We start from the raw sequence: 83,998 nt of genomic DNA on the forward strand, positions 1-83,998 counted from the left end.
TTTTGCAAGCCTTATTTCCGCATACTGGCCCAAGATTCTCTCCATGACCATGTGGCCGGTTTATTCAAGCATAAATTCTCACAATTACCGGTTAATCTCATGAACTGCATAAGTCATGATCTCAATACTGTTATACCATATTTTCCCTTTCGCTAGTACGATCGGCTGGTTTTTTCCGTTGAAGTAACGGGCAGCTAAATTATTGTTATTTTCCTCCTTTAGGGAAACCTAACCTCAAAAATGAGGTGAAATAGTGAGGAAAATACTGTACTTGATGTTGGTTATCTGCTTTCTGTTTAGTTCTTCGACTGTTATTGCTGATTCATCTCTATCTGAAGCACGCACAAGCAACACTGATACGCGGGTGTTTAGATTGACTGCAAATGAAGTCCTATCAGCCCATGTAAAGTGGGGACCTGGAATTCGTTGGATGCTTACAAGAAATGAGATTGATTCGCTAATTACAATATTAAGAAAAGCAATGAAGGAAGATATAAAACCATATCATGGACCTTTTCCAAAAGGAGGACCATTTCAAGTAAGTTTAACGACGAAATCATATGAACAGTACACTTTCACGGTTGGTGCTGGTGGAGAAGGATACGTTCTTTACTCTGGCGGAAAGGTATTTCTTCCAGAGTTTACTGACTTTATGAAACCGTTTATCATTCGAAGAGCGAATGAAGCTAAACCGTACAGAAAGGAAGATCTAGCTAACGGGACACGATAGTAAAATAAAGGATGTAAACGCTTATGACCAAGATCGTTCTTATTGAGGATAATGAACCTCTGTTGTCATCCACGAAGCTGGTGTCGTCCTCAACGCCGGCACGCCAGGAGGGATGTTGGGACTGTTTTTCTTGTACTCTTCTTTGGAATTCACTGAGTATGTCAGCTTTTTGATGGCGAGGGTCGGCATCCTGTGCGGTATTTTCGCGCTATTAAATATGTTGGTTTATATATCGCTCCGAAAGAGGTTTTTCCGTGGCGCAGGGCTGCGGATTGCTTAATATTTTGAAATTGGTTTTAAATCATTCTCTCCCTTGCTCAGGATTTATCTGAAACGTAAGATAATATAAATAACGATCAATCGATTTTCTAGATGGGATGATAAATGGTGGAAATCAACGTGGCTTTAGTCAGTCGTTTAATCGCGGAGCAATTTCCGGAGTGGGCTCATCTTCCGGTCAAGCCCGTCGAATTAAGCGGTTGGGATAATCGAACGTTTTGTCTTGGCCCCGATATGAGCGTGCGGCTGCCAAGCGCGGAAGGATATGCGGCGCAAGTGGAGAAGGAGCAACAATGGCTGCCGCGGCTTGCTCGCCATCTGCCTCTGCCTATTCCCGCTCCTCTTGCGAAAGGGGCACCTTCTCGCGAATATCCTTGGCATTGGTCCGTTTATCGATGGATTGATGGCGAGAATGCGTCAATCGACCGAATCGACGATCTGAATGAATTTGCAGAGCAGTTGTCTCGATTTTTGAATGCCCTGCAAATGATCGATACAAGTGGCGGTCCTCCGCCCGGACTCCATAACTTTTATCGAGGCGGTTCGGTTAGCGTTTACGATGAGCAGACGCGTAACGCGATTACTGCCCTCCGCGATCAGATCGATACAGAGGCCGCAACCGCCGTATGGGAAACCGCCATCCAGACCACATGGAACCGCCCGCCCGTCTGGGTTCATGGAGACGTACATCCCACAAATATGTTAGTCAAAGAGGGGCGCTTAAGCGCGGTCATCGATTTCGGGTGTTCGGCCGTAGGCGATCCCGCATGCGATTTAACGATTGCTTGGACATTTTTTGCCAAGGAAAGCCGTGCTATTTTCCGAGCGGGCCTTAAGCTCGACGACCACACTTGGTCACGCGCGCGCGGTTGGGCATTGTGGAAAGCGCTGATTACGATTGCCGATCCTGCCAATGCCAATCCAATCAAAATAAAAGAGGCTCGACGGACGATTAACGAAATTTTTTCGGATGTGTAACTATGCCAAATGCCGAGGTCTTCCTTCGGCTTGTTGCGGCTATTGCACTTATACTAACTAAACGGCTGTCTCTTGAGAGACAGCCGTTTTTCGAGTTCATTCATATTCCCATATGGGACAGTCTCTGGCGTCTACGCTCCCTGCGTTCCCGATAAGCCGTGCGGGCTCCTTTTAAATAGAGCAGAAGCCGGGCTCCCGCGAGGAGGAGGATGACGGCCCCGTCCCAGAAGGGGACGGAGTGGACGGGATAGGCGGATATTTGGCGTACCGCCATCGAGAGCGCGGTGTAGCCGCCCGGGAAGCTGTAGATGATCAAGGTGACGGTCATCGTCGCGATGCCGATGGCGTATGTGGCGCCGAACCACGCGGCCGCCCGACGCTCCGTGCCGGGCAGGCGCCGCCACGCTTCGCGCGTATCGTCGTCCTTGCGCCACAGCTTGCGCAGGAACAAACGGCCGCTGCGGGCCAGATCGGCGGAATGGGTAGCGTTGCCGAGCACGAAGTAAAGATCCGTCCGCAGAAACACCATGAACTGCGAGAGGATGCCGAGCATCAGCAGCAGGATGACGAGCCGGGCGCAGTCGTTCGCGATGCTGTCAGGTTCCGTGGCAAGCTGAACCAGCAGAGCTGTCGCGATCAGGAGACAGTCCCACGCCATTCCGGCGAGGTAGGGGAAGTAGCGCTTCGCCGGCGCATGTCCCCACAAGCCGGTCATCTCGGTCTCGGCAACGATCACGATATAGCGGATATTCACACGCATGCGGGCGCGTACGCCTACCCCTCGTGCCGCCAGCAGGTGAGCGCATTCGTGGAGAAAAATAAGCAGGCAGGCGATGAGCGAAACGAACAAGGCGTTGCCCCCGACGACCGGCAGCACGAACATGTCGCGGTAGTGGGGCAGGAACTCGGGGCGGAGGACGAAGAGGAGGAGAACGGCCGCGAGCGCGGACACATACACCCACGCTGCGTGGCCGGTGAATAGTAAGGCACCGATCCGTTCCGCAAGCCGGTCGACTAAGGACATCGCCCGCTTGTCGGCTGCCGGAGCGACATCGGCCGCGAGACCGAGCGCCTGCAGCTGGGTCATGAAGTCGAGGACATCGACGTCGAGCTCCCGCTCCTGCAGAATCTGTTCCTGTATGTCCCGTACAGTCCGGGTGCCATCCGCGCGTTCAATTACGTACAAGGCGGGCTCCGGCACTCGGATGAATCGCGAAATGCGCGGGTCGCCGATCGTGTATTCGTCGCCGTCGCGTTGAACGGTCAGGTGGGACAGGTCGATGCGGGAGACTGCATCCAGAGTGCCCATCATCGATTTTCCCGTTCCCCGGATAGTGGCGCGGCTTCTTCCGCGACTTCCAGCAGCCGCTCCAGCGCGACTGGCTCGACCCATTCGTCAGTGCCAGGGTCTGCCGACCGGCCGCAGCTCGGGCAATCCGAATATCGGGGGATGCTGCGGCGCGAAATGTCCATATCATGGAAGGGTACAAGTCCGAACGGCATGTCGGATATAGCAGAATAACCGGTCAACTGTTTGGCGATGTCGGAGGCGACCAGCGCGGTCATGACGGCCACATTGGGCGCGAAGCCGGGATTGCCGGTATCGGCATCAGCCGCTGCGCCAGCGACTTGCCTCCTGATGCGTCCCGCCGTCACGGGGTCGGTGCGCATGATGTGCAGCACCCGGCAATCGGTGCAGCCGCTCTCGTACGGGAGTACGCGGAAATAAAAGCCCAACCGATTGCCGATCGACAGATAATAGGAAGGAATGCGCCGATGCAGACAGGCGGCGTTGACGTAGCGGGAACCCATCAGGGGCGGTGTATCGATCGCGCTCACCATCATGTCCGCCTCCGCCGCGATATCGACCAGCGACTGCGCGCTTTCGATACGGCGCTGGTGCACCTCCACCTTCACGTCTCGATTCAAGGCGTGCAGACGCCGCTGGAGCGCGATCGTCTTGTACTCGCCGACATCGTCTTCGGTATAAAAAAATTGCCGGTTCAAATTGTTCAGCTCGACTCGGTCAAAGTCGACGCCGACGATGCGGCCGACTCCCATCGCGGCAAGCCAAGCGGCGATGACGCTGCCGCCGCCGAGACCTACGACGGCTACGGTGGCGTTCTTCAGCTTTTTCTGAAAGTCGAAACGGCTTTCGTTTAAGCTCTCGTATAATGAAAAGTAAGTGAGATTATTTTTATAGCGTATTTGCTCACGCTCCGTCAGCCCGATCGGATCGGCCGTCCCGCATGCCAACAGGCGATGGCGATCGAGCAAAGCGAGGCCTTCCTCTACTTCGCGCGCCGTTAGCCGACATTCGCTTGCGATCTCTTCTACGCCGCGCGCTCCGTCCAGCAGCCGGATGAAGGCGAAGATGCTGCCGTCCGGATCGTCGATTTCAAGCGTCGAACGCTCCATTTTGAACCGGATCACGTCGTTATCCCGGCTCATTACTTGTCGGCAGTATGGTTTTAAGGCGGGATTCTTCATAGTCATAGTCTCCTGTTCGAACGAATTTAGGGAAAAAGCCGTACGCGCTGTACGGCTTTCTCGGGATGTACGGCTTAAACTTTGAAGTCAACTACGGCTTCGGGATCCTCATGGATCGCTGTCGGCGTCAAGTTTTCAACTTCGCGGATTTCGATCTTCATCTTCGTCACCTCCCTCACATTTATCATTATAAAGTTGCGAGGATTGGAAACAAGTTACAAAATGTCATATTAATTGTCATGAAAAATGGATAGTTCTATTCGTGGTAGTATAAGGATAGTTTGGGTGGGGGGATTCGTTTGCTGAATATTCAAGCCGTTTTTTTGGATCGTGAAAAGGAAACAAATTACAATCTATCGCGTCTATATTAAGCAGCGGTAGAAATATTACGTACTATCGAATTTGTGAATGAGTTGTCATTAAAGAGGAGATGAAGCAACAATCAGAACGAAATGGACAGGATTGGCGGTCGCATTTTCACTTTGCGTCAGCTTGTTGGTTCCTGCGGGACAAATTAAGGCCGCAGAAACAAACGTAAAGGTTACTCTGCCAAAATTCGAGGTGAAACTAAATGGTCATACGGTAGAAAATCAGTACCGGGAATACCCGTTGCTGGTTTATCGCGATATTACCTATATTCCGATGACCTGGAACGATACGAGAATGCTAGGTTTGGAGACAACTTGGTCGCAGGCAGCGGGCTTAAACATTAAGCAAAGCCTGGTGACCTCCTCGTATGCGGCTTACAAGTCCGGGAAACGGAATGCGAACACGTACTCCGCGAAGATTGCCACATCACCCATCACAGTTAATGGGAAAGTCATCCACAACGCAAAAGAACAATATCCGTTGTTGAGCTTCCGGAACATTACCTATTTCCCGCTGACCTGGCGTTTCGCGCATGACGAATTTGGTTGGGATTACAAATGGAATGCAGGCAGCGGACTAAGCATTACGTCCCATAACCCGCAGTTGCAGACGATTGGCCTTCCCTCGTATGCTTCTAATAACGACGTCGCCCTTTTTAAGGGGTATTATTATTTCGTCGAGACGAAGAGCGGCACAAACCATGTTTATCGGGCTCCCGTGAAGCAGCCTTCTGCCAAGGAAGAGATCTATTCGTATAGCTTCGAAGGTTCGGATCCAATATGGCAGCCGGAGAAAGTATCCTTTCAGATCCGCGACAACGCACTGTGGTTTACCTATCATCTCGGAGGAGGTGTATCGGGTACGGATATGTTCGTGAGAATCGGCGACAACGGGAAAGCTGTATTGTTGCATCAAGGGTATTTGAATTTCCGCGAGACGCCTTACGGCACGCTGATCGTTCGTCTCGGCGACTCGGCGTTTGAGGGCGGCAATTTGCGTCTATCGTCGGCAGGGAAGGAGAAGAAAGTCGGAGAGCCCGGTCTAATGTATGCAGTTACGCTTAGCGGTACCCAGTGGTCACTCGGCGGCGGCAACGCTTCCTACATCGGCATCAACGGAGACAATGCGTACGTGCTGGCTTCGCGCGACGAAACCGACGCAAATAAGATCTATGAAATCAACCTGAAGACGAACAAGACCAAAAAGATCGTCAACTCGGGCGTAAGCTGGTTCCAAGCGATCGACAACAAGCTATATTACGTCAAAGATAAGGATAAATCGTTATATTCGTCTGATCTGGACGGAGCGAACGAAATGAAGTTGTCCGAACATGCCGTATCATGGTTTGACAGTATCGACGGCAACCTATTCTACACTAAGAAGAAAAGCTCAACCCAGTTTGAACTGTATAAAGTCGATCCCAACGGGAAAGACACTCTTGTTTGGACAACGCCTTTCGCCAGCGTTCAAGTGTTAAACAAACAGCTCGTGTGCCAGCTTGGCGTTGGCGATGGCGTCGTACTGCTGGACAGCTCAGGCGGCTTGCTGCTAAAAGTAGCGGATCCGATCGCGCGTATTTTCGAGTCCGATAACGAGCTATTGCTCCAAAATGCTAAAAATAATACTCTAGCAATTATTCGGTGAACGGAGAGTGTGCAGCGGTGAAAATAAAGGTCATGATTGCCGATGACAATCCCTTTATCCGGGAGGGCATGAGGATCATACTGACCACCTTCGATGAGTTCGAGGTATTGGCGACAGTTCAGGATGGTCAAGAAGCGGTAGATTTCTGCCTGCAAAATGAAGTGGACGTGGCTCTGCTCGATGTGCAGATGCCCAATATGAACGGCGTGGAAGCGACTAAGCTGATCTCCGAGAAGACTGGAACCAAACCGTTAATCCTGACCACCTTTGATGACGAGACGTTTATTCTCGATGCGATCCGCAGCGGGGCAAAGGGATATCTGCTCAAAAATAACGAACCGGAGCGGATCCGGGATGCAATCTTGACTGTGTACAACGGACATAATGTGCTGCAGGATGCCGTGCTGGATAAGCTGAAATCTAGTTTGTTGGCGGAGAAAGATAACGATGAAAAAGAAGATAGAGGAAGTAAGATAGATAGAAGCTTGTTCACCGATAGAGAGCACGATATAATGTCCCTCATCGCGAAGGGGCTTTCCAATCGTGAAATCTCGAAGAAGCTGTTTATCTCGGAAGGCACCATTGCCAACCACATTACTTCCATCTTAGGCAAGAAGGGTCTTACGCACCGTACACAGATCGCGATTTATTTTCTGACTGGGGAAGTGAATTAATTGACGGAGAGGGGAACCGCCAAAGAACTCTGGACAATGGGCATTAAAGCGATTCTCTTAAGCTTCGTGGTCATTCAATCCTATCTATCCGGAGGTTCGATTTCACCATGGTATATGCTGTCCATCCTCCTCTACCTGTGTTTGAATATATCCATTCATATCGTTAAGAAGGTTAGTATCACGTCGACCGTGCTGCTGCTGTCCGTTCTGGTTGCCGCAGCGTCCTCGTCATACATTCAGCCTTTGTTTATGCTGCTGCTTCCGCTGAATCTATACGAACTCTTCTCGATATACCTGCGTAAGCGCGGAATTATTTTATTCCTCATGTTGATTCCGCTCTTGCCGCTGTCGTATGAATCTCAAACCATCTTGTTTACCTATGGTCTCGTCGCGATGCTCAGTTTCCTCTACTACCTTTTGCTTAACACCTACATAAGCAGAGTCGAAGACCTCAAAGCGATACTGGAAAACAGGCATGAACATATCCAGCAGCTGACAAAAAGTCTGAATGAGAATAAAGAATATATCAGACAATCCGACTATACGATAAAGCTGGAGGAGCGCAACCGGCTGTCCCAGGAAATTCATGATAAGATCGACAATTCGATGACGGGCGCATTGATCCAGATGGAAGCCTCGAAGCGCTTGTTCGCCTCCAATCCGGAGAAGTCTTCTGAGCTGCTTCAGAATGCCATTCAAATCTCCAAGGACGGGATCGAGAGTATCCGCCTTGTACTCAAAAATATGAAGCCGCCGACAGAGCAGCTCGGAATAAATCGGATGAAATTATTTGTAGATGAATTTTCAGCGAAACATACGGTTAGGACTTTACTTACCCATGAAGGCAATGTCGACATCATTACTCCGATCCAATGGAAAGTCATTCAGGAGAACATCCAGGAAGCGCTGACCAATGCCATGAAATATTCGAACGCTACCGTTATCTCCATCCACATCGAGGTACTAAGAACCTTGATCAAGACCGAAGTAGCGGACAATGGCAAAGGTGAGCAGAAGGTAATAAAAGGCATGGGAATTATCGGCATGGAAGAACGGGCAGCAAGCGTAAATGGTACGATTATCGTCGATGGTTCAAGAGGCTTCAGTGTCACTACATTAATTCCTCATGGTTAAAGATGACATTTGCGAAGATTAGTAATGAAGATTCTCAGGGGTCAAGGATGAACTTGTGCACTGTCACAGGGGCATCCTTTTTTATTACAATTACATTATCCTAAAGACGAAACGGGAGTGTGACGAATGAACGTCCTTGAAATGAAGCAGCTTACGAAGAAATTTGGAGATTATATTGCCGTGGATAATATTACGATGTCCGTGAAGGAAGGCGAGATATTCGGATTTCTCGGCGCGAACGGAGCAGGGAAAAGTACGACGATCAACATGATTGCCTCTCTGCTGAGGGTTACCAAAGGCGAAATCGAAGTTCTTGGCAAAAATATCGCCAAGCATGGCAAATTCGCGAAGATGAATATCGGGATCGTGCCGCAGGAAATGGCAATTTATGAGGATATGACAGCTTATGAGAACGTTCATTTTTTCGCCGGATTATACGGACTCAGAGGGGCCGAGTTAAAGGAGCGGGTAATTGAAGCGCTAGCTTTCGTGGGACTTGGCGATAAACACAAAAGCTATCCCAAAAATTTCTCGGGCGGCATGAAACGAAGATTGAACATCGCCTGCGCAATCGCCCATCGGCCAAAGCTGCTCATCATGGATGAGCCAACGGTGGGGATTGATCCGCAATCTCGCAACTATATTCTTGGCTCCGTGAAGAAGCTGAATGAAGGTGGCTGTACGATCATCTACACCAGCCATTACATGGAGGAGGTCGAAGAGATCTGTACAAGAATCGCCATTATCGATCACGGCAAGATTATCGCGGAAGGAACGAAAAGTCAATTAAAGGCCATCATTACGAATCAAAAAAATATAGGGATCGAGGTCCGTTCGGCGGGGCATCTGGATAAGAAAAAGTTGGAGGCAATCGCCGGCGTAAACCGGGTTGAAGTAGAGGATCGGATCGTTAAGATCGCCTCTGATTCCGAAGTCAATAACTTGAACAGGATCATCAAGCAGTTGGTGGCGGACGACATTGAAATACGATCCGTTGAAGAGCATGAGCCAAGTTTGGAGATGGTGTTCCTGACATTGACGGGCAGAAGCCTGCGGGATTGATAAGAATGAGGAAATAAGGAGGCGAAAGGGATATGAATGTACTTCGAATCATGCTCAAAGAGTTAAAGGTCATCCGCGATCCCAAAATGATTGTATTTTTGCTGGTTTCGCCGCTATTAATCATGCTCATTATGGGTACGGCGCTTACGAATGCTTTTAACGGCAGTTTAGAGGTTGGAGAAATCAACGTACTCTATAAAAATAATCACTCATCGAGCGAGTTCTCTGCCTATTGGGACGACTTTACGGGGCAGATGCGTCAAGCGGGCATTCAACTCGTAGAGGCAGACGAGAAGATGGATGGGAAGCTTGAAGTGAAGAACAACCTTTATGAGGGATACGTCGAGATCTCGGACAGCGGACTGAAGTATTACAACAGCAGTCAGAGCTTGATTGAAAGCGATATTGCGCAGAGCTTGCTTACAGCATTTGCGGATCGTTACCGATTGGCGGCTGAAGTAGCGGGAACAGACCCGGAGCAAGCCAATGCGATCATGGCCGGAAGCGGCGGCGAAAGCTTTGTGGCAGAGGAGTCGCTAATTGCGGCAAGAAAACCTGGTGCTATGGACTATTTTGCAATTGCGGTTACGACAATGATTATTTTATATAGCGCCTTGTCGGCCGCTCAATTAATAGACAGTGAACGGAAAAGGAACACAGCTGTCCGATTGCTTGCTTCCCCGGTAACGAAAATCGAAATATTCGCGGGAAAATTAGCAGGGATCGTCGTGCTGAATTTCATCATCACAATTATCGTCGTACTCATCAGTAAATACATGTTTAATGCCTATTGGGGAGAAAATCTGGGTCTAGTTTTTCTAACGCTCTTAACTGAAATCATTTTCGCTGTAAGCTTGGGACTCGGCTTCAGTTATGTCCTCAAGGGTAATGCGTCAGGCACCGTTGTCATGATTATTATCCAATTGGCAGCGTTTCTCGGCGGTTCTTATTTTCCGGTCGAGAACGCTACGGGAATCATGGCAACCCTTGCTTCTTTTTCTCCGCTGCAATGGTCCAATGCCGCGCTTCTAGAAATGATCTACGCTGACAATCTGTCGGCAATGGCTAACGCCATGCTGTTGAATATCGGCTTCGCGGTCGTCTTGTTAGGTATCGGACTCACGATGATGCGCAGAAAGGAAGGGTTATAAGGATGAGAGACACGTTATGGCTAATTCGGAAAACTTTTATTTCTACCTTTAAAAATGTTTTGAATCTCTTTATCTACTTCGTCTTTCCTGTTATGGCAATTCTGCTCGCGACCCTAGTCCAAGGAGGCTCGGGAGACGCCGAATTGAAAATGGGCATTGTTAATCATGATGGAGGTCAAGCGATTACAAAGGATGTTATAGATTCGGTGGGCAGACAGGATTCCATGCTTGTAAGCGAGATTGAGGAGAATGAGATAAAGGAGCTGATCTCCTCTGGCGAGCTGGATGCAGCCATTATTTTTCCCGCAGGTTTCGCACAAAGCTTGATTGTCGGCAAGCCCACAAACGTGAAAATCGTATCCATTAAGGGGGCGCAGGTTACCGGACATTTGAGGGCATCCTTGGATCAGGAAATGAACAATATAGCTTCGATCGGCAAGGTGGCTAAAGGGGATGAGACTAAGTTTAATAACCTTTACGAGGGATTTCAAAAGACGGGCTTTGCATTATCGGTTGAGAAAGTAGAGGATCAATCGATAAATCACAACAAAACCAATCAATCAATAGGTTACTTGCTCATCCTCATGCTGGTGTCCGCTTCGAATTTATCCGGTATTCTTATCAAGGAAAGAGAGAATCGAACCTTTTATCGCCTATTATCCTCGCCGATCAATCCAAGAACCTATGTCTTATCCAATATCATCGTTAATTTGATGATGATGATGATGCAGATAACAGTGACATTGTTGATCATGATCTTTATTTTTCATGTCGATCCGGGTATTCCCTTCTGGAGCATGTTCCTGATTCTTGTGTTATTCGCTCTGGTGGCGATAGGTCTGTCGCTTGTAATCGTGGCATTCTCAAGCAGCTCTTCGGCAGCCAGCGGAATGCAGAATATGTTCCTTATTCCTACCAGCTTGCTGTCCGGATGCATGTTCCCGCTTGCTTTAATGCCCGAAACCATGCAGCAGCTTGCGCACTTTCTTCCCCAGTTTTGGCTTCTGGATACCTTTAGCAGTCTACAGCAAGGGGTATCGATGGGGGAATTATACTTGAACCTGTTCATTTTGATTGCTTTTTCCGTGGCCTTATCCTTAATAGCCGTCTATAAGTTTGGCAGGAATAATGATACTCGAAGCTATATTTAAGAGAATAAGCTAACCCAAAAGGAAACGTTATTTTAGGAGCTTGCTATTGGCAGCTCCTTTTTTGTTCGAGCAAAACAATAACAACGTATCTTATTTCGATCAAAATATATTGTAAAACGATAAATTATATGGTACATTCAATTTGAAAATAACGAAGTGAGGTGCATGTTGTGGAACGAGGAACAACACTCTTTTTGAAGGCGGCGGTCATTCTTATCGGCATCCCGGTTCTTGCCATCTGCATTTTTTTGGTGCCGGAGATCGCGAACTTTGCAGCAGAGTTGTATCCGGATCATGCTTATTTGAAGGTTTTGGTTTTTATTGATTTGTATGCAACGGCGATCCCTTTTTACATGGCTTTGTATCAATCGTTTAAACTTTTGAGCTACATTGACAAGAACAATGCGTTCTCAGAATTATCCGTACGGGCTTTGAAGACGATTAAATACTGCGCGATCGCAATCAGCGGCTTGTTTACGGCAGGTTTGCCGCTTTTCTATCTCATTGCGGAGAAGGACGATGCCCCGGGAATCATCGTCATCGGGATGGTCTTCGTTTTTGCTTCCATGGTCATTGCCTTTTTTGCCGCCGTACTCCAAAGGCTTTTGAAAGAAGCGATCGATATAAAATCCGAAAACGAATTGACGGTCTGAGGTGAATGACATGGCGATTATTATCAATATTGACGTGATGCTGGCCAAAAGAAAAATGAGCGTAACCGAACTTTCGGAGAGGGTTGGAATTACAATGGCTAATCTTTCGATATTAAAAAACGGAAAAGCAAAAGCGATTCGATTAGCCACTTTAGAGGCGATCTGCAAAGCGTTAGACTGTCAGCCTGGAGATATTCTGGAATACAGAAGTGACGAATCATGAAACAAGGATCAACCTTTTTCCTTCAGGCGGTTGTTGTGCTCATTGGAATTGCGGTACTGGCTGTGTGTGTATTTTTGTTGCCCGGGGTAGCCTCTAGAGATGCGGAAGCGAATCCGCGGAGCGACTATTTGCAATATCCCTTTTTAGTATGCTCGTATATATTGTCTATCCTCTTTTTGTTTGCGATGGTTCAAACCTTCAAGCTTTTGAGCTACATCAATCGGAGAATGGCGTTCTCGGCATTATCTGTTAGAGCCTTGAGGGATATCAAGCGTAGTGCAACCTTATTCAGTTGCCTAATTGTAGGAGGAATCCTATTCGTAATCATTTTTCTTGAAGGTGACAGAGCAGGAGTTGTAGCGGCGGGAATCATCGGCACATTCGCTTCAATCGTCATTGCAACCTTTGCTGCTGTACTTCAAAAGCTTCTACAAGATGCATTAGCTATCAAATCCGAAAATGACTTGACGGTCTGATGCATGACGAAACAAAGGAGCAGCTTGCCGTGAGGCAGCTGCTCCTTTGTTAACTCAAACTTAAAGTTTCGGCGGCTCATAACCAACCACCGGATGCAGCCTAGAGATAAACAACCGATCCGCTGCGACTCGCAAAGCCGTATTCCGAATAGCCAGCGCTAGCGGCGACTCAAGCTGCATAAGCCGTCCCATTAGGCGCGATTGGCGGACGATATTTAGGACACGCTGAATGCGCATCTTCTCATATGCCTGTAAGGCCTCGACCAAGGCTCCGCCTGCTGGTCTGATTCTAAGCAGATCGGCAAGCACGACCGCATCCTCCATCGCCTGCGCTCCGCCTTGACCCAGGTTTGGAAGCATCGGATGTGCCGCATCTCCTAGCAGCGTGACCCGACCCTTGCTCCACTGCCTAAGCGGCTCTAAGTCATAGATGGAATGGGTGAGAATATCCATGGGCTGCGTGGCTTCTATAACGGCCGGGACCGGTGAATACCAGTTCCGAAACTTTAGCAGAGCGTCCTTCTTACGTTCCTCGGGTGTAAGAGAAGCTCCTTGTCCTTCCGCCTCATTCATTGCGGCAAACCAGAAGATGCGCCCGCCACCAAGGTGGGAAAATCCAAACCGAGTGCCATTGCCAAGCGCCTCGAACCCTCCTCCGGCCGCAAGGGGATAACGCGGGTCATCAAAGCTGCCTATGCCTCGGATGGCTCTATACCCCGAATATCGCAACGGAGTATGGCCAAAAAGCCCGTCACGGATTTTTGATCGATACCCGTCTGCAGCGACCAGGAGTTCGCCGTTCGCACTCGTTCCATCCGCGAAACGCACCTCGACTCCTCCATGACGATCGATCAGTTCGGCAAATCTTTTACCATGCTCGACGGTTACGCCAAGATCAAGGGAGCGCGAATAAAGGATGGATTGCAGGCTGCCGCGGTGAATGAGATAACTCGGCGTACCGTAACGAACGGCTTGTTTCTCGACCGGCAGACGTGCCAGAAGGCTTCCCCTCCATGTTCTCAGCTCCGCAACTCTGACCGGCGTTCCTTCTTCCCGGATGCGTCCCGCCGTATCGAAACTCTCAAGCGCCCTCATGGCATTCGCGGCGAGCACGATCCCAGCCCCGTTCTCTGTCAGGCTTTCGTTCTGCTCAAAAACGGTTACCTCCCAGCCAACCTTCCGAAGCGCGATCGCACAGCTTAAACCGCCTATCCCGCCGCCGATAATGATTGCTTTCATTTGGTTCCCCCATTTTAACGCGGTGTACAATCTATAAACTTTATCATAATGTCCGAAAGTAAGGAAATAAAGCTGTAGACTAACACGCATAGTAAGCCATAAAATTTGTCTTATAAGAGGGGGAGTGAACAATGAAAATAACGAATCTCATTGGGTTATTAGCTTCAATGGGTTCAATCATACTTTGGACTATATTTTCTTTTTACAATCCATACACTCATGAGCATGTTGATACTGACGTGATGTTGAATACATTATTAACGCTTGTTTTTCCGGCTTGTTTGGCGATGATCGCATCTGTTTTCAGAAAGCCTTACCTCATGATTATTGCATTTGTATGGTCGCTTCCCGTGAGTCTCTATACCGCGATGACCCCGAGTATTTTCAAATGGTTTGGAGTGACTTCGGTTCTTTACCTTATTTCGGGTATTTTGATGATTAGGGAATCTAAGTCCTATTCGCGCTCATGCGAATAGTTGAACTAAAACAATCGTTCAGTTAGACACGACGGCAGCCGACCACACAATTGGCTGCCTATTTTCGTTGGAAAAACGAGACAGCAGCGCAACGAAAACAATCCAAATACGTCTAAATACTGGAAGGTATATGGAGAAAGTGGAGCATAATGTTTACATTTGAAAGGAGATTTAAAAGTTGAATACCTCAAAATCAGATACTGTTGTCACGGTTGGTTGTCTTATATTAGCTATAATTGGATTTGTTATTATCCTTCGAAGTGTAGAGATGGGGATTAGTGCAGCAACAAGCGATTTAATAAAAGCAGAAAGCATGAGTATCGATGAAAGTAAAATTCGAAGCGAAAATCATATTGCTAAGTTTAGACTGGTGGGTGGAATACTCTTCGGGGTCGGGCTTTTTTTGGGACTAAATAAGTTGAGAATTAGAGTTGACTTTAGAAGTGACGTTAGCATGACTAAAATGGAGGAAATCGAGGACAAGCACAGTCCCACTTAAATGAATTCGTAATGGGGGAGGTTTTTTAGAAATGGTTAGAAAAATCCTCTGGATTACGGTTCCTCTAATTGTGGTAATGATCTCAATTCTTTGGTCATCGGGGATATTCGGCTTATGGACGAAAGGTATAGCTTATATTGCAAACAACACCGAAGAATATACTGTTGTCAAATGCTCACCTGAGGCAAGGTGTCGCTAATCCATGCAGTGCCGGACGATGCAATAAGTTTAGAAGTTACAGTTTTTGTTCCTGTATTCTTCGCACACACGAACGGTTTCTGTTTCAGTTGGATTAATAGGCTCTTTAAACTCGAAATAAGCACTGCCTTGGCCATTGGGAAAGAAGCAGTGCCATTAGACTAAGCGAGGACTCTCTTAATACATAAAGAAAAATTAAAACCGTCCATGCACAAGGACGGTTTCATTCAATGGAACATTGTATTGTGCGGGACCGCAAACACTAATCACTTATTGTAACCCGAGTGTTTTTAAGAAAGAGTTCATTTTATTTGATGTTTCAGAATCCAAAATGTAATTTTTTGCATTCTCATCTTCGAATCTTTTTAATTTAACCCAATGGCGGATAGTGTACGAACTACCATCCTTCATCAATACATCAATTTCATAATCGTGTAGGATGTCTTCAAATTCTTCATCTTTGTGAATGGCGTTATTTAATATTTGATTTAGAGTGTCAAACGGTTTTTTGTCACTGATGGTGACTAGAATATTTTTATTAGATAAGTTGGCTAAATCTGGCTTAATGATTCGGACCTCCTGAATATTGGCGGTATCCAATGAAAGTGTCTTTTTCTCAATAGGAAGTCCCTCATCATCTCTCCCTTGGCATCCAATGAGACAAAGCATAACTAGAATCAAAATAGATGTTTTATACACTTTCTCCCCACCTTAACAATAGATTTAAATTTCGGTATAGAAAGCGCGGCTTATTCCAAAATTAATTGGACTATGCCGCGCATGAAAAGGCCTCTAATTAGTCACTTTTAAATCTGTACTAGAAGTATATATGCTAAAAGGTTTGTTTGGTTCACTTAGTGCATTCAATTTACTTATTTTCATGGCAGTAGCTGTTGAATACTGGGATCCTTCGTAGTACGCCCCACCTGCATGGACACCGACAATTCGATCATCGTAGGGGTTAAAAGTGATAGCACCACTATCGCCACCGTCTGAGTATCTGCTTCCTCCTGATTTTTCAATTCTAATGGTATCTAAATAACCTAATCCTTCTCCAGCGTTATCAAACACCGTACCACATGTTACATCTGTTTTTACACCTGATTTACATATTAATTGATTAATAGCGACACTGCTTGTGCTTGCATACCTCTTACCATATTCAGCATTAGCCAAAGGGCTATAAAAGAATTGATTGCTGATGTATTTATTTGTATTTGTTAAGCGGATTAACCCGATATCATATCCACTACCTCGTCCATCAAAATGCCACACACCGATTATAGTAGTCCCTTGAGTTACATTAGCACCGATCGATGAAATACAGTGTCCTGCTGTGATTAAAAACTGTTTTCCATCTTTAGTAGCAGTGGCTGCCGTGGAACAATTACCATTAATTTGTATACCGCCACCCATAACGGTAAAAGTATCTGTTCGTGCCTTTTCAAGTTTTTGAGTATTCTCTATAACCTTGATTTCGTAAATATTCTCGTCAATGCTGAATTTATTTAATTGATCTTTAACAACAGTATCAGCTAAAAATGAGTTTGTTTTTGTATTATCGAATTCCAAAATAACTTTTTCTCTTTGGGCATCAACAAAAATGGAAGTTGCACCAGTATCAGCGTTATGAATCTTGTCTTGATATGCTTTCAGCTCTGCTCTTGAGTATTTTGCTTTCTTATATTCTACAAGCTCGACAGGAATATATTCCTCTAGTAAATTTCTCAATTTTTGAATCTTTTCATCTTCAAATTTCAAAAAGAATACAAACTTAAACTCTGTAGGCCTGTTGTCTAAATAAAAAGTTCCGTATTCATCCAAACATTACTTGCCTATGCTTTATGGCAAGTAAACAAAGAAAAAACGAGTGATGAGAGCCACACCCACGGCGAAATGGTTCGCGGTCTCTTCCACACTCGTTGCCAGGTTCGCACAAGAAACCACAAGGGTTTAAAGCGAATCTACATCGATTTTGACATAGAGGCACGCCGTTTTGCAAGCCTTATTTCCGCATACTGGCCCAAGATTCTCTCCATGACCATGTGGCCGGTTTATTCAAGCATAAATTCTCACAATTACCGGTTAATCTCATGAACTGCATAAGTCATGTCCTTATTTTTTTATTAGGATGTTTTTACATTTGATGTAATAGTTTCATGAGAAACCTGTCTTTAGTAAGAGACGTAATTAATGGGGGTTAAGTTGCGGATATTAGGCGAGAAAACAAATTTTTTTGCTCATCGCTATACTGCGTGGTTAAAGTCATGCTTGGCAGGCTGATAGAGTGAAGCGATATGGAATCTCTGCGGGCATCCGAAATATCGAGGAGGCATTCAATTCAAAATAAAATTGATAAATTGTCTTCAGATAAGACGTATGTAACCGTTCGACCAGGTTATGCAATTACTATGACAGGATGATTCACTTTAATAAACGCTAAGCCGGGCATATCCGAAGGATCAGGAGCTGCCTCTATGCAGGTGGCTCCCCCCATCAGACAGGCGGCTCATTTTCTCCGGAGACCTGGCTCACTCATGACCGGAATGATGGCTCTATCTCATCGCAATACTCAGTCAAACTCTCAATTACCGATTTGTATAAAAATCTTTGGACAAAGAAGTAATCAACTAGGATACGTCATTTGCAGCGACATCAGCAGCCTTGGGCGTTATGATTCGCTCCAAGGCTGCTTCTCCGCGACTTGGTTGCGGAGATTTTTTTTTGCGCATAATGAACTTTAATTGCCGCTGCAATCTCTTAGCTATGAAAAGAGGTGAGAACATGAATATAAGCCGTCTTGTCAAACAAGCCCAGAAAGGCAACAAGGAAGCTTTACTGCAACTAATCATAGCCGAACAGGACGCTTATTATCGTCTTGCCTACAGCTACATGAGAAACGAGCATGACGCAATGGATGCAATGGAAGACATGATTGTTATGCTGTATGAAAAGCTGGACCAGTTGCAAAAAGTCGATGCCTTCTACAGCTGGAGCAAAACCATTCTCGTCAATCGTTGCAAAACAATTCTGCGCCAGAAGGAACGATTTCTTCCATTGGAAGACGAGCGAGAATCATCATTTGCTGCATTAACCGACGATAATCCCTACCGCTTTACGGAATCTGAGATGGACATGCAGGTGCTTCTCTCTCATCTGAATGCGCGGCAGCGGGAAGCGATCGAACTTCGTTACGTGCATGACCTTCCGTATCAGACGATTGCGGATATGACAGAGGCACCGCTTGGCACAATCAAATCAAGAATCTCGCAAGGCATTCAAAAACTGAAAACGATAGTCGGAGGTGGCCGGAATGAAAACGATCGAGGAGAGGTTACAGGAGCACAAACTGAGACAGAACAGGGTACAAGCTCCATCAGAACTTGAGGGAAGACTTCGACAAGCGCTTGAGCAAATTCCCGCTAAGAAAAGAAACAGGAATAGAGCAAGGGCATGGGTCGCTTCATCGGCTGCAGCGCTCCTGCTGATTGTCGGAACTTATCAATATCCTGCATTTGCTTATTACGGAGGTAAGTTGTTGAGTAAAATGGAGCTGAGTTCTCTCAGCTTTTCTGAAGTGGCCGAGCAAGGATACGGTCAAACGGTCAACAAAAGCAAAACGCTTGATGACGGCACTGTCATTACGATCAACGGGGTTATTGCGGACGATAACGCATTGCTCATGTATTACACGATTGATCGTACCGCAGGCTCCGTATTAGATGACGATCGTTTTGTTCGGTACGGCGTGGGTGACATGCAAGGTTTCTTGACGGATTCGGACCCGCAAGGAGGAGGCGGTAATTACAGTAAAGACGAGAAACATTTCGAAGGCGTATATAAATTCGATCCGGTTAGTCCATTCTCCCGCACGTTAACCGTTAACTTCAATGAGAGGCTGGAGGACGGGGAACAGGCTTTATATCCGATATCCTTCAAGTTTGATGCGAATAAAGCGATGAACAGCATGCTTAAAGCGGACATTTCCAAATCCATCCCTGTCGATCAGGGGAAGGTCCATTATGACTCCATTACGGCTTCACCGACTTCAACCATCGTGAAGGGACATTATGAGATGGATGATGACGGATACCCGAGATTTCCAGGTAAAACAAAACTTTTTGTGAATGGAACGGAAGTGAAATCATGGGGAATGCGGTCGGAAGGTAACGCGGAAGAGGGCTTCCCGGCATTTGAGCTTGAATTCGATGTGCTTCCGACGGACAAGTTGGAGACCATTGAACTTGTACTCGAAAACTTCGCCGGCTATCAGAAAGTAGAAGAACCCATCTCCTTGGCCACGCCATCCGATCAACCCGTTAAAATTGGCGATGAAAAGCTATGGATTCGAAGCGTCGCAAAAACGGATACAGGGTATGATGTCGTGATAGCCAGAAAACAATTTGTCTTTTTGCGGACGTACAATCTATCCGTGCAGTCAGACGGTACCTCAGTTCCCGTAAAGTCCATTTCCTCTTCACGCAAGTGGGATCTGAAGAACGGCAACATCTTGTGGGAGCAGACGTATTCTTTTGACACGATGGAGGAACCGGAGCTGCTGCTGCTGGACGGATATGACTACATTAAAACCTATGACAAAACCATATCTGTACCTATAGAGATCAAAAAATAATATCAAACAGGGAGTAGATCACCGCGGTGATCTGCTCCCTTTTTTCGTTAAGCTTACATGTTGAGTTTAAAGAAGTTGTTGACACGACACCAAATGGTGTCCTATAATCAAAGTGCCACCAAATGGTGTCTAATTAAGAGTAAGTCATCTGGAAAGTTTGGAACCTGGATAAGTTTCACTTAAAATCAATTTAGAGGAGGAAACAAAATGAGTAAGATGATCGATGCAGGTATAATGAAGGTAGAAACCCGGCCGCGAGGAAAAATGATTGCTTATTGGTCAATCACGTCACTACTCGCAGCAGCTATTCTGTTAAGCGGTATCGGGCAACTGATGCAACTTGGGGGGAACGTCGAGTTAGTGAAAAATCTTGGTTTCCCATTATACGTCATGACCATTCTCGGGATTTGGAAAGTGCTTGGATCCGTCGCTCTCATCGTGCCAGGGTTTCCTCGGCTTAAAGAATGGGTTCATGCCGGCATCTTCTTTTTAATGACCGGTGCGGCTTTATCTCATGCGTTTGCTAACGATTATGGCGATAACGGGTTTAATTTTATTCTTCCGCTTTCATATGCTGCGCTTAATATCGCCTCATGGGCGCTGCGTCCGAAGAGCCGCAAACCTTAAATGAGCGAGAACAACCAGTTGCGGGATGTGTTTGAAGCGATTGCAGATCCGACCAGGCGCCGATTGATTCGTCTATTGGCAGAGTCTGAGGAGGTACCGCTTCATGAATTATCGGCACAGTTTCAAATGGGGCGTACAGCGGTATCGAAGCATTTGACAATCCTTAAAGAAGCCGGGCTGGTACTTGATCGAAAAGTCGGAAGAGAAACGCGATACAGGTTAAACGCCGCTCCGCTTCGAGTCATTCAAGATTGGGTGGCTTTCCACAGCAAGCTCTGGAGTTCAAACATGTTTCGCTTGGAACAACTATTAGAGGAGGAAGAAAAATGAGTTTAACATTATCCTTGGATTATCAGTACAAGACATCGATCGAGAAATTATGGTCCGCCTTAACCGATTCAAGCAAGCTTGCCAAGTGGGTGGCCAACATCCACACCGGTCAGTCGATGGAAAATGATTTTAAGCCCGTTGTGGGATACCGGTTTCAATTTCGCACGCAGCCGACTGAATATTGGAATGGAATTATTGAAGGCGAAGTACTTATCGTGGATGAACCAAACCGGTTGTCCTATACTTGGGAAAGCGGAGAGAAGCACACGGTTACCTGGACGCTGCAAAAGTTAGAGGATGGAAAGGTTAACCTTCATCTCGAACAAACCGGAATTTCAAATGCTCCAGCACTCGCAGGCGCTAAGTATGGCTGGGGCAAATGGTGCGGCGAGCTTGAGAAGATGTTGGAACAATAACCGCATTCGGCAAGCTGGCCAGGCTAACGGAAAACGATCGTTCATTTTCTTAACATTGAAAAGGAGTGTTCCTTAATGACAAATCGTACAATGAATCCCAAGGTTGATGGATTTTTGATAAAGGCTAAAAATTGGAAGGAAGAATTTGAGGAGTTGAGAAAAATTGTTCTCGACTGCGAGCTGACCGAAGATTTTAAGTGGATGCATCCTTGTTATACGTTTGAGGGGAAAAATATCGTATTAATCCATGGATTTAAAGATTATTGCGCGCTTTTGTTTCACAAAGGAGCTTTGTTAAAAGATGCCCATGGGATCCTCATCCAACAAACGGAGAATGTACAGGCGGCTCGCCAAATCCGGTTCACTAGCGTGCAGCAAATCGAGGAAATGCAGCTAATCATAAAAGCTTATATCGATGAAGCCATTGAAGTTGAAAAAGCCGGTTTGCAAGTGGAATACAAAAAAACTACGGAATACATCATTCCTGAAGAGTTGGAAAATAAATTCGTTGAAATTCCTGATTTGAAAACGGCTTTTGAAGCATTGACGCCGGGTCGGCAAAGAGCGTACATTTTCCATTTTTCTGAACCAAAACAATCTAAAACTAGAGATTCAAGGATTGAAAAGTATTTGCCTCATATTCTCGATGGAAAGGGTTTAAATGATTAGTAAATTAGTCAGAATCCCAGTTCATTGCGACTTGATGGCAGCCGGCAACGCCATCGGCTGCCGTTGATCGTTGTTATTTCGGCGGATCGCGTGTAGGAACCTCTCGAATACAGTGGGCATAAGGTGATCATATATGTCGATTTGAGAGGATGTCTTTACATGTTTCCTTATCTCAGAGAAATTCATCAATTCCCCTATCCCGATGAATGGTTTATGCCCCGTGGTTATTATAACTTCCCTTATTCTGAAGGATGGTGGCATTGGAGCAATGGTGCCCTCGAATCGAATGAAAGCTGCCGTATACACGCGCAGCAACGGCTTACCTTCTTGCTTGTGCATGGCTCTTGGGCTGACGCTCACTTCTGGGACGGCGTAGCGGCAGTGCTGCGCAATCACGGACATGCCGTCTATACCCCGGAATACGCAGGTCATGGCGAAGATCCGAACAAAGATGTCACTCATGCGATGATCACGAAGTCCATCGTTGATTTTATAACGAAACTGAACCTGCGCAATTTCGTTCTCGTTGGGCACAGCTTCGGCGGAACCGTCATCCAAAAGGTTGCGGAACAGGTGCCGGATCGCATCAAGCGCCTCGTCTTCTGGGACGCGTTCGTGCTGAAAGATGGCGAATCTCTTGCCGACGAGTTGCCGCCGCAAACAAGACAAGGATTCGAGCAGCTCAGAGCCGGCTCGAATGATGATACAATCATGCTTCCGTTTCCGCTGTTTCGGGATTTGTTCGTCAATACGGCCACATTGGAGGAAGCCGTGCGGATGTATGCAGGCGTCGCTCCGGAACCGGCTAGACCGCTTTTCGAGAAGCTGGACCTTAAAACGTTCTATGAGTTGCAGATACCGAAAAGTTATGTATATTTTTACCAAGACAATGCATTGCCGCAAGGAGAGGGCTTCGGCTGGAATCCGCATATGTCCACGCGGCTCGGCCAGTTCCGCCTTATCGTCGGCGACGGGGACCACTTTACGGATACTCTCACAAGGCCGGACATGGTGGCGCGTAAGATTTACGAGGCGGGCCGGGACTGATGTGCCGTAAATCCTTTAAATCCTAGAGAACGATACCTTAAAAACAGCGACAGTCCAGGACTTCATTTCCTCGTCCATAGCTTCCGCTGTTTCTTTCTAAAGCGAGATTGGTTTTTCTCAAGAAGAGCAAACTAACGTGGACCTAATTCAGATTGTTCAGATCAGCAGTTGCCCTTGCAGTTGTTGTAGATGGCTTCTCCTTCCCGCAAACATTCAATCGCGGGTCTGCCCCTAAGTCTGCAGGCAATGATGTATTGGGTTTCTGTAAGGCGGCATAACGGGAGCCTAAGAAAACAAGGCAGTCTCAGCGTAATCGGATTATTCTTTTCGAATGAGGACAACTCTCTTCTCAGCTTGCCGAAGGCCAGAGCCAACGCTTCGCTAAGCTTATTAATCTTCCTGCCCTCGTAGACTAGGAATTGCCGCCGGATGTTTTTCGCTTTGCCCCCATTCGACTTTGGCTTAACGCTGTCCGAAGAGATAAGCAAAGGTTTTCCGTTCAAGGAGATCCTCAGCACTCCGTTCAAGTTGCCGTCTGGTATGTGCTGGGTTTCCCTGAAGCTGACCTTCAAGACGCCATCTTTAGTCCTGACTTTGGCATCCGCGGAGAGTATAGCCGTTCCCCATGCAGGACAAGGCGGGAAGGGAACGGGTAAATGATCTATATTTAGGGTGAAATGATCCGGCCGCTGTGCCGGAATTTTGATTTCATAGGAAGAACATGCGATAATGTTTCGACATGACTCTTGGAGGCAGAACCAACATTGAAACGCTACCCTTTTGAATATGATCATTCCCGTCCCTTTCTTCAACAGGTTGGAGAGTGGGTCGCGGATGTGTTCTACGATATATTGCCGGAAGCCGGCTTCGAAGTTCGCGACGAGCAAATCTATATGGCCTACCAACTGGAGCGTGCATTCGCCCAGAAGCAGACCATCTTCGCGGAAGCAGGCGTAGGAACGGGCAAAACGTTAGTATATTTGTTGTACGCGATTTGTTACGCACGTTATACTCGCAAGCCTGCGATCATTGCCTGCGCTGACGAATCTTTAATCGAGCAGCTGGCGAAGCCGGAAGGCGATCTTGCCAAGCTGGCACGACATTTGGACCTTACGATCGACGCCAGAACCGCAAAGTCAGCGGATCGTTACCTTTGTTTGGCCAAGATGAATCAAGTACAAGCAGGTAACGAGGATTCGGACCTGTACAGAGCGGTTCGTGATGAATTGCCCGGCTTTGTCCATCAATATGAAGCAATGCAATCGTTTCATGCTTATGGAGATCGTAAACAATATCCGTACTTGAACGATTATCAATGGAACAAGATCAGTTGGGACTCGTTTCAAGATTGTTTTTCTTGCGAACTAAGACACCGCTGCGGACAGACATTATCCCGCGAACACTATCGGAAATCCGCTGATTTGATCATTTGCTCGCATGATTTCTACATGGAACATGTGTGGACGTATGAAGGACGAAAGCGGGAGGGGCAGCTTCCGCTATTGCCGGATCACTGTGCCGTCGTATTTGACGAAGGGCATCTGCTAGAATCGGCTGCGCAGAAGGCGTTGACGTACAGCTTAAAACACTCGGTGTTCGAAGAATTGATCCTTCGATTGACAAGAGGCGAAATTCGGGAATCATTGGCCGTACTCATAGACGAAGCGATTGACCGCAGTGAATCCCTGTTTCACACACTTTCAATAAATTGCGAGGATATCCCAGGCTCTGACCGAAAACGGATTATTCTGGGCAAACCGCTGCTTGATGAAGTGCGCCTGTTCCGTCAAGTAATCGAAGCGATCGAAGAAGAGCTGGTGTTTGAGAGCGAGCTTTATACCTTAAATGATTACCAGCTGCGAATCGTCGAGGAGCATCTGGAGACGATCCAGAAAGCGTTAAGCTTGTTTCAGCATTCCGACGCATTGATCAGCTGGGCGACGGAAGCGGAGGATGGGCTCACTTTGGTCATCATGCCTAGAGCCGTTAAGGAAGTGTTGGGCGAAAGGGTATTTGCCCTCGATATGCCGATTGTTTTTTCGTCCGCGACATTATCCGTGAACGGTTCATTCGATTACATTGCGAGCAGCTTGGGCACTGACCGTTATGTGTCCTTCAGCACAAAATCCCCCTATGACTATAAGAATCAAATGGAAGTTCTGACTCCCAAATGGTCTCAGGGGGCTTCGGCTGCGGAAAAGATGAAGGCTGCCGTGAGCCTGCTGAACCGAACCGGAGGCAGGGCATTGATTTTATTCAACGGCAAAGAGGAGCTGCTTCAGTTTAAGTCGTTACTCCCTTCCTATCCGGAGTGCGTGGATATGCGATTTTGGTTTGAAGGCGACGCGGAAATCAGCCACCTCATTGGTTATTTTCAGCGGGATGAGGCAAGTGTTTTGTGCGCGTTAAGTCTATGGGAAGGCCTGGACATACCCGGTCCTTCTCTTTCGAACGTCATCATTTGGTCGCTGCCGTTTCCTCCGCAAGATCCGGTGTTTATAGCGAAGCGGGAAGCGGCGGCATCGCCGTATGAAGAGGTGGATCTGCCCTATATGCTTCTTCGACTGCAGCAAGGCATGGGACGATTGATTCGCTCAAGCGAAGATCGCGGCATCGTCGCCATCTTAAGCGAAGAAATACACCACGACATGAAACTTCGACAGGCAATTGAGGCCTTATTACCGCAAGGAGTTCCGTTGCAAGAACTGGAGCTTCGCTATTAAGCGGAACAAAACTTCTCAAGTGATAAATTTAATATAAAAAACATGTAGAATTCATATAACCCCCTATGTCCTTTTATATACTTGAATTGTTTGATAAAACGAGTCAAAAGGGACTAGGGCGGTAGATAAAATGTTGAAAAAACGTGATTTGCACGAATGCCATTCACTGTTTAACCTTATGATGGATCCTGCAGTTTCCCCTTATGTTCGTTTTGAATGCCAATCTTATGAAGAGTACTTATTTATAACCAAAAAGTTGATCGTTGATGAAGAACAGAAGACATGTATTTCTAGAACGATTCTTAATGAGATGGGACATCCCATTGGTACCATTGATCTATATGATATAGTTAATCAAACAGGTTTTTTGGCCACATGGATTGGAACTCCTTATTTTGGCAAAGGTTATAATCGGCGAGCGAAGGAATCCTTTTTGACTGAACTGTTTATCGAACATCAGATCGATACTGTATTTATGAAAATCCGAAAACAAAATGCTCGATCGAAAAAGGCGGTAGAAAAACTACCGTATGCTATATTAGCAAATGATATAAACCAGCAAGTCTATAAATCGATCAATCATGCGCAACTGATCTATGATTTGTATCAAGTGGAGCGGTTAACGTTTTTAGAAAGCTGTAAAGCCATCCAACATGGGGTTGCTACTTAATAAAATTTTGGAGGGATGGACATGGACCAAAGCAACGCAACATGGATCGTCTCGGGGAACATCTGGCGAGCATGTCCTTGACGATAAAGGGAGATACAACAACATGATGACGTTTGTATATGCAATGGTTGCTGGTATAATAGGGCTTATCTTTCTAGGTCCAGCAGGGGCAGTAATAGGTGGAGTGATTGGGATTTTGTATGGAGCTAACCAATCCAATTACAGGAGAATTATGAAATTAGAAAACGAAATCAACGAACTGAAAAATAATAAAGGTTCATTGAGTGAACAGGAAACGTTAGCTTCGAAAATAGAATAGCAGACTCTATTAAGCGGAGTTGTCATAGGTGTCTACATTTTGGACATATTACTCTTGGGTGATGAAAACGTGCATTTAAAAAAGTTTGCTATTTTGTTTTTGATGCTTGCTGGGTTATGTTTCTCAGTACATTTAGCTGAGGCATCCAAGGAACTGGTTGTTGAAGCCGAGAATGTTACATCCATGCAAGTAGTAGGGGGGTTAGCCGGAACAAAACCTTCACCCCTTTGAATGGTTGGAAAAATGGGAGATGAGCAGTCGATCAAAACGATCGGCTGCTTTTTCAATTCATATTGTTGGAAGAAAAAGGGGAACCTTATCATTGGAAACGAGGTAACGGAGGGAATGTACACGTGGATTTTTTCAAAGGTCAAGAGTCGTTGACGGCATTCGAATGGATTTTACGCAGCATTGTCGGATTTGTATTTCTTATCATTGTTGCCAAAATGATGGGCCAGCGTTCCATATCTCAGCTTCGGTTTCTTGATTTCATAATCGCGCTGACGCTAGGAAATATTATTGCCCATCCGTTGTCGGACGAGCAACTTGGACTTAAAGGCTCCATGATTACGACCGTTTCACTCGTCATCCTATACATTTTCGCGATCGTGCTCAGCCTGAAGATCCCGCTGCTAAAACAATTTTTTGATCCTCCTGCGATTACCCTTATTCAGGAAGGGAAACTTGATTATCGGAATCTTTCGAAAGCGAAGCTGCCTATTGAATTCTTGTACGCAGAGCTGAGAAAATCGAATGTTGAGGATATCTCAAAGGTTGCCTTTGCTGCTTGGGAGCCAGGAGGCACGTTATCCGTTTTTATAAATACGGCTTTTCAGCCAGTAACTCCGGCTGATCTGAAGTTACGCACAGAACCATTCAACCTGACCAAACCGATCATTGCGGATGGCCACATTGAACATGCGCTGCTACGCGAGATCGGCAAAGAGCGCGAATGGCTGGAAACGGAAATCAGCCCCCACGCATTAAATGACGTTATCTTAGCAACGGTAGATAGCAAGCTGACCGTTCAGGTGCAATTGATTCGAGAGCCAAAAACATAGCGCGACTGAAACGATAGTCGAATTCTACTCCAAAAAACGGCAACCATTCATGGGTGTCGTTTTTCTATAAGATTAAAGTCGGCTAACTGGTGCGTGAGGAGGGGGCGGCGAGCACGATAGGCCGAAATAATCGGCTTACTGTCAAAAAACGGCAGCCCGGGACATCAACCACTTGTCCTGGACTGCCGCTGTTTTGTTTAGAAGTATATCGCTTTGCCCGTTTTCGACGATTCGTAGACAGCTTCGAGAATTTGGGAAACGACATAAGCCTGCTCCGGCGTAACGACCGGATCGGTGTCTTCGTCGATCGCTTTGATCCACAGTCTCATCTCGAGGTCGGAATCCTTCTCGGACTTGCCTTCGTAGAACGCTACGCCGCCAGCGTTCAGGTCGATTTCCTTCGTGAACAGACGGCTGTGCTGCTCGCCGTTAATGCGAAGGCCGCCTTTCATATCCGCGCCGCCTTCCGTGCCGCTCAACGTGCATTTCGCTTCGTCGACTTCAAGCGTATTCAGCGCCCAGCTGGATTCCAGCATGATCGTCGCGCCGTTCTCCATGACGATCATCCCGAACGCGGAATCCTCGACCGTGAATTGTGCAGGATCCCATGGGCCCCAAGCGTTGGCCGCGTTCTGGCGTCCGGACAGCTTGTGGTACGCCTGGCCGAGCACGACTTTTGGCTTGTAGTTGTTCATCATCCAAAGCGTCAGGTCAAGCGCGTGCGTGCCGATATCGATGAGCGGGCCGCCGCCTTGTTTCTCTTCGTCGAGGAATACGCCCCAAGTCGGAACGGCGCGGCGGCGTACCGCATGCGCTTTGGCGTAGTATACTTCGCCCAGCTCGCCATTATCGCAAATTTGCTTCAGAATTTGGCTGTCGGTACGGAAACGGTTGTTGTAGCCGACGGTCAGCTTCTTGCCCGTGCGCTTCGCGGCTTCCAACATACGGCCCGCGTCATGCGCCGTCTTCGCCATCGGTTTCTCGCTCATGACATGTTTGCCGGCTTCGAGAGCGGCGATCGCAATGTCGGCATGGGAGTCATTCGGCGTACATACGTGAACGATATCGATCGTTTCGTCCTTCAGCAGCTCGGTGTAGTCGGTGTATACTTTCGCGCCTTCCGCGCCGTAATTGGCTGCTGCTTCGATCGCGCGTTCCTCCACGATATCGCAGAATGCGGTCATTTCGACGTTGTTCAAATTTTTCAAGCTCGGCATATGTTTGCCGTTGGCGATGCCGCCGCAGCCAATAATGGCGATTTTGTACGTTTTGGACATTTGATTTTAGCCTCCCAAAATAGTTTGTTTGCGGTAATCGGATGGCGTCATCCCATACCGCTTGCGAAATACGGCATGCAAGTAATTGCTGGTGGAGAAGCCGGTGGTCGTGGCAATCTCTTCGATCGACTTCGTACCTTCGGCCAGCTCCTTGCAGACGGCGGCCAACCGGATATCCTCCAGCACACGGCTGAACGTATGCGTGCCGTCCTCGTGCATGTCCTTGAACAACCGCTGAAGCTGGCGGGAGCTCAGGCGCTGTTTCTCCGCCACTTCTTCCAGGGAGAGGGGCCCTCCGTAATTCGCCTGCATAAATTCGATCGCAAGCTGGTAACGGTAAGCCTTCATATCCTTGGTCGGAAGCAGCTTCGTCTCGTTAACTGTATCATAAGCTCGTACGGCGCGCAGCAAAATTTGGATGACGTTTTGCTTTATCGTCGTATAGCTGCCGGCGTAATAGTTGTTGCATGCTTCGTAAGCGTTCAGGAAACAATGCATCGCGTCATGCATATCGAGCGCCGGGAACAGAGGAAGCTCGGCCAGCTTCCCGATGCATGTGCGAGCCTCCGCCCATTCCCAGTCTTCTTCCTCCTGACCCTTCGGGACCCGTTCCACGATATCGACATGCAAACACAGCTCATCCATGCCTTCGCGGGCGCCAGCCTCTTGGTAATGCATGACGCCGGGTCCGGTCAAGTAGAATTGGCCGGGCTTGAGTGAAAATTCCTGGTCAACCAAGATTACCTTGCCTTTGCCGCGAGGGATAAAATGGAATTCGAACTCGGCATGCTTATGGAACGCGATAACCCTTCCGGCCGGGAAGTGGGTAAGGTGAAACCGAAGCACGTGAATATCATACGGCCCCCATTGGAATCGAAGCTCAAGACGCTCCAGCGCGTCCGGGCGCTCGCTCATGACGGAGTAGGGGAAGACCGTTGCCATTCGATGTTAACCCTCCAGCTCGTTCAAGCGAACGGCGCGTCCTTCGGAGACCGAACGTCCCGCCGCTTCCATCAGCATGGTCAGTTCCTTCGCCAAACGGATGTTCTCGTCCGCCGTGGTGCCGTTCTGAATATGGCTCACCCATTGATGGAAGGCGCTCTCGCGATTTACCGGGATGGTTACCGCCTTCCAGGCTTCATCGTTGCCGGCGCGAACCAAAAGCTCGCTCTCCGGCGTGCCGTAGAACAGAGAACCTTTGGTGCCGTGCACTTCAATGGAGAACGGCGAATGCGGATTAACGAATCCGGCCTCCACGATTCCGACGGCGCCGCCCGCTCCGCGAAGCAAGGCAACCGCATTGTCTTCGACTTCGCGGCCGGTCACATAACCGAACTGCGCCGAAACCTCGGATGGCAGCTCGCCGAGGAAGAGGCGCGTCAAGTACATCGGGTGGCAGCCGAGATCGATCAGCGCGCCGCCCGCGCATTGCTCCAGGCTGTAGAAGTGCTCAGGCAGCCAGTTCGCGAGCGCGCCATTGTGGGAAAGTCTAACCCGCACTTGCGTAATCTGGCCGAGCGTTTCCTTCTCCAGCAGCTCGCGGATGGCCAGCGTATAACCGTCGTTCAGGCGAGGCAACGAGACGGTCAGCTTAACGCCGTTCTCGTCAATCGCTTTCAAAATCGCATTTACTTCTTTCAAGGTAGGCGCTACGACCTTCTCCGTGAAAATATGTTTGCCCGCCGCGGCTGCCGCGAGCATCACTTCCTCATGGCGATTCGTCGGAGCATCTACGATGACGGCGTCGATTCCGCCATTTGCCAACATATCCTCCAGGTTTGCGAAATAAGGGACGCCGAGCTTCTCTGCCGCGGCGCGGCCGCGTTCTTCGTTCTCGTCCCATACCGCCGCCATGGCGGTGTCCGGATGTTCGAGCGCTTGGTTCGTATAATCCCAAGCATGTACATGCCAATAGCTAATTTTACCAATTTTCAACAAGTCGATCGTCTCCTTTGCGTCGTTCGAACATTTGGTTCATTACATGCAAATTCATGACAACAAAATAAATCTACCATACTTTTTACCCCAATTTAAGTGCGAATAAACGACCGAATATGTTTAAAATCGCGACATCGACTTTCGATACTCTCTCGGAGAAACGGAGGAAACCTTCTTGAAAGTCTTGCCGAAATGGGAGAAATTATCGAATCCGACGCGCTCCGCGATGACGGAAACCGTAAGCTCCGTTTCGCGAAGAAGCCGCTGGGCCTCCTTCACGCGCGTCAAGACGACGTAGTCGGTGAACGGGAAACCCGTCACTTCCTTGAACATGCGGCTGAGGTAATGCGGGCTGATGAAGAACCGTTCCGAGAGATCGGATAGCCGGAGCGGCTCGTTGTAATGTCCGTTAATGTACCTGACGATTTCCGAAATTTTCGCGTGAAGCGGGGACGCGTGGCGGAAGGGCTCCGGCTGATGCCGGGCGATGTACCTCGCGGACGAGAGCAGCATGCCCGACACCGCATGGGGGACGGCGAGCGCGAAGCCCGGCTCCCGATGCTGCGCTTCGTTCAGCATGCCGCGCACCGCGGCATCGATAGCCAAGCTCTCTTGCCGAGACAGGCGGAGGACGTGAATTTCCTTGGCGAAGGGCGTCGCGAGCAGTTCCGCGTGTTCCGGGCCCAGGCTTCGCAGCCATTCGTCCGTGAAGTGAATCACGACGCGTTCATGGGAGGCGTCGCCGGATTGCATCGTCCGGTGGAGCACTTCTTTGTCGATGAAGACGAGATCCCCTTGCTCGACGGAATAGGAACGGTCCTTGATGAAATAAATGCGGCTGCCCGACATCAAATAGTAGACTTCGTAGTGGGAATGGAAATGGTCGTTCTTCATAGTAAACGGTTCGCTGCGTTTGATATATTCCAGATAGAGCTCGGACATGCTGCCGTAAGTTAAGCCGGATTGGAAATCGGGCAAGACATTCACTCCTCATATTCGCAAGATAAGCGGGAAATGGAACGAAATGAGCATCATTTGACAAGAATTATAACACTTCCGTGCGGTAAGATGAAGGCATCATACGCAAAGCGAACTACGGGAGGGAATTACATTGAACAGAAAAAGATATGTGCTAGTCGGAACGGGCGGGCGCGCCGAGTTTTTTTACAAAGCGATCGCAAGCCAGTACAGGGAAACGTCGGAGCTCGTGGCATTCTGCGACATGAACCAGACCCGAATGGATTACGCGAACCATCTGCTCGTGACCAAATACGATTACGAACCCGTTAGAACCTATCTTCCGGATCGGTTCGACGAAATGATCGAATCGGAGAAGCCGGATGCCGTCATCGTCACGAGCATGGACCGGACGCATCATACGTACATTATCCGCGCCATGGAGCTTGGCTGTGACGTCATCACGGAGAAGCCGATGACCGTGGACGAGAAAAAATGCCAGGCAATCCTGGACGCGGTCGAGCGCACGGGCCGCAACGTAAGGGTTACGTTCAATTACCGCTACGCTCCGCATCATACGAAAGCCAAAGAGCTTATCGCGCGAGGCGTCATCGGCAAGGTCACGTCCGTCCACTTCGAATGGCTGCTGAACACGCAGCACGGCGCGGATTATTTCCGCAGATGGCATCGGAACAAAAACAACAGCGGCGGCCTGCTTGTGCACAAGTCGACGCATCACTTCGACCTCGTGAACTTCTGGATCGGCTCGGAGCCGGAATCCGTCTTCGCGTACGGCGACCTGTTGTTCTACGGCAGGGAGAACGCGGAGGAGCGCGGCGAGACGAAATTTTACGAACGTGCGACGGGGAACGCGAACGCGCAGGAAGATCCGTTCGCGCTCCATCTGGACAAGAACGAGAATCTAAAGGCGATGTACCTGGATGCCGAACATGAAGACGGGTACCGGAGAGACCAGAGCGTGTTCGGCGACGGCATTAACATTGAAGACACTATGGGCGTGCTGGTGAGATACAAAAACAATGCGATTCTGACCTATTCGCTGAACGCTTATATGCCTTGGGAAGGGTACCGTATCGCGTTCAACGGCACGAAAGGCCGCATCGAGATGAGCATCATCGAGCAGTCCTACGTCAATGCGGGCGGGGACAAAGCGCTGGAAGGCGCGATCAAAGGGAAAACGATGAACGTCTTCCCGATGTTCGGCACTCCTTATACCGTGGAAGTTGAAGAAGGCAAAGGAGGGCACGGCGGCGGGGATCCAGTCTTGCTGAACGATCTGTTCGGCGTGCCGAAGGAAGATCCGTTCCGCCGGGCGGCGAACCATATCGACGGAGCTAAGTCGATCCTGACCGGTATCGCGGCGAACCGTTCCATAAAGACGGGGCAAGCGGTCGAGGTCGCAACGCTTGTGAATTTCCATCACGAATAAAAACGGGAGAGTGGACGAGAGTGAAACCCTTTTTGGACGAAAACTTCCTGCTCATGAACGAAACGGCGGTTAAGCTCTATCACGATTACGCGAAGGAACTGCCGATCATCGATTATCATTGCCATCTCAGCCCGCAGCAAATTTACGAGAATACGAGTTTCTCCACGATAACGGAGGCTTGGCTCTATGGCGATCATTACAAATGGCGGGCGATGCGCGCGAACGGCGCGGAGGAGCATCTGGTGACGGGCGGAGAGGGAACGAGCGATTACGACCGCTTCCTCGCTTGGGCGAAGACTGTGCCTCAGACGATCGGCAACCCGCTTTACCAATGGTCGCATCTGGAGCTTAGGCGGTTCTTCGGCGTGTATGAGATCATCAACGAGGCGAATGCCCCCGCGATCTGGGAGAAAGTGAACGCAAAGCTGGCGACCGGAAACTTCAAAGCCCGCGACTTGATTCGGATGTCTGGCGTAGAGGTCATCTGCACGACGGACGATCCGGCCGATTCGCTGGAGTACCATCAAAAGATGAAGGAGCTGGACGGGTTCGACACGCTTGTCTTGCCGTCGTTCCGGCCGGATAAGGCGCTCGAAATCAACCGTCCGACGTTCCTCGGCTGGATCCGGTCGCTCGGCGAAGCAGCGGGCGTCGCAATCGTGGACTATTCGGCGCTGCTTGCCGCATTGGAATCGCGGATTCGCTTCTTCCACGAGGTCGGCTGCAGGGTGTCGGACCATGCGTTCGATTACGTGCCGTTTGCGGAAACTTCGCGCGAAACGGCGTCGGCGATTTTCGCAAAGGCGCTGAGCGGCGAAAACGTGACGCCGGAAGAGGAGAAGCAATACAAGACGTTTACGTTCCTCTTCATGGGCAGGCTGTACGCCGAGCTGGGGTGGGCGATGCAGCTCCACATTAACGCGTCCAGAAACAATAACAGCCGCATGTTCCGCAAGCTTGGGCCGGATACCGGCTTCGACTCCATCGGCGACAGCCCGGTCGCATACCCGCTTACGCGTCTACTGGATGCGCTGGACGGCGACGACGCGCTGCCGAAAACGATCCTGTATTCCCTGAACGCCAGGGATAACGAGGTGCTCGCCGCCCTCATGGGCAGCTTCCAGGGCGGAGGCGTGCCGGGCAAGCTGCAGCTCGGTTCGGCATGGTGGTTCAACGATACGAAAAACGGCATGCTGGAGCAGATGAATTCGCTTGCCAATCTGGGCCTGCTAAGCCGGTTCGTCGGCATGCTGACGGATTCCCGCAGCTTCCTATCTTACACGCGCCACGAATATTTCCGCCGGTTGCTCTGCAATCTGCTCGGCGAATGGGCCGAGAACGGCGAGGCGCCGGACGATATCGAGCTTCTGGGCTCGATCGCGCAGAACATTTCGTACCGTAACGCCAAAGCTTACTTCGGGTTCTAACGAAACAGCGTCTTCCGAACCGTCCGTCAGGACGGGCTTCGGAAGACGCTGTTCGTATATTTGAGCATCTGCGGGCCGGCCATGTTGGCGGCGATGCAGAACCATTCGGTTTGGACAAGCACTTTGCCGATCAGATAGAACGCCGTTCCGCCGAGCAGCTCGAAGACAATAAATTCTTTCCACTTCCATGCCGGTACGACGACGATCAGGATATCGTCGTCGTACCGCGCCAATCGTATCCGCCGTTTCACCTGGCGCCCGCTCCTTCGCTCGTTACAATCGTAACTATCGTATGCGGGGCGGCTTATCCAACATGCTACGCGATTTCGAGCAGGGCGGCCGTAAGTACGGCGGCCATCTCGTCGATATGCTCCTTCTCCGCGATCAGCGGCGGCATCAGCCGGATCGTTGATCCTCCCGTGACGTTGATAAGCAAGCCAAGATCGAGACAACGTGCGGCAAGCTTCGCGGCAACTCCTTCGGCAACGTCGAACGCGACTAGCAGTCCGAGCCCGCGCGGATCGCGAATAAGGCCGTGTCCGGCAAGCGGCTGAAGCTTGCTCAGCACATACTTGCCTTGGCGCTCCGCGTTGTCCGCAAGACGACGATCCAGCAGCTCGCGCACGACGGCAAGTCCCGCGGCCATGCCGAGCGGCTGGCCGATATACGTTCCGCCTTGGTCGCCCGGCTGGAACAAGTCGAACTTCTCGTTCGTCAGCGTCGCCGAGAGCGGATAACCCCCGCCGATGCCTTTGCCCAGCGTCAGAATATCCGGCTTGATGCCGTAATGCTCGTAGGCGAACAGTTTGCCCGTGCGTCCGAGGCCGGTTTGGACTTCGTCGAAGATTAAGGCGATGCCGTACATGTCGCATATTTTGCGGAGTCCGTACAGGTAGGATTCGTTCACGGCGTGAACGCCGCCTTCGCCCTGCACGAGCTCGAGCATAATGGCGCAGGTCCGGTTCGAGACCGCCGCGAAACAGGCGTCCAAATCGCCCATCGGCACATGGATGAAGCCGTCCACCTTAGGCTCGAACAAGCTCTTCCATTGCGGCTTGCCGGTGGCGGACATCATGGCGAGCGTCCGACCGTGGAAGCCGTTTTTCATCGTAATGATTTCGTACGCGCCGTCCAGGTTCATCGCGCCGTGCTTGCGCGCCAGCTTCACCGCGCATTCGTTCGCCTCCGCGCCGCTGCTCGCGAAGAAAGCTTTGTCCATGCCGCTAATGTCCGTCAGCAGCTCCGCGAACCGAATCATCGGCTCGTTATAGTAAGCGGGGCTCGCCAGCACGAGCTGGGCGGATTGCTCGGCCAGCGCATTCCGCAGTGCGGAGGGGGAATGGCCAAGCGCGTTGACGGCCCATCCACCGACGAAGTCGAGGTACGAGCGTCCTTCCGTATCGTATATATACATGCCTTGACCGCGGGACATAACCACGTCCGGTCTGTTCGCGGTGAACAACAAATGTTTGCGGGCCGCTTGAAGCAGCTCGGCGGTCGTGCTAGCGGCCGTCGTTTTTTCTTGCAATGATAGGTTCTCCATGCCGATCCCTCCATCGATTCGATTCATACTGTATAAATATACACTATATATAATAATTATTCAATAAATTCAATTGTGAAGATTCGATGGAAGTTCAGGCACGGGCATGGGAAATGGGAGATCGCTAAAGGAAAGAGCCGTCCCGCGTCCATAAGGGACGACGGTCCGGCTCTGCATAAAGGATTGCGTTTACTTGCTTTCGAACATGAATCGAACGTCGTCCGTGACGGCCCACGCGCCGACCGGCACGACTTCGTACGTCACTCCGGCGATCAGCTTGCCGCCGTTCTGGATCTCGAACGTGCCTTCCGCGCCTTTGCGCGTTTGGACTTTGTATTGCGCGCTCAGGTTGGAGCCGTCGGAGCCGTTCAGCTGGACGGAACGGTAAGCGAACAGTTCATCGCCAGGATCCTGCGAGAGTCGTGCCAGCAACGTCGTCTCGTTCAGCGCCTCTACCGAAGCGATCGTCAGCGGTTCGAAAGCGGAAGCGACGAAGCTTGCTTCCCGGACTTCGAACCAGTCGGACGATAGCGTATAACGTACGCCGGGCGTAAGCGTCGTGCCTTGCGGCAGACGGAATTTCGGTTCCTGTTTCCCGTCCGTGGACTGGGTGAAGCCGACGTACGATACGGCGATCGGCTGACCGCTTTCGGGCGTAAGGGTAGCCTTGCGCGTCGCGAGCGAGGAGATGATCTGCATCGGCTTGCCGTTCAAGCGGTTCTGCTCGTCGAGGATCGCCGCGTTCGCGCCTCTTCCGCCGGCATAAGCGGAAATGATGTAGCCGTAATCGATGACGCCGTCCTCGCGCAACGAAGTAACCTCGAACGTGTCGGCCGTGACTTGGCGAACGTCTTTCAGCTGGATAAGCTCATCGTTCGCAGCGATCTCGAACGACTGGTTTCCTTTGTAATCCAGCGAGTATGCAGGCTCCGTCATCGTCTGCACAGGGACGATGTAAGTCGCGTAGGATCCCGTCTTCAGCCTAGGCTGATTTACGAGCTGCAAGCCTCCGCTGAACTTGAAGTTGGCGGATGCGGTCGCTGTCGTTTCGTCTGCCAGCGCAAGCGGAGCGTCGAAAGTCACTTCGAGCGTTATGGCGTTGAGCGCTTTGACCGATAAGATCTTTGCGTCCGCGGAGCGAATCGCGTTCTCCGCGCGAGCCAGCAAGCCGGCCGTCTCGCCCCGAGTTAATCCGGTCTTGCCGGAGATGGAGAGCTGCTCCATCCAATGGATCACGGATTTTGTGTCGCGCTGCAGCGCTTTGGCGATCATGCCGGCCAGAACGGCCGAATCCGCCGGTTCGTTCGGAGCAAGCTTGTCCGCCGATTCGACGAGGCCGTGCGAGACCGCGGAAGCGATATACGCATCGTACCAACGGGAGCCGGCCGTTTGCGAAGCGGATACGGATTCTTCAAGCTCCAGGGCAAGCAGCACCATCTTCATCAATTCCGCGTTCGTGACCGTCTTCTCCGGCCTTATGTCGCCGTTGCCGTATCCTTGCAGCACGCCTTTCTCGATCAGACGAGCGATGGCATCCGCGTAGGCCGCGTCCAGCTGCGCGGCGGCCGCTTTCTGGTTAGTCGCGACCGGAGCCGCCGATGCGGCTTGCGCTTGATAGGGAAGCGCGACTCCTCCGCCCAGCAGAGCGGCGGCCAGCGCGATCACGATTGCTTTTTGATTGACTTTATTCATTTTCGATTCCTCCCGCGTTTGTGGTGAAGTGCTATAAGAACAGCATAAACTTCATCGCTAAACGGGAGGATAATAGAATATAAACATTTTCTAAACGGAGGGTGAACAAAGCCGAAAGCGGCCTTGGGGCATGCGTTGGCGCCGTCCGGATTAGACGTTGAACCGGTATCCCGCACCCCAGACCGTCTCGATAAACTGAGGATTGGAGGGATCCGCTTCGATCTTCTCCCGGATGCGGGAAATATGGACGGTGACCGTGGCGATGTCTCCATTGGAGTCGAAGCCCCATATCCGCTCGAACAATTCGTCCTTGCCGAACACCCGATTGGGATGGGAGGCAAGGAACAGCAGCACATCGTATTCCCTTGCCGTGAGCGCGATCTCGCGCTCGCGAACGTAGACGCGGCGCGAGGACTTGTGGATGGACAGCTCGCGAATGTCGATTCGCTCCGCGTTCGCGACCCGGCCGCCGGCATATCGCTCATAGCGGGCAAGATGCGCTTTCGCCCGGGCGACGAGCTCGTTCGGGCTGAACGGCTTCGTGACGAAGTCGTCAGCGCCGAGTCCGAATCCGCGAATTTTATCGATTTCCTCCTTCTTGGCGGAGACGATGAGAATCGGCAAATCCAGCTTCTCGCGAATCTGCCTGCAAATTTCGAAGCCGTCCATGCCGGGCAGCTGCAGGTCGACGATGACCAGCTCGTACGAGCCTCCCAGCGCTTCCGTAAGTCCTGCTCTTCCGTCATTGCATATCGTTACGCGAAAGTCATGAAGTTGGAAGTAATCCCGCTGCAGCTCCGCGATATAGTCGTCGTCTTCGATGATCAAGATTCGTTTCATTGCTGACAGCTCCCTTAAAGATGTTCCGTATGGATTCGTAATGACAAAAACACGGCCGTTCCCCGGCCTGACGCGGACTCGGCCCATATTTGGCCGCCATGCCCGTCCATGATGCCTTTCGCGATCGCGAGGCCGAGTCCGCTTCCCGGCGTATTCGGGCTGCGGGAGGGTTCGCCCCGATAGAATCGCTCGAAAATATGGGGGAGTGCCTCGGCATCAATGCCGGGACCATTGTCGGAGATGCGGATGATGGCATGCTCGCCGCTTTCCTCCATCCCTATCGTCAAAATCTTCGGATCGTCCTTCATGTATTTCATCCCGTTATCCGCCAAGTTCACGATGACCCGTCTCAGCTTTTCCCGGTCGGCAAGCACGTGCAAGAGAAGGCTTTCCTCCATCTCCCAGACGAGGGAGACGTTTCTCTGTTCCAGTTCGATCGCCATCTCGCCCAAAGTCCGGCGAAGGAACGCGCCAAGTTCAAGCCGCTCGAAGGAATAAGGCTCCTTGTTCAAGTCCAGCTTCGAGATAAACAGGAGCTCGTCCACGAGCCGTTCCATGTCGGAAGCCCGCGTATGGATCGCATCCACATACCTTTTTAATTTCTCCTCCGTATTCGTTACGCCGTCGCGGATGCCCTCGGCATACCCTTTGATCGTCGTAATCGGCGTCCTAAGATCATGAGAAATATTGGAGATGAGCCCCTTGCGGTTTTCCTCGTACCGAAGCTGGAGCTGAACCGATTCGTCCAGCTTCGCCCGCATCGCTTCGAAGCTCATGACGAGTTGTCCGACCTCGTCGCCGGATTGCGGCTTCAGTCGGTAGGTCAGATTGCCCTCCTTGATCAGCTCGGCCGACCGTCTAAGCTCGTCGAGCGGCTTTACGATTTTGCGCGTGACATACCGGTAAAGCAGCAGACCCGTTAGCAGCAGCACCGCAACGAAGACGGCGATCAGAATCGGCAGAAGGGTGCGGACCAGCTCGGCGAACGGACTTCTCTCGCGCAGCACGTAGATGCTTCCTTTGCCTTCCGCTTCATCCGGGAAGGCGAAGTCGAATTTGGCGTAAGAGAAGAAACGGCTCCCGAGATTCATCGTGTTGCGGATGCCGTAATTGCCCATCTCGTAGGGAGGCAGCAGCTTTTCCAGCCCGTCCTCCCGCAAGGTAGGAGTGGCATAGACGATACGGTCGTTCTCCCGGACGATCAGGCTGGCTTGCACCATTTTCAGCTGGAAATCGTAGCTCTCGAGAATGTCCGCATCCCTGAGCTGGGCAGGGTCGTGTTTGGCCATGTATTTCAGATCCAGGAAGATGCTTTCCTCCTCGTCGGACAACGGATGAAGGGAATAGTGGATCCGGTAGAAGCTGCTAATGCTGCGAAAGTCGCCGGTAACGGCAACCGACAGCAAGTAAGCGGCGGCGACGAACAGAATGACGGATACGATGACGACGGAGGAGAAGGACAATAAGAGACGGAATCGGATGGACATCGGGCGTTTGGCCTCCTTCAAAAAGGACATTCGAATACGTTATCGCGTTTTGTTCGCCATTGTCGCATAGAAGAGGGCAGGATGCAACTCGGGCATCTATGGGGAACGTTCCGAAATGTCTTTTTAAGTTTGAAAATGTGTGTTATTATAAAAACGAACATAAACAAACTTATTTTTAGGAGGCATCATTTATGGATATTCGCCATACGACCAATCCGACGGACGTGAAGCAATACGATACAGAGAGACTGCGCGGGGAGTTTCTGATCGAAAGCCTATTCGAGCCAAATCAGCTGAAAATGACGTATACGCACTACGATCGCATGGTTGTCGGCGGCGCGCTGCCGGTCGGCGAAGAAATCGTTTTGGAGGCGGGGGATGCGCTCAAAACGGATTATTTCCTGGAGCGCCGCGAAATCGGCTTCCTCAGCATCGGCGGCCCGGCGATCATTACGGTCGAAGGCGAAGCCTACGAGCTGGATAAGCTGGATGTCCTTTACGTTGGCAAAGGCAAACGCGACGTGAAGCTGGCGAGCAAGGATGCCGAAAACCCTGCGAAGCTGTACTTCTGCTCCGCGCTGGCGCATGCCGAGCTGCCTACCCGCAAGATGACGCGCGAAGAAGCGAACCCGCTTTACCTCGGGGCTCAGGAAACGTCCAACGAGCGCATTTTGTACAAATACATTCACGCCGACGGCATCCAAAGCTGCCAGCTCATGTTAGGCGTGACCAGCCTGCAGACGGGCAGCGTCTGGAATACGATGCCTTCGCACGTGCATGACCGCCGCATGGAAGCTTACCTGTATTTCGATATGGCCGAAGAAACCCGTATCTTCCATATGATGGGCGAGCCATCCGAAACGCGCCATCTGGTCGTGGCTAACGAGCAGGCGATCATTTCGCCTCCGTGGTCGATCCATTCCGGTGTAGGCACGAGCAACTATACGTTCTGCTGGTCGATGGCCGGCGAGAACTACACGTTCACCGACATGGACGTTGTCCCTGCAAGCAAACTGAAGTAGAATGGCTCCATGAAGCATAGTGGAGGAGGGGCGCCATGCTAGCGGCAGAACGCCATCGGAGAATCATAGAGAAGCTGGGAGACAGCGGCGCGGTCAAAGTCTCGGAGCTTAGCGAGCTGTTCTCGGTCACGGAGAAGACGGTCCGCGAGGATCTCGAGAAGCTCGAGGAGAAGGGGCTTCTGAAGCGGACGCACGGAGGTGCGGTGCTGGAGCATGAAGGGGAGGACAGCCTTCTTCCCCTCCAGTACCCGAACGCGAAACATCAGCAGGAGAAGACGGCGATCGCCGCGCTGGCGATGAGCTGCATCGAGCCGAACGACATTATCGCGCTGGACGCGGGCAGCTCGACGCTCGAGCTTGCGAAGCTGCTCCCGAACATGCCGCTTACGGTGCTGACGAACGATCTGCTGATCATTCGGGAGCTGACGGCGAAGGACGCGATCCGCCTCGTCGTGCCAGGCGGTTACCGCCACAACAATCTGCTCATCGGCGGCGAATCGCAGGAATGGATCAGCCGGCTGAACGTGCACAAGCTGTTCCTGTCGACGACGGGCATCCATCCCGAATATGGCCTGACGATCTTCACCGAGGAGTTGGCCAAGCTGAAACGGTTGTACATGGACAACGCGAAACAAACGTACGTGATCGCGGATCATAGCAAGTTCGACAAGGGCGCTCTGATCACGTACGCGGCATTGGACGACATTCATTGCATCATTACCGATAGCGGCATTCCGCCCGAAGTAGCGGCCAAGTACGAAGCACTGGGCTTAACGATCATGAAGGCGGACGCAGCCGCGGGCGGGAGACGAACGAAAGGAAAGGTGTAGGCATGGCATTATTTGATCTAACCGGCAAAAAAGCGATCGTCACCGGCGCGGGCCGTGGACTCGGCGAAGCGATCGCGATCGGCCTCGCACAGGCGGGCGCCGACGTGGCGCTCGTCACGAACCGGACGCCGGCGGACTCGTCCGCCGCTCGTATTCGGGAGTTGGGACGCAAAGCGATTACGATTCAGGCGGACGTAGCCGATCGCTCCAAGCTGCCTGGCATCGTGGAACGTACGGTCGACGAGCTCGGCGGCGTTGACATTCTGGTCAACAACGCGGGCATTATTCGCCGCACTCCGGCCGTGGAGCATAGCTACGAGGATTGGCAGGATGTGCTGGACGTCAATTTGAATTCGGTGTTCGTCCTTTGCCAGCTGGCGGGCAAGTATATGATCGCGCAGGGCTCCGGCAAAATCATCAATATCGCGTCGATGCTGTCTTATCAAGGCGGCATTACGGTGCCGGGTTACGCGTCGAGCAAGCACGCGGTAGCAGGCCTTACGAAAGCGCTCGCGAACGAATGGGCCTCGAAGGGGCTGCAAGTGAACGCGATCGCGCCAGGCTATATGAGCACGGACAATACGGAGGCGCTTCGCGAAGATCCGGTGCGCAGCGCGCAAATTCTGCAGCGTATTCCGGCAGGGCGGTGGGGCACTTCCGAGGACCTGGTAGGCCCGGCTGTCTTCCTTGCCTCGCAGGCATCCGACTACATGAACGGCCATATCCTCGCCGTCGACGGCGGTTGGCTGGTTCGTTAATAGCGTGAACAAGAAATCCCTAAGCGGAGAACGACTCTGCTTAGGGATTTTTTTGTGCGCGCTCATTCACTGGATTCACGATCCAATCTTCTTTTCTTTCTGAAATCCAACCAATGAACTAGAAACAAAAAGAAATTTATGACAAAAAGGATCACGTTCAAAATCGAGACCTTGCTTTCTCCGAACCATTCGGTTACTAATTCGTAGCCATATGTGATCGCCAATATGGCTCCTAGAGTCATCCACGCTATAGGTTTCAAAAAGTTGAGCCTCCTGCGAAAAGCAAATTCGAAAAAGGAGTAATATTAGCAATCCTATCTCATCTCGAGCGGAGTGGCAATATCCCAAATTGGATCTATACATCACGCAAAATCCGTTTCGGAAATTTCCAATCACTTTTGCGTTGATCTAGTATTTTCCATAATATAGACTAAGAGATATAGGAAAAAAGAACTATTTTAAGTGATGGGTTCATATAAGGAACGCAAGGGGGAATAAAAATTGGAAAGCACGTTGTTTATGAATGCTGCGGCAGACGCAAAGCGCCTGTGGGTCGAGTTTTCGGATATTGAACCGTTAAAGGTAATCGAGTGGAAGAGAGCGGTGCGCGAAGCCAGACTAGATATAAACAGCAAAAGATTGTACGGAAAAAAAGCAGGAAATGGGTTTCGAGAGCTTCAAAACGGATATCGAAGCTTAGTTGATATTGCGGAACCTCGTTGTAGTGAAATACTGCAAAGAACAGCGAAGCCCGCAATGTTTATGGTAACAGCCGCAGAAGGTACGGTAATCTCGATGAGCGGACAAGCAGATCTGCTTCGGAGAATGGAAGAGGAACATAATTTGGGGCTGGGAACGGTTTTTAATTTGCAGAAATCTGGGGTTAATGCCATTACGGTGGCACGAGAACTTAAACGGTGGGTATTTCTGAAAGGTTCGGAGCATGAGCTGCAATTGTTCGCGAGATGGAGCTGCTTCTGCAGCCCGATTCATCAAGATGAACGGATTGTCGGTTATCTTGATTTGTCTTTTGCTGACGAGGAGGATCATGTGCTGTTCGCATCCATCTTTGATTTCACGCTGCGTGGGATTGAGGAAGGGCTGCGGCAGCAGAGTCCAGATGCCCGTAAAGAAAGCGTAATGGAACGACTTCGGGAATACAAGTTGACCCCGAGAGAGCTGGAGATCGGGTATCTGTGGTTGATGAACAACAGCGTGCGGAGCATAGCGGAGAAACTTGTTTTGACGGAAGGGACAACTCGATTAGTCATCAAGAAAGTGTATAAAAAGACAGTGGTGTCGGATAAAGGTGGTTTTTTGAGTAAATTTTTGTAGAAATAAGATAAAGTTATACCATTTGGGATATATTCATTGATAATTTTGAGGTGTAAAATATGGAATAGAGGGCTAGTGAGCATTGAAGTGCTTGAATGGGGTGTAATTATCAGTCCGACGAGGTGAGAGACAAATGAATACTACGGCGACGATTGAGCAGGGAAAGACGTTAAGATATGAAAAGGTTGCTTCATTTAGACGCAAGCTGGCGGCTTTTGAAATTAATGATGCGATTCAGAAGTTTGTTTGGAAACTGTAAGAAAGTGGTGCTCAAAAAAGCTTACCAATGATCTTAACTACATATGTCGTTGAAAGTTTTAATGGTGAACAAGTCTTAAATATTGAGTTTCTAGTTCTAATTGATCGTGAGGTATCACTAGAAACACCATATAAATATTAAGAGATATTCCAATTGTTAAATGCGCTAAGTACCAGACATGTAGGTGATCCACATCAAGTTCAAAATACCTTCTATGATCTTGTAAGTTTTATAGAGCAAAAGAAATTACAACACATGACTTATGCAGTTAGCGAAATTAATTGAGAACTGTGAAAGTCTATGCTTGAATAAAGCGGTCCCCAAGATACCTGATTTCGACAGCGATTGAACCCTAATTCAGGATACTGCATTCAATTAATTGCTATAGAATATGCTTTCGCGATGTTTACACCAAGGAAATAGCCATATTACATTTACAACACGATGTTGAGGAGTGATGATAGTGCCATACCAAGTAGAAAAGTACGAGTCTCTTAGTTTTGATAATGTCGCCTCGTACAGAGAGCGAATTCTTCAAAATCAGGTGAATAAGGAATTCAATCTATTTATGAGAACTATTCAATCAGCTGGCGCTAAAAAAAATGGCCCCCTCATAACCACAACTCATCAAATTGAAACTACTCCTGAAAAGACTCTCGTAGACGTAGAGTTTCTAGTGCCGCTTGATCGAAGCATACCACTTGACGGTAAGTATAAGTTTAAGCCAACTTTCAAAATAGCTCATTCACTTAAAGTGACTCACTACGGCGATCCGAGACTTATTGAGCACGCTTATAATCATGTTGTCCAGTATATTGAGGAAAATAACCTGAATCAAATCACATCCTTCTATAATATCAGTAGAAACGATGAGAACATTGCACAAGGAGAAGAACCTATTACTGATATTATGGTTGGTATTAATCCTTCAATTTTATAACGAGCAAGTTATATAAATGACTATGTCATTTTATATAAAATTTATTATTTAAGGAGGAATATTTAGATGGAAAATGTGTTGCACTCCTCAAGCTTTATGCAACTCGAACAATCCGAACAACTGTCTGTTTTCGGCGGATGGTCCTGGACGGATTGGTTGGGAGCTGTCGGCGGCGCAGCAGGTGCTGGAGCTACGATTGGTAGCTTTGCTGGACCTGGGGGTTCTCTTGTCGGCGGTATCGCAGGTGCTGTTGTTGGTAACGCTCTGTATGCGCTTGGCGACTATTATGATAGTCGCAAAAAATAATAATGATAGGGGTTATTAAATGTCTACTACACTTGCATTAGGCGCTGGATTTAATGAAATCAGTCTACAAGAATCGATGGACGTCACCGGTGGCAGTTGGGGTGGATTCGTTGCAGCTGTATTAGGTGCCGCTGGTACCGGTGCTTGGTTGGGAAGTAGAGGCGGATTATATGGTGCTATCGGAGGCGCAGTTGTTGGCGGCATTATCGGTGGCGTTGTATACGCTGCTGAAAACTAAGTGAAATAATTAGTCAAACACTTAAACGCACGCGCTTATCGCTTGCGTTTAAGTGTTTGTACAAAACTTACTAATCTCTAAAAGCAAAACTCAGACCTGAATGCCCGTGAGAACCACCGTCTTCTGCCTCGCAATTGCACTCTTGGACGAGAGCCTGACAATTGATACGATGCTAATCCTCGGAAGCAAACAGTGGTGCATCCAGCGGTTAGGACACTGGAAATTCTAATTACTCTGTCTCAATTGACTGAATCAAGAGATTTAAGCAAACACTTCTTGCAAATATGATTATATGAGGAGAGAAACGATGAATTCAAAAACTCTGATTGTGATTGGCTTTTTACTTTCGATTACATTCCTTTTTCAAGTCATAAAACTATGGGATGATCGGACTATGGTGTTTTATATGTATGCGATATTGTTCATACTCACCGTTATATTTAATATCGCACGGTTCAATCAATTTATAAAAAAAAGAAATCATAAGGGTGATTCGGGAAAACCAAAGTATAAACATGACTAATGCACAGTCTACAATAGGGGCAGAAGTAGTTGAGTTAATTAAGCATTTGGAGAGTCAATTCTATGAGAAAAATCGGCCCATAATTACAGCAACTTTTGAGGTAGAGCAACTAAATACCGATCAACTTGTAGATTTAGGTATTTACATTCCTGTTATTGGGGGAACTGATAATCATCCCGATACCAACAGTTTCTTATGAATGCTTTGGGTAGACTCAATCAAGATTCTATTCAATCTGGTGCCCATTTATAATGTACACATTAATGAAGCTGTGTTTTTTGGTGGAGATGAACTAATCCTTGATACATACGTGCAAATAATTAGCTTTCAATAATAGTTATAATTATTAAATATTTTTGGGAGATTTTTATGATAACGTCAGGTATTAAAAAATATTATTGTGTTAAACAACATGATATAACTGATTGCGGTGCAGCTTGTATGGCCACAATTACAAGACAGTACGGGTTAAAGTTTCCGATCTCTCTAATACGCGAAGTAGCAGGAACCGACAAGCAAGGTACCAACGTATATGGCCTCATTAAAGCTGCGGAGCAGCTCGGTTTTACTGCCAGAGGCGTCAAGGGCAATCAAGAAGCTTTTTTCAGCGAGTTCCCACTCCCTGCAATCGCCCATGTTGTCATTGACGGAAGCCTGCTCCATTATGTCGTCATTCACAAAATTACGAAAAAAGAAGTGCTGATTGCCGATCCTGGCAAAGGACTTGTTAAATATACCCCCGACGATTTCTTTAAAATATGGACCGGCGTGCTCATTCTAATGGTGCCGACGCCACAGTTCCGGAAAGGCGACGAAACGAAGGGATTGTTTGCCCGCTTCTTTCATTTGCTGCTGCCGCAGAAACGAATGATTTTTGGCATTTTTTTGGCTTCTTTGCTGTTTACCGTATTGGGTATTTTCGGCGCCTTCTACTTTCAGTTTCTATTGGATGAAATATTGCCTTACAGCATGCAGAAGACGCTGCATATTTTGTCTGTCGGCATCATCGTGTTGTATATTTTCAAGCTGTTGCTGAACGCTTTCCGCACTCATCTTCTTCTGTATTTGAGCCAAAAGCTAGATATTTCGCTCATTCTTGGTTATTACCATCATGTGCTGAAGCTGCCGATGAGCTTCTTCGGCGCGCGCAAGACCGGCGAAATTATTTCACGGCTGATGGATGCCTCCAAGGTGAGGGACGCGATATCCAGCGCCACGCTTACCATTATGATCGATATCCTGATGGTTATCGTAGGCGGCATTATTCTATATTCGCAAAGCTCCATGCTGTTTGGGGTAACGGTCTTGTTAGTTCCGCTTTATCTGGCGCTGGTATGGGGCTTTCATAAACCGTTCGACCGCTTGAATCGTGAACAGATGGAGAAAAATGCTCAGCTTACCTCTTATATTGTGGAATCGATTGACGGAATTGAGACGGTCAAAGCGTACCATGCCGAGTCCAAAGCTAATTTCGAGACGGAACGTAAGTTTGTCGGATTTCTCAAATCGGTATTCAAGTTTGGCGTATTCAATAATGTACAGTCGTCGCTGAAAGGGCTTGTCCAGTCGGTCGGTGGAGTTGTCATTCTATGGGTTGGCGCGATACAGGTGATGACGGGCGACATGACGATGGGGCAATTGATTACATACAATGCGCTGCTGGCTTATTTTCTTGAACCGATTCAGAACCTGATCAATCTTCAGCCTACGTTGCAAACAGCGGTAGTAGCCGCGGACAGACTGGGTGAAATATTGGATCTAGAAGCGGAGAAAAGCGAGCAGGAAGAGAAAAAGCTGCGGCCTTCGAGCCTGCACGGAACGATAGCGTTGCAAAATGTGGATTTTCGTTATGGAACGAGGGCTTTGACGCTACAGGATATTAGCCTGACGATCAGACAAGGGGAGAAGGTCGCTTTCGTTGGCGAAAGCGGCTCCGGGAAAACGACGCTGATCAAGCTGCTGATGCAATTTTACCGGCACGAGAAGGGCGATATTCTGATCAACGATCACAATATTAAAGATATCCATCTCGATTCACTAAGAGAGCGAATGGCTTATATCCCGCAAGATACGTTCTTCTTCAGCGGCACGATACGGGAAAATCTATGTCTTGGCGTCGGTGGGGACGAGGACTTCGGGCGTATTGTCGACGCTTGCAAGACGGCGCAGGCGCATGAATTTATCAATCAATTTCCACTGCGTTACGAAACGATGCTGGAAGAAAATGCGACCAATATTTCCGGTGGACAGAAACAAAGGCTGGCCATCGCCCGCGCCTTAATAAAAAATCCGGATATTCTCATTATGGACGAGGCTACGAGCAATCTGGACTCCATTACGGAGAAAGCGGTTTCGGAGACGATTAACGGCTTTGACCATTTGACAACCGTTATTATCGCGCATCGGCTGAGCACGATCATGCGGTGCGACCGCATTTATGTCATGGACCGCGGGCGGATTATCGAACAGGGATCTCATTGGGAGCTGCTGGCCCTGCGAGGGAAGTATTACGAGCTTTGGAAGGATCAACTGCCGGGACTGGATGAAGAGAGGTCGCCTGTACCTCAGTTTGCTGTAGGAGTAGGTGGAGTATAGCGGTATGAGGGCAATTATTCGAGATATGGCAGATCTGTCGGACAGCAGGGAAATGATGGAGGCGAGGACTCATCCGATAATTACGATCTTTATGACAATCGTTGTGATACTTCTTGCTGCGGCGCTGTCCTGGGCGTTCATTGGCGAAATCGACGAAGTGGCCAAGGCGTCGGCGGTCGCGAGACCCAATGAGAAGGTTAGCGGCATCCAAACCTCCGCTCTTGGTACGGTAGAGAAGATTCATGTCCGTGAAGGACAAGCGGTAAAGACGGGCGATTCTCTCATCAGTCTTGAGCATCAAGAGCTTCAGGCAGAGCTTGATAATCGGCAAGCGGAGCTTGTCCGGCTGGAGAAGGAGCAGAGTTATTTTGAGCGTTATTTGGATAGTGTGCGGCAGCATCACAATCTTTTCGATGAGAGTGTGAGCGAGGAGCAGCTTTACTACACATGGATGGAGCAATATTTGCTAGAGTACAGCCGCCAGCAGCTTGAATTCGAATCCAGCCGTCGGCAAGTTGAACAAACGCTTGGAGAAACGATGCTGGCCCATGATTCGATTCAATTGAATAAGCGCTCAAGCAAGCAAAAGGCGGTTCAAAGCGAGGAAGAATACCGGCGGAAAATTACTGAACTTGAAGGGGAGCTGGGCTCCGAACGCCTGCTCAAGCAGTCAATGGAAAGCGGTGATAATTCGATAGGTTCTTCAGATCCCATCAGGACGGAACGATTCCAGCAATATACGCTTCGTGTAGAGCAATTGACGCAAGCCATCTCGGACAGCCGGAGTCAATACGAGCAGTCGGCAGCGCTCGGAGAGCGCTTTGTCGCCAAATCCAAGTTGGAAGAACAAGCGGCACAGGTGGAGGCGCTTGAAATGCAGCTTAAGCAGTACATTCAGGAAGCCGTCATGGGAGTTCAAAACAATTTGGATACCTATGGAGACGAATTGCGAGAAACCAAACGCCAGCTGGAGCTGCTGCTAAAGGAAGATGCTCCGGTATTGCTGGAGCAGGAATCGCTGCGGCTTGAGGAAGCCAAGATCTTGGAGCAGCGCAGCAACCTGGAGCAACAAAACATGCTGCTCACGCAATCCTCTACCGATGCACTGGAGAAATTTAAGCTCGACCGGCTCGTTCAAATTCAGGCCACGATGGAAGAGAAGGAAAGAAGCAGACATGGACTTCAGGAGCGTATCGACCAGTTGCAGATAGCGATAAACAAACAGGAGATCGTTGCCCCAATTGACGGCAATGTGCATGTTCTCAAGGAAATATATGCCGGGGCAATTGTACAGGCGGGGGAACCGCTGCTGTCCATTATTCCAGCCGACGAGTCCATGTACAAAATGAGCATCGCGGTGCCCAATCATGAAGTCGGCCATATCGCGGTGGGAGACAAGGTGGATTTGAACTTTCATGCCTTTCCGAAACAAAGCTTCGGATCGCTTGCCGGCACGGTCACTTCCATTAGCACGGATGCAACCGTTCAGCAGGATGGAAGAAGCTACTATATGGTGGAGGCATCTATCGCCAATAAGCCGCTAGTGAATCGTAAAGGCGAACATGGTGAGGTCAGAATTGGAATGACGGCAGAAGCATATATCGTGACAGATTCGAAAAAAATTATCTATTACATTTTGGAAAAAATTAATTTGAGGGAGTAAGGGGGCTGTATTCATTACGTATGAAAAGTATTCTAAGTATGATTAGTGCAGCTTTCTATGTTTATCTCTTCGCCCTTGTTTTATTTTCGTCGAGTATAGGCATCGTAGAAGCGAGCGCTGCTCGGGATCATGAAACTATTCTCACAAGAGAAACGATTGCAAACCAAGCGTTGAACCACTATCTCGCTCTTCAGCAGAGTCAACTGCAATTGCGTAGCCAAATAGCGCAGCTAGGATACCTGCAAACTCAACGAGATCTGGAGGCAACTTCCTTTATCCCTATGAAGCCTGGTTATTTCCCGACGTCCATGGATGAGTTGATCCGCTTGATACCGGATTATGAGCAGCTATCGGATGAACAGAAGAAGCAGATGGAGTCCGTCTTAGCGATACAAAGCATGATTCATACTTCGTTAAATCAGTATATTGACGCTCAAACGCAACAACAGAACGCAACATTATTTTTTCAGCAGCAACAAAATTTGAAATCGCTAGATGAGCAATTGCGCTCGGCTTCATTCGGTGTACAATCTAGCGTTTTGGAAATGGAAAAAACGAAGCTTCTTGTTCAATTTTATGCCTTTCAAAGTGTCTATCAAATTGTAATGCTTGAGAAAGATTTGAACGTAGCCGAATTGGAACAATCTTATTTGGAACAAAACCATCAAGATGCGCAAAAACTGCTTGAAGCAGGACAATTGACTAGTCAAGATGCTGAAGATGCGCGGTTGAAAATGCAGGGGCAACAGCAAGCTGTGGCTGCGTTAAGCCAACAGTTGACGATTAGAAAAAAACTATTGAATAGGGATCTTGGATATAAAGAATCTCAACAGATCATGATCCCGAACAAATTGTCGGAAATTGCATTGGAAGAAAAAGAGATCGCGCCAGATGTCCGATTGGACGAACAGATTGAAATGAAAATGGCCAATGCGGCTATTCAACAAGCTGAAGCCAGTTACAATACAACGAAAAGTGACAACTCGGCATTGGCGATCTATTACAAGTCGATCATAAGTATTGAAACCGATAAAAAAGGACTTGTTGCTCGTCAATTGGAGAAGAAAAAGGAAGAGCTCACAGCTGAACAATTATCGTTGCTCGATGAACTAGATCGGTTGCAAGAGGAAAGGGTTCTCTTAATGAGAACGAAAAATGACCAAAAGAAGTTATTTCAACATGGTCTTATATCTGGGAGAGAAGTAGAAGCGGTAGAATATGAGATTACGAAGCTGGATATTGCGATTGAGAAAACTCAGATCAGCTATGAGATATGGAAAGAAAAGAAATGGGCAGCACTACATGGCTTACTGATCTAACTAGCGTCAAGAAAAACGATGTTTTTTCCTAGGTTTCCATGAAACAAATACATATATTCGAGAGGATTGAAGCACTTGTTCAAACGATTATCCGCATTATTATTCGCAGCAGTACTATTCTTCTCGCTTGCCTCGGGGACTCAGGCTTCTGCTCAGCCCTTAAAGGTTTGGCTTGGCAATGAAGAGATTCAATTTGGAGACAAGCAGCCGATCATCGAGAACAACACGACACTAGTTCCGGCTCGAGCCCTGCTTGAAGACATGGGATATGAAATCGAATGGGACGGGGAGGCCGGAACGGTTCAAGCCGTCAAAGAGCAGTCCGTTCTTACATTCACGATTGGCGAAGCAATCGCAACCGTTAATGGGCAGCCAGTCGAACTAACGATCGCGCCGAAAATAAAAGACGGCACGGCTTACGTGCCGCTTCGTTTCGTCGGAGAGAGCACGGGCCATCAGGTTCGTTGGGACGGCGCTAGCAGATCCGTCGTTCTCGCGCAGAGCAAGGGCTTCTTCTGGAAGGTGGAGAAGGATGGGACTGAAGTTTATTTGCTCGGCTCCATTCATGTCGGCAACGACTATTTGTATCCGATGCGCCCCGAGATCGAAGCCGCGTTCGAGAACGCGGACCAGCTCGTCGTCGAAGTGAACGTTGCGAAGCCGGTGAGCGAAGAGCAAGTTAAGCAATTGCAGAGTTACATGATGTACGATGATGGTTCGGTTTTGCCCGATCACATCTCCGCGGAAACGTATGATAAGCTGAAAGCTATTTTGAAGGAGATCGGAGCTCCCGAGAACGCATTCGATCCGTACAAGCCATGGCAAATCGTGAACGAATTGACGGTTGTCAAAGCGGCTCAAAGCGGATACCAGGCGGGACTCGGTATCGATATGTATTTCTTGCAGAGAGCGATGGGAACGGGGCTTCCGATTGCCGAACTGGAATCGTACGACCAACAATTCGCGATGTTTAGCGGCTTTTCTTCCGAGCTGCAAGCGCAAATGCTTAAGGATACAGTAGAGCAATTCCATAAGATGGACGGCAGCATAGCGGCGCTCGCGAACCTTTGGTCCTCCGGGGACGAAACCCAATTAATCGAGCTGATGAACAGCATCGGCGAACAACAGGAATATTACAAGACGGTCATTCAAGACCGTAATGCCGGGATGTTGGAGAAGATCGAAGGTTATTTGAATGGCAAGGACCAATCAACCTCTTTCATCGTCGCGGGTTATCTTCACATGCTCGGCGAGCACGGCATCGTCACGATGCTGGAGGAGAAAGGTTATACCGTTACCCATTTATAACCAATATAATGGGGAACAAAGACAACCCGGGGGCTATCAGCCTCCGGGTTGAATTTTTTTTTTCTTTACAACCTCCATTATTTGAGATATATTCTTTTTCCGACTCTAATAGGAGTAGTTCAAAAAAGTCCGCTTTTGATCACGAAGTATAGCAGGAAGCTTACTCGACATCGAATATTAAATTCAGCCGGAACTAAGCGAATGCTTACGAAGTATGTTTCCTCCAGAAACATTACAGGTGCTCGCGTAGCCTTCACTACGCTCCGCTCCTCATTTCCTAGCTTCTTTTAATCTTCTTGGTGCTGAAAACCGGACTTTTTGAACTTGAATTACTTTAGGAGGATAACGAAAACTTATGGAAAACGGCATTATACGGTTGAGCGGCATCGGCAAAAGCTTTAAGGTCGCAGAGCGGACGGCTGGGCTGCGGCAGGCAGCGAAAGCGCTGTTCGTGCGGAAGCACCGGATCGTGGAAGCGCTGAAGGACATCTCCTTCACCGTGAACGAAGGAGAGATCGTCGGGTATATCGGGCCGAACGGCGCCGGGAAGTCGACGACGATCAAAGTAATGAGCGGCATTCTGGTGCCGGACGGCGGAGCCTGCTCCATTATGGGGTATACGCCGTGGAAGGATAGGGCGGACTATGTCCGGCATATCGGCGTCGTGTTCGGCCAGCGTTCGCAGCTCTGGTGGGACGTGCCTGTAATCGATTCCTTCGAGCTTCTAAGAGATATCTACAAGATCCCGGGCAAGACGTACAAGGACAATCTCGACATGCTGACGGAGATGCTCGCCTTATCCGACTTGCTGGGCGTGCCCGTCAGACAGCTCAGCCTCGGTCAGCGGATGCGCTGCGAGATCGCGGCATCGCTCCTGCACAGCCCGAAGCTGCTGTTCCTCGACGAACCGACGATCGGGCTCGATGCGGTCAGCAAGCTGGCGGTGCGGAACTTCATCCGCAGAATCAATCAGGAGCGGGGCGTAACCGTCATTCTGACGACGCATGACATGAGCGATATCGAGGCGCTGGCGGACCGGATTCTTATGATCGGCAAAGGAACGCTGCTCTACGACGGCTCGTTGCAGGAGCTGCGAGGACGCTTCGGCACTGGCCGGACCGTAACGGCCGACTTCAACGAGCATCATGGCTCCCCGGTCGACATCGAAGGGACAACGAGGCTGCATTGGTCGCCGGAACGCGCCGTTTACAGCTTCGATACGGAGCGGGTCGTGCTCGCCGACGTCATCGCGCAGCTGTCCAGGTCGGTTGAGCTTCTGGATATTTCGGTCGACGCCAAAGGAATCGACGAGATGATCGTCCAGCTGTACGAGGAGCATCAAGTATGAGAGCCTACGTTTCGATTTGGCGGCTTCGGTTCATCAACGGCATGCAGTACCGCGCGGCGGCGCTCGCCGGCATGGCCACCCAGCTTTTTTTCGGATTCGTCTTCATAATGATCTTCGCGGCCTTCTACAAGGACGGCGGGGATTCCGCGCCCATCTCCCTTCAGAATTTGATTACTTACGTGTGGCTCCAGCAAATCTTTCTTTCCTTTATTATGTTATGGTTCCGGGACAACGAAATTTTCTCTATGATCACGAGCGGGAATATCGCCTACGAACTGTGCAGGCCGATGGGGCTGTACCCGTTCTGGTACGTGAAGCTGCTTGCCCAGCGGGTGTCGAACGCCGTGCTGCGCTGTTTCCCGATCTTGACCATCGTGTTTCTGCTGCCTGAGCCATACCGCTTGAGCGTTCCGCCCGACTGGTCGACCCTCGCGCTGTTCATCGTCACGCTGCTGCTCGGCTTGCTCGTCGTCGTCGCGATTTCCATGCTGATCTACATTTCGGTGTTCTGGACGATGTCTCCGGTCGGCTCGATTCTAATGATCTCGGTTGCAGGCGAGTTTCTGGCGGGCATGATCATTCCCGTGCCGCTTATGCCGGATTGGCTGCAGAAGATCGCTTACGCGCTGCCGTTCCGCTGGACGACGGACTTCCCGTTCCGGGTATACTCCGGCCATATTCCGCGGGAAGAGGCGCTCATCGGCATCGCCATTCAAATCGGGTGGATCGCGGCGCTTGCGACGTTCGGGCTTTGGCTGATGAGCAGAGCGCTTCGCAACGTCGTCGTGCAAGGAGGATAAGAAGCCATGCGATTATATTTCCGTTATTTGAATATTCATCTGAAGTCGCAGCTGCAATACCGGGCATCGTTCATGCTGCTTAGCGTTGGACAGTTTTTTATCCCGTTTATGGTGTTCGGCGGGTTGTATTTCATGTTCGAGCGGTTCGGGGAGCTGGAAGGATGGAGCTTCTTCGAGGTGACGTTATGTTTCGCGATTATTCATTTGTCGTTCTCGCTTAGCGAATGTTTCGCGAGGGGCTTCGACGCGTTCTCCGGACTCGTAGCGGGAGGCGACTTCGATCGGCTGCTCGTCAGACCGCGCAGCACGGTCGCGCAGGTGCTTGGCTCCAAGTTCGAGTTCACGAGAATCGGCAGGCTGCTCCAAAGCACGATCGTGCTCGTCTGGTCCATCTCGAATTTGCCGCAGGTTTGGAGCGTCGCCAAAGGGCTGACGCTGCTGTTCATGGTTCTGAACGGCGTGCTGATTTTTACGGGCATCTTCATCCTGGCGGCAACCTTCTGCTTCTGGACGATCCAAGCGATCGAAGTGGCGAACGTGTTCACCGACGGCGGCCGCGAGATGGCGCAATATCCGCTCACGATTTACGAGAAATGGGTAACGAGGTTTTTTACCTTCATCATTCCTTTCGGCTGCGTCAGTTACTTGCCGCTGATGTATCTGCTGGACAAAAAAGAGGGAAGCTTGCTGATCGGCATGCTGGTGCCGTTCGGGGGAGCGCTTTTCCTGCTTCCTTGCTTGCTGGTCTGGCGATTCGGCGTGAGACATTACCGCTCGACGGGATCTTAAATCTTAACGCTTTATGCTTCGATTGCTTTTTACTCGCGTAGTCCACTCGGCGTTCGATTAAAGTATATACAAGAACCGGTTTGCCATCCTCGGCAAGCCGATTTTTTGCTTTTCGGCCATCCGGAAAAAACTTCTTGTCTAAAACGGAGCGGATAGACTATAATGCAAAATATAATCGAAGTAAGCGTTATCTAACGATGTGAACGACATTTCTGGAATCGATACCATAATACGCGAGGTATCGATTAAACTTTGAGTGTGGTAACGATACCATACAGGGAGGGCTGGCATGTTATTTTTGAATGTGAACGGCTTGAAGCTGTCCCGGCTCATGATCGGGACGGGCGATATCAGGAAGTGGAACAACACCGATATGTTAGACCAGTTCGTTGCCGCCGGCGGAACGACTATCGATGCGGCCCATCAATATAGGGAGGCCGAAAAAATAGTAGGAAAATGGATGCTCGAGAGGGGAAACCGCGATCAACTGGTCATCTTGACGAAGGGAGCCCATCACGATGACGGAAGCCCGGGCGCAAGGGTCAATCCTGAGGCGATACGGATCGATCTAATGGAGAGCCTGGATCGTCTTGGGACGGGATGGATCGACATGTACGCCCTTCATAGGGACGATCCTTCCGTTCCGGTCGGCTCGATAATGGAAGAGCTCAACCGGCATATCCATGACGGAAGGATTCGGGCGATCGGAGCTTCGAATTGGTCTTACAAACGAATCCAGGAAGCGAATGACTACGCATTGCGCAATGGATTGGTCGGTTTCTCGTTTAATAGCGTCAATTTGAGCTTGGCCTCTCCGATGGAGCCCCGCTGGGAAGGCAGCGTATCGGCGGATCAAGCGACTTGCGAGTGGCATGCGAATAACCAAATGCCGCTGTTGTCATGGTCGGCTCAAGCGGGCGGATTTTTTTCGGGGCATTTCTCGCCGGACGATCTGTCCAACAAGGACATGGTGAGAGTTTATTATAACGACGACAACTGGGAACGTTACCGCCGGGCGGCCGTACTGGCCGAGGAGTACGGCGTTTCGCCTACCCAAATCGCGTTGTCTTATGTGCTGAACCGTCCATTCCCGACCGGCGCGATTATCGGACCTCGGAACGATGCTGAGCTCGACGAATCGATCAAGGCGATGGAGATGAAGCTGACTCGCGAGCAGTTGGCATGGTTGAACCTGGAAGAGGCGGAGGGAATCGCGTGATGAGAAAAAAATTAGCCGCCCAATTGTTTACGCTTCGAAATGAAGTCAAGCGCGATTTCCCCGGCACGTTAAAGGAATTGAAGCAGATGGGCTGGGCGGGCGTTCAGATTGACGGCCTCCACGGATACGATCCGAGGGAAATCTCCGGCGTGATGAAGGAATTCGGTCTGCAAGCGGCAGGGATGCATGTCGGGCTGGAACGAATGAAACATGACCTGGAAGCCGTATTGGAAGAAGGAAGATTGTTCGGCACCAAAGATATGATCTGTCATTCCCTGCCTGTACAGCTGCAGAACGAACCGGGATACCGGGCGGTTAGAAACGATCTGCTGGACATCTCGAAGAAAGTGTCTCCACTCGGATATCGGGTCGGCTATCACAATCATGACTTTGAATTTCATACCTCCGTAGACGGACGGTACGCTTTGGACTATTTGCTTGAGCCGGACCTGGAGAGTCCTATATTCGCCGAGATTGATACCTATTGGGTGAAAAAAGCGAAGGTCGATCCTCTTTCTTACATAAAGGCCTATTCGAATCGCATGCCTATTCTTCATCTGAAGGATATGACGCTGGACGAATCGTCTTATTTCACGGAGATAGGCAATGGAGTGATCGACTTCGCGCCGATCATTCGATGGGGCGAAGCGAACGGAGTGGAGTGGTATGCCGTCGAGCAGGATTATTGCCCGGGAAGCCCGATGGAAAGTTTGGCCGTAAGCTTCGAGAATCTCATGAGAATCTCGACGGAAGTCGAGTGATATGGATCTTCTGTTCAATCCGGAAGTATGGCGCATTAGCCAGTTCGAATTGACGATCCGAATTCTTCTCGCATTGGTGCTAGGGGGGATGATCGGCTTCGAGCGCGAGCTCGGCGGGCATTCCGCGGGCTTTCGGACGCACATTCTGGTTTGCATGGGATCGGCCGTTATCGTGTTATTGTCGATGTACGGCTTTGCCGCATTCGCATCGGAGCCGAACGTGCGATTGGATCCTGCACGGCTTGCCGCGCAAGTGATCAGCGGCATTGGTTTTATCGGAGCGGGTACGATTATGCGAAACGGGCTTAACGTATCCGGATTGACGACGGCGGCATCGCTATGGGTTTCCGCTGCGATCGGGCTTTCGGCAGGTGCCGGATTTTATTATTGCGCAGTCATATCGACCGTTCTGGTGGTGATAAGCTTGTTTGCGCTAAACAAGGTGGAAAAGCTGTTCTCGCGAACGAAAAAAGTGCGGGAATTGTTGATCAAAATGGATCATCGTTCATCGGGGCTGGGCTTCGTATTAACGCACTTGAACCGGAGCGGCCTGCAAATCAACAAGCTTTCTGTGGATAACGACGGAGAATCGCCTTCGCCTGCGAACGAGCGCTATTTAATCATACGCATTCAAGTAAAGCTGAAAAAAGTCAGCAAATACGAACAGATCATAGCCTCGCTGATTGAAATGGAAGGCGTCGTCGGATTGGAAACCGTCGATCTGATGGCCTGACCATACATGGATGACATGTCGCCATATGCAATTAAAACATTCCTGCTCGAAATTCAGGAGGCGGATATCGCATGAGAAGAACAATGGTTGCAGCCCATACGGGCTGCGGGATTTACCCGGACAACACAATGGCTTCCTTCCTAGAAGGCATGCAGCTAGGAGCCGATATCGTCGAAGTCGACGTTCGCGCGGCAAGCGATGGCACTGCCGTCCTGCTGCATGACGATTCGCCTTATCTGCATACGCATTCCTACGAACAGGTGAACGATCCGGCTATCCGGACGCTGATTGATCCGGCGTACGCGGATCATGAGATCGCTGCATTGGAACAAGCGCTCCGGGTTTCGGAGCCGCATGGCACCATGTTGAATCTGGATGTGAAGACGGCCTCCGGTATTGATCCTGCGATCCGGCTTATACGCCAGTACGAAGTCCAGAAGCGGGCTTTTATTACAGGATGCTCAGACGGGATAACGGATCGTTATCCGGATATTCAAGTGATGATGAATACGCCCGACATGCTGACGATGGACCAAATGGAGCATTACGGCGAATTCGCGGCAAATCTGTGCAACGAAGCGTTGCAAGGAGGATATGTCGGACTCAACATGAACGGCTTTACTTGTCTTCCTCCAATCGTATCGCGCGCCCATTCCGCCGGATTGAAAGTATGGGTCTATACGGTGAACGACCGCGCGTTGATGCAATGGTTTTTAGCCATGGGCGTTGACGCCATTACGACGAGAGCGCCCCAATTGCTGATGAGTTTATTAGAAGAATAGCCCAATAAAACTATAGCAATTAAATGGGCAGTCTGGTATAATCCATACAAGGAAAGCGCTTACGAGCCATCCCTTTTATTTTTAGCGCAACATGGTAACGCTTCCAGAAAATTTAGTTCCGCAAGCTCGTTTTTACAAAGAATTATCGAAAAGCTAACTTGAAGTGTCTTGTACGAAAGAATGATTACGGTTATGATGAATTCGACGAACTGACATGCACCATTTTAACTTGAAAATAAGGGGGGACATGAAAATAATCAGAGGCGCCGAAAATGTTTATGGAATCGATACCAGATTACGATGGAAAAAGGTGATATTGTCCTATGAAGCCAACCTCCATAACCTTGAAGCGGAACAAGGTTGACCGAAAGTTATGGAAAAACATAGTTAAGCACCGTTACTTGTATTTCATGTTGTTGCCTTGTATCTTGTTTTTTATCGTTTTTTCCTATATCCCGATGGGCGGATTGCTTCTAGCCTTTAAGGAATACAAGTTCAATAAGGGCATTCTCGGCAGCCCATGGATCGGATTCGAATATTTCCAAACGTTCTTCAATTCGTATCAGAGCGCAGAGCTTATCAGAAACACGCTTATTATCAGCAGTATGAAGTTGTTTTTGTACTTGCCCTTTCCGATCCTGTTAGCGTTGATGTTCAACGAAATCCGTAACAGGTGGTTCAAAAATATATCGCAAAGCATCCTTTATTTGCCGCATTTTATATCCTGGGTTGTCGTCGTAGGTTTGGTCCAGCGGATTTTGGCTCCCGATACCGGATTGCTGAATCAAGCCATAACCAAATTGGGCGGCGACGGCAGCACGTTTTTTATGATGGAACCCCGCTATTTTTACGAAATTATGTTCGGGAGCCACTTGTGGAAGTCGATTGGTTGGGATTCGATCATCTACATGGCGGCGATCGCCGGAATTAATCCAGATATGTATGAAGCGGCCAAAATTGACGGAGCTAACAAATTCCGCGAAATGTGGAACATCACGCTGCCTTCTATTACCCCGACGATTGTCATTCTGTTTATTCTGTCGCTCGGCAACATCTTGTCCGCCGGATTCGACCAATTATACTTGCTTCGTACGCCGGGAAACATGCATCTTTCGGACATATTGGATACTTACGTTATCCGGATAGGCTTGCAAGGAGGTCAATACGGATATGCGACCGCGGTCGGATTGATGCAAGGTTTGATCGGATTGATATTGGTTATTCTGGCGAATCGGATTTCCCGCAAAGTTTCGGACACGTCTTTGTGGTAACGATTCCATGTTGTGATGTCCATCTTCCTGGTGGGAGACGTCGCAAGACGTATTTCATAAAACAATTTAATCGAAAAGGGGAAAAACGCATGAGCAAAAAATGGGCAAAGTATTTTGCGATTCCTTTGATGGCGATGATGCTGATCGTCGCAGGCTGCTCGAAAGGCGGCAATGACGTGAAGCCTTCGGAATCGGGCAATGACGGCACGCCTTCGGTTGCGCCGGAGGGTAAGCCGGAAACGTGGATTGCCGACCGTAAAATCAAAGGACTTGTGTTTATGGGCACCGACGATTATACAGAAGAAATGAACCCGGAAATATTGGCCAAAATCAAAGAACGGACCGGAATCGATTTCGAAATCGAAATCATGAAAGCCGAAAGGTCCATCGACGGACTTGTAGCGGGCATCGCGGCGAACGATTTGCCGGATTTCATCGCCTTCTATTTGAACAATAGCGGACGGCCGGAAATGCAGGTTGTAATGAAAGCGGCCAGGGAAGGCATGTTTACCGATTTGACGCCGCTTATCAAAGACACGAAAGTATACAGCAAATATTTGCAGGACGGTTATTTGCCAATCGACACGCAATACGGCGTTATGTTCCGTCCGGAATTCAACGGTTCCACCTACTTCGTGCACATGAACGTCAACCGTCAAGGCGGCTATGATTCGCGCAAATATGTCGGCGGTCCATATATCCGCAAAGATATCGCAGAAGCGCTTGGCGTAGATCCCAGCTCGATCAAAACGACGGAGCAATTATATGAGCTGGCGAAACAGATCAAAGCGGGAGGGTTCAAGGACAAAAACGGCAAAGACGTTGTGCCGATCGGACCTGCCTACTGGGGCGGCAAAGAAGTAGGCCGATTGTTCGCCGATCTCCAGTGGGGCGAAGCCGAGCAATGGATCAAACCGGACGAAAGCGGCAAGATGCTGCATGAAGTTCAAACGCCGGTCGCCTTGCAAAAAGTCGGCTATGTCCAGAAGCTGTTGAACGAGAAATTGCTGCAGCCGGAGTTCTTTACGATCGACGAAACGCAGGCAACGGAAGGCGCGCTGAACGGCACTTGGGGAATTATCGCGGATATGCATAACTACCAGGAATTCAATCAAGACATGCATTATCTTCCGATCGGTCCGTTGAACACTCTGGACGGCGAATACAAGATGCAGGTTGACTTCAAGTCGGGCTACTCCGCATGGGCGATTCCCGCGACGACCAAGAAACCGGAAGAAGTCGTTCGATTCGCGGATTATCTTGCATCCCGTGAAGGCAAGCTTCTTTGGATGTACGGGTTGGAAGGCCGCGACTACACATTGGGCGCGGACGGCAATCCGCTTGTGAAGCAGGAAGTCATCGATCTGAAGGAAAGCGATCCTAATGCGGCCAAAAAACTCGGATTCGGCGGCGTAAGAAACTGGTGGGGCGAATTGCTGGGCAGCACGGACATCGACAGAATGGCGGATTACGGCGAGATGGAATACGGCGAGAAGCTGAAAGAAGCGACGAGCCAAGGCGCGCTGAATATCGCCGAATACTGGAAGTGGGACGAGAAACGGAAAAACGCGGACGTCGTTGATGCTTACGCTCCATTGTCTTTCCTGAGCGAGTTCGACAGAGGCGCGGATTTGAAAGCCGCGTTCGATAACTACAGAGACAGCTTGGTCAGAGCTTACTACAGCAAAAATACGGACGAAGCAAAGGAAATTTTGGACAGCGCTTTGAAGCAGATGCAGGCTGCCGGATTGGACGATTATTTAAAGCTGGTCGAAGAAAAAAATGCGGATCCCATCACGAAAGTGAAGTTTAGATCTTCGTACTAATCGTTAATTTCCGCAGATTAAGGTCGGCGGTTTGATATGCAAAACGTTCAAACCGCCCGGCTTTCCCAAGGAGGATGGAGTAAGTGGTGAACGAATTTTATAAGCTGAGCGTTGGCGAAAAAATATTCAGGATCGTCAACTACTTGCTTATTATAGCGCTGTGTCTGTCGATCATCCTTCCCTTTTTGAACATTACGGCTCTCGCTTTTAATCCCGGCAAAGATGCGGAAAGAGGCGGCATCTATTTCTTGCCGAGAATATGGTCGCTGGAAAATTTCGAAAAGGTGTTTCAAGCGTCAAACATAGCGACCGCATTCGGCGTTTCGGTTTTTCGCACGGTTGTCGGGACGGTTTCCAGCGTTTTTTTGACGGCCGCGGCAGCTTATGCGCTGAAGAGCAAGACGCTTCCCGGCGGCAAATTTTTGATGATGCTCATTTTTTTCACCATGTTGTTCAGCGGGGGAATTATTCCTTATTACATGCTTCTTAAATCGGTGCATTTGACGAACAACATTTGGGTCTATGTCATTCCGAGCTTGTACAGCGCATGGAATTTAATCATTTTCAGAACTTTTTTCCAGCAGCTTCATCCTAGTTTGGAAGAGTCCGCGCGAATTGACGGCTATAATGATTTTTCGATTTTTTTGCGCATCATTATGCCGCTCAGCCGTCCGGTCGTCGCGGTCATTGCGTTGTTTAACGCGGTCAATCATTGGAACGATTGGTTCACCGGAACGTTCTATGTTCGCTCGGCCGAGCTGCGCCCGTTGTCTACCTTGATGCAGGAAATGCTGATGAGCGCGCAAGCGATGAGGGAAACGCTGGAGCAGGCGGCGGGCCAATACGATCTGATCGAGAATATACAAGTTACGGGAAATTCGCTTAAGATGGCCATGATTATCGTTGTTGTCACGCCGATCATTATGATATATCCTTTTGTACAACGTTACTTCGCGAAGGGCATCATGATCGGTTCCATTAAAGAGTAGGAATGAGAGAGGGCGGAGAAGACGAATGGAAATCTTGAACCCTTACGCTCGGACGGGCGAATGGCTGAGGGGAAGCTTTCATAACCATACAACAAACAGCGACGGCTGGTTCCCTCTGGAAACGGTATATAAGATGTATGGAGGCTACGATTTTCTCGGCATATCGGATCACGACAAAGTTACGAAACATGAAGGCGAAAGAGAAATCCCGACGGTATTCGAAGCTATCGAGGTAAGCAGCCGCCAAACGCACATGCTGCTCGTCAAGCCGCCGCTCAGCTTGATGGAAAACTACAGCAATGTCTTTACGATCGAAAATTATCAGCGTTTTGTCAATATGACGGATGATAACGGCGGATTTGCCGTGCTCGTCCATCCCAACCGATATTTTTCGAATTATTGGAACCTGGATGATATGTTAAAGATGGACAATGTCCTCGGAATCGAAGTATATAACGGAGACGGAAATCCGGAATACGATATCGCGTTCGACAAGTGGGACGCCCTGTTGTCCGCCGGACGCAAAGTATGGGGATTCGGCAATGACGATTCCCACGTATACGGACAAGAGAAGCGGGCCTGGAATATGGTGATGGCCAAAGAGAACTCGGAAGAAGAGATTCTTGAATCGATTAAAAGCGGCAATTTCTATGTTTCGACAGGCTATGGATTCGATGCGATCCGGGTAGAAGACAACGCGATCGTAGTCGATCTGCGCTCGAACGAGCTGCTAGACAAAATGTACAAGTATGTCACGTTTTTCGGGAAAGACGGACGTGTGCTGCAAGAAACGACGGGAAGAATCAGCCAAGCGAAATACCAATGCAAAGGCGACGAACAATACGTGAGGGTCGCCGCCTATCTGGAAGGCGGATACGCCGCGTTTTCGCAGCCGTTGTTTGTCGGAAAACCGCTCTAATTGGCAGGAGATTCTGAAATTTTCGCGAATTTAAAGTGTTGGTTATTTTTTCAGTTGTCAGAAGAGGTGGATGCGATGCAGGTAAAAATCAAAGACGTGGCGAAGCTGGCGGGGGTTTCCGTAACGACTGTCTCCAGAGTGCTGAATGGGGAGAAATATGTCAAAGACGATCTCAAAGAAAAAGTAAACCGAGCCATCGAAGAATTGGGATACGCTCCGAGTCAAATCGCCCGTAGTTTGGTGCGCAAAAAAACGAACCTCATCGGCGTAATCGTACCTGACCTGACATCGAGCTTCTACTCGACGATACTGAGCAGCATCGAAGAAATAGCAAGCGCCAACGACTACAACTTGCTCGTCTGCAACATTAACGAGGATATCGATAAAGAGTACAAATACTTAAACGTGTTTCAGGAAATGCGGGTTGAGGGCATTATCATCATGCACGAAAAGATCAACGAGCAAATCCGGAATTTCATTCATAAAATTAATACGCCCGTTATTTTCTCCAGCGTAAAGCCGACGGATCAAAATTTCATATCGGTTATTATCGATGACTATAAAGCCGCTTACGAAGCGACCAACTATTTGATCGAGCTGGGACATGAGTCGATCGGTTTTATCGGAGGCGATATGCGGGACGTTACGTCCGGCCAAAACCGTTACAGCGGATATCGAAACGCGATGGCCGCCGCCGACAAAAAATTGATCTACGAGCATATCCGATTCGGCGATTACAAGGTGAAGAGCGGTTACGATCAGATGAAAGAGCTGCTTAACGCCGGATCGCCGCCGACCGCCGTGTTCGTCGTGAGCGACGATATGGCAGTCGGAGCGATGAACTGCATTCGGGATCATGGCCTGCGCGTGCCGGAAGATATATCGATCATGGGTTTCGACGGCAGCCAACTGACGGAGTTAGTCCGGCCTACGCTAACTTCGATGGAGCAGCCGATCCATCTCATGGGCAAAGTGACGATGGAAGTATTGATGAAACAAATCGCCGGCGAAGCCATCCCGACTGACGACGTTGTGCTGGAGCATCGCCTGGTCGTTCGAGAGAGCTCCAGAAATAGGAATGCTCATGCTCTGGATTCAATTAAAAAACACAATAAGTAGCAAGCAACGGGGATGTGACCAACTTTGAAACCATACGATTCGATCGTAATCGGGGACGCCAATATCGATTTGGTTGTTGCGGGGTGCAACGAAATACCGGCGCCGGGACAAGAAGTATTTGTACGTCAGATGACGCTTCATGTCGGCGGCGGCGCGGCTTTGTTCAGCTTGGCGCTAGCCAAGCTGGGGATGAAGGTTGCTTTTAACGGAATTGTTGGAGAAGATGGTTTCGGACAATTTGTCCGGGATCAATTTTCTCGATATGGAATCGATACCAGATATATTCGTACGAGCCGGAAGAACAATACCGGCATTTCGATCGCCATTAATCCGGAGAAGGATCGTTCCTTTATTTCTTATGCCGGCACCAATTCGGAATTATGCCTAAAGCAATTGGATATGGATAGCGTCGCTTTAGGGCGCCACGTTCATTTGACGGGTTACCGCGGCAGCCATAACCATCAAGAATACGTGGACGTTGCGCGCAAACTGAAGGCGCTGGGGCTCACGACCTCCCTCGATGTAGGCTGGGATGATACGGGGGAATGGCATCGGGGCATATTCGAGCTCATGAAAGACGTGGATGTTTTTTTCATGAACGAAATGGAAGCGATGCATTATACGGGGAAACCGACAATCCGGGAATGCGTCGGCGAATTGTCCCGGCATAGCCGCCATTTCGTGTTAAAGCTTGGTCCGGAAGGCGCCGTTGCCACGGTTGAAGGCAAAACGATGTACCGGTCCGGCTTTCAAGTGCCTGTCATCGATACAACGGGTGCGGGCGATTCCTTTAACGCCGGGTATATATACGGATTTTTGAACGGCAAGAAGACGGAGCAATGTTTGCTGTACGCCAATGCGTGCGGCGCAATGTCCGTCAGCCAGTTCGGCGGCAGCTCGGGAACGCCGGACCGCATCGCGTTGGAACGATTTATAAGCGACAAGATCGACAATACGACGGATAGCTGGGAAGTCTCTTAGGCGGCTAATAGGAGGGATAGGAATGGGCGTCGATTTGAAGTTTCGCCAAGACGGAACGTTTACGATCGTTCAATTCACGGATATGCATATCGGCGATGACAAGGAGGAAGACCGGGAACGCGACGGACGGACGGCAGCATTGGTGAAACGCATCATCGCATCCGAGAAGCCGGATCTTGTCGTACTGACGGGCGACATGATTTGGAGCCATGGCGTGCCGGATCCGAAGGCGTCATTCCGCAGGGCTATCGCGCCGGTCGTAGCCTCGCAGGTGCCTTGGGCCGCCGTATTCGGCAATCACGATGCGGAAGCCGGGGTATCGCGCGAAGAGCTGCTGGCTATCCAGCAAGAGAACGAGTCGTGCTTATCCGTCGCAGGCCCTGCCGATCTAAGCGGAATCGGAAATTACGTGCTGACGGTGAAAAGCGGGGACGAAGCGAAGAATGCTGCGGCTTTGTATTTTTTCGATTCCGGCATTAACGCTCCGGAGAGCATCGGCGGATACGATTGGATCAAGCCGGATCAGGTTTACTGGTATACGCGGCAATCGGTCAGGCTTGCGGAGCTTGCCGGCCATTCGTTGCCCTCGCTGGCCTTCTTCCACATCCCGGTTCCGGAATACGAGGAGGCTTGGCGCGGAGAACGCGTGGAGGGCGTCAAAGAAGAGAACGTCGAATCTCCGAAAATCAATTCGGGTTTGTTCGCGGCGATGGTTCAGATGGGAGATGTCATGGGCGCTTTCGTCGGCCACGATCACGATAACGACTATTGCGGAACCCTGCACGGCATTCGGCTGTGCTACGGTCGCGTGTCAGGCTACAATTGCTACGGAAAATTGCGAAGAGGCGCGCGCGTCATTCGGTTAACCGAAGGCAAGAAGGAGTTCGAGACATGGATCGCGGAAGCCGATGGAGGAATGGCTCCATGATCTTTGACATCGGTAGAGAAGACGGCGTTCGGACGGTTGTTCTTCCTGTCTTTACGGACAGCTTGCAGATTCTCCAAGGCTCGCGGGATTCGCTTCGTTCGACGACGCTTCCGGCCCATGCGGGCGACAGGCATGCCGCAACTTGGTACTTCGGCCATAACGGACAGCCGGATTTGCTTATCGTGGGCATGGGGGATGCCTCCAAGTACCAGCCGTCCTTCATGCGCGAGGCGGCGGGCAACGCGGCGCGGGCTTTGCTGAAGGAAAAGCGTCTCGCCGCGGCCGTATCGTTCGAAGCGCTCGTGCCTGTCGGACGGTTCGGCGGCTGCGCGCCGGAACCTATCGCGGCATGGGTCGAAGGCTCGCTGCTTGGCGCTTATTCATTCGATAAGTATAAGCGGAACGCTTCGGCGCGCGAGAGCATGAACGTATTCATCGCAGCCGAAGACCGTATAGAGCATCGGGAAGCGATCTTCCTTGGGCAAGCGCGTGCCGAAAGCACGATATGGGCGCGCGATCTGGCGAACGAACCTCCCAACTACTTGCGTCCCCGCACTTTGGCGGAAAGGGCGATAGAACGATTCGCCGGCACGGCGGCGCAAGTATCCGTCTACGAAGGCGGGGAATTGGAACGGCTCGGTTTTGCAGGGCTTGCGGCGGTAGGCAAAGGCAGCGACCACCCGCCCGTTTTTATCGAGCTTCGCTACTGCACGGACAAGGCGAAACCGCTGGTCGCGCTCATCGGCAAAGGCATCACGTTCGATACGGGCGGGATTAGCCTGAAGCGGGACAACGACATAAGCGATATGCGGATGGATATGGCAGGGGCGGCCGGAGTGCTCGGTGCTCTTGACATTCTGGTCAGAACCGGGGCGGCCGCCAACGTGGCGGTGCTGGTGCCGTCCGCGGAGAACAGCCCTTCCGGACGCGCTTTGCTGCCCGGCGAGGTGATCCGCTACGCGAACGGACTAACCGTACAAGTAGGCAATACGGATTCGGAAGGAAGGCTCGTGCTTGCGGATGCCTTGCTCTATGCGAGCCGCATTGGGGCGGAGACGGCGATTGATTTGGCTACGCTTACCTATTCGGTCATCGGGGCGCTCGGCTCCAAGATGGCCGGCATACTGGGGGATGATCCGCTGGCGCAAGAGATCAAATTGGCAGGAGAGCCTTATGGCGAATTCGTATGGCAGCTTCCGCTCGTGGACGAATATGAATCGTATCTGGACAGCGATTACGCCGATGTCTGCAATATTAGCCGGGTGGGCGAGGCAGGCGTTATCACGTCCTCGTTATTTTTACGCAAATTCGTTCATCCATCGTTAAAGTGGGCGCATATCGACATGAGCGGGACCAAGGACTCGTCCTCGGCCAAAGGCCAATTCGCCGTTGGGGCGACCGGCTTCGGCGCTCGAATGCTTGCCGAATTTCTTGTCCGGAACCACTTGGCGGCGAAGGACGAACGGATGCCAAACGAAAGGAGACAGGGATGAAAACGATTCGTATGACAATGGCGCAAGCTCTGCTTGCTTTCCTGGATCGGCAGTACATATCCGTCGACGGCCAGGAAACCAAATTTGTTAAAGGCGTAATGGGAATATTCGGACACGGCAACGTTACGGGCGTCGGCGAAGCATTGGAGCGGAGTCCCGGAGAACTTATCTATATACAAGGGAAAAACGAACAAGGCATGGTTCATGCGGCAACGGCGTTCGCCAAACAAACCAACCGTCGTCAAATTTTCGCCTGCACCTCTTCGATAGGCCCCGGCGCGCTCAACATGGTGACCGCGGCGGCAACGGCGACGGTCAACCGGCTGCCGGTGCTGCTATTGCCGGGGGACAACTTTGCTTCTAGGCAGCCGGACCCCGTCCTGCAGCAGCTTGAATACGCATCCGATTATACGGTTGCGGCGACCGATGCGTTCAAGCCGGTAAGCCGTTACTGGGACCGGATCGCACGGCCGGAGCAGCTCATGTCGGCAGCCCTTCAGGCGATGAGAATATTGACGGATCCGGCGGAGACGGGCGCGGTTACGCTCGCGCTGCCGCAGGACGCGCAGGCGGAGGCGTTCGATTATCCCGCCGATTTTTTTGCGAAGCGGGTTCACGCGATCGACCGGAGGCCTCCATCGAGAGCTTCGATCGAGCGCGCGGCTGCGCTGTTTACGGAAGCAAAGCGCCCGCTCATCATCGCCGGAGGCGGTGTGCATTATGCGGACGCGGCGCGGCAACTGGCTTCGTTCGCGGAAGCGTTCGGCATTCCGGCAGCGGAAACGCAGGCCGGCAAAAGCGCGCTGCCATGGGATCATCGGCTTAATATGGGCGCGATCGGCGTTACGGGTTCGCTCTCCGCCAATCGCCTGGCAAGAGAAGCGGATCTGATTATCGGGATCGGAACGCGGTATTCCGATTTCACGACCGCGTCCAAATCGGCTTTCCGGCAAGAAGGCGTCAAGGTGCTTAACTTGAACGTTAATGCCGCGGACGCAGCCAAGCTGAACGGAATCGCGCTGACGGCCGATGCCCGCGAAGCGATCGCCGCGCTGCACGCGGAACTGGCGTCTCGGGGATATCAAGCGGCCTATTCCGCGGATGAGCTTGAACGGCATAAGCTTGTTTGGGACCGGGAAGTGGATCGGCTGTACGCGGAGGAGTCGGCGGAAGGTCTGTCCCAAACGCGCGCGCTTGGCGTCATCAACCAAACGATCGATTCGTCGTCCATCATCGTGTGCGCGGCGGGCAGCTTGCCCGGGGACTTGCATCGCTTGTGGCGTTCGTCCGAGCCGAAAACGTATCATATGGAATACGGTTTTTCCTGCATGGGCTACGAAGTCGGCGGCGCGTTCGGAGCGGCTCTCGCAGAGCCTGACCGGGAAGTTTACGCGATCGTCGGCGACGGGAGCTATTTGATGCTGCATTCGGAGCTGCTCACAAGCTTGCAGGAGAATCGAAAAATGACCGTTTTGCTGTTCGACAATCACGGCTTTCAGTGCATTCATAATTTGCAGCGGGGACACGGAAGCGACGGCTTCGGCAATGAATTCCGCTATCGGTCGCCGGGAACCGGAAGGCTGACTGGCGATTATATGCCGATCGACTTTGCTTCCCATGCCCGCAGCCTTGGCGCGGCTGCGTTTACGGCGAAGACGGCCGAGGAGCTTCGCGAGGCGCTTCTTCAGGCGAAAAAAGAAACGCGATCGACGCTTATCGAAATTTCGGTCGTTCCGGGAACGGGCACGTCCGGATATGAAGCATGGTGGCGCGTCGACGTGCCTGAAGTTTCCGTATCCGACAAAGTAATAGAAGCCCATCAAGCGATGCAAGCCCGCATTCGCGAAGCGGGCCCGTACTAAAAATTAAAACCCAAGCGGTGAGAGAAGGTAGGCATGATGACATCCATTGCTTTTGATTCCTCCAAAGAAACGGATTTTGTGGCGATTGGCCGATTATGCATCGATTTGAACGCCAACGAAATCAATCGGCCCATGGAAGATACGTCAACGTTCACCAAATATGTCGGCGGTTCCCCCGCCAACATCTGCATCGGCATGGCCCGCCTGGGACTCAGAACCGGATTCGTGGGCAAAGTAGCCGACGATCAGATGGGACGATTCATTACGCGATACATGAAGGAGAACGGCATAGAAACGTCGGGCGTCGCGACAGACCGGACGGGCGCCGTAACCGGGCTTGCTTTTACGGAGATTAAGAGTCCCTCCGAATGCAGCATCTTGATGTACCGCGACAACGCGGCCGATTTGTTGCTCGAGCCGGGAGAAGTACCGGAGAAGCTGATCGCGGGTTCCAAGATGCTGCTCGTATCCGGGACCGCGCTTGCCGAGAGCCCTTCTCGCGAAGCGGTGTTCCAAGCGATGGATTACGCTAGAAGGCATGGCGCGGTCATCGCCTTTGATTTGGACTATCGCCCTTACACGTGGGCATCGGACGCCGAGACGGCCGTGTACTACAATTTGGCCGCCGAGAAATGCGACATCATTATCGGCACGCGCGACGAGTTCGACCGGATGGAATTATTCGATAGCAATCCGGGACGGGCCGATGGGATAACGGCGGCCAAGTGGTTCCATCATCGCGCGCAAATCGTCATTATCAAACACGGCAAGGATGGCTCCATCGCGTATACGAAGGACGGATCCGCCCATCAAACGGCCAGCTATCCCGCAAAGGTGGTCAAAACGTTCGGTGCCGGCGATTCCTATGCGGCCGGATTCCTGTATGGGCTCATGCAAGGTTGGGCGATAGAACGCTGCATGGCGTTCGGAAGCGCGGCGGCATGCATTGTCATCTCCAGCCACAGCTGCTCGGACGCCATGCCGACGGCAGTGCAGGTGCATGATTACATCGCGCGATGTGAGCGCGGGGAAATAACCGCGTCTTAGAGAGTCAGAAAGGGGTACAGAGCTGATGACATACCAAAGCGAACAAGCGCAGCGTAGCGCGTTGTACAATTACATCGGCGGCAAGTGGGTGCCGTCCGCATCCGGAATAACCGAGCCCGTCTATAACCCGGCGACCGAAGAAATCCTCGCGAACGTTCCGATCTCGACGAAGGAGGAAGTGGACGCGTCGGTCCGCGCGGCGAAGGAAGCGTTCCATGGCTGGAGCCGCACTCCGGTGCCGCGGCGGGCGCGCGTGCTGTTCAAGTACCAGCAGCTTCTGGTCGACCATTGGGAGGAGCTTGCCCGCATTATTACGGCGGAGAATGGCAAGAGCTGCACCGAAGCGCACGGGGAAGTGCTGAGGGGCATCGAATGCGTCGAATTCGCGTCGGGGGCGCCGACGCTTATGATGGGCAAGCAGCTGCCGGATATCGCATCCAATCTTGAATCCGGCATGTATCGATACCCTATCGGCGTCATAGGCGGCATTACGCCGTTTAACTTTCCGATGATGGTTCCTTGCTGGATGTTCCCGCTCGCCATCGCGTGCGGAAACACGTTTGTGCTGAAACCGTCGGAGAGGACGCCTCTTTTGGCGCAGCGGCTCGCCGAGCTCATGGCGGAAGCGGGGTTGCCGGACGGCGTATTGAATATCGTACATGGCTCCCGCGATGTCGTTAACGGCATTCTTGAGCATCCGGACATTGCGGCCGTCTCGTTTGTCGGATCGCAGCCGGTAGCGGAATATGTGCATAAGACGGCCTCCGCGCATGGCAAGAGGGTTCAAGCGCTGGCAGGCGCCAAAAATCATTCCATCGTGATGCCGGATGCGGATATCGACGCCGCCGTCACGCAAATCATCGGCGCCGCGTTCGGCTCCGCCGGCGAACGCTGCATGGCATGTTCGGTTGTAGTGGCCGTGGGTGACATCGGCGACTTGCTTGCGGAGAAGCTGAAGCAATATGCGGACGCGATCAAGATTGGCAACGGTTCGGATGACGGCGTGTTTCTGGGACCGGTCATCCGGGATATTCATAAAGAAAGAACGCTGGGCTACATCTCGGCAGGCGAAAGCGAAGGGGCTCGGCTCATTCGTGACGGAAGGGAAGATACGGCGGCGAGCGGCGGCGGTTATTTTATCGGGCCGACGATCTTCGATAACGTTCAATGCGACATGACCATTTGGCGCGACGAAATTTTCGCACCCGTATTATCGATCATGAGGGTGGATACGCTCGAGGAAGCGATCGACGCGGCCAACCGATCGGACTTTGCCAACGGCGCATGCCTGTTTACCACGAACGGAAGCCATGTGCGGCAGTTCCGGGAAACGATCGACGCGGGCATGCTGGGCATCAATCTGGGCGTGCCGGCTCCAATGGCGTTTTTCCCGTTCTCCGGATGGAAAAAATCGTTCTACGGCGACCTTCACGCGAACGGCACGGACGGCGTCGAGTTCTACACGCGCAAAAAGATGGTAACCGCGCGTTGGTAATGGATACTTCATGGATAGGAGGAAGACGCCATGAGCGAATTGATCGTGCCGGAGAAATCAAAGCCGGATGCGGATGGGAACGTTCTTTCCATTACTCCGTCATCTGCTGGATGGAACTATGTCGGTTTTGAAGTGTACCGGCTTCTTCCCGGCCAATCGATAAGCCGGCCGACGGAAGACAAGGAGATCTGTCTTGTGCTGCTGAGCGGCAAAGCCGATGTCCGAACGAACGGCGAAAGCTGGAGCGGAATAGGGGCGAGAATGAATGTGTTCGAGAAAACGCCTCCTTATGCCGTCTATGTGCCCGGAGAGGATTCGTACGAAGTCACCGCGCTGACGGAGCTTGAACTGGCGGTATGTCTCGCCCCGGGTTCCGGGGACAGAGGGGCGAGATTAATCGAGCCTACCGATGTGAAGGCCGAACTTCGCGGCAGCGGCAGTACGGAGAGGCTGATCCATAACATCTTGCCGGAGACGGAGCCGGCCGACAGCCTGCTTGTCGTCGAAGTCTTTACGCCCGAAGGCCATTGGTCGAGCTACCCGCCCCACAAGCATGACCGTGACGCATTGCCTGCTGAATCCTTGCTGGAGGAAACCTATTATTACCTTGTTCGTCCCGAACAAGGGTTTGCGGTTCAGCGCGTTTACACGGACGACTTGTCGCTTAACGAAACGGTTGCGGTACGAAATGGCGAAGCGGTGCTCGTACCTCGCGGGTATCATCCCGTCTCCGCGCCTCCGGGTTATGAAGTCTATTATCTGAATGTAATGGCGGGACCGGTTCGCACCTGGAAAATTTACAATGATCCCGCTCATGAGTGGTTGACCGGAAAGAGGTCATAGGCAGAAGTGCTTACTCCGTCATGAGGCATTACCGCTCGACGGGGTCTTAAACGGCAACGAGCCCGGTCTCTTCCAAATAGGAAGAGACCGGGCTCGTTCTCCATGCAGGATTAATCCAGCGATAGGTAAGCGATAGCGCGCTGTTGCAGCACGGATTCCTCGGCTTGGGCTGCCGAACTTGGACCGATGGAAGGCAATGCGCCTTCGTCTCTTATCTGATGAATGGCTGCGACGAACATCTGGCATACGCGCTTATCTGAATCGCCGCGGCTCTCGATGATTTCGGTCAGTCGTTCTGTTATCGATGTTAATGGGAATCGGCCGACAAAGGATTGAAGCAACTCGCTCCAGTGCTCCAGGTCGAAGCTTGCGTCGTTCTCGCAAATAAACTGCTCGCTCCAGCCGAATCCGAGATCGCTGGTTAATCTAAGGCATACGCGGTATCCGGTGGCGTCGACGGCGAGGGCGGGAATGACAAAAAGCTCGATGCGGCTAATGTTGACATGCTGCGGCTGTTCGGTGGGAAACGAAGAATTCTCAAGATATAAAGACATCATCATCTCTCCTTCTTCCACTGACGAGGTTAGCTGTCGGATTCGGGCTAGAGAGAAGACCCTACCGGGGGCACAAATCCCCGGATTCACCCCTTGCGAGCGCGATCGGCCAATGAATGGCGATGCACCCGAATTGGTTCCCCCGCTTTCTCCCCGGAGGAAGAAATTAAGCGTTTATGTTTACATAATATTTTAGCGTTAAAATTTCCATTTGTAAATGAGTTCTTATTCGGACAAAGAGCGGCGGAAAAATCCAAAAACCGACAGAATTGCTTTGCGTTCCCGCTCTAGATCAAGTATGATGGTAGGTAAAAATGAACTCATGTTCAGATCAAAGGAGCAGCAAACATGCAATCGAAAACTAGTCACTGCAAAATCGTCGACTGTACCGTTCGTGATGGCGGACTCGTAAATAATTGGGATTTCAGCATCGAGTTTGTCCAGCACCTTTATAATAGCCTTAACGAAGCCGGAGTCGACTATATGGAGATCGGCTACAAAAACTCTCCGAAGCTGCTGAAGGGCGCCGAGAGCGCAGGCCCTTGGCGGTTCCTGAACGACGACTTCCTGAAAAAAGTCATTCCGTACAAAGGAAACACGAAGCTGTCCGCCCTCGTGGACATCGGCCGCGTGGACGAGAACGATATTCTGCCGCGCAGCGAAAGCCTGCTAGACCTGATCCGCGTCGCTTGTTACATCCAGGACGTGGACAAAGCGCTGGAGCTTGTGAAAGTGTTCCATGACCGCGGTTACGAGACGACGCTTAACATTATGGCGCTGTCGAACGTCATGGAGAATCAGCTGGTCGAAGCATTCAGGGCCATCGGCGAAAGCGTCGTAGACGTCGTCTACATCGTCGATTCCTACGGCAGCCTGAAGCCTGACGATTTCAGCTACCTCGTTGACAAATTCCAGCATCATCTGCCGAACAAACGTCTTGGCATCCATGCTCACAACAACATGCAGCTTGCGTTCGCGAACACGCTGATCGCCGCCGGCAAAGGCGTGGAACTGCTTGATGCCTCGGTATACGGCATGGGCCGCGCGGCAGGCAACTGCAATACGGAGCTGCTCGTATCCGAGCTGCAGAACACGAAGTACAACGTCCGCCCGGTTCTGGACATGATCGAGAATTACATGATCCCTCTTCGCGAGAAAGAAGAATGGGGCTACATCATTCCTTACATGATCACCGGCATTCTCGACGAACATCCGCGTTCCGCGATGGCGCTTCGCGCTTCCGAGGACAAGGACAAAGCGGTTGACTTCTACGACCGTCTGACGACGCCCGAGATTGCCAAATAATCATCCGGGTAGAAAAGGGCGCCGCATGCGAAGCGGGAGAAGCTTCGCGAGCGGCGCCTTTCTTTTTTCTGGAATAGCGAGCAGGCAAGGATGCGCTTCTTCATCATTTTCCGGATTGATGAGGTTTAAGCCCTTTGTTTGTGGCCACTTTCCGGGCAGATTCGATCGTTGCGTCGATATTCGTTCCGTAGCTTGTATCGCCTTTTCTAAACTTTTCGTTCACTGTTTTCCATTCATCGGTACCGAGAAGCCTCGTTGATTCCTTCTTCAAATGGTTTTGCAGCTTGAGCAGCCTGGTTATGAGGGCGTCCACCTCACTGGGGCTGAGCAAGTCTTCCATCAATGTTCTCAAGTCCTCCGGCTTTAGCGCGATAATCCGTTCCGCCAACTCCTTGTCCGCGAATCGGCTCAAGCCTGGGTATTCCTTCCACTTGGACTCCAAATTCGTTTGCGTGCCGAAAGCCATGTCATTGTCGATGCCGGTTATCCCAAGCACCTTGCCGCTGCTGTCTTGATGAATAAAGAAGTTGTTTAAGTGACGATCGACTTGCAAGGCGAGAGTATCGATCAACTGCAGACGCGATAGGGCGCGCTGGAAGACGGGATCGTTGACGTCGAACGACTCCTTCTGCCCGGACTCAATCTCAGCCTTCAGCGGTTTAAGCACGCCGCCGCCGGATTTCCCCTTGGCTTTCTCCATATAGCTTCCCTTGACGATTCCCGAACCGGAATTGTATAGGGCAAACTCCGCCTTTGCGATAACATTCGCTCCAAGAAGCTTATCTAATCTCGACATGGCTATGTTTCGATTGGCCATATGCGCGTTTTTTGGATCGATTAGAGCGTCTTTGGTCACGTGTAAGTGCTCGGAGAAGGCGACATCCTTTTCATGATCGGTGGCATCGCTGGGCAGATCTTTATCAGAAAGCACGATGTCTTTGTCTTCCTTGAACACGCCTTCTTTGTTCGGACCGATTTGAAAAAAGGTTACGGAGTTGATGCCGCCTTTGTCCGTCTCCCCTGTTTTCATGCCGTCGGTTAGATTCAGCAGGCTTGTGCAGGTGATTAATTTCCAATTGGATCGAAATTTTTCCGGATCAATTTTATATTCGGCGGCGGCGGAACGAACCGCCGTTTTCTCGAGCGGGATCATGCTCTTCAGCTTTCGGATATAGACGACCTTGTTGTCCTCGTCGTTATTGTTGTTATGTTTAATATAATCGTCGCTAACCTTCTCCACTTCGCCGTACAGCGTCATGATATGATCGAGCTGATCGCTGATTTCGTCCGGGGTGATGCCGATTCTCTCATTAACCACATAAGTGTCGAAGTCGTCGAGCTTCTGCAAAAAGGCACGATAATGCGTGCTGTTCTGTTTCAGCGTCTCGCTCATGCCGAGCTTCTTGGTGAAGCGGTTGTAAAGCAGATTTTTCATATGCTCCTTCGGATCGCCTAGTTCAATCTTGACCTCGAAGGCGCTGGGCATCCGCTGAATGACGCGTTCGGCGGCGGATGACGAAGCCGAACCGGTCCCTCCCTTGCTGGTCGCCCTCTGGATCGCCTGGAGTCCGGGCTCGGGGGCGCTTGCCGCTCTGGCACCCAGCAAGTCGGCTTCGCGTTCAAGCGCGGGATTGTCGTTCAGCGGCATGCCGGAAGCGAGCTGGGCGGTAGGGGAGACGCGCCCTTGCTTCTGCTGGACGACATGCGCCAGCTCGTGGCCTAGCAAGCGCTGACCGCTCTTGTTGTCCGGGTTGTACTGGCCCGGGGCGAAATGGATATCCGATCCTTGCGCATAAGCGAGCGCGCCTGCGGCGCTCGCTTTGGGGGAGCCCGCGTGAATGCGCACGTCGGAGAAATCCGCGCCGAATGAACTTTCCATCTTGGCTTGAATGGCGGGCGGCATTTTGGATCGATCGCTTGCGGAAGAAGCCGCTGCGGGCGCGATCGTATTTGCTTCGCCGGCGTCCGAGCTCTTCAGCATTTGCAAGACCGCCTGATTGCCCAATGATGATTGCAGCATGGCAAGCCGCCCATTCGCGCCTTGATCTTCCCGGCGCTGAACGGTCGCCGCACCTTCCGAGCCGGACGGCCGAGAAGAGTTTAACCCAGGAGTTTGCCGGGGCGATTCGGCATTGCGGCGTGCGTCCATTCCCTTCATATGGCTTCACCTTCTTCTTAAAAATGGTAATTCGATTATATCGCATGGCTGCGGGAGTTGTCATATGATTTTGATTGAAGTCTGTCGATTGCTGTCAAATCGTTCCTCTATCGGCTTCGATCCTGTGATATAATGCAAGCAATGAAGAGAGATTGGCTTCACGGATTCGGAGCCGAACAACGTTTAATCTTTAAGGTGCGCGGGAACGCGCAGGATGCGGGGGAAGCGCGGGAGATGGCGGCGACGGAGGCAACGCTTGTAGGATACGGAGGAGCGGAGCATTTACGGGACGAATTTATTTGGTTGGACGCGGGGCTGCGCACGCTGCTGGATCTCGGCGGCGACGATCCGTTCGCGGATCCGCTTGCGGCATTCAAGGGTCTGGTGATCGACAAGACGGAGCTGGTGGAGGAGGACGCGGCTGCGACGGCCGAAAGTTATGACCGCGCGTGGCAAGCTTATACGGCGTTTCGAAGGGAAACGGAGGAGCGTATCGGCGAGCGCGCGAGACGGAACGACGGTCTGCCGCTCGTTCGGCTTGCCGCGGCTTTCCGGCTGACGGTGTGGGAATATCGGTGCGTGCTGTTATGCCTGGCCGTGGAATGGGATCGCAAATACGAGAAGTGGTACGCTTATCTGAACGACGACGCGACCGCCAGAACGGCAACGGTCGACTTGGCCTTGCGGCTTCTGGGCGACGCGGAAGAGGATCGGCAGCTCGGCCGCGGGCTGCTCGGCCAGGGAGGAATGCTGCGCCGATGGTTGCTTCAATATCCGGGAGACGGTTCGGCCGCCCAGGGACTCAAATCGACGCTTCGGCTGGATGAGCGGGTCATCAGCTTTCTATTGGAAACCGAACGACTTGACGGCAGACTGAGCGGCTATGCGGAGGTGCGCGAGCCGGATGAAGCTCCTGGGCTTGCTTGGGAGGGAGCGGCGGAAGCGGAGTATTCTCTCCGGCATGTCATCGGCGATTGGCCGACCGGCAGCTTGCCGGTTGCCGGCTTGTGGGGCGCGCGGGGAGGCGGCAAGCGGACGCTTCTGCACCGCCTTGCCGCCCGGCGCGGGCAGCGTCTGCTTATCGTGTCGCTCGCCGCGCTGCCGTCCGAAGAGGAGAGGCTGCGAGGCGTGCTGGGGCGCGTCGTCCGCGAGGCGCTGCTGACCGATGCCGCCATTGCGTTCGCGGAGGAAGACGGCGCTTGGAAGGAAAGGCTGCCGCTGGAGCCGCTGCGATCGTCCTTAGAGGCTTATGCCTCTCATGCGCAGCGACCGCTGTTAGGCTGGTCGTCGCCCGATCAGAGAACGATTGTCGAGCTGCCGCTGCCGGGACATGCCGCGTACTGGAGCATCGAAATTCCGCCGCCTAGCGCCGCCGTACGCGCAGAGCTGTGGCGACGGCATGCGGAGGAGCTTGGCGAAGCTGCCCTATCGCCGGACGGCATCGACTACGAGTCGCTGGCGGCCGAATTGGCGGATCGCTTTCATTTTACCCCCGGGCAAATTGCATCCGCTTGGCGTCAGGCGCGTGTTCTTGCAGCGGGGCGTGGTGAAGCGCTGCCCCGACGGGTCGATTTGGCCGCCGCCGCCCGCGGACAGTTCCGCCATCGCTTGGCGCAGCATGCCGTCGCCATCGAACCCCGAAGAGGCTGGGCGGATCTGATTCTTCCGGCGGAATCGATGGAGCTCATACGCGAGGCTTGCAATCGTTACGTGTTTCGGGAGACGGTGCTTGGCGAATGGGGCTTCAGTAGCAGGCTGTCGTATGGAATTGGCGTCCATATGCTCTTTGCCGGTCCGCCTGGAACCGGCAAGACGATGGCTGCGGAAGTGGTGGCGGGGGAGCTCGGGCTCGAGCTGTACCGGGTTGACTTGTCGCGTATCGTAAGCAAATACATAGGCGAGACTGAGCAGCGGCTGCGAGAGCTGTTCGAGGAAGCGCGCCAAAGCGGCGCCATTCTGTTCTTCGACGAAGGAGACGCCCTCTTCGGCAAGCGGACGGAGGTCAAAGACGCGCATGACCGCTATGCCAACATGGAAGCGGCTTATTTGCTGCAATTGATCGAGGCTTATGACGGCGTGACGATTCTGGCTACCAATCTGATGCAAAATTTGGATGAAGCGCTGCTGCGGCGAATGAGCGTTATCGTCAAGTTCCCTTTCCCCGACTCGGAGAATCGGGCCCGCATTTTCGATTCGCTGCTGCCTGCCGGCGCGCCGCTGGACGAAGAGCTGGACATTCCGTTTCTCGCTCAACGCGTCGATGTGTCGGGCGGGCATATCAAAAACATCGTGCTCGCCGCGGCGTTTCTCGCCGCCGGAGAGCGGCGGTCGATCGGCATGGCGCACATGATCCGAGCGGCCCGCGCGGAGCTTCAGAAGCTGGGCAAAATTCCGATGCGCGGCTCGTTCGCGCCTTATAGCGATTAGCCTGCCTTTCGCAAATTGCGTTATATGATAGCCATGGCGGCCAGCCGTTTGAAATAATGGCAACCATCATAAATATTCCGACGGTTTCGGCAGCATCGCTCCAATTCCGGTCGGATGGAGGGGATAGGACATGGGAAGCTACACGGTAATCGCGGATGCGGGAGCCAGCCTGCTGAGGCTTCTGCGCGAGCAGATGACCCCGGATCCGGTGTTGCGCCCGGAGCTGATCGGCATGGCAAGCCCGGCGGACAAAGGGGATTTGATTCTATCGCTTTATATTTGCTCCGTGCGAGAGAATAACGAAGCGCGCCGCAGCGACATGCTGCTTGAAGGCGACGTGCTGCGATATCCGCCCCGAGCGATCGATTTGGAATGTCTCATTACCGCTTATTCCAATGCGGATATTCTTACCCGGACATTGGACGAGCACCGTCTGCTTGGCAAGGTAGCCCAAATTCTATACGATAACAGCATTTTGCGTGGGACTTCTCTGGAAGGGACGCTGGCTGAATCCGACAGCGAGCTTCGGATCGCGCCTGTCAATTACGGCGTGGAAGAAATGACGCGGCTGTGGCAGTTCGGCGATGCCCCGTACAAGCTTTCGCTCGTGTACAGGCTAGGGCCCGTGCTGCTGGATTCCAATCGCGTCAAACCGGTCTCTCGCGTCGTGGAGAGACGGATTACTATGCGCGAGAAGGAACGGGGTGGTTAAGGCATGTACGGATCCGAATCTACTACGGTCTCACGTTGCTCGCTCGTGGTCAGGACGACGGATATATGGACCGGCAGGCCGGCGGCGCCTTCATCGCTACTGGTGCGGCTGAAGGGCGGATGCTCCGCGCCGATGCGCACCTCGGAGGGAAGCTGGGCTTTCCTGGACTTGAAGAGCGACACATACGAAATAACCGTCGAATCTGCTATCTATATGTCCTGCTCCAGAAAGATCGATCTTTCGTCTTTGCAGGCGAACAATCCCGTCGTGGATATCTTCCTGCTGCCGGGAAAACGTTATTCTCCGCCTGCGGCGGCGACGGGGATCGTTAGAAGACTCGTCGACCCTGACGGCAAGCCGTTGCCGAATGTTGAAGTCGTTGCCTATGCCGATGATGATCAGGCGGCGAGGGGGCGTATTCTCGATGAGGAATCGAGTATGGGAAGCGGCATTTTGCGCTGCTTGCCCGGAGCGTCGGCGCCGAAGAACGGCGATGCCTTGGCCGTGCGCGGGCATAACGGATCCGCTGCCGAATGGTTCCGGGTGCAGCCGTTCGAAGATGAGGAAGGCATGTGCCTCCGTCCGGACCGGCCACTGGCGGGTCTTTGGAAGCGGAATGCCTTATTGCTGCCCGCCGCAGCGACCGTAAGCGACCGTGACGGCTGGATCGTACTGCCGTTTCGCGGACGGATCGCGGCTGCGGGCGAGGTTCGGGTGCGATTGCGCGACGGGGAACGTACGGCCGAATCGCAATGGTCTCTGAAGGACGGCCAAACGATCGTGCTTCCCGATTTTGTTTGGCAACCGGGAGGTTAAGGGCTGGCGTCGTCCGGCACCGGACAAGGCGAGCCTCCGGCTCGCGTTGTTCGGATCCGAACGCCATGAGCCGCATGAGCGTGGTTCGCGGCGTCCGAGCGGGGCGTCGGCATCTAGTAGATCGCTCCGAAATTACCGTAACTATTCAATGATCTAAAGGAAGTCAGCGCTCTTATTATGCGATTATGAGCCTCTATGGATATCTAACGGAACAGAGAGCTCTTATTCTATAGAAAATGGCGTTTTTCAGGCTGAGAAACATAAATAAGGCCCCATACTTCCGTCCCTCGTATTTTAGGGATTATCTCACGAATGCTCACTCATTCGCAGGATTTCAACATGATGAATTTCAGGTGGGGCGGATGGTTTTCGGCATAGACGATCGTCGACGGAACTTTTGGCATACAGGAACAGAAGTCGCGTTGTTACGCACTTCGCGTAGACGCTCTGCTGCACTCTCCACTTGTCCCTTGGAGGTTCACCCTCCCATGTCTCTACGGGTCTATGCCCTTACATTCCTTCGTTGTACCTGACCAAGGCGTGGAGACCGATTGCGTTTAGAAGACGGGTCATATGCCCTGACGGAAGCACTACTCGGTTCTCTGTGCTTTCTTTGTCGTTGAAGTCCCGCGAACGAGTCAACATTCGTGAGAGTGGATCTTAGGTTTCGTGCTACTACTGAAGGCTTTGGGCTAAGCGGCCACAGCGTTTTGTTGCTTGCTCTGGTACGTTTCGCCACGTTGCACCATGCCAACAACAATTCGTGCCAGCTTACCGATAAGCTTAAAGACGGATTTCATCTTGGGCATACCCTTTCGTTGGTTTTGTTCATGCCAATGCTTGAAGTCCGGATGCTGCTTTACCAAGTTCAGCATTCCCATGAATAAGTATTTGCGTAGCATGCTGTCTCCCCGCTTAGAGAGCTTGATCTGGCCCGTGTATTTCCCTGACTTTCGCTCCGCCAGATTAAGGCCGGCGCGACGCAACAGTTGCCTGCCGTGGGCGTAATGACGCAGATCTCCTGCGCATCCGAGCAGACAGGCAATGGTGATCGTGCCTAGACCATTCAGGCTACGGAGCTGCTGAGCGACTGGTACCTGCTCCAATAGGGCTTCAAGCTCTTGCTGCATCTCGTTCAGTATGCGCTGCGTCTCTTCGTAGAAATGCAGTAGCCGCAAGATGTCTTGGCGTGC

The 83,998-nt window shown here is 51.0% G+C and carries 79 protein-coding genes and 1 riboswitch; of the genes, 62 read left to right on the forward strand and 17 right to left on the reverse strand.

Going from position 1 to position 83,998, the window contains the following annotated elements:
* Positions 1 to 271: 271 nt before the first annotated feature.
* Both RB620_RS22705 and RB620_RS22710 read left to right on the forward strand, forming a co-directional pair.
* A complete protein-coding gene (locus tag RB620_RS22705) occupies positions 272 to 730 on the forward strand; it encodes a hypothetical protein (RefSeq protein WP_308098372.1) in 459 nt (152 codons plus the stop codon).
* Between the two features lie 384 nt (positions 731 to 1,114).
* Positions 1,115 to 1,987: an aminoglycoside phosphotransferase family protein gene (locus RB620_RS22710; protein WP_308098374.1), complete on the forward strand. Its 873-nt coding sequence runs from the start codon at positions 1,115 to 1,117 to the stop codon at positions 1,985 to 1,987.
* A gap of 100 nt (positions 1,988 to 2,087) precedes the next feature.
* Here RB620_RS22710 and RB620_RS22715 read toward each other — a convergent pair whose 3' ends face one another.
* The gene (locus tag RB620_RS22715) at positions 2,088 to 3,299 is read right to left on the reverse strand and encodes a PqqD family protein (RefSeq protein ID WP_308098376.1); all 1,212 of its coding nucleotides are present in this window, start codon (positions 3,297 to 3,299) and stop codon (positions 2,088 to 2,090) included.
* The gene (locus RB620_RS22720) at positions 3,296 to 4,477 is read right to left on the reverse strand and encodes a HesA/MoeB/ThiF family protein (RefSeq protein ID WP_308098378.1); all 1,182 of its coding nucleotides are present in this window, start codon (positions 4,475 to 4,477) and stop codon (positions 3,296 to 3,298) included. Before RB620_RS22720 ends, RB620_RS22715 begins: the two co-directional genes overlap by 4 nt.
* Before the next feature lie 609 nt (positions 4,478 to 5,086).
* Between RB620_RS22720 and RB620_RS22725 the strand changes: the two genes are divergently transcribed.
* The 9 genes from RB620_RS22725 (at position 5,087) to RB620_RS22765 (ending at position 13,014) form a co-directional block, all read left to right on the forward strand.
* The gene (locus RB620_RS22725) at positions 5,087 to 6,490 is read left to right on the forward strand and encodes a DUF5050 domain-containing protein (RefSeq protein ID WP_308098380.1); all 1,404 of its coding nucleotides are present in this window, start codon (positions 5,087 to 5,089) and stop codon (positions 6,488 to 6,490) included.
* A 17-nt stretch (positions 6,491 to 6,507) separates the two neighbouring features.
* Entirely contained in the window at positions 6,508 to 7,164 is a 657-nt protein-coding gene (locus tag RB620_RS22730; RefSeq protein ID WP_308098382.1) for a response regulator, read from the forward strand.
* 36 nt (positions 7,165 to 7,200) lie between these two features.
* Positions 7,201 to 8,298, forward strand: a complete 1,098-nt coding sequence (locus RB620_RS22735; protein WP_308098487.1) for a sensor histidine kinase — start codon at positions 7,201 to 7,203, stop codon at positions 8,296 to 8,298.
* A 126-nt stretch (positions 8,299 to 8,424) separates the two neighbouring features.
* On the forward strand, positions 8,425 to 9,360 hold the full coding sequence (locus RB620_RS22740) for an ABC transporter ATP-binding protein (RefSeq protein WP_308098383.1): 936 nt from the start codon (positions 8,425 to 8,427) through the stop codon (positions 9,358 to 9,360).
* A 32-nt stretch (positions 9,361 to 9,392) separates the two neighbouring features.
* A complete protein-coding gene (locus tag RB620_RS22745) occupies positions 9,393 to 10,511 on the forward strand; it encodes an ABC transporter permease (RefSeq protein WP_308098384.1) in 1,119 nt (372 codons plus the stop codon).
* Between the two features lie 2 nt (positions 10,512 to 10,513).
* Positions 10,514 to 11,662 (forward strand): ABC transporter permease, encoded by a 1,149-nt coding sequence (locus RB620_RS22750; protein WP_308098385.1) that lies wholly within the window; start codon positions 10,514 to 10,516, stop codon positions 11,660 to 11,662.
* A gap of 170 nt (positions 11,663 to 11,832) precedes the next feature.
* Positions 11,833 to 12,315 (forward strand): DUF2975 domain-containing protein, encoded by a 483-nt coding sequence (locus RB620_RS22755; protein ID WP_308098386.1) that lies wholly within the window; start codon positions 11,833 to 11,835, stop codon positions 12,313 to 12,315.
* Positions 12,316 to 12,325: 10 nt separating this feature from the next.
* Positions 12,326 to 12,538: a helix-turn-helix domain-containing protein gene (locus RB620_RS22760; protein ID WP_308098387.1), complete on the forward strand. Its 213-nt coding sequence runs from the start codon at positions 12,326 to 12,328 to the stop codon at positions 12,536 to 12,538.
* Positions 12,535 to 13,014: a DUF2975 domain-containing protein gene (locus tag RB620_RS22765; protein ID WP_308098389.1), complete on the forward strand. Its 480-nt coding sequence runs from the start codon at positions 12,535 to 12,537 to the stop codon at positions 13,012 to 13,014. The genes RB620_RS22760 and RB620_RS22765 overlap by 4 nt, the downstream gene beginning before the upstream one ends.
* Before the next feature lie 60 nt (positions 13,015 to 13,074).
* Here the strand turns inward: RB620_RS22765 and RB620_RS22770 are convergent, their stop codons facing one another.
* Positions 13,075 to 14,253, reverse strand: coding sequence for an FAD-dependent monooxygenase (locus tag RB620_RS22770; protein ID WP_308098390.1), 1,179 nt, complete (start codon positions 14,251 to 14,253; stop codon positions 13,075 to 13,077).
* A gap of 131 nt (positions 14,254 to 14,384) precedes the next feature.
* Here RB620_RS22770 and RB620_RS22775 point away from each other — a divergent pair, with 131 nt between their 5' ends.
* On the forward strand, positions 14,385 to 14,729 hold the full coding sequence (locus RB620_RS22775) for a hypothetical protein (RefSeq protein WP_308098391.1): 345 nt from the start codon (positions 14,385 to 14,387) through the stop codon (positions 14,727 to 14,729).
* A gap of 178 nt (positions 14,730 to 14,907) precedes the next feature.
* Complete coding sequence (locus RB620_RS22780) at positions 14,908 to 15,228, forward strand: hypothetical protein (RefSeq protein WP_308098392.1); 321 nt, start codon at positions 14,908 to 14,910, stop codon at positions 15,226 to 15,228.
* A gap of 468 nt (positions 15,229 to 15,696) precedes the next feature.
* Here the strand turns inward: RB620_RS22780 and RB620_RS22785 are convergent, their stop codons facing one another.
* On the reverse strand, positions 15,697 to 16,125 hold the full coding sequence (locus RB620_RS22785) for a hypothetical protein (RefSeq protein WP_308098393.1): 429 nt from the start codon (positions 16,123 to 16,125) through the stop codon (positions 15,697 to 15,699).
* Positions 16,126 to 16,218: 93 nt separating this feature from the next.
* Positions 16,219 to 17,250 (reverse strand): chymotrypsin family serine protease, encoded by a 1,032-nt coding sequence (locus RB620_RS22790; RefSeq protein ID WP_308098394.1) that lies wholly within the window; start codon positions 17,248 to 17,250, stop codon positions 16,219 to 16,221.
* A 960-nt stretch (positions 17,251 to 18,210) separates the two neighbouring features.
* Here RB620_RS22790 and RB620_RS22795 point away from each other — a divergent pair.
* The 12 genes from RB620_RS22795 to RB620_RS22850 all read left to right on the forward strand — a co-directional run bounded on the left by RB620_RS22795 (position 18,211) and on the right by RB620_RS22850 (position 27,921).
* Positions 18,211 to 18,813 carry a sigma-70 family RNA polymerase sigma factor gene (locus RB620_RS22795; protein ID WP_308098396.1) on the forward strand — a complete coding sequence of 201 codons (603 nt, stop codon included), beginning with the start codon at positions 18,211 to 18,213 and terminating at the stop codon, positions 18,811 to 18,813.
* Positions 18,740 to 20,059 (forward strand): DUF4179 domain-containing protein, encoded by a 1,320-nt coding sequence (locus RB620_RS22800; RefSeq protein WP_308098397.1) that lies wholly within the window; start codon positions 18,740 to 18,742, stop codon positions 20,057 to 20,059. The genes RB620_RS22795 and RB620_RS22800 overlap by 74 nt, the downstream gene beginning before the upstream one ends.
* Positions 20,060 to 20,266: 207 nt before the next feature.
* Positions 20,267 to 20,686: a DoxX family protein gene (locus RB620_RS22805; protein ID WP_308098398.1), complete on the forward strand. Its 420-nt coding sequence runs from the start codon at positions 20,267 to 20,269 to the stop codon at positions 20,684 to 20,686.
* Complete coding sequence (locus tag RB620_RS22810; RefSeq protein WP_308098399.1) at positions 20,687 to 21,016, forward strand: ArsR/SmtB family transcription factor; 330 nt, start codon at positions 20,687 to 20,689, stop codon at positions 21,014 to 21,016.
* On the forward strand, positions 21,013 to 21,432 hold the full coding sequence (locus tag RB620_RS22815) for an SRPBCC family protein (protein WP_308098400.1): 420 nt from the start codon (positions 21,013 to 21,015) through the stop codon (positions 21,430 to 21,432). Before RB620_RS22810 ends, RB620_RS22815 begins: the two co-directional genes overlap by 4 nt.
* A 75-nt stretch (positions 21,433 to 21,507) precedes the next feature.
* Positions 21,508 to 22,101 carry a YdeI/OmpD-associated family protein gene (locus RB620_RS22820; protein ID WP_308098401.1) on the forward strand — a complete coding sequence of 198 codons (594 nt, stop codon included), beginning with the start codon at positions 21,508 to 21,510 and terminating at the stop codon, positions 22,099 to 22,101.
* Positions 22,102 to 22,260: 159 nt separating this feature from the next.
* A complete protein-coding gene (locus RB620_RS22825) occupies positions 22,261 to 23,148 on the forward strand; it encodes an alpha/beta fold hydrolase (RefSeq protein WP_308098402.1) in 888 nt (295 codons plus the stop codon).
* Between the two features lie 764 nt (positions 23,149 to 23,912).
* Positions 23,913 to 25,871 (forward strand): ATP-dependent DNA helicase, encoded by a 1,959-nt coding sequence (locus RB620_RS22830; protein WP_308098403.1) that lies wholly within the window; start codon positions 23,913 to 23,915, stop codon positions 25,869 to 25,871.
* A 130-nt stretch (positions 25,872 to 26,001) separates the two neighbouring features.
* Complete coding sequence (locus RB620_RS22835) at positions 26,002 to 26,541, forward strand: GNAT family N-acetyltransferase (RefSeq protein WP_308098405.1); 540 nt, start codon at positions 26,002 to 26,004, stop codon at positions 26,539 to 26,541.
* 103 nt (positions 26,542 to 26,644) lie between these two features.
* Positions 26,645 to 26,860, forward strand: coding sequence for a hypothetical protein (locus tag RB620_RS22840; protein ID WP_308098406.1), 216 nt, complete (start codon positions 26,645 to 26,647; stop codon positions 26,858 to 26,860).
* Positions 26,861 to 26,899: 39 nt separating this feature from the next.
* On the forward strand, positions 26,900 to 27,091 hold the full coding sequence (locus RB620_RS22845) for a hypothetical protein (RefSeq protein ID WP_308098407.1): 192 nt from the start codon (positions 26,900 to 26,902) through the stop codon (positions 27,089 to 27,091).
* A gap of 122 nt (positions 27,092 to 27,213) precedes the next feature.
* On the forward strand, positions 27,214 to 27,921 hold the full coding sequence (locus tag RB620_RS22850; protein ID WP_308098408.1) for a DUF421 domain-containing protein: 708 nt from the start codon (positions 27,214 to 27,216) through the stop codon (positions 27,919 to 27,921).
* 197 nt (positions 27,922 to 28,118) lie between these two features.
* On the opposite strand, the gene RB620_RS22855 is transcribed toward RB620_RS22850, so the two are convergent.
* The 4 genes from RB620_RS22855 to RB620_RS22870 all read right to left on the reverse strand — a co-directional run bounded on the left by RB620_RS22855 (position 28,119) and on the right by RB620_RS22870 (position 32,114).
* Positions 28,119 to 29,198, reverse strand: coding sequence for a Gfo/Idh/MocA family protein (locus RB620_RS22855; protein WP_308098409.1), 1,080 nt, complete (start codon positions 29,196 to 29,198; stop codon positions 28,119 to 28,121).
* 6 nt (positions 29,199 to 29,204) lie between these two features.
* Positions 29,205 to 30,140 (reverse strand): helix-turn-helix domain-containing protein, encoded by a 936-nt coding sequence (locus RB620_RS22860; protein WP_308098410.1) that lies wholly within the window; start codon positions 30,138 to 30,140, stop codon positions 29,205 to 29,207.
* A gap of 6 nt (positions 30,141 to 30,146) precedes the next feature.
* Positions 30,147 to 31,136: a Gfo/Idh/MocA family protein gene (locus RB620_RS22865; protein ID WP_308098411.1), complete on the reverse strand. Its 990-nt coding sequence runs from the start codon at positions 31,134 to 31,136 to the stop codon at positions 30,147 to 30,149.
* A 120-nt stretch (positions 31,137 to 31,256) separates the two neighbouring features.
* Positions 31,257 to 32,114, reverse strand: a complete 858-nt coding sequence (locus RB620_RS22870; RefSeq protein WP_308098412.1) for an AraC family transcriptional regulator — start codon at positions 32,112 to 32,114, stop codon at positions 31,257 to 31,259.
* A 127-nt stretch (positions 32,115 to 32,241) separates the two neighbouring features.
* Here RB620_RS22870 and RB620_RS22875 point away from each other — a divergent pair, with 127 nt between their 5' ends.
* Both RB620_RS22875 and uxaC read left to right on the forward strand, forming a co-directional pair.
* Positions 32,242 to 33,543, forward strand: coding sequence for a Gfo/Idh/MocA family oxidoreductase (locus RB620_RS22875; protein WP_308098489.1), 1,302 nt, complete (start codon positions 32,242 to 32,244; stop codon positions 33,541 to 33,543).
* Between the two features lie 20 nt (positions 33,544 to 33,563).
* On the forward strand, positions 33,564 to 34,970 hold the full coding sequence (uxaC, locus tag RB620_RS22880) for a glucuronate isomerase (protein WP_308098414.1): 1,407 nt from the start codon (positions 33,564 to 33,566) through the stop codon (positions 34,968 to 34,970).
* Between the two features lie 26 nt (positions 34,971 to 34,996).
* Here uxaC and RB620_RS22885 read toward each other — a convergent pair whose 3' ends face one another.
* From RB620_RS22885 to RB620_RS22905, 5 genes are all read right to left on the reverse strand, one after another.
* Positions 34,997 to 35,221 carry a hypothetical protein gene (locus tag RB620_RS22885; protein WP_308098415.1) on the reverse strand — a complete coding sequence of 75 codons (225 nt, stop codon included), beginning with the start codon at positions 35,219 to 35,221 and terminating at the stop codon, positions 34,997 to 34,999.
* A 65-nt stretch (positions 35,222 to 35,286) separates the two neighbouring features.
* Positions 35,287 to 36,513 (reverse strand): aspartate aminotransferase family protein, encoded by a 1,227-nt coding sequence (locus RB620_RS22890; protein ID WP_308098416.1) that lies wholly within the window; start codon positions 36,511 to 36,513, stop codon positions 35,287 to 35,289.
* Between the two features lie 189 nt (positions 36,514 to 36,702).
* Positions 36,703 to 38,205, reverse strand: coding sequence for an S-layer homology domain-containing protein (locus RB620_RS22895; protein WP_308098417.1), 1,503 nt, complete (start codon positions 38,203 to 38,205; stop codon positions 36,703 to 36,705).
* Between the two features lie 150 nt (positions 38,206 to 38,355).
* Positions 38,356 to 39,045 carry a response regulator transcription factor gene (locus RB620_RS22900; RefSeq protein WP_308098418.1) on the reverse strand — a complete coding sequence of 230 codons (690 nt, stop codon included), beginning with the start codon at positions 39,043 to 39,045 and terminating at the stop codon, positions 38,356 to 38,358.
* A gap of 14 nt (positions 39,046 to 39,059) precedes the next feature.
* Positions 39,060 to 40,532: a sensor histidine kinase gene (locus RB620_RS22905; protein ID WP_308098419.1), complete on the reverse strand. Its 1,473-nt coding sequence runs from the start codon at positions 40,530 to 40,532 to the stop codon at positions 39,060 to 39,062.
* A 191-nt stretch (positions 40,533 to 40,723) separates the two neighbouring features.
* On the opposite strand from RB620_RS22905, the gene kduI reads away from it, so the two are divergent.
* From kduI to iolB, 31 genes are all read left to right on the forward strand, one after another.
* Positions 40,724 to 41,554 (forward strand): 5-dehydro-4-deoxy-D-glucuronate isomerase, encoded by an 831-nt coding sequence (kduI, locus tag RB620_RS22910; RefSeq protein ID WP_308098420.1) that lies wholly within the window; start codon positions 40,724 to 40,726, stop codon positions 41,552 to 41,554.
* Positions 41,555 to 41,589: 35 nt separating this feature from the next.
* Positions 41,590 to 42,384: a DeoR/GlpR family DNA-binding transcription regulator gene (locus tag RB620_RS22915; protein WP_308098422.1), complete on the forward strand. Its 795-nt coding sequence runs from the start codon at positions 41,590 to 41,592 to the stop codon at positions 42,382 to 42,384.
* A gap of 2 nt (positions 42,385 to 42,386) precedes the next feature.
* Positions 42,387 to 43,142 carry a 2-dehydro-3-deoxy-D-gluconate 5-dehydrogenase KduD gene (gene kduD / locus RB620_RS22920; RefSeq protein ID WP_308098423.1) on the forward strand — a complete coding sequence of 252 codons (756 nt, stop codon included), beginning with the start codon at positions 42,387 to 42,389 and terminating at the stop codon, positions 43,140 to 43,142.
* A gap of 501 nt (positions 43,143 to 43,643) precedes the next feature.
* Positions 43,644 to 44,477 carry a hypothetical protein gene (locus RB620_RS22925; RefSeq protein ID WP_308098424.1) on the forward strand — a complete coding sequence of 278 codons (834 nt, stop codon included), beginning with the start codon at positions 43,644 to 43,646 and terminating at the stop codon, positions 44,475 to 44,477.
* Between the two features lie 133 nt (positions 44,478 to 44,610).
* Complete coding sequence (locus tag RB620_RS22930; RefSeq protein WP_308098425.1) at positions 44,611 to 44,736, forward strand: hypothetical protein; 126 nt, start codon at positions 44,611 to 44,613, stop codon at positions 44,734 to 44,736.
* A 463-nt stretch (positions 44,737 to 45,199) separates the two neighbouring features.
* Entirely contained in the window at positions 45,200 to 45,676 is a 477-nt protein-coding gene (locus tag RB620_RS22935) for a GyrI-like domain-containing protein (RefSeq protein WP_308098427.1), read from the forward strand.
* 66 nt (positions 45,677 to 45,742) lie between these two features.
* Positions 45,743 to 45,982, forward strand: a complete 240-nt coding sequence (locus tag RB620_RS22940) for a hypothetical protein (RefSeq protein WP_308098429.1) — start codon at positions 45,743 to 45,745, stop codon at positions 45,980 to 45,982.
* A 19-nt stretch (positions 45,983 to 46,001) separates the two neighbouring features.
* A complete protein-coding gene (locus tag RB620_RS22945; RefSeq protein ID WP_308098431.1) occupies positions 46,002 to 46,220 on the forward strand; it encodes a hypothetical protein in 219 nt (72 codons plus the stop codon).
* A gap of 892 nt (positions 46,221 to 47,112) precedes the next feature.
* Positions 47,113 to 49,338 carry a peptidase domain-containing ABC transporter gene (locus RB620_RS22950; protein WP_308098433.1) on the forward strand — a complete coding sequence of 742 codons (2,226 nt, stop codon included), beginning with the start codon at positions 47,113 to 47,115 and terminating at the stop codon, positions 49,336 to 49,338.
* 4 nt (positions 49,339 to 49,342) lie between these two features.
* Positions 49,343 to 51,001 carry a beta-barrel domain-containing protein gene (locus RB620_RS22955; protein ID WP_308098435.1) on the forward strand — a complete coding sequence of 553 codons (1,659 nt, stop codon included), beginning with the start codon at positions 49,343 to 49,345 and terminating at the stop codon, positions 50,999 to 51,001.
* Between the two features lie 20 nt (positions 51,002 to 51,021).
* On the forward strand, positions 51,022 to 52,320 hold the full coding sequence (locus tag RB620_RS22960; protein ID WP_308098436.1) for a TolC family protein: 1,299 nt from the start codon (positions 51,022 to 51,024) through the stop codon (positions 52,318 to 52,320).
* Between the two features lie 75 nt (positions 52,321 to 52,395).
* Positions 52,396 to 53,628, forward strand: coding sequence for a TraB/GumN family protein (locus tag RB620_RS22965; protein ID WP_308098438.1), 1,233 nt, complete (start codon positions 52,396 to 52,398; stop codon positions 53,626 to 53,628).
* A 355-nt stretch (positions 53,629 to 53,983) separates the two neighbouring features.
* On the forward strand, positions 53,984 to 54,976 hold the full coding sequence (locus tag RB620_RS22970) for an ABC transporter ATP-binding protein (RefSeq protein WP_308098440.1): 993 nt from the start codon (positions 53,984 to 53,986) through the stop codon (positions 54,974 to 54,976).
* On the forward strand, positions 54,973 to 55,776 hold the full coding sequence (locus tag RB620_RS22975) for an ABC transporter permease (protein WP_308098442.1): 804 nt from the start codon (positions 54,973 to 54,975) through the stop codon (positions 55,774 to 55,776). The genes RB620_RS22970 and RB620_RS22975 overlap by 4 nt, the downstream gene beginning before the upstream one ends.
* A gap of 6 nt (positions 55,777 to 55,782) precedes the next feature.
* Positions 55,783 to 56,565: an ABC transporter permease gene (locus RB620_RS22980; protein ID WP_308098444.1), complete on the forward strand. Its 783-nt coding sequence runs from the start codon at positions 55,783 to 55,785 to the stop codon at positions 56,563 to 56,565.
* A gap of 289 nt (positions 56,566 to 56,854) precedes the next feature.
* On the forward strand, positions 56,855 to 57,784 hold the full coding sequence (locus RB620_RS22985) for an aldo/keto reductase (protein WP_308098446.1): 930 nt from the start codon (positions 56,855 to 56,857) through the stop codon (positions 57,782 to 57,784).
* Positions 57,784 to 58,545 (forward strand): sugar phosphate isomerase/epimerase family protein, encoded by a 762-nt coding sequence (locus tag RB620_RS22990; protein ID WP_308098448.1) that lies wholly within the window; start codon positions 57,784 to 57,786, stop codon positions 58,543 to 58,545. The genes RB620_RS22985 and RB620_RS22990 overlap by 1 nt, the downstream gene beginning before the upstream one ends.
* A 1-nt stretch (position 58,546) precedes the next feature.
* The gene (locus RB620_RS22995) at positions 58,547 to 59,278 is read left to right on the forward strand and encodes an MgtC/SapB family protein (protein WP_308098450.1); all 732 of its coding nucleotides are present in this window, start codon (positions 58,547 to 58,549) and stop codon (positions 59,276 to 59,278) included.
* A 71-nt stretch (positions 59,279 to 59,349) separates the two neighbouring features.
* Positions 59,350 to 60,060 (forward strand): glycerophosphodiester phosphodiesterase, encoded by a 711-nt coding sequence (locus RB620_RS23000; protein ID WP_308098452.1) that lies wholly within the window; start codon positions 59,350 to 59,352, stop codon positions 60,058 to 60,060.
* 323 nt (positions 60,061 to 60,383) lie between these two features.
* A complete protein-coding gene (locus tag RB620_RS23005; RefSeq protein ID WP_308098454.1) occupies positions 60,384 to 61,331 on the forward strand; it encodes an ABC transporter permease in 948 nt (315 codons plus the stop codon).
* An 89-nt stretch (positions 61,332 to 61,420) separates the two neighbouring features.
* Complete coding sequence (locus RB620_RS23010) at positions 61,421 to 63,157, forward strand: extracellular solute-binding protein (protein ID WP_308098456.1); 1,737 nt, start codon at positions 61,421 to 61,423, stop codon at positions 63,155 to 63,157.
* An 86-nt stretch (positions 63,158 to 63,243) separates the two neighbouring features.
* The gene (locus RB620_RS23015) at positions 63,244 to 64,146 is read left to right on the forward strand and encodes a carbohydrate ABC transporter permease (RefSeq protein ID WP_308098491.1); all 903 of its coding nucleotides are present in this window, start codon (positions 63,244 to 63,246) and stop codon (positions 64,144 to 64,146) included.
* A gap of 25 nt (positions 64,147 to 64,171) precedes the next feature.
* On the forward strand, positions 64,172 to 65,065 hold the full coding sequence (locus tag RB620_RS23020; protein ID WP_308098458.1) for a CehA/McbA family metallohydrolase domain-containing protein: 894 nt from the start codon (positions 64,172 to 64,174) through the stop codon (positions 65,063 to 65,065).
* 75 nt (positions 65,066 to 65,140) lie between these two features.
* Entirely contained in the window at positions 65,141 to 66,184 is a 1,044-nt protein-coding gene (locus RB620_RS23025) for a LacI family DNA-binding transcriptional regulator (protein WP_308098460.1), read from the forward strand.
* 24 nt (positions 66,185 to 66,208) lie between these two features.
* On the forward strand, positions 66,209 to 67,165 hold the full coding sequence (locus RB620_RS23030) for a carbohydrate kinase family protein (protein ID WP_308098462.1): 957 nt from the start codon (positions 66,209 to 66,211) through the stop codon (positions 67,163 to 67,165).
* A 22-nt stretch (positions 67,166 to 67,187) separates the two neighbouring features.
* Positions 67,188 to 68,093, forward strand: a complete 906-nt coding sequence (locus RB620_RS23035) for a metallophosphoesterase family protein (RefSeq protein ID WP_308098464.1) — start codon at positions 67,188 to 67,190, stop codon at positions 68,091 to 68,093.
* Complete coding sequence (locus RB620_RS23040; RefSeq protein ID WP_308098466.1) at positions 68,090 to 69,586, forward strand: leucyl aminopeptidase family protein; 1,497 nt, start codon at positions 68,090 to 68,092, stop codon at positions 69,584 to 69,586. The genes RB620_RS23035 and RB620_RS23040 overlap by 4 nt, the downstream gene beginning before the upstream one ends.
* Entirely contained in the window at positions 69,583 to 71,448 is a 1,866-nt protein-coding gene (gene iolD, locus RB620_RS23045; RefSeq protein ID WP_308098468.1) for a 3D-(3,5/4)-trihydroxycyclohexane-1,2-dione acylhydrolase (decyclizing), read from the forward strand. The genes RB620_RS23040 and iolD overlap by 4 nt, the downstream gene beginning before the upstream one ends.
* Positions 71,449 to 71,484: 36 nt before the next feature.
* Positions 71,485 to 72,495: a 5-dehydro-2-deoxygluconokinase gene (iolC, locus tag RB620_RS23050; RefSeq protein WP_308098493.1), complete on the forward strand. Its 1,011-nt coding sequence runs from the start codon at positions 71,485 to 71,487 to the stop codon at positions 72,493 to 72,495.
* Positions 72,496 to 72,520: 25 nt separating this feature from the next.
* Positions 72,521 to 73,990 (forward strand): CoA-acylating methylmalonate-semialdehyde dehydrogenase, encoded by a 1,470-nt coding sequence (locus tag RB620_RS23055; RefSeq protein WP_308098470.1) that lies wholly within the window; start codon positions 72,521 to 72,523, stop codon positions 73,988 to 73,990.
* 30 nt (positions 73,991 to 74,020) lie between these two features.
* Positions 74,021 to 74,833 carry a 5-deoxy-glucuronate isomerase gene (gene iolB / locus RB620_RS23060; RefSeq protein WP_308098472.1) on the forward strand — a complete coding sequence of 271 codons (813 nt, stop codon included), beginning with the start codon at positions 74,021 to 74,023 and terminating at the stop codon, positions 74,831 to 74,833.
* A 110-nt stretch (positions 74,834 to 74,943) separates the two neighbouring features.
* On the opposite strand, the gene RB620_RS23065 is transcribed toward iolB, so the two are convergent.
* Positions 74,944 to 75,387 (reverse strand): hypothetical protein, encoded by a 444-nt coding sequence (locus RB620_RS23065; RefSeq protein WP_308098473.1) that lies wholly within the window; start codon positions 75,385 to 75,387, stop codon positions 74,944 to 74,946.
* A gap of 3 nt (positions 75,388 to 75,390) precedes the next feature.
* Positions 75,391 to 75,570, reverse strand: a riboswitch (cyclic di-AMP (ydaO/yuaA leader).
* A 165-nt stretch (positions 75,571 to 75,735) separates the two neighbouring features.
* On the opposite strand from RB620_RS23065, the gene RB620_RS23070 reads away from it, so the two are divergent.
* Positions 75,736 to 76,692 carry an aldolase catalytic domain-containing protein gene (locus RB620_RS23070; protein ID WP_308098475.1) on the forward strand — a complete coding sequence of 319 codons (957 nt, stop codon included), beginning with the start codon at positions 75,736 to 75,738 and terminating at the stop codon, positions 76,690 to 76,692.
* A 103-nt stretch (positions 76,693 to 76,795) separates the two neighbouring features.
* On the opposite strand, the gene RB620_RS23075 is transcribed toward RB620_RS23070, so the two are convergent.
* Positions 76,796 to 78,850 carry an eCIS core domain-containing protein gene (locus RB620_RS23075; RefSeq protein WP_308098478.1) on the reverse strand — a complete coding sequence of 685 codons (2,055 nt, stop codon included), beginning with the start codon at positions 78,848 to 78,850 and terminating at the stop codon, positions 76,796 to 76,798.
* Between the two features lie 141 nt (positions 78,851 to 78,991).
* On the opposite strand from RB620_RS23075, the gene RB620_RS23080 reads away from it, so the two are divergent.
* From RB620_RS23080 to RB620_RS23090, 3 genes are all read left to right on the forward strand, one after another.
* A complete protein-coding gene (locus RB620_RS23080; RefSeq protein ID WP_308098480.1) occupies positions 78,992 to 81,277 on the forward strand; it encodes an ATP-binding protein in 2,286 nt (761 codons plus the stop codon).
* A 130-nt stretch (positions 81,278 to 81,407) separates the two neighbouring features.
* Positions 81,408 to 81,989, forward strand: coding sequence for a Pvc16 family protein (locus tag RB620_RS23085; protein WP_308098481.1), 582 nt, complete (start codon positions 81,408 to 81,410; stop codon positions 81,987 to 81,989).
* A 3-nt stretch (positions 81,990 to 81,992) separates the two neighbouring features.
* The gene (locus RB620_RS23090) at positions 81,993 to 82,805 is read left to right on the forward strand and encodes a hypothetical protein (protein WP_308098483.1); all 813 of its coding nucleotides are present in this window, start codon (positions 81,993 to 81,995) and stop codon (positions 82,803 to 82,805) included.
* Between the two features lie 692 nt (positions 82,806 to 83,497).
* On the opposite strand, the gene RB620_RS23095 is transcribed toward RB620_RS23090, so the two are convergent.
* On the reverse strand, positions 83,498 to 83,998 hold a 501-nt coding region (locus RB620_RS23095), incomplete at its 5' end, for a transposase (RefSeq protein ID WP_308098485.1).

It is taken from the genome of Paenibacillus sp. LHD-117, assembly GCF_030929555.1.
GTDB lineage: Bacteria > Bacillota > Bacilli > Paenibacillales > Paenibacillaceae > Pristimantibacillus.

Coding starts and splice junctions, on each gene's coding strand:
- RB620_RS22710 (WP_308098374.1), top strand. CDS start 1,115: ATGGTGGAAATCAACGTGGCTTTAGTCAGTCGTTTAATCGCGGAGCAA.
- RB620_RS22715 (WP_308098376.1), bottom strand. CDS start 3,299: ATGATGGGCACTCTGGATGCAGTCTCCCGCATCGACCTGTCCCACCTG.
- RB620_RS22720 (WP_308098378.1), bottom strand. CDS start 4,477: ATGAAGAATCCCGCCTTAAAACCATACTGCCGACAAGTAATGAGCCGG.
- RB620_RS22735 (WP_308098487.1), top strand. CDS start 7,201: ATGGGCATTAAAGCGATTCTCTTAAGCTTCGTGGTCATTCAATCCTAT.
- RB620_RS22740 (WP_308098383.1), top strand. CDS start 8,425: ATGAACGTCCTTGAAATGAAGCAGCTTACGAAGAAATTTGGAGATTAT.
- RB620_RS22745 (WP_308098384.1), top strand. CDS start 9,393: ATGAATGTACTTCGAATCATGCTCAAAGAGTTAAAGGTCATCCGCGAT.
- RB620_RS22750 (WP_308098385.1), top strand. CDS start 10,514: ATGAGAGACACGTTATGGCTAATTCGGAAAACTTTTATTTCTACCTTT.
- RB620_RS22760 (WP_308098387.1), top strand. CDS start 12,326: ATGGCGATTATTATCAATATTGACGTGATGCTGGCCAAAAGAAAAATG.
- RB620_RS22765 (WP_308098389.1), top strand. CDS start 12,535: ATGAAACAAGGATCAACCTTTTTCCTTCAGGCGGTTGTTGTGCTCATT.
- RB620_RS22770 (WP_308098390.1), bottom strand. CDS start 14,253: ATGAAAGCAATCATTATCGGCGGCGGGATAGGCGGTTTAAGCTGTGCG.
- RB620_RS22775 (WP_308098391.1), top strand. CDS start 14,385: ATGAAAATAACGAATCTCATTGGGTTATTAGCTTCAATGGGTTCAATC.
- RB620_RS22795 (WP_308098396.1), top strand. CDS start 18,211: ATGAATATAAGCCGTCTTGTCAAACAAGCCCAGAAAGGCAACAAGGAA.
- RB620_RS22800 (WP_308098397.1), top strand. CDS start 18,740: ATGAAAACGATCGAGGAGAGGTTACAGGAGCACAAACTGAGACAGAAC.
- RB620_RS22805 (WP_308098398.1), top strand. CDS start 20,267: ATGAGTAAGATGATCGATGCAGGTATAATGAAGGTAGAAACCCGGCCG.
- RB620_RS22810 (WP_308098399.1), top strand. CDS start 20,687: ATGAGCGAGAACAACCAGTTGCGGGATGTGTTTGAAGCGATTGCAGAT.
- RB620_RS22815 (WP_308098400.1), top strand. CDS start 21,013: ATGAGTTTAACATTATCCTTGGATTATCAGTACAAGACATCGATCGAG.
- RB620_RS22820 (WP_308098401.1), top strand. CDS start 21,508: ATGACAAATCGTACAATGAATCCCAAGGTTGATGGATTTTTGATAAAG.
- RB620_RS22825 (WP_308098402.1), top strand. CDS start 22,261: ATGTTTCCTTATCTCAGAGAAATTCATCAATTCCCCTATCCCGATGAA.
- RB620_RS22835 (WP_308098405.1), top strand. CDS start 26,002: ATGTTGAAAAAACGTGATTTGCACGAATGCCATTCACTGTTTAACCTT.
- RB620_RS22840 (WP_308098406.1), top strand. CDS start 26,645: ATGATGACGTTTGTATATGCAATGGTTGCTGGTATAATAGGGCTTATC.
- RB620_RS22855 (WP_308098409.1), bottom strand. CDS start 29,198: ATGTCCAAAACGTACAAAATCGCCATTATTGGCTGCGGCGGCATCGCC.
- RB620_RS22860 (WP_308098410.1), bottom strand. CDS start 30,140: ATGGCAACGGTCTTCCCCTACTCCGTCATGAGCGAGCGCCCGGACGCG.
- RB620_RS22890 (WP_308098416.1), bottom strand. CDS start 36,513: ATGGAGAACCTATCATTGCAAGAAAAAACGACGGCCGCTAGCACGACC.
- RB620_RS22895 (WP_308098417.1), bottom strand. CDS start 38,205: ATGAATAAAGTCAATCAAAAAGCAATCGTGATCGCGCTGGCCGCCGCT.
- RB620_RS22900 (WP_308098418.1), bottom strand. CDS start 39,045: ATGAAACGAATCTTGATCATCGAAGACGACGACTATATCGCGGAGCTG.
- RB620_RS22905 (WP_308098419.1), bottom strand. CDS start 40,532: ATGTCCATCCGATTCCGTCTCTTATTGTCCTTCTCCTCCGTCGTCATC.
- kduI (WP_308098420.1), top strand. CDS start 40,724: ATGGATATTCGCCATACGACCAATCCGACGGACGTGAAGCAATACGAT.
- RB620_RS22915 (WP_308098422.1), top strand. CDS start 41,590: ATGCTAGCGGCAGAACGCCATCGGAGAATCATAGAGAAGCTGGGAGAC.
- kduD (WP_308098423.1), top strand. CDS start 42,387: ATGGCATTATTTGATCTAACCGGCAAAAAAGCGATCGTCACCGGCGCG.
- RB620_RS22930 (WP_308098425.1), top strand. CDS start 44,611: ATGAATACTACGGCGACGATTGAGCAGGGAAAGACGTTAAGATATGAA.
- RB620_RS22940 (WP_308098429.1), top strand. CDS start 45,743: ATGGAAAATGTGTTGCACTCCTCAAGCTTTATGCAACTCGAACAATCC.
- RB620_RS22945 (WP_308098431.1), top strand. CDS start 46,002: ATGTCTACTACACTTGCATTAGGCGCTGGATTTAATGAAATCAGTCTA.
- RB620_RS22950 (WP_308098433.1), top strand. CDS start 47,113: ATGATAACGTCAGGTATTAAAAAATATTATTGTGTTAAACAACATGAT.
- RB620_RS22955 (WP_308098435.1), top strand. CDS start 49,343: ATGAGGGCAATTATTCGAGATATGGCAGATCTGTCGGACAGCAGGGAA.
- RB620_RS22960 (WP_308098436.1), top strand. CDS start 51,022: ATGAAAAGTATTCTAAGTATGATTAGTGCAGCTTTCTATGTTTATCTC.
- RB620_RS22970 (WP_308098440.1), top strand. CDS start 53,984: ATGGAAAACGGCATTATACGGTTGAGCGGCATCGGCAAAAGCTTTAAG.
- RB620_RS22975 (WP_308098442.1), top strand. CDS start 54,973: ATGAGAGCCTACGTTTCGATTTGGCGGCTTCGGTTCATCAACGGCATG.
- RB620_RS22980 (WP_308098444.1), top strand. CDS start 55,783: ATGCGATTATATTTCCGTTATTTGAATATTCATCTGAAGTCGCAGCTG.
- RB620_RS22985 (WP_308098446.1), top strand. CDS start 56,855: ATGTTATTTTTGAATGTGAACGGCTTGAAGCTGTCCCGGCTCATGATC.
- RB620_RS22990 (WP_308098448.1), top strand. CDS start 57,784: ATGAGAAAAAAATTAGCCGCCCAATTGTTTACGCTTCGAAATGAAGTC.
- RB620_RS22995 (WP_308098450.1), top strand. CDS start 58,547: ATGGATCTTCTGTTCAATCCGGAAGTATGGCGCATTAGCCAGTTCGAA.
- RB620_RS23000 (WP_308098452.1), top strand. CDS start 59,350: ATGAGAAGAACAATGGTTGCAGCCCATACGGGCTGCGGGATTTACCCG.
- RB620_RS23005 (WP_308098454.1), top strand. CDS start 60,384: ATGAAGCCAACCTCCATAACCTTGAAGCGGAACAAGGTTGACCGAAAG.
- RB620_RS23010 (WP_308098456.1), top strand. CDS start 61,421: ATGAGCAAAAAATGGGCAAAGTATTTTGCGATTCCTTTGATGGCGATG.
- RB620_RS23020 (WP_308098458.1), top strand. CDS start 64,172: ATGGAAATCTTGAACCCTTACGCTCGGACGGGCGAATGGCTGAGGGGA.
- RB620_RS23025 (WP_308098460.1), top strand. CDS start 65,141: ATGCAGGTAAAAATCAAAGACGTGGCGAAGCTGGCGGGGGTTTCCGTA.
- RB620_RS23035 (WP_308098464.1), top strand. CDS start 67,188: ATGGGCGTCGATTTGAAGTTTCGCCAAGACGGAACGTTTACGATCGTT.
- RB620_RS23040 (WP_308098466.1), top strand. CDS start 68,090: ATGATCTTTGACATCGGTAGAGAAGACGGCGTTCGGACGGTTGTTCTT.
- iolD (WP_308098468.1), top strand. CDS start 69,583: ATGAAAACGATTCGTATGACAATGGCGCAAGCTCTGCTTGCTTTCCTG.
- iolC (WP_308098493.1), top strand. CDS start 71,485: ATGACATCCATTGCTTTTGATTCCTCCAAAGAAACGGATTTTGTGGCG.
- RB620_RS23055 (WP_308098470.1), top strand. CDS start 72,521: ATGACATACCAAAGCGAACAAGCGCAGCGTAGCGCGTTGTACAATTAC.
- iolB (WP_308098472.1), top strand. CDS start 74,021: ATGAGCGAATTGATCGTGCCGGAGAAATCAAAGCCGGATGCGGATGGG.
- RB620_RS23065 (WP_308098473.1), bottom strand. CDS start 75,387: ATGTCTTTATATCTTGAGAATTCTTCGTTTCCCACCGAACAGCCGCAG.
- RB620_RS23070 (WP_308098475.1), top strand. CDS start 75,736: ATGCAATCGAAAACTAGTCACTGCAAAATCGTCGACTGTACCGTTCGT.
- RB620_RS23075 (WP_308098478.1), bottom strand. CDS start 78,850: ATGAAGGGAATGGACGCACGCCGCAATGCCGAATCGCCCCGGCAAACT.
- RB620_RS23080 (WP_308098480.1), top strand. CDS start 78,992: ATGAAGAGAGATTGGCTTCACGGATTCGGAGCCGAACAACGTTTAATC.
- RB620_RS23085 (WP_308098481.1), top strand. CDS start 81,408: ATGGGAAGCTACACGGTAATCGCGGATGCGGGAGCCAGCCTGCTGAGG.
- RB620_RS23090 (WP_308098483.1), top strand. CDS start 81,993: ATGTACGGATCCGAATCTACTACGGTCTCACGTTGCTCGCTCGTGGTC.